Here is a 115,343-nt window from a genome sequence, read left to right as displayed (position 1 = left end):
TTATTGTTTTCCGACAAAAGACTCATTCCTCAAAAATGTGAAGGTGTTAAATACCAATTTTAGGTAGGAGATGAATATTGGTATGCGTGAGCCTACGTTTTTTTGATTAGGATATAAAGAAAAAGTGCCACCGGCACTCCAAACATATATATAATAAAAACGCACACCATTGGAGCCAATGGCATGCGCTACATAAATTGTTAGATATTCGCACACATCTGTTTTACAAACTATTCACAGGAAAACAGATTCATATGGATGAAATGACAGAATCAGAGTAAACGTAAAATAGGGTGAGTGCAAAATTATGGATGTTACTTTTACATTGTTCTTTGTGAGGTAGCCTTACACATCCATCAACTTAAGAAATTGGTAGTTCTCCAAAACGAAGAAAATAAGCTAAATTCTTATAAACAACTGTAAAATAATAAAATTTTCGTTTTGGGGACACTTCAAAATATTAGCTTGATGGACATGTGGTACTACCCCAAATAACAATAAAATCCTTCGGAAATTAATATAGTTTTTTTAAAATAGAGATGATATGATGGATAAAAATACCATTTTTTTGCTTCATGTATGATTTTACAGTAGGATACCTCTATATTAAAATGATATAAATAAAGGGATGTATTAGTAACAGGGGGAGAATAATGAAAAAGTTATTACAAGAAATTATAAATTGGATTAGTATGACCGATGAACAGATTGTTATTGGCATTTCAGGACACGGTGCTGCCGGAAAAACAACGTTCGCCAATAAGCTCATAAACCAATTAAATCAAAATAAAGTGAGTTATATTAATACAGATCCATACATTGTTAGTTCAAATGTACGAAAGTATACAAATATCCACTATACATATCAGAATGAAAATCATTATGATAAAATGACAGCTTGTCATCCATCAGCCCATCATTTGTCTGCGTTAGAAAGAGATATTCAAATGGTAAGAGCTGGTTTAGATTTTTATACAATAGATACACATTATATAAAAAGTGAGTTAATTTCTACGAAAAATAAGGTGACGATTGTAGAAGGAATGAGTGTCGCATTTATTAATCCAAATTTATTTGATTTGAAAATTTACTTCTATACAGATGGAGAAACAGAATTAATGAGAAGGTCTAGCCGTGATATTATTGAAAGAGGAGCCGATATTAATTACTTAAGGAAGTCTCATGAAGAACGTCGGATTCAGTATGAAGTGTTTATGCATCCATATAGTCAACGTTTTGACATTATTATCAAAAATTCCAATGAAACAATATGTTTAGAAAAAAATACATTTGAGTTTTATAAAGTTTAAATGCAAATACTTTATTTACTAAAATAGCAAGTTAGTGAATAAATTGTTCATATTTTTTCGGAAGGAGGTTAAGCAATGAGAGCACCGTATCAAGTATTGATATTTCCTTATATAAAAACTGACGATTCCATTCAATATGCCATTTTTAATCGAAGTGATTATGGTTATTGGCAAGGAATAGCTGGTGGTGGAGAAGATGGTGAGACTCCTATTGAATCAGCAAAACGAGAAGCGTTTGAAGAGGCTGGTATTACAAGAGAAAGTCCATATATAAAACTAGATTCTGTGTCTTCACTACCAGTAGAGGATGTAGTTGGTGAATTTCTTTGGGGCGAAGATGTTTATGTAATAAAAGAATTTTCTTTTGGAGTTAAAGTTCCTACAAAAAATATTAAATTATCTAAAGAACACTTCAATTATAAATGGCTGTGCTTTGAGGAAGCCGTAACGCTTTTAAAATGGGATAGTAACAAGACGGCTTTGTGGGAATTAAACAAAAGGCTGTTAAAATAATTAAAGTGTTAGTTAACAAAGCCGATCGTGGAGCGAGAATTAAACAACTTAAAAAAGCTTTGCTACATTACCTATGTAGCAAGGCTTTTTTCTTAGCGTACGAAATCGCGTTTTGTTGGCGGCACTCCGCTAAGAGCATGCAAGATTTTATACAATTTTTCTGCTAATCTAATAACAAACGAGAACCCTAAAATCGCGCTAGGATAGGAATGTATAAAAAAATGCATAGATCCATAGAACAAAAAAAGGAGATTTACTTGTGAGATTAGGGTTCCTCCTTATTCTTGCTACCAATAATGAGACGTTATGTTAACTAGGTTTGTATGCAGTATTCATTATGTTTAAATAATCGAATCATAGATAATAACCTATAATAATATTAAAGATTAAAAAAGTAGGTGAAAATCAAATGTTAAATGAAGGTGTAGGCGGATCATTAATCGCTTTTTCGGATTTATTTCTTGTTCACTGTCCTAGATGTAACAGCTGTTCTAGAATTTTTACTCTCAGCAATGCAAAAGGTCAGAATGAACCAAGGTATATAGGACACGAATCCAAGCGTTTAGTATGTAGTAAATGTGGGTTTATCAAAGATATACATCCAAAAAGAAGATGGGATAATCTGTGGGCATTTAGCCATGAACTATTTGATGAAAAACAAGGGATTGATTGGTACTTTGGTTTACCATTATATCTGCAAACACAGTGTTGTGGACATAATATATGGTTTTTTAATTTCGAGCATCTTTGCCATATAGAAGATTATATTAAAAAACATGTAAGACCTTCTGAATTATATTATTTGAGTATTGAAAGTAGGCTGCCAACATGGATGAAACTTTCAAAAAATAGAGAAGAAGTACTTAAAACGATAGAAAAATTAAAACAAAAAGTTTAACCTGCAATTTATTCTTGTTTTATTTTCTCTTCCTATATCGATAATTATGTAAATAAGCTGTCCATATGGGCAGCTTATTTTATCTTTTGTTTAGCACGGGGATTTTTTCATGAAGAAAAGACACCCATATAAGAGTGTCTTTTCCGATAGTTTTTTAGCAGAAGCAGCTAGCTCCAACTATGATTAATAAAATAAATAATACAACTAATAAAGCAAATCCTCCAGCGAAGCCGCCGCCGCCGCAACTACCACAACTACCACCAAAGCCCATAATAGTTCCTCCTTTAGATAAGAGGATAAAACAAGGGGTCACTCATGTATTTTAACGGGTTCACTTTACTTTATGTTTTTAAGCATGAATTGAGCAGGTCCTTTTGAAAATAAAGAAAAGACACCTTATAAGGTGTCTTCCTTCGACTTGAAACATTTTAAGTTTAATAATATACGGTCTCGCCACAGACCTATTAGGCTGGAATTTTATAGTGTTTCTGAACAAAATTTTGTGCTGATTTTGAATCCTTAAGTTGATGGGGATCCTTTTACGTTTTATCATTTTTAAAAAAATCCTTCATTATCTTAGCGTCTTTAATATTCACCGTCACACCTTCAACTTTATCTTTCTTCTCATCTTTAGCAATCGTAATTTGTTCCTTATTATCAACCCACACAAGAAACTCTTCTTTTGAGTCATCTTTATATGTAACGGTTATAGTAGAATGCGCAGATGCCCTCTTTTTTTGATCTAGTGTGATTGTTTTTGGTGTTCCGTTTTGGACTGCTGAAGCGATTGATTGTATCATTTCCTCGTTATCTGTTTGAGATTTGGAACTAGTATTACTTGTTGTTCTAAGCATCTCAATGTTGGTAATGTCTGCAGAGTTTAATTGAATGGCATTTTTCGTATTTTCTTGCTTAGTTTTTGGAGTATTATTTGTAGTAGAAGTGCTTGTACAACCTATTAAAGTGAAAGATAGAACACTTAGAGCACATATGTAAGTGATTTTTTTCATTTTATCTCCTCCTCTAATTTAATTATAACAATATTCTGTTAATTTAGGTAGTTATTGTAAGGAAAAGGTAGAATAATATTTCATCCTTACAAAATTGTCACATTCATGTAAGGTAATTCAATAGATTAGATACTTTTTCCATGTCATAATAAGGACATAAGAAAGCACATTAAAAACTACAACTTATTAGGAGAGTGTCAGTCATGATTGTAACAACAACGTCTGGAATCCAAGGTAAAGAAATTATTGAGTATATTGATATTGTAAATGGTGAAGCTATTATGGGTGCAAATATTGTTCGTGATTTATTTGCTTCAGTTCGTGATGTTGTCGGTGGCCGCGCTGGTTCTTATGAAAGCAAGCTAAAAGAAGCTCGTGATATCGCGATGGATGAAATGAAAGAACTTGCAAAACAAAAAGGTGCGAACGCTATCGTTGGTATTGACGTAGATTATGAAGTTGTTCGTGATGGAATGTTAATGGTTGCTGTAAGTGGTACAGCTGTACGTATATAATTAAATAAAAAACAGGCTCACCCCTTGAAGCGTATGCTTTGAGGGGATTTTTTTGTTTCATGATTAAAGTTAAAATGAAGAAGAGTGAACGGATTTTTATAAGTGGAAAAAATAAGATGAGGGCGAATGTACTAACTCGCTAAAATGATTAGTTGAAAAGTTATATTGTACATATGTTTAAAATGGGCAAAACGTTATTGTAAAAAATGCTAGGATTGCTCCTAGCATTTCGTGAGGGGGTATTGCACGGGAATTTAGATAATAAGCAGATGTACCCGCTTATTTCAAATGTAGTATATATTGTTTTCAAGGAGAAAAGTAAGAAATACAACAATCTTTATATATGTTTAACGAGAGTGTTAACTTTATGATAAATAATAAAATTGTTATTTGAGGTAAGGGGAGGGAAATCAATACAAAAGGTGTATAGGATATGAAAGGGAAGGGAAGGGAAGGGAAGGTGATAGTGTTGATGCAAAAATAAAGGACAGTACATATTGTATATGGCTACTATGTACTGTCCCCACTTATTTCTTTTGGATTATGAAAACTCATTACCTGTCTTGCTATAAATTTCATAGGCGAAATAACCAAATAAATAGCCTATTCCAGATCCTAAACTAATGGAAAGTAGTGAGGAATCCGGAAAAAACATACCGAAAATCAAACCAATCATACAGCCAACAAGCATTCCCATAGGTATGAAACTATCTAATAACAGTTGAGCTTTTTGAGATTTTTTCTTACCTAATTTTCCGTTCTTATATTTATGTTCCAATCTTTTAATTACAAATACTACAATTCCACCAACTATTACAACAGGCGCGATTGCCGAAATGAACCACATGTTAGAAGCTCCTTTCGTTTTTAATTAAATTATACCATATATTAACATTTTAAATTTAAGCGGAGACAAGATCTTCTGCATTTCTTTTCCTTTTATTCATGACTAAAGTTAATAGGAATAAAAGGAAGCTTAAAAGTGCCATTATAATAAAAACTTGCGTATAACCATCAAAATAGTCACGAGCGATTCCTGCTAAGACTGGAATAAATCCACCCATAATGTATCCTCCGGACTGCATCATAGCAGTCCATGCACTCGCATCTTCTGAAGTTTTTGTTTCATATAGCGGTAGCATGAGAGCGAGTGGGAATACGCCGCCGAGCCCGATACCTAGTAAAATAGAAGGGATCAATGGTGTAGTTAGTGGGTAAATCATAAGCGATAAACCTACGAGTAGGAAGCATATACTCCCTAATAACCAAAGTGCTCGGTTTTTATAAATATCCGCTAATGTTGGAATTAAAAAGCTGCATATCATTTGAACAACTGTAAAAACAGTTATGAGAGTACCAGCTTGTTCGCTACTGACACCCATACTTTGATTTGCTGGCGCAAGCCAAGTAGTAATAGAATAAAAGATTCCTGATTGTAGTCCGAAAAAGATTGTAAACAACCATGCTTTTTTATTTCTTAAAGGTAAACTATTATTCTTTTTATCTTGTGTGCTCGTATTCTTTTTTCGTTTCATAACCGGATACCAAAATATAATAGCGATAATAGTAAGTACACCCCAAAAAGCGAGTGCCATATTCCAATCGTCTTTTAATACATGTTGTAAAGGAATCGTTAATCCTGCACTTAAAGAAGCGCCAGTTCCCATGCCTACTGAATATATTCCAATCATTAAGCCGATTTTCGTAGGGAATTTTTCTTTAATAAAACCTGATAGTAACGGACCTGCAAGTGCAATTCCAATGCCGATAAATAAAGAGCTCGCGAATAATGTGGAAATGGAAGAGGTAAAAGCCCTCATACATGTAGCAAAGCCAATTAAAATAAGACAAGCCATAATTGCTTTTTCTGCCCCATATTTTTTAATTACCTTCCCAGTCAGTAAGGCGAATGTCCCCATACAAAAAACAGGAATAGCTGTTAAAAAACTAACGGAAAAATTGCTTATATTTAAGTCTTGTCGGATGGTTTCTAATAAAGGTGAAATAGATGTAATTCCGATACGTAAATTAATGGAAACAAAAAATAGTGCTAGTATATACAAATAAGTTCGTCCTTGATGTTTCAATTTGATTTTCTCCTCTCATAAACATCAGATGTTATTGAGTACATCATCTGATGTTTAAGTGTAATATATAAGGAGCTTATTTCAGCTCCAAATTTTGAACGGCGTATGTTCGTGCCTCTTCGGCATTTTGTTTTAAAATGGCTTGGAATAATTTTCCATGAATTTCAGAGTTATCTTCATAGTTCACTGTATTTAATATTAATTGGCTTAAAATGTGGCGAAGGGCAGGTACGAAAGATTGATACAAATCAAGTAGAACTTCGTTTTTGCTCGCCTTTGCAACTGCTAGATGAAACTGAATGTCTGCATCTATGTATGCTACATAATTTCCTTCTTGAAGGGCATTTTTTCGTTTATTCAAATGTCCTTTTAAGTATAAAAGATCCTCTTCACTTCGGCGCTGTGCCGCTAACATAGCTACTTCTTTATCTAACATATTTCTTGCTTCATACACATGATTAATATTAGCTGCTTGCAATCGTTTTTCAAATGAATCTTGTGTTGTATTTAGTGAGACAATACGAGTACCTTGTCCTTGTCGAACTTCTAAGATGCCGGCATGTACTAATATCTTTATGCTTTCTCGCAGCGTCGAACGCCCTACACCTAACTCTTCCATTAATTGCGGCTCTGTAGGGAGGCGATCACCAACTTCATACTCGCCAGAAAAGATTTTTTCTTGTAAACGTTCCAACACCTCATCGACTAATTTCCGCCGAGAAACTTTTGAAAAAGATTTCTTTTCGTTTATATTCATCTGCTCATCTCCTGTTATATACGCTTTTATGATAACCAATTTAAGTTCTGTTGACAATGTTATTTTTTAGGTAGTTGAAATGGGATACTAAAATAGGGTTTATAAGACATAAAAAAATTTATTTTGAAAAAATCAATCAAAATAGATCCTTCAATTGTATTTAATAACTCGTCAAAAACACTTTCCCTTTCGTTTTCTCAGCAGACTGCACGACATCAACCGCCGTTTTCACATCCGCTAAGTCATACGTAGAATGTACTTTCATAAAACGTAATTGCTTATTTTCCACTAAGCGAATTAAGTGACGAAACGTTTCTTGCCATTTATATGGTGACACTTCTGTATTCCAATGTCGTAAATGAAATATGTTCGCGTGCACTTTTGCTTTCGTGACAATCTCTGACCAGTTTACTTGTATACCTGATAGAAGGCCGATAGTTAAAAAGCGCCCATTTGGACGTAAGGAGAAAGCTAATTCATTTCCATCCGGTCCCCCGATAGAATCAATCGCTGCATCTGCACCAAGCCCGTTTGTTAACTCCATAACTGTTTCATAAAGCGGGGCAGTGGAAGTATCTATTACATATTCAGCACCGAGGCGCAGTAATTCTTCTGTATGCTTATTATTTCTCGTAACTGCAATTAATCGGAAGTTTAAAATTTGTGATAACTGTGCAAAAAGATGACCAATAGCGGATCCACAAGCATTTACTAATAAAACGTCATTCTGTTTTAAGTTTAGCGTTTCTGTGCATGTGACCCACGCCGTAAGGGGATTAATATACATTTGTGCCGCTGTAAAATCATCAATGGAATCAGGAATAGGGACTACAAAGTCAGCTGATGTTGTAACGAACTCTTGCCAAGTACCTTCTCCGCGTAAAGGCAATACGCGTTTACCGATAAGGTCTCTAGTAACGCCCGTACCTACATCTTCTACAATACCAACACCTTCATAACCAGGTATGTTAGGTAACGGAATTCTATGAGCGTACGCTCCGGTTATGGGAATTAAGTCAGATGGATTAATCGGTCTAACTAACATACGAACTAAAACTTCATTATCTTTTAATGGTTCTATATTTTTATATTCAACTTGTAATACATCTTTTGGGTTACCAAACTTGTGAAATTGAATGTGTTTTCCGTGCAAGATAAATGTTCCCCCTTAGTTTGATTGGGTTTATTATAGCATTTTTGGTTTGAGGGGTTATTTCATTAGTACTAAATAAAAGGGAACAGAAAGTCGTCGTTTATACTTTGAGGAGATTTTGATTGTGCAAACTTTTAAAATATACATTAATTATGTAGCATTGTATGGATTGCTGAATAATAATCTTACATAAACATCAATGCATTTCGATATACAATATTTCGTATTTGTATTTGGTAATGAGGATGAAGAGGAATCAGTGACTTATCCCGCTATTTGTGGGAGTGGGGCTGTATGTAAAAGCCTTCACTTTATCAAAATGTAAGTTGCATCTTGTATAATGTAATGGTGGAGGTCAGATATGAAAAAAATAAGTTTAAATATAGATTTGGATACAAATGTATTGGAAGTGGTATTTATTCCAAGAAGGTTTATTATTTTATGGATTACACTCGTATATATAGCTTCAATGCTTTTAGAATTTCGTAATAATATTTTCTCTATGGATAGTTTTTTCTTTACAATAGTCATTGTTATTCATACTATTTTTCATTGGTATGCGAGTTCATTAAAGAATAGGCAATTGTTGTACTTCTTTTTTGTACAACTTTTCATTGTGTTTTTGGCTGCATTTATTGCAACAAATGCTTCGATAGCGATTTTTGTTGGATTAACTCCTATTTTAATCGCCCAAAGTTTATATGTTTATAACAATATATTTAAAGTAATGGCAGTTTTTACTCTTATGTATGCAATATTTTGTGCTGCAATTAGTATCAATTATGGTGTGAATAAATTAGCTATTCTTATCTCTATGTTTCTTTTAGTATTAGCAATTATTATTCCTTTTTCTTACATTAATAAGCAGCAATTTGATGCACGTAATCGTATACAGAGCTATATTCAAGAGTTAGAGTCTGCATATATGAGAGTGGAAGAATTGACATTAGCTAATGAAAGGCAGCGTATGGCAAGAGATTTACATGATACGTTAGCGCAAGGTTTAGCAAGCTTAATTATGCAATTGGAAGCAATAGATGCCCATATGCAAAAGGGGAATACAGGACGCTCTCAAGAGATTATGAAACAAACTATGATAAGAGCGAGACAAACTTTACATGATGCAAGGTTGGTTATTGATGATTTGCGTCATACTACTAATTCATTTAATGGAGCAGTAAAAGAAGAGGTTCAACGTTTTTCTGAAGCTACGTCTATACATGTGAGATTTACTATCCAAAGTCCACCGTATATTTCAAGCGTAGTAAAAGAGCACTGCTTATATGTAATTAGTGAATGTTTAACGAATATCGCAAAACATTCACAGGCAACAGATGTTCATTTAAAAGTTGAATATATCGATAACATTGAAAAACTTACTATAGAAGTTGAAGATAATGGAATTGGGTTTGACACTGGATATATCGGTAAGAATCCTGGACATTATGGTTTAATTGGCTTAAATGAGCGTGTTCGATTGATTAAGGGAGAAATAAATATATTGAGTGAAAAGATGAAAGGTACGAAAGTGTATATTCAAGTACCTATAAATAAAGAAGGAGATAGCCATGAAGCATAACGTATTAATTGTAGATGATCATTTCGTTGTAAGAGAAGGTCTGAAATTAATAATAGAAACGAGTGATTCATTTCAAATTATAGGTGAGGCCGCAAATGGAGAAGAAGCCCTTTCTTTCATAGAGAAAAAGGAACCCGATGTCATTTTAATGGATTTAAATATGCCTAAAATGAGTGGTTTAGAAACAATTGAGGCTTTGAATAAAAAACAAAACCATACGCCGATTATTATATTAACTACTTATAACGAAGATGAATTAATGTTAAAGGGAATTGAGTTAGGGGCAAAAGGATATTTGCTAAAAGATACGGATCGTGAGAATTTGTTTCGAACATTGGAAGCGGCTATTCGAGGTGAGATTTTACTACAACCAAATATTATGGAAAAGATAGTGAAGTATAAAAGGAAAGAAGTACATGCTGATAAGGTTGCAGAAAATAACTTAACGGTTAAAGAATTGTTTGTGCTGAAAGCTATTGCGCGCGGATATAAGAATAAAGAAATTGCATTTGATATGGGAATAGCTGAGCGAACGGTAAAAGCATATTTAACAAATATATACAATAAATTAGGTGTTAATTCACGGTCAGAAGCAGTAGCTGTATCTATTGAAAGGAAGCTAATTCATTTTTAAAACATTATATATGCCCAATCGTACATTATAGGTTTGCCCTTTTGTACGATTTTTTTATTTCTTTCTCATGCTATGCTTCAGAAAGTATGAAAGATTTAAGAACAATCTAATTGCATTACAATTATAGACGTTTCTAATGTAGGAAAGGAAGAAGAATAATTAAATGGAAACTTTGCTTTTAATTCCTGTATTAATTTTCTTTATTTGGCTGCAAAGCAAACAAAGAAAAATAAACTGGATAGATATTATAACTTTTCTCATGATGATAGGGATTATTACTTATACGGCGCCGCAACCAATGACTAGGGATTTACAAGCAGAGTTACTGGCAGTTACGCTTATTTCTTTCGCTATTGGTGTTTGGCAAGGTGGGGGAATTACAGTCTGTTATGAGGATGAAATTTTATATATTACAAATGGAAAACAGTATTCCATTTCATGGATTCTCTTAATAATTGGCAACATAATTATTATTAATATATTTGAAGGTAGATTTACATTTAATGGACCGTGGTTTCTTTTGTGTAGTGTTGTCATTACATCTGGGGTGAAAACCAGTATTCTATGTGTTCTGTACAAATTAACAGTGCGAAATTGAATGGAAAACCAAAGCTGTTTTCTTTTATCCCAACATAAAACGTATTGCTGTAAGTTCATTAAAAGACCGTAGTTGATAAAAATGAGATGGAAGTATTGGAAGTATTGGAAGTATTGGAAGAATGGGGGAGTTAACGTAGATGTTTCTACCTATTACTACATTTGATAGGTTTAGTTGGCTGGGGAATGTTGCTTTCTCTTCAGAAAAGACTAGCAGGAATCGAGCGCTTTCGAGGGCAGAAGAAAGCAATGTTAATTTGTGTGAAAATAAATGTAGAGATTCAGTTAATAATATTCATCAAAAAATAAATGTGGATGCTTTGGACTATAGTAATAATCGTATATTGGGCCGTGCAGAACCCCATTCAACAATTGTCATAACAAGTAGTGATATGTATGTTGGAAGCGGACGAGTTAATAAGTATGGAGAATTTAAAATATATACAAATGATTATCTGGAAGAGTATTTGGTACTAGAGATTCAGTTGATAATGGGCGGTTTCTATCAAGGAAGTATAATGGTAAAGTTAAAAAGTTAAGGTATGATGATTTTCTTTTTATTTACTAAATAAAAAGGAAGCAACCGTAGTCGCTTCCTACATCTATTAAGCCGAAGCTTTCTTCATTCTCTCAAGTAAACTAGATAAAATATGTGTACGATAAGATTCTAGTTTTTTACCTTCGTAAGTACGAATCCCTAATTTTTTAAGTTCTTTTACATACCAACCTTTGCTTCCAAAATACATGTGATCGCTCCCCTTCAACTTTGTTTTTAGTAGTTCTGATTGTACTTGGAGGTACAGGTAATATAATGAAGGAAATGAATTTCGCGCGAAAATGGTTAACTTTGTTGCAAAAGACATATATACTAAGGGTAGTATATAACGAGGTGGGCAAGACGTGATTATAGAGAAGCACGAAATTCAAATTGACCAAATTACGAGCGGTAAAGTGAATATCTTTACTTTCTATAGAAATAGAAAGCAAGTTGATGATCATTTTTTACGATTGCAAGAACCATCGCTTACAGCAAACTACTTCTTCCATTTTCATTTTGATGCAGAGAGCTTGCATCTTCTGCAGGAAGAATTTCCAGGCGTATATCCGTACGACCGTAGTGACACGATTCATGACTGGACGGAAAAGATGAAAGCGGAATTGCAACATCAGATCCAAACAGGTAAATGGAATAAACGCGTACGTATCGGTAATCGCATTCTAGATGTGGCGTTTACGTGGTGTGACGAAGATATAGTAGAGTGAAAAAGAAGCGGATGACGCTTCTTTTTTTTAGCGCTGGAATAAAACGAGCTTACCTGCAGAAGATGTGCAGCGATGTGTTTTTTCATACAAACCTTTTTCTTGTAAAATAGATTCACCTTTTGCTTTCGCTTCTTTTTCAGTTGCCGCCTCGAATGATTCATCTAATGCTTTAGAACCATCTTTTTCAAAGACTGTTAGAACGTATACTCCCATGAAAATTCCCTCCAATAATAAAAATCAGAATCTTATAACTATTTTGGCATAAATCACTAGAATATGCAAAGAAATATATGACATTGCGTGTTACAATAAGGTGAAACTTTAATAAGCAGGGGAGTTTTTTCATCCCCTGCTTATTATTAGTTGAACTAATCGGGGAGCCTTTTTATCTCCGACGATTATTAGTTTTCAGCAATTTTAATGTTGATAAGATGAAACTTTTGAACTATAGAAAGGATCGTTATTTGTGAAACAAGTGAAGTTTATACATGCGGCCGATTTGCATTTGGATAGTCCGTTTAAAGGGATGGAAATGAATGTACCACAGTCTGTTTGGGAGAGAATGAAGCAGAGTACGTTTGAATCGTTCGAGCGTATTGTTGATAAAGCGATTCAAGAGCGCGTTGATTTCGTATTGCTAGCCGGGGATTTGTATGATGCGGAGACGAGAAGTTTGAGGGCGCAAGTGTTTGTGCGCGAGCAAATGAAGAGACTTTCGCAGTACGATATCCCTGTTTTTATTATTCACGGTAACCACGATCATTTAGGGGGAAGCTGGGCAGCAATTGAGTTTCCGGAAAATGTTCACGTGTTTACTGAGCCTTATGTAGAAGAGAAGTCATTTTATAAAAATGGTGAGCTATTAGCTTCTATTTACGGGTTTAGTTATTTGCAGCAAGCGGTAACGGATAATATGACAGCGCAGTATACGAAAATGAGTGATGCGCCTTTTCATATTGGAATGCTTCACGGAAGTGTGGAAGGAGATGCAGAGCATAATCGCTATGCACCGTTTCAAATTCGTGAGCTGAAAGAAAAGCAGTTTGATTATTGGGCTCTTGGCCATATACATAAACGTGAAATTTTATCAGAAGAGCCGTATATGATTTATCCAGGGAATATACAAGGACGTCATCGTAAGGAGACCGGCGAGAAAGGTGCATATCTTATTGAACTCACGAAACAAGGATCGCAATGTTCGTTTTTCCATACGGCGGATGTTGTGTGGGATGAGATAGAAGTGAATATTGATGGACAGGAAACTGTTGATGAACTTATGACGGTGATATCAACCATGATGAATGAATGCCGAAGAGAAGAAGAAGGGACGCTTTTAACTGTCGTATTTACAGGACAGGGGCTACTTTCTCCTTATTTGCGTGAAGACAAGCGCGTGGAAGAGATTTTTCATATTTTAGCAGCTGGCGAAGAGCGAAAAGACTTTGTATATGCGATGAAGTGGAAAAATGAGACGGTTTCTTTTGCGGAAATTGAACGTTTGAAAGAAGAAAATCATTTCGTCGGTAGTGTGCTGAAAGAGTTAGAAGCTTTCACAAATATGGACGGAGTGTTGCGCACGATTTGGACATCTCCTGTAGCGCGTAATAGCATTGAATCTTTTACGGAAGAAGAGAAGAAAGAGATTCAAAAGGAAGCGAAAAATATTATTTTAGAGCAATTATTCCAGCAAGAGAGGGATAAAAAATGAGAATTGAAAAACTCCATATTTATGGCTATGGAAAACTAGAAAATGTGGAAATGGATCTGTCAATGCTGACGGTACTGTACGGTGAAAATGAAGCGGGGAAATCGACAATTCGTTCGTTTATGAAAAGTATTTTATTCGGTTTTCCAACGAGAGGACAGCGCCGCTATGAGCCGAAAGAAGGCGGGAAGTATGGCGGAGCAGTTACTGTTCAAACAGAAAAGTACGGCCGTTTGAAAATTGAACGATTGCCAAAGACGGCAGTTGGTGAGGTGACCGTTTATTTTGAAGATGGGAAAACTGGCGGCGAAGATATTTTAAACGATATATTAAGCGGTGTGAATGAAAGCTTATTTGATTCTGTTTTTTCATTTGATATGCATGGTTTGCAAAATATTCATCAGCTCGGCGAAGCGGATATCGGTAATTATTTATTTTCGGCCAGCGCAGTCGGAAGTGATGCGTTATTGCAGTTAGATAAAAAATTAGAAAAAGAAATGAATCAGCGTTTTAAGCCGAGTGGTCGTAATCCTGAAATTAACGTGTCACTGCAAGAGATGAAGAAAATTGAGGAAAAGATGAAAGAGTGGCAAGGGAAAATTGGCACGTATGAAAAACAGGTCGAGCAGTTAAAAGAAAGTGAAGAGAAACTTGCTTCTGTTCGTGCGGAAAAAGAGTCAGCCGAAAGACGAAAGCAAGACTATGAAATATTAGCGGCGCTTGAGCCTCTCGTTATTGAAAAGAGTGCGCACGAGAAAGTGTTAGAAAACGAGAACGGGCAGTTTCCTGTAAACGGAATGGCGCGCTATGAGGCGGTAAAGGCAAAGATAGAACCGCTCCAAGTACAAGTAGATTCACTTCAAAAAAAGATAGAAACAGTGCAATCAGAAATTGATTCCACAGAAATAGATGAAGCATTTTTACAAAAAGAAAGTTACGTAGAAGAACTTCGTATGCAGCATATGTCTTATGAAAATGCACGCCAAGAAATGCGTGATATGACGGGAAGTATTGCGAATATAAAAGAAGAAATCGCAGAACTACAGCAACAAATTGGCGCTACTTTTGAACAAGAGACTGTTCTTTCATTTGATATAAGTTTAGCGACGAAAGAATTAATTACGCAAACTGTGCAAAAAGCGAGAGAGTTAGAAACGCAAAAAGCACAGCTTGATGATCGTTTTAAAACGGCTCAAGAGCAATTAGAAGAGCAAGAAGAAAATATAAGACAAATCAGCCAGCAAATGTTGGCGGATGAAGAACGAAATACGTTAGTTGAGAAAGAAAAATCATTTCAAGATGCGGCATTTTTAGGAATGGGCGCAGAGAGAATGAAGCGTAAGTATGAGGAAAAAGCAGGGGCGGCTATGCAAAAGAAAAAACAGTGGCAAAGAATTTGTCTTCTGTTACTTCTTATTAACACGCTTGTTTTATTCACGAGTCTATTTATAGATAACCGCGTGCTGTTATTTATTAGTGTGATTGTTTTTGTAGGGATTGTTTTAGCACTCGTTTTATATAAAGATCCGTCAAGTGGATTACAAGAAGAGCTTCTTACTCTTCAGCAAAGTGCTAGCGGGCGTCAAAGTGAAGAGGCGATGTCGGTTCGTTATCAGTTAGAAAAGGATGAAGAGATTCGGAAATTATTTGAGCGGGAGTCTTATAAATTACAACAAATGGAACGTGCTTATGATAAAGTCGTTTCATCTTATGAAGAATGGGAGAGAGAAACTTTCCAAATAGGAGAACAAGTAGATGCGTATAAAACGCGCTATATGTTCCCTGAATTTTTTACGTATGCGCACATGTTGCCAGCGTTTGAGCGTATTGAAAAAATGCAGCAATTATATCGTGAGCTAGAGAAACAAGGCGCTCGGAAATCTTCATTATATGAAATGATTTCGCACTTTGAGCATAAACTAGAAACTGTTATCGGTAGTAAAGAGTATAGTAATTTGCATGAGGCGCAAAGTCGTATGCAAAATGAAAAAGAGAAGCGCCAAACTTGTAAGCAGCTGAAAGAGAAGCTGGCGGAATGGCAAGAAGAATATGAGTTCATGCAAGAGCAATTAAAACAACTACTAGTAGAGCGAGATGGGTTATGGCATATCGCAGAATCTACAGATGAAGAGATGTTTTTAGAAGCAGGAAAATTGGCAGAGAAACGTGAAGACGCGGATAAGCAAATGGGGCGTTTATTACCTCAAATTGATTTGTTAGAACAGCGCTTAACGAGTTTGTCATTAGCTGAGCATTATGAGGCTGACGGTTATGATGAAAAATTAAAGCAAGAAATTACAGCCGCGCAAAACTGTCTGGCGCAAGAGAAAGAACTGACAGAGCGTATTGCGAAGCATCGAATAGAAATTGCGAATTTAGAAGAAGGCAGTACGTATGGTGATTTACTACATGAGTGGGAAATGAAAAAATCACAAGTGCGTGAACAAGTGAAGAAGTGGGCTGCGTATGCGGCCGCAAAGACGGTGTTAACGAAAACGAAGCAATATTATCATGAAGTGCATTTACCGCGCATTTTACAAAAATCTGAAGAGTATTTCGTGTATTTAACAGGCGGAAGATATAGTAAAATATTCTCACCGTCAGAAGCGGAACCTTTCATTGTCGAACGTAACGATGGTATGCGTTTTTACAGTCATGAACTAAGCCAAGCGACAGCGGAGCAGTTATATTTATCGTTACGATTTGCACTAGCGAAAACGTTTGAGCATGATTATCCATTTATTATTGATGATAGCTTCGTACATTTTGACGCGGTAAGGACGAATCGAACGATTGAACTTATAAAAGAAATTGCGAAAGATAGACAAGTTATCTTCTTTACATGCCATGCGCATTTACTAACGTATTTTACAGAAAAACAGATTATAAAATTAGTGCGTAAGCGTTAAAGAAAATGAGTTGTAGTATGCTATACTAAAAGTAACTGATTTGGTGGAGGAATTCGAATGAAAAAGAAAATTGTAGAATATGAAGTTGGTGAACAAGTCGATGTTTTCTTGTTAATTAAAACAGCGACAAAAGGTCTCGCAAGCAATGGTAAGCCGTTTTTAACAGTAATCTTACAAGATCCAAGTGGAGATATTGAAGCGAAGCTATGGGATGTATCACCAGAAGTTGAGAAACAATATGTAGCGGAAACAATCGTTAAAGTAGCTGGAGATATTTTAAACTACAAAGGACGTATTCAATTACGTGTGAAACAAATCCGTGTTGCGAATGAAAATGAAGTAACAGATATCTCGGATTTCGTAGAAAAAGCTCCAATAAAAAAAGAAGATATGGTTGAGAAAATTACGCAATACATATTTGAAATGAGAAACCCGAACATACAGCGTCTAACAAGACATTTATTAAATAAGCACCAAAACGAATTTTTAGAATATCCAGCAGCGACAAAGAACCATCACGAGTTCGTATCTGGACTAGCTTACCATGTTGTATCAATGTTAGATTTAGCGAAAGCTATATCAGCTCTATACCCATCGTTAGATAAAGACTTACTATATGCGGGCGTTATTTTACACGACCTTGGTAAAGTATTCGAACTATCTGGCCCGATCTCTACGACGTATACGTTAGAAGGAAATTTACTTGGCCACATCTCTATCATGGTGAACGAAATTGGTAAAGCAGCAGACGAACTACAAATCGATGCAGAAGAAGTATTAATCCTTCAGCACATCGTCCTTTCCCATCATGGAAAAGCAGAATGGGGTAGCCCAAAACCACCATTAGTAAAAGAAGCAGAAATTCTGCACTACATCGATAACTTAGATGCAAAAATGAACATGATGGACCGCGCATTAGGACGCACAAAACCAGGCGAATACACAGAACGTGTCTTTGCGCTTGATAATCGTTCGTTCTATAAGCCAACTTTCCATAATTAAGATTGTGAATAGAATGGCCTCATTAAGTGTGGCATGACAATAAAATTGTTTAAAAAGATGGTGTGAAATTAAGTTTTCACACCATCTTTTATTGCCCTGATAAGGGAAGACACTGCAAATAGCTTTAAAAACCATTATTTATTCCTTGATGAGGAAAGAAATAATGAGAGAAAAAGATGTAAATCATACGGTGAATTTATATTGCATTAGCTCGTGTAAAGCTAATGGATGAGGGTCTGTTGTCAATAAAAAAACGGATCTTAAACAAAACCATTCTTTTGCATACCATGTGATGCAAGGGAGGTAAGAGAACGTGTTCGTTGATTGGAAATCTTTTGTAGAGTATTCTAAATATAGAGTTGTAGTAGGGATATTCTTTTAAGGAGAGTGATTACTTTATGCTAGGAAAATGGATGGATAAAGTAAGAGAACCTAGATGTATACACAATTATAAATTTATTAAAACTCAGGATAGTGAAAATTTTAAAACAGGGCAGATTGGGACAGCTAATATTTATAAGTGCGAAAAATGTGGTAAAGAAAAGGTTGAGTATAAATATAACAGTGATATAAATAGTGATTTTTGGAATATATAAAATAAATCATTTAATGAAACAGAGAATTACTAATATTAATTACTCACTAAAATTACAATTTATTGTAAGGATATTTAACTATTAAAGAATTTTAATAGCCTATGATTAGTTCATTGATTGTAGGCTATTTATTTTGGCGACTGAAAAGGTTTTATTACCAGTAGATATGAAAATAATTACGCCACAAAACATATAGCATTTTAAACTAATACTGAGATATTAAAAATTATCTCGAATTCAAGATAATTTACTTGCTTTTTAATCACTTGAGTTGTAAAGTGATAGTAACGAAAGGAATTATTACTTTCGAACGAATCGTTTTACACAGTGAATTATTTTTTTAACTATCACTTGACTAGTAAAATGAATGATTACTTTTATAAATAAATGCTTCGTTGACCAGCGAGCAAAAATAAAACAGTTAAATATAAATTAACACTATTGGAGGAATATAAAATGAACCAATTAAAAGGAATTCACCACGTTACAGCAATTACGAGTAGTGCAGAAAAGAACTATGAGTTTTTCACTCATGTTTTAGGAATGCGTTTAGTTAAAAAAACAGTAAACCAAGATGATATTCAAACGTACCATTTATTCTTTACAGATGATAAAGGTAGTGCAGGAACAGATATGACATTCTTTGACTTCCCGGGCGTTCCTAAAGGTGTACACGGTACAAATGAAATTTCAAAAACATCATTCCGAGTGCCAACTGATGCAGCGTTAGCATATTGGGTGAAACGTTTTGACCGTCTTGAAGTAGAACATACAGGAATTAAAGAGCAATTTGGTAAGAAAACTCTTTCGTTTGTTGACTTTGATGATCAACACTATCAATTAATCTCAGATGAATTAGATAACGGGATAGAATCAGGTACACCGTGGCAAAACGGTCCAGTTCCATTAGAATATGCAATTACTGGCTTAGGACCTGTATTTATTCGTATCGCGAACTTTAGTTATTTCAAAGAGGTGCTAGAAAAAGTTCTATTATTTAAAGAGATTGATCAAGAAGGAGAGTTCTATTTATTTGAAGTAAACGAAGGCGGAAACGGTGCTTCTGTTATTGTAGAACATAATACGGTTCTTCCTGAAGCACAACAAGGTTTTGGTACAGTGCATCATGCAGCATTCCGCGTAGAGGATCGCGCTGTATTAGAAGAGTGGATTGAGCGACTAAGTCGAGTTGGACTCCCTTCATCTGGTTATGTAAATCGCCACTTCTTCGAGTCATTATACGCAAGAGTTGCGCCGCAAATTTTATTCGAGTTTGCGACAGATGGCCCTGGTTTTATGGGAGATGAGCCATATGAAACACTTGGAGAAAAATTATCTTTACCTCCGTTTTTAGAGCCAAAGCGTGAAGAAATTGAGAAGTTAGTTCGTCCGATTGATACAGTGAGAAGTACGAAGGAATTTATTAAAGAGTAAAAATAGAAATAATAAGTAGAAGAGCAAGTAGTTTTAGCTGATAGCTGGAATTGCTTGCTTTTTTTATTTTCACTTTATAAGTATTTTGATAAAATGTATGTAAAACTGACGGAGGAATAGAATGACGAAAATTAGTGGGTATACTTGTAGATGCTGCGATACATATCATGAAGAAATTCCAACGAGCTATGGATCATCAGCTCCTGTGTATTATTATGATGCTGAACCTGAAGAGCGAGAAGATAGATTTGAAATGAACGATGATTTATGTGTGATGGATGGAGAACACTTCTTCATTCGAGGGAGTATTGAAATTCCTATCATTGGTACAGATGAACATTTCATATGGGGTGTATGGGTTTCGTTAAGCGAAGCGAATTTTGATAAGGTGAATGAATTCTGGGATAAGCAACAATTATTAGAGCCGATGTTTGGTTGGCTTTCGACGGATTTACCATATGAGTTGGAAACAGTAAGCTTGAAAACGATGGTTCATCCGAGAGCGGATGGTATTCGTCCTTATATTGAACTGGAACCGACAGACCATCCTCTAGCAGTGGAGTTTAGAGAAGGAATAACGATGGAACGGGTACAAGAAATAGCGGAACAACTGTGTGTAAATAACGATGATGATGAAAAAGAGTGCTGATGTCTGTTCAGTGCTCTTTTTTCATCATATGAAAATTAAGAGTGGAAACAAAGTGTACTATTTCATAAACCTGTCTTGGTTTTAAGGTATCCATAATGTGCTCTAAATTAACTTTGATGTAATAAGATTGTTTTTATGGTTCTAATTCGACAGTATTCAGGAAATACATTTTTGATATACACCCTATTGTTTAACTTGAGCCGAGATATAATAAGAATCATGAACATTGTACTTAAAGTAACCTTAGTTCGGGTATTCGCTGAGCCAAGGTTATTTTTATCCCGCTTTAATGGGCAGTAAGACCCCCACCTCAAAATTCAGGGAAAGCAAAGAAGTTAGGTGGGGGATCAACTGCCCATAAAAGCCCGATTGGTTCAACTAATAATCAGTGGGGGGATGAAGAACCCCCCACTGATTAAAGTTTCACTTTATTTAGAATTTCTTGCAACCATTTTAAAGTATATACAGTCTAATAGTTATATAAAACATAAATGGTAGATTTCTAAGGGGGAATTTAAAATGGAGCTGCTCATAAAGCGGGCTCAAAAAGGTGATGAGGAAGCCTTTATTGAGGCAATTGATATATTAATGCCACAAATGTATAAGGTGGCAAAAGCACGCTTGAAAAATGAAGAAGATATAGGAGATGCAATGCAGGAAACAATTTTGTCTGCTTTTACAAATTTAAAAAGGGTAAAAGAACCAGAGTATTTTAAAACATGGATTACGAAAATATTAATGAATAAATGTAATGATATAGTACGAAAAAATAAAGTTTTATATGTGGATGATTATGGAAAAGTACAGGGAGATCAAATCGTAAAAGACAATATTGAACAAAAGCTTGAATTTGACAATCTGCTTAGTTATTTAAGTGTGGAGTATCGTTTAGTAATCGTACTCTATTATGTAAATAAATTTAAAACAAAAGAAATTGCAGAGATTTTAAATGAAAAAGAAGGAACAATCAAATCAAGACTACATAGAGCAAGGCAACAGTTAAAAGAATATTATTTAAAAGAAGACTGGGAGAATGTAAACAATGGGGGGAATTTAAAATGAATGATCAATTCGAGCATAAATTAGAAAAAGCATTAAATGATGATGTAACAATTCCTACTAGTGTTTTGAAGAAAAAAGAACTTGCTTTTGAAGAAATTAGAAAAAGTAAGAAACAAAAACAAACATCCTCCCATAAAAAAATAGTTGCAGCAATGATAGCAGGGTTAACGATTGTTGGAGCAAGTGTCGGAGTTGGCGTGTATGGTGATTCAGCATTAGCTGTGGTAAAGGAATTCTTTTTTGCGAAAGATCAGGGAGTTCAAAAAGCGGCAGATAATGGGTATATACAAAAAGTAGATGAGAATAATGTGATGAAAGATAATGGGGTTACAATCCAAATTAAAAATGTACTGTATGATAAATCTAAAATAGCAGTTTCCTTACAATTGAAATTTGAAGATAAAAGTTTGATAAGTAAATTGACAGATTTAAGAATGAAGTACGATTTAACAGATGATAAAGGACGATATATAGAGAAGGCGGAATACACAGAAGGGTTAACAAATGAAAATAGTAAGATGTTGGGAGGTAGCGAATGGAGTATTCAGGCAGGTGAAGAAGAGGGAGAAATAACTTATAATTTAATATTCCATCCTATGAATTCAATTGATAACATTGATAGTCTAAACTTTAATATTAGTTCTATATCTTTGTTTGCGCCATTAGAAAATAAAGATGTTTCTTACAGGACAGTAGCAGAATCTCAATCAAATACTGTAAAAGAAAATATAGAAGTTTGGCATCAGAATGGTATGCAGCTCAATAAGGAAATTCAAGGGAAGTGGCAAGGGGAAATAAAATTAGACTCGAAGTTTAAAGGAAATCAAGAGATTCATTTTGTTCCTAAACAACAACCTGAGTCTGTAAAAATAGTGTCTGCAGAAGTACTACCAACAGGGACAAGTATTACATTTGAACGTGATACTTTTGGAGATGAGGAAGAATTAAAACGTCAGATAAAAACAATTGATAGTGTTATTCTTATGGATGAAAAAGGGAAAACATATAAGTCAACATTGAAGGGATACTCAAATGCTCAAGATAATGGGAAAGTAATTAAGGTGAAAACGTTTGATGTTACTACTTTTGATAATGTGAATCATTTTAAAGTATTATTAAAAGATGGTGATGGAAAAGATGTTGTAATCGATTTAGCTCGTGAAGAGAAAAAATAAAGTATATGATAAAAAACGCAAACTTCTAATCAAAAGAAGCTTGCGTTTTTTATTAACTAAAAGAAGTAAGGGACACTAAGTATAGTGATAACAAGCCTTCTTTCGGATATCCAATTGTCCGACCAAGTCAAAGGAAGCTAGCACCAAATAGCGCTGAGCAAACAATTTTTGATGGTTCATCTCACACTGATTATTAGCTCACACTAATCGGACTGCCCGTTAACGCAGATAAAATAATTGACTTACTTTTTATGTGTAACTATAATAGTTACAAAGTAACCATTAGTAGTGGCATTGAGTAATATTTTTTTAATATAATTGTAACCGATGTAGTTACAATTAAAAAGGGAACATAAAACAACCAAAAAATGTAAAAACTTTAAATAGTAGCATGAGAAAGGAGACGGGGATTTTGAAACGGTTTAAGTTTTATATGATTAGCGGTATTGTTCTTGTTTTATTAATAGTATGTAACTTCGTTGATAAGCCGATTGCGAAGGTTGAAGAAGTGAAGGATACTGTTATGATGAAGATAAATACGAAAGAGAGTATGGCGCAGATTGATGGACAGACGATCTATTTTAAGCAAATTGGTGAGGGGAAACCGCCTTTACTTATGCTTCACGGGTTCGGTGGTTCTTCAGATGGGTTTAATGATATTTATCCGGAACTTGTAAAGGATCATACGATTATTGCGGTTGATATTTTAGGGTTTGGGCGTTCTTCTAAGCCGATTGATTTTCAGTATTCGTTTCCCACACAAGTGAATTTATATTATAAGTTAATGAAGAAACTCGGATACGATCAATTCGCAGTACTTGGTCATTCGATGGGCGGGGAAATGTCTCTGAATTTAGCGTATTTATATCCGGATGCAGTAACGCATCTCGTTTTAGCGGATTCTACAGGGATAGAGTCTTTCCAGCAAAAAGAAAGTTATGAAGTGCCGCCACTATCGACAGACTTACAAACTGTAACAGAGATTACGGATTATAATAAAAATGAAGTGAAAAATAGTCGCGATGATAAAAAGCATTATGACCAGCTGAAGAAAATGAGAGAGCGCCGCATTGCGATGGAAGCCGATAAAATCAAGGTACCGACTTTAATTATATGGGGACGACATGATAAGAGCGTTTCTTGGAAAAATGGTGAACTGTATCACGAGCTATTTGCAAATAGTACGTTCCATATCATTGAAAAAGGATACCACGCACCGTTTCGCCAGGAACCAATCGAGTTTATGGAATATGTACAAGCGTTCTTCGCGAAGAATCCACAATGAAATTTTAAGCATAAATCCACTTCTTTCCTCATAAAGTGAAACTAATAAGGCTTGTCTAAGGAAAGGGATGAACGAAAGTGGAAACTTTACCATGGTGGATTTATCTTGTAATCATTGGGATCGTATTGAGTGGCTACATGGTTTTATATACTTCGAAAAAAGAGCAAGAGATGGATAATGATTTTATCGAAAAAGAAGGCGAAGTATATATGAAGCGCTTAGAAGAAGAACGAGAGAAACGTAATCAGGATAGTGATAAAGATTCGGTATTGCTTTAATAGAAATTTTGACAGGCTACCAACTAGTAGAACTTTACATCTAGGTGGTAGCCTTTTTTCTTTTTTGGAGCAGTATATGTTCATCAAGCTAAGCTTATATAAGCTTAATTTTACATGTATATGATATTCATCATGAACCTTTATTTGATGGTATTTATATATATGTTCACTCATAAGAATGGAAATAGCGCAGTATCTACAGGGGGGATTAACAATGCATAGGGATGAAACATCATTACATCCTGATACAGGTGTTACATCTGTAATGTTTGTTGAGCGTTCATTAAATGAAATTCGTTTTTGGTCTAGAATCATGAAGGAGCATTCTTTTTTTCTTCGCTTGGGGTTTAGATGCGAGGATACTCAACTAATCGAAGAGGCTAATCAATTTTATCGATTGTTTGAACATATCGAACAAATAGCGCATTCCTATACAAATGAAACAGATCCTGAGCAAATAAAAAGATTTAATTCAGAAGTACAACAAGCCGCAACTAATATTTGGGGATTTAAAAGAAAAATTTTAGGATTAATTCTCACATGTAAATTGCCAGGACAAAATAACTTTCCACTGTTAGTTGACCATACAAGTAGGGAAGCTGACTATTTTAGAAAACGTTTAATACAATTAAATGAAGGGAAATTAGATGCCCTTCCTGATGCTATTATTAAAGAAAATGTTTTCTTTTTAAGGATTATGGCAGACCATGCTAAATTTATTGGTCATCTTCTTGATCCATCGGAAAGAAAGCTTGTAGATACAGCACGGAATTTTAGTAATGATTTTGATGAATTGATGTATCAAGCAATTGACTTAGAATCTATGAAGCCACAATCCCAAACAGTCCCTCTTTTAGATCAATTTTTAGATCAAAATCGTGTGTCCGTTACATCTCTTCGGGATTTTAAGAAAACAGCACGTGATTTAATTGAGCAATGTAAAATAAAGAGTATCATTCATCCGTTATTAGCAGACCATGTTTTCCGTGAAGCTGATAGATTTCTTGAAATCATTGATATGTTTGATGTTCATCTTACAAATATTCAATCACAACCTAGATATTAGAAGATAAGGAAAGATAATATTTTACTTTCAGCTGAGAAGTTAACAATTTATTGTTAGCTTCTTTTCTTTTTGATGAAAATGTTTAAAAATGAAACTTTACGTTATTCTTTCTGGAGAATGATAAGAAGGGATGGCGTATTTTTTTATGCTTAATCTAGTCATCCGTTCATTGTATTATTGTTCGGGAAATTATTATAGAAGAAAAGCATATGAAATCGACATGATACATAGCGTCATTTTTAGATGTAACGCACAAGTTGCACAGGTTACGCAACGATAACTAGCTTTACTCTTCATCATTTATTTGACCATACTAGACGTAGAGAGGTGATAAACACAGTATGATTTTTAGCGAACGTTTAAAAGAAGAGCGAGAGAAACGAAATTGGTCGCAAAATGATTTGGCTGAAAAAATTCATGTAAGTAGGCAGTCTGTTTCGAAATGGGAGACGGGAAAGAACTATCCGAGCATTGAAATTATTATTCATTTAAGCGATCTGTTCGGTATTACAATTGATGAACTGCTAAGGAGTGATGAAGAGTTGACGCAGAAAGTAATTGAGGATAGTAAGCAATTAGCATATCCAAAATGGAAGGTGTTCTTTGATGGTCTATTCATGCTGGGGGTATTTTTGTTTATTACAAAAATCGTTGTATGGGCGTTAAATAAGTTTGCAGGAGCAAGCATTACAATTGTAGCAGATGCACCGTATGTAATGAATTTTTTACCGCTCATATTAATGGTTATAGGTGGTACGGTTTCTGATAAATTGAAGAAAATATATAGATAAGAGAAAGATTTGTAAGAAATCCCCTACACTAGCTGTTCTTTTCACCCAAATTGTGTACTATAAAGGATAGATAGGAAGGGGACGTTTAGAATGGAATTTCATGAGCAAAAGATTTTGCCGGCAGTGAGGCAAATTAAAGATTTGGAGAAGCTATTACATAGTTCGTATGAGTATATTGTTATTTTAGATATTCATGTCGGTCAATTGAAGAGTGTTGTGTCGCTCGCGAAGCAGCATAATAAAAAAGTATTTTTACATGTGGATTTGATCCATGGATTACAAAGTGATGGGCATGCGACGGAGTTTTTATGCCAAGAATATAAACCGTACGGGTTATTATCGACAAAGGCGAGCGTAATTATGAAGGCGAAGCAAAAAGGTGTCGTCTCCATTCAACGCATCTTTTTAATTGATTCTAGCGCGATGGAAAAGAGCTGTAATTTGCTAGAAAAGACGAAGCCGGATTATATAGAGGTGCTTCCTGGTGCGTTAACGGGTGTCATTGCTGAGGTGAAAGAGCGTACAGGTGTACCAATTTTAGCGGGTGGTTTTATTCGAACTGTCGAGGATGTTGAAAGGGCGTTAAATGCTGGTGCGACAGCAATTACGACATCGAAAAAAGAACTATGGAAACATTACCAAAAAAAGTAACGAAAATGTGAAAAAATTCTGTTGACACCGCTTTCATTAAGGGTTAACATTATAGACAAGTTAATAAACGTGACGGAGAAAAGAAGAGATCCACATTTTATTGTTTCTATATATATTATATAGAAGCATGTAAGCTGTGGATCTTTTTCTTTTGAAAAAACGAATGGCCATTCATTTTACCTCTATCACTTTTCGAAAGCATTTAAATTGATTGTGGAGGGATTTTATGTCAGCATTTTTAGGGGAATTAATAGGGACTGCATTGTTAATCTTACTTGGTGGCGGCGTTTGCGCTGGTGTAAGTTTAAAGAAATCGTTTGCGAAAGATTCTGGTTGGATTGTAATTACAATGGGTTGGGGTCTAGCGGTTGCTATGGCAGCGTATGCAGTTGGATCAATTAGTGGAGCACATTTGAATCCAGCTTTAACAATAGGACTTGCTTTTAAGGGAGCGTTCCCATGGAGTGATGTACCTATGTATATCGCAGCACAAATGATTGGGGCAATTATCGGGGCAGTTATCGTATATTTACACTACTTACCACATTGGAAAGAAACAGAAGATCCAGGAACAAAGTTAGGTGTATTTGCAACAGGTCCAGCAATTCCGAACACATTTGCAAACCTTTTAAGTGAAATGATTGGAACATTCGTTTTAGTATTTGGTATATTAGCAATTGGAGCAAATAAATTTGCAGATGGTTTAAATCCATTTATCGTAGGTTTCTTAATTGTAAGTATTGGTTTATCATTAGGTGGAACAACAGGATACGCAATCAACCCGGCTCGTGATTTAGGTCCGCGTATTGCACACTTCTTCCTTCCGATTGCAGGAAAAGGCGGTTCAAATTGGAAGTATGCATGGATTCCAGTAGTTGGTCCAATTTTAGGTGGATCACTTGCAGGATTATTCCATCAAGTTGTATTTGAAGGAAAACAAAATTCAGCACTTATTTATGTAATTATTGCAACTGTGATTGTACTAGCAATCTCTTATATGACAAGTAAAAAAAGTGGAACTACTACAAAAAGTAGAAAAGTAGCATAGGGGGAAACTGATATGAAAAAATATATTCTTTCATTAGACCAAGGAACAACAAGCTCACGCGCAATTCTTTTCAATAAAGAAGGAAAAATCGTTCATTCAGCTCAAAAAGAGTTTACACAACATTTTCCAAAGCCAGGCTGGGTTGAGCATAATGCACAAGAAATTTGGGGATCTATTTTAGCAGTTATCGCAACTTGCTTAAGTGAAGCGGATGTAAAACCAGAACAAATCGCTGGTATCGGTATTACGAACCAACGTGAAACAGCGGTTGTATGGGATAAAACGACTGGAAAACCAATTTATAACGCAATCGTATGGCAATCTCGTCAAACAGTTGAAATTTGTGATGAGTTAAAAGAAAAAGGTTATAGCGAGATGGTTCGCGAAAAAACAGGTCTTTTAATTGATGCATACTTCTCTGGTACGAAAGTAAAATGGATTTTAGATAACGTTGAAGGTGCAAGAGAGAAAGCGGAAAATGGCGAGTTATTATTCGGAACAATTGATACATGGCTTGTATGGAAATTGTCTGGCGGTAAAGCGCACATAACAGATTACTCAAATGCATCACGTACATTAATGTTTAACATTCACGACTTACAGTGGGATGATGAGCTTCTAGACATGTTAACAGTACCAAAGAGCATGCTTCCAGAAGTACGTCAATCATCTGAAATATATGGAGAAACAATTGATTATCACTTCTTCGGTCAAAATATACCGATCGCAGGTGTAGCTGGTGACCAGCAAGCAGCATTATTTGGACAAGCTTGTTTCGGTGAAGGTATGGCGAAGAACACTTACGGAACTGGTTGTTTCATGTTAATGAACACAGGCGAAAAAGCAGTAGCTTCTGAGCATGGCCTATTAACAACAATTGCATGGGGTTTAGATGGTAAAGTGAATTACGCATTAGAAGGAAGTATTTTCGTAGCAGGTTCTGCAATTCAGTGGTTACGTGACGGACTGCGTATGTTTAAAGATGCGAGCGAGAGCGAAGTGTACGCTAGCCGTGTTGAATCAACTGAAGGTGTATACATAGTACCGGCATTCGTAGGACTAGGTACACCGTATTGGGATAGTGAAGTACGCGGCGCTATGTTTGGTGTAACACGCGGTACGACGAAAGAGCATTTCATTCGTGCAACGCTAGAATCTTTAGCATACCAAACGAAAGATGTACTATGCGCAATGGAAGCAGATTCAGGTATTGAACTAAATACATTACGCGTTGATGGCGGGGCAGTTAAGAATAACTTCTTAATGAAGTTCCAAAGTGATATTTTAGACGTTCCTGTAGAGCGTCCAGTGATCAATGAAACGACAGCTTTAGGTGCAGCATACTTAGCTGGTCTTGCGGTTGGATACTGGAAAAACCAAGATGAAATTAAAGCACAGTGGCATATGGACAAACGCTTTGAACCAACGATGGAAGCGGAAACAAGCGAAGAGCTATATGCTGGATGGAAAAAAGCAATTGAAGCAACTAAAGCTTTCAAATAATCATAAACAGTGTTATAATGATGACAAGTTAATAATTCGGTAGGAGATTTGGAGAGACCACAACACGCTATAGAGGCGAAATCTATAGCGGAGCTTGTGGTCTCTTTTTTCGTTATCAAAGGGAGGAATTACCATGAAATTTTCAAGTAAACAACGTAAAGACGTATTAAATGGAGTAAATAAACAAGAGTTAGATGTGATCGTAATTGGTGGAGGTATTACTGGTTCTGGTATTGCATTAGATGGGGCAACACGCGGTTTATCAACGATTGTGTTTGAAATGCAGGACTTTGCAGCAGGTACATCAAGTCGTTCAACGAAACTTGTACACGGCGGTTTACGTTATTTAAAACAACTTGAAGTGAAAATGGTAGCAGAGGTGGGGAAAGAGCGTGCGATCGTATATGAGAACGGTCCCCATGTAACAACACCAGAGTGGATGTTACTTCCGTTCCATACAGGCGGCACGTTCGGATCATTCAGTACATCAATTGGTCTTCGTGTATACGACTTCTTAGCAGGTGTAAAACGAAGCGAGCGCAGAAAGATGTTTAACCGTGAAGAAACGCTAAATAAAGAACCTCTTGTAAAACAAGAAGGATTAAAAGGCGGCGGTTACTACGTAGAATATCGTACAGACGATGCGCGTCTTACAATTGAAGTAATGAAAGAAGCGATTGAGCATGGTGCGAAAGCTGTTAACTACGCAAAAGTAGACAGTTTCTTATATAAAGATGGAAAAGTATGCGGTGTACGTGTAATCGATTTACTAGACGGAGAAGTATATGAAGTTTACGGTAAGAAAATTGTAAACGCAGCTGGTCCTTGGGTAGATACACTTCGTGAAAAAGATAACTCGAAAAAAGGTAAAGTACTTCAGTTATCAAAAGGTGTTCACTTAGTAATTGATCAAAAACGTTTCCCATTAGGGCAAGCAATTTACTTTGATACACCAGATAAACGTATGGTGTTCGCGATTCCTCGCGAAGGAAAAACGTACGTAGGTACAACAGATACGTTCTATGATAAAGACGCAGCTGTACCGCACATGACAACAGAAGATCGCACATATATCATTAATGCGATTAACTACATGTTCCCAAGCGTGAAAATTACAGAAAAAGATGTGGAATCAAGCTGGGCTGGTGTACGTCCGCTAATTTATGAAGAAGGTAAGAATGCATCTGAAATTTCTCGTAAAGATGAAATTTGGACTTCTGAATCTGGTTTAATTACAATCGCGGGCGGTAAATTAACAGGATACCGCAAAATGGCTGAAATGGTAGTAGACTACGTAACGAATCTATTACAAAAAGAAGGCCATAGCGCATATAAGAAGAGCGATACGAAACATATGCCAATCTCTGGTGGTCATGTAAGTGGTTCACATGGATTCCCGGCATTTGTTGCAAAAAAAGCAGGCGAAGGTACGAAATATGGTTTAACGACAGCACAAGCGGAAAAATTCGCGAAATTCTACGGCTCTAACGTTGACGTACTGTTTGACTTAGCGAAAAAACATAAAGACGAAGCGAAAGAATACAACATGCCGCTAGACGTTCTAATCCCACTTGTATACGCAATGGATTACGAAATGACAGCGAAACCAGTTGACTTCTTCGTACGCCGCAGAGGCGCTGTATTCTTCAACATCCACTGGGTATACGAGTGGAAAGAAGCAGTAATCAACTACATGGCTGCGAAACTAGGCTGGAGCAAAGAAGAGCAAATGAAATACACAGCTGAATTAGAAAAAGCATTAACAGACGCTGTAATTCCTGTAGATCAACAAGAGCAGGCGGCTGCGTTAGCGTAAAATAGAGAACCACCTGAAGGGGAGCCTTTAGGTGGTTTTTTTTATGGGGTATTATTTCAATTGTGTTGCATAACGACATATGTTGTTATACGATGTATATAAGGAGGTGGTATTGTTGGACAAAGAAATCTTGAAGGGAAGTATAGATATTTTATTACTTTCTATCATTGCAAAACGTGATACATATGGATATGAAATAGCCCAAAGTTTAAAGGATGCAAGTGAAGATTTGTATAGTATGGGGCAGGGAACTTTGTATCCAGCTTTAAAGCGATTAGAAAAAAAGGAATTTCTTGAATCTTATTGGAATCAATCTGAGAATGGGATGAAAAGGAAATTTTATACTATTACAAGTAAAGGGAAAAAAGAATTGCAGAAGAAAGTGAACTCTTGGGAGCGTGTAACATCATTAATTCAAACTTGTCAGAAAGGAGTTATTTATGAGTGAATTTGATGAGTATATTAAGTCCATTTTAGCTTATTCAGAACTTAGTAATATTGAACAGGATGAGCTATTTCTAGAAATATATGATCACTTGAACAGCTTGAAAGAAGAATATATGGAACAAGGTATGAATGAAAAAGAAGCGGTGTATAAAGCGATTCAAACTTTTGGCGAATCAAAAGTTATTGGTTTAGGGATTAATCAATCGGTATACGAAGTTCCTAGACCATTAAAGATATTATCAAAAATTTTATGTATTCCTTATATAATGATTTGTTTTATTGTCTTTTTGGGAACATTTATTTCAAATTCAACATTTGACTCTATTCGTAGTTTGACAGGTGGAACTGTCTATCATCCTCTTGAATTTTGGCAGCAATTTTTACATATATCTGATTTAGAAACGTTATTACAACTTTTTGGAATAACACTTTGGCAAGTTAAAGATTTTATTGCGCATCCAGGTCCTTGGGGGAACTCAACGTATTGGTTAACTGTTTTGCAACATATAATATTGGTAGTTCCATTTGGATTTTTCGTTCCAGTGTTGATCAATAAAGTGACGAACTATAAGAAAGCTTGTAAGTGGTATGCTATGACCTTTCTTGTTTGGGAGTTATTACATTTACTAACTTTATCTGATGTTTTTGATGTGTGGCGGATTGCTATAAATATGCTCGGTGCATCGATAGGATATCTTTTATTTATAAGCCTGATACAAATGGATAATAAATTTAGGGTTATGCGCAAGAAGATATTTGAAAATTAACTTGCTATCATATAGTTAAAATTATATAAATTAGTTCGGTGGTAATAGAGTATCACTGAAAACATAGGTATTATGTAGTGAGCCGATTTTTTATACTCGTAATAGGTGTTTATTTATTCATACTGTTATGAAACTGTTGCGTAATCTGTCTTTATTGGCGCCATAAATGATGATAGCGTCGAAATGAAATACACAGCTGAATTAGAAAAAGCGTTAAGCGATGCTGTAATTCCTGTGGATCAACAAGAGCAGGCGGCTGCGTTAGCTTAAAAATAAACCGCGTGAGGGAGAGTCCTCATGCGGTTTTTTGTTTTATTATATTTGTACAGAGTGTACTGAAATTAACTGAGTGTAGATTTTTGTTGCTTAACAGGATATGGATACGAAAGGTATAATAAGTATTATCATATCGTTTGAATAACTTAACAATTGTAGTAGTGTATTAGAGTTGAAATGAATCAATTTATTGATTTGCTTCTACAGCTAGGATTTATTGAGAAGGATTAATTTAAAGCGGTGAATGGAATGAATACTAATGTTCAAAAAGAGTTAAATCAATTAGTAGATAAAATGACTTCCTCTCTTTCTGATGTTAATAAAATTATTTTATTTGGGTCTCATGCTTACGGTATGCCTAATGAGGATAGTGATTTTGATTTGTGTGTAGTGGTTGATGGTATTGGTAAGAGGAAAAGAGAAGCCTTAAAGAAATTGAATTTAAGTATATTCGATGTAATGAAAACACCAGTCGATTTACTTGTTTACGGTTCTGAAGAATTTAATGAGCGTTCTGGTAATCCTGTAACAATGGAATACAAGATTGCTGAAGAAGGTAAGGTATTGTATGAAAAATTTCAGTGAGGCAAATTTATGGTTTGAAATTGCAGATTCGGATCTTAGAGCTTCTAATCATTTATTGTCTTTAATACCTATTATTTTTGCAATTATCTGTTATCATTGTCAACAGTGTGCTGAGAAATATCTAAAGGGGTATTTAACGTTTAAAGGAACTCATCCGTCTAAAACGCATAATTCATTGCTGTTAGCAAAGGAATGTGCTGAATTTAATATGGAGTTCAATGATTTAATAGATGATTGTGCAGAGTTAAATAGTTATGCGATTGAAGTCAGATATCCTTATTTTGAAGAACTTAATAAAACAGACGTATCGCAAGCTATAAAAAGTGCGGGGAATATTAAAAGTTTTGTTTTAGAAAAAATTAAATAGTAGAGGATGAACAAAACGGTATGGACATTTCCAACCGTTTTTTTATGAATTTATAAAACTTTTCCATACAGTGCGTCGTCTAATAAATGGGAAGGAGGAAATGATGTGGATGAATTAACGGTAGAAGCGTTTGAAATAGAAGATAAGGAACTCTTTATCGATGAAATAATGAACAAGTATGGGCAAGAAGTCTTACAGCTTGTGTATTCATATGTGAATAATAAAGAAGTCGCTGAGGATTTAACGCAAGATATATTTGTGAAATGTTATAAATCTCTTCATACATACAAAGGGAAATCGAATGTGAAAACGTGGTTGTGGAGAATTGCGATTAATCAATGTAAGGACTACATAAAAAGTTGGTATAACAAAAAGGTGATCGTGACAGAGGATGAAGCTGCTTATATTGGGGTTCAAAATGATAGTGTCGAACAAACTGTTATTCAAAATGCGAAGGATCGTGAACTGGCTTCTGCAGTAATGAATTTACCGATAAAATATCGAGAAGTCATTTATCTATTTTATTATGAAGAACTATCAATTAAAGAGATTGCTATTGTAATAGACGTGAAAGAAAACACGATAAAAACGAGACTGAAAAAAGCGAAGGAGCTTTTGAAGAAAGGATTGGAGGGATAATCAAATGGAAGATCGATTAAAAGGCCTGCGAAAATCAATGGAGAATACAACGTTTAAACATTTGAGTTTTTCTGATCAACATCGAAAGCAGGTGYGCGAAAAAATCAATGCTTCAAACGAAAAGGAAGAGGACATCTCTTTAGCGATTTTACAACTCCTCAGTCATGAAAAAACAGGATACGAATTGTCACAGTTACTACGAGGGAGAGGGATTCGAAAATTCGAAGGAAATGAAGGGTTTTTATATACCGTATTACATCGTCTAGAACAGAATCGTTTTATCCAATCGAGTTGGGATCATGCAGGAGCGAAATATTATCAATTAAATGATAAAGGAAGAAAGATGCTGCGAAAGGCAGAAAAAGATTCTACGAAGGCACGGTTTATATTAAAAGGATTAGTACAGGAGTGAGATAAAATTGAACAAAAAAGGGGAGCGTTTTTTAAGCGAAGTTACCAATCACATTAAATCAAAAGAAGCAAAGAGCTTTGTAGCAACTGAACTAGATTTTCACTTGAAACAGGCGAAGAACACGTGGATAGAGAAAGGGTTAAGTGAGGAAGTTGCTGAAAATAAGGCTGTTGAACAAATGGGAAGTCCGATCAAGCTTGGCAGGGAACTTAACAAACTTCATAAGCCAAAGGTGGATTGGTTCTTAATTATTTTATTAGTGGCTGCTATGGGGCTAGGGTTTTTACCAATAATCGCTCTTGGGCATACGAATGATTTATTAATGAACAAAGTAATTTCTGTTATTCTCGGCATTGCAACAGCTATTGGAATGATGTTGCTTGATTACCGGAAGTTAGAAAGAATCGGGTGGCTGTTTTATACAATTGGAATACTTATCTTGTTAGCTATAAAATGTTTTCCGACTATTTCTGTGAATGGAGAAGCATTAATAAAGATTGGTCCTCTCACAATTGACTGTTTAATGACGATACCATTCTTCTTTCTAGCTTGGGCTTCTTTTTTCAATAATAGTAGGTTAAAGTTTATGCACCTTCTCATGTTGTACGTATTTTCTTTATATCTATTTTCAACTACATCAATTCTGGTGCCAATTTTTATTTATATTACGATGGTATTCGTTATGCTTTGGTGGAGTAAGCTAGGAAAGAAAACGGCATGGCTCATTACAATTTTACCAATTTTACCCTTTGTTATTAAGGATCTATTTTCCTGGTCTGCCGTAAAAGAATACCGGATAGCTAGAATTTTAGGTTTTTTAAACCCAGAGCATGATCTATGGTATTTACGTTTAAAAGAGGCAATGTCGTCGGCAGGTTGGTTTGGTACATATGGAAATATAAAGTCTATCCCTGCTGCGCATACTGATTTTGTATTCGCGAGTTTGACTTACTATTATGGATATGTGCTTGCGCTGATTCTTGTCTTGATTCTTTCTCTTTTTGCAGTGAGAATAATGACCATATCGTATAGAATAAATGATGGTTATGGTAAATTGCTACTCGTTGGTGGTGTAACTCTTTTTGTAGTCCATTTCATTTGTAACGTTGGCATGATCCTCGGGATATTACCACGTGTTTCTATATCATTACCTTTTATTAGTTATGGATTAGTACCAACTCTGTTTCATGCATTTATAATGGGGATTGTGCTGAGTGTATATCGACGTAAAGATATGTCGTTTAGAATGAAAAAAACACCTTGATAAAAATCAAGGTGTTTTCGTTATACATTTAAAACTCTCCGAAGCAGCCCCTGTTACAAAAGGACTAACCTCACCAACGCTATAAAGCTGCAATTCATGCATCGCGCGTGTACAAGCAGTGTAGAACAATCTACGTAGGCTCTCATCGCTGTACACATCTTTAGAAGCATCGTAAATAATAACAGCATCAAATTCGATACCCTTCGCTAAATAAGCAGGGATAACGACGATGCCTTGTTCGTACTCGGCTGAGTTACTTTTCACAAGTTTAATATTCTCGATATGACTGAGTGCCTCGTATGCAGCGGCACTTTCAGCTGCGGATTTACATATAATTGCGATCGTATTGTGCTGTTGTTTTTGTAGTTCAGCGACTTTAGAAGTGATACGATTATGCAGTTCGCTGTAATCAGAAACTTTAGTCACTGTAGGTTTCTCGCCGTCACGTTCAAAGGCGTTAATATTCTTTCCTTCCGGTACGAGATAGCGTGTGAATTCAATAATCGGTTTTGTTGATCGATAGCTACGAGTTAAGTTGATGCCGTTTGTTTCATCTGGTCCGTATAAGCTAGTAAGTGTATTGAAATTAACTGTTTCACTCGCATGAGCAAATATCGCTTGGTTAAAGTCTCCGAGTACTGTCATTTTTGCGGCAGGGAAGAGACGTTTTAAAAACTCGAACTGAAACGGAGAATAATCTTGTGCTTCATCTACGAGTACGTGTTTAATTGATCTGTTCGTTTGGAAGCCTTCAATTAATTCTTTTAAAAGTAAAAATGGAGTCGCATCCTCGTAATGTAGCTTTCCTTCATCAAGCATGTTCAAAGTTAGTGAACAAATGTCATCCCATTCTTTAGGCTTTTCGCCAGTAACCCATGATTCATCTGTGAAGAGTTGTTTATATATGCCTGTAAAATTGATAAAACGCAATGTTTGAACGCCTTTACGTAACGGTTTTAATTTTTTACGGACAATCATACGACCGAGTACTTTCGTTTCTTTTTCATAATCATTAAAGGAGTTGTCATCAAACTCGCCTTTTTTCTGTAAGTATTTATAAGCTTTTTGATACTCATCTTTACTAAGTAGTTCAATTTCTTCTTCTACCCAAGGCTTTTTCAGTTCTGTTTTTTCAATTGTGTCTATTTGTTTGTTTAGCCAATCCGTTAACTTCTCGATTCTATTATGGAAGCGGAGGGAGGAATCAGTATTATAAAATTGCTCTGTAATTTCTTTAGCAGAGGCAATCAGTTTTCCTCTAAATTTCATTCCTCTAAATAGCATGCCTGAAGATTCAAGAGATTGTCTGTACGCTCTAATCATCTCGAAAAATTGAGTAGATGCTTTAAAGCGAATGCTCGCATTTCTAGTTTTATAATTTGCGCTATTCGTTTCAGTTAGCATATATTCTAATTGCTCGTAAGGATCCTCAACATCAAATGACTTACTTAGTCTATGGTTTAAATATTCTTGGAATGTAACTTGCTGCATATTTTCTTCGCCGAGTTCTGGCAGTACGTTAGATACGTAGCTGTTGAACATGGAGTTAGGGGAGAAGAGAATGATTTGATCTGCTTTTAGCCATTCGCGATATTTATATAGTAAGTAGGCGATTCGCTGCAGGGCAGCTGATGTTTTACCGCTACCAGCAGCTCCTTGAACGATAAGTAGTCGCCCTTCATCGTGACGGATAATTTCATTTTGCTCACGCTGGATAGTAGCAACGATACTTTGCATATGTTTGTTTGTTCCTTTTCCGAGCGCTTGTTGCAGAATTTCATCTCCAATTGTGAGGCTCGTATCGAACATGGAATCAATCTCGCCATTCTGAATAATATATTGTAATTTTTTCTCCACATTGCCGCGGATTACGCCTCCTGGTGTACTGTACTCAGCCGGTCCTGGTGGATAATCGTAGTAGACACTTGAAATAGGTGCGCGCCAATCGTATATAAGAAAGTTTTCTCCGCTTGCATCGGTAAGTGTAGCAACGCCGATATAAATTTGTTCTGCACCAATTTCTCCTTCTTCTTTGAAATCAATTCGTCCGAAGTAAGGTGCTTTATGCATACGGCGTAGTGCGGCAAGTCGATTAAAGGTGTGCTTATGGGTGATTTGTGTTACGGCTAGTGACTGAGCTTGTTGTCTTAAGTTGATAACTGTTTCAAGATAATCGTCAAAAGTATCAGTGTTAACTTTAACATCATCCCAGAAGTGTTTACGAATGTTGATTACTTCTGCCCGGCGTCTGCCAGTGTCGCTTTCCAGTTTATCAATTTGCTCCTTAATCGTTTCTATTACGGTATCCAATCGTTTTTGCTCTTGATCAAGTTTTTTGTTCATACGTAAGCACTCCTTTAAAAGTGAAAAATAGAGGTTGACTGAAGATGTGTTTTGTTGTACAATTAAGATACGGATAAATTTATTTTTTTATTTTTAGTGAATGCGTTTCTGTACTAATTTACCATAGTTTTTTAATTTAATCAATGATAATAAGATAAACCTTGGTTTCGTGTTGCACGAAACCAAGGTTTTTTTTTGTTGAATGGAGTAAGGTGAGGGAGTATATCGATTTATCGGCAAAAAAACTACTACAAAATAAAAAAGCTTGGGGGCTACCCAAGCTTTTTTCACTTCATTATTTCTTTTCGTCTTTTTTATCGTCAGCTTTTGGTTCTTCGAAAAGATCTTTCAAATCTTTATCGTCAACTTTTACGTCAGCTTTTTTGATTTCTTTCATCATAAGATCGTTCATAAATTGAGCATCTTGTGTTTTTTCTTGAACTACTTCTTTTTTGATATCAGCTTTTGCTTTATCGAAAGTTGCGTCAGCATGAGTCTCAGTTACTTTAATGATATGGTAACCATGCTGTGTTTTTACTGGTTCACTTACTTCATCTTTTTTCAGCTTACGAGCAGCTTCATCGAATTCTTTTACCATTTTATCTGGTCCGAAGAATCCTAAGTCGCCACCTTTTTCTTTTGAACCTGGATCTTCAGAGTACTTTTTCGCTAACTCTTCGAAAGATTTACCTTGTGCAAGTTCTTCTTTCACTTTTTTAGCAGTCTCTTCATCTTTTACAAGAATATGGCTTGCTTTAATTTCTTGCTTATAGTCCTCAAATTTTGCTTTTAAGTCTTTATCAGTAATTGCTTTTTCAATCGCTTGTTCTTGAGCTAATGAAGCGCGAACGCCATTTTTAACTGTTTCTTCTTTAAGGCCTTGTTGTTTCATTAGTGTATCGAATTGGTCACCGACTTGCTTTTTCATTTCATCGAACTTTTTGTCTACTTCTTTTTCATCGACTTTGTAGTTTTTAATAAGTACTTTTTCCATAACCATGTTATTTAGTACTTGTTTACCAGCTTGTGTCTTCATTTGATTGTAGAACTCTTCTTTAGTGATGTCACCAGCTTTAGATGTAACGATTTTGTCTGATGATGATGTTCCACATGCTGATAATGCGATTACACTTGTTGCGGCTAAGGCAAGCATAGCTTTCTTCATTCGATAAACACTCCTACTATTATGTATTTTTAATTTATCCTACACCAATGAATTTTGCTTCATAAGAGCCCGATTAAGTCTCACTGATACTTTTGCTTTCTATATTGGTAAAGCGCGCTTAACAGGGCTTACCGAGGCTGAGGATAAAGTCAAGATGCGTGTCATTTATTTCATAGTATAAGCAATATGTACAAAATTTAATATATCATATTTCGACTCGATTTCATATTGATAAAGAAAATTTAACCAGTATGTGTCAGATTTTGAAGGTGTTCCGTATTGGGCATATGTCGCATATACAGAAAAGAGGAGGGGATGGGGATGAATTCTCAACTTATTTTATTACTTGTACTGTTTATTTTATTAGTTATAGTAGGTATAATTTGCTTATAGAGGAAAAAAATGAGGAAGGGGCTTCCTTCCTCACTTTCCATGAAATATAATTTCTACATAACTAGAAATTAATAGAATGGTAATACATACATTAATAACTCGAAAGACACCGGGCTGGCGGCTCGCAGATATTTGTTTTCGCTCACACAGTGTATGTGTCATGAAATTCGTGTAAAATATAACAAGAAGTGCGAATGCAACAAAAACAACGGTTATAAGAGTCATGAGGCGAGACCTCCTTTTGGCTAAAATACATATACTTTATATATTGTATCATACGATATTTTGTTCGTGTTACAAAATTCAGAAATAGAAGACTTTGTGTTAGGAAGCGAGGGAGAAAATGGACGTTGTAAGAAGACTAGAACAAGCTGAATACTACGTAGACCTACTATTTAAAATGATTGATGAAGAAAAGTGTCCATTTTATTCTTTAATCATAAAGAAAAAAGCTCGTAAAAAAGACATTGAACGTATACTAAAACTTTGTGAAAAGCTGAACGAACAATATGTAGTGGAGAAAGCAGAAGGCCTTCTATTGTTTGATGCGCTATTAGATCAATTTGAAAAAGCGCTTCCACATCAGCTCGAAGTACACGAAACTGCGGAAGCGCTAGCAAAACAGGGCTTATTTGTGCCACTTATGAATGAATTCTTACGCATGATTGCGAAAGGATAAATAGATTATTTCTTAACTAATTTTTGATCGGTCTCCGTAAAGTTCTCCTCAATATTCTCTAATGATTTCTCAAAAATATCGATGAAGTCCTGTCCGTAAATATTGCGAAGGATCGCAATAAGTTCGATATTTTCTGGGAACTTACCGTAAAAATTACGAAGTTCAAGTGCCCCATTAAAAACAGAATTATTTTCAGGGTCATACTCCTCCATTAAGCGAAGTAGTAATTCTTCCCCTTTGTCTGTAATTTCAATGTACGTATTTCGTTTATCATCTTCTTTTTTAGAGAATACAAGATAGCCGCGTTCTTCTAGCTTTTTAGAGAAGTTAAACGCCGTTGATACGTGCATAACTCCAAACTTAGCAATCTCAGAAATAGAAGCCCCTTTTAAATGATAAGCGATTGATAAAATATGATGCTCGTTAATGTTTAAATCGTAAGGTTTAATCCATTGTTGCCAATCTTTCTCTACGCATTTCCATAACGCTTTCGATAATTGAGCAATACGTTGGCTGAAAATCATCGCTTCTTTTACCGAGTAATTTTTTTCTCCACTTTTCATTTACTCACCCACTTTAACATTCTTTTTTCATTATTATCTATTATGCCAGTAAAATAAAAATTAATAAAGTCTTTTTGTGAGAATTGTGAAAATTTTTCGGAAAAATAACATTCTATACAAATCATGCATAACTATGGAAGCGTTTTATGAGTCGAGAATACATGTGTTGTCTTTACATGTTAAGGGATAACATATATTGTAAATGCATAAAAACACGGCATATCTATGTGATATGCCGTGTCAAGGTCAATTCGTATGAAAAATATTTGTTATATGCAAAAAACTAAGCAGGAATATGTTTACGCTTTTTCTGGAACGGCTTCTTGTAGTTTTTCAATTGACTTTTGAATGTCTAAAATTTCTTTTTCAATATGTCGTTTGTTTTGAGAAATATCTTGTTTCCAGTTAGAAAGCGTGTCATGCATATCGTCTTTTAGTTCTTGGAATACTTCTTTACCTTCTGAAGCAGTTTCAACGATTTGACGCTTTAATAACTTCGTATCAGCTGTAATATCAGCTAATGTTTTTTTAATATCAGTTCCTTTTTCTTTCAGCTTACCGCGCATAGCTTTACCAGAAGAAGGAGTTGAGAAAAGAACGGCTAGTCCAGCAACTGCTCCGCCGCAAAGTACACCTGTAATAAAGGATTTAGCTTTTGACATAAAAGGAAACCTCCTTATTTTTCGTTCGTATTCATGATGTATAAAAGTGTGCATATCTTTAAGACAAGGGGAAGAAAAGTGAGCTTTTCTCTCTTGTACATGCTATGCACAAAAAATCATACCCCCGGCATTCTTTGTGAAGAAAGAAGCCATACAATAAATGCCAGAGGAATCGGCTTATTATGTATTACTTCTTATTATAGTGGCACTATTTCACACTATTTGCAATTGTACTTGCGATGTTTTGTAAATTTTCCATTGTATATTCATTTTGGTGTGATTTCCAAACAGCACCGAAACCATCGTTTTCACCGTAGCGTGGAATTAAATGAAGGTGGAAGTGGAATACAGTTTGTCCAGCTTTCTCGCCGTTATTGTTAAGTAGGTTGAAACCAACTGGATTAAATTCTGCTTTCATTGCATTTGCGACTTTTGGAACGACAGCAAAAATATGTGATGCGATTTCTGGCGTTAACGCAAAAATGTCTTGTTTGTGAACTTTCGGAATAACAAGAGTATGTCCTTTTGTTACTTGACTAATATCTAAAAATGCAAGTACATGTTCATCTTCGTATACTTTTGAGCAAGGGATTTGCCCGTCAATGATTTTACAAAAAATACAATTGTCCGCTGTATGATTCATCGATCTCATCCTTTCAAATGGTCTTAGCCGTATTTTACCATAATTACATAGGAGAACAAACACGAAAAACAGGAAGCTGACTCAGCTTCCTGTTTTCTGAAGAGGGATTGAAAAAGCATTTTTTATAATTTACGGTTCGCAGACACCTCATTTATTTAAGAAATACATGGTAAATCGGCTGAAATATCTACCGTAGACACCCCATTTTCAAGTGAAATGAATTGCAATCTTGTATTAAATGAAATTGTTAGTGTTTAAAACAGTATATGCTCTTTCACAGACACCTCATTTATTTAAGAAATGCACGGTAAATCGGCTAAAGTTTCTGCCGTAGACACCCCATTTTCAAGTGAAATGAATTGTAATCTTTTTTTAAAATGAAATTGTTTATTTTTTAAAACAGTATATGCTCTTTCGGAGACACCCCGTTTCGAAAATGAAACAAATTATCTGGTTATGTGTAAATTTCATTGTCCAACTTGGACACCCCATTTCATGATGACTTCACTATGTTGTTGTACTCATCAATTGGTGGTTTCTTTTTCAATGTGTTCCTTCTTCACTAATTATGATGTCCGCTTTCATAAAAATATATGCCAAGAAATTTAAATTTTTTTTAAGACATCGATACTATGTAGTACAGCGCCATTTTTGGTAAGATGAATGTAGAATGAATACTAATGAAGAAAGTGGTGTCGTATGAGCGAGTTATTGCGTGTAGAAAATGTTACAGGAGGATATACGAAACGACCTGTACTGCAAAATGTTTCGTTCTCTGTTAATAAAGGCGAACTTGTCGGCTTGATCGGTTTAAATGGAGCCGGGAAAAGTACGACAATTAAACATATCATCGGTTTAATGGAGCCGAAAAAAGGAACTGTCACAATTAACGGGAAAACAATTCGTGATGATATGACAGCGTACCGTTCTAGTTTCTCCTTCATTCCAGAAACGCCAGTATTATATGATGAGTTAACGTTAGAAGAGCATTTGAAATTAACAGCGATGGCGTACGGTGTAGATGAAAAACAATATGAAGAACGCGTAGGGCAACTATTACAAGAGTTTCGCATGAAAAATCGCTTAAAATGGTTTCCGTCTCATTTCTCAAAAGGGATGAAACAAAAAGTGATGATTATGAGTGCCTTTTTAGTTGAACCATCACTTTACATTGTGGACGAACCTTTCGTTGGGCTTGATCCGTTAGCGATTCAATCACTTCTTCAAATGATGGATCAAATGAAAAAGAGTGGTGCGGGCATCTTAATGAGTACACATATTTTAGCGACAGCAGAGCGCTATTGTGATTCATTCATTATTTTGCATCAAGGTGAAGTGAGAGCGATGGGAACATTATCAGAACTTCAATCCGGGTTTAATATGCCTGGTGCAACGCTTGATGATATTTATATTGCGTTAACGAAGGAAGAAGATTATGAATAGCACAGCGTTATGGAAAGAACGATTTCGGCACTTTCTAAAAGAAGTTCGTACATATAGTAAATACGTATTTAATGATCATTTGAAATTTATTTTCGTATTTATCATCGGTGCAGGAGCGTATTATTACCAGCAATGGTTACAAACGTTAACACCTTCGTTTCCGACAGCGATTGTTATGGCAGTCTTACTTGGTCTTGTATTAACAGCTGGGTCAGTCCAAACGTTATTAAAAGAAGCAGACCTCGTGTATTTGCTGCCAGTTGAAGAAAAGTTAAAGCCTTACTTTACGAAGGCATTTCTTTTTACGTTTATGATTCAGTTATACATAATCGCAATGGTAGCAGCTGCGCTTGCCCCGTTATACTTCCAGCAAATGAAACAAACAGGTGCCAATTACATATGGATTGTAATTGCGTTTGTCATTGTAAAAGCGTGGAATTTATTCGTAGCGTGGGAAAAATCATTTTTAACAGATCAAAATGTACAAAGAGCGGATTGGTTTATTCGTTTTATTTTAAACGGCATATTTGTGTACGTCCTTGTAGAACGTACTTCAGTCATTTTTACCGGTGTGATTGTCTTTTTAATGGCGCTATACCTTGCTGTTATGCATCAAAAGGTGAAGGGAAAGCCGCTAAACTGGGAGTATTTAATTTCTGAAGAGGGTAAAAAAATGATGCTGCTGTACCGCATTGCGAATATGTTCGTTGATGTACCAGCGTTAAAAGAGAGAGTATCACGTAGGAAATGGCTTGATTTCATTCTTTCGATGATCGGTGAGAAACGTACATATTTATACTTATATACGAGAACATTTTTAAGATCGGGTAACTATTTCGGATTATATATGCGTTTACTCGTTCTTGGGGGAATTATTCTTTACTTTATCCCATTTTTATATGGACGTTTTATCGTAAGCCTTGTTTTCTTATATTTAATCGGCTACCAGCTCTTAACCCTTTGGAAACATCACCGTATGAAAGTTTGGCTTGATTTATATCCGGTAGGGGGAGACGAGAAGAAGAGAGATTTCCTTACTTTATTAAATGCGATTCTTATCATTGGTAGCGTTGTATTTACAATTATATTTGCACTTGCGACGAAAGATTTCATAATGACCGGCATTTTATTTGTCGTAAGTATAATATTTAGTATCGGTTTCGTTTACCAGTACGGGGCGAAACGAATTGAGCGTTTAAACTGAAAGGAATGAACCTATGATTACATATGAAGAGAAGGTTAGAAAAGAATTGGAGCAGTGGAAAGCTACATTCATGAAAGATTCTTCTATGATGACACGGTTCTCTAAAAAAGTGCAGGTGAAAGTGCAACAACTAGTGCCCGCGAAAGTGCAAAAGGTACTAACAGAAACGATTCGGATGATGGTGCAAACAATTAGCGCTGGATCAAACTTCATAAAACCGAAGCTAAAAGAAACGAACTGGTCACTGCAAAGAAGAGATGATGAAGTACGTAAAAAAATGGATGAGTACAAAAAAGTTGCAGCGGCAGAAGGGGCAGGAACAGGAGCAGGTGGTATTCTCCTTGGCCTTGCCGATTTCCCGTTATTACTTACTATTAAAATAAAATTTTTATTTGATGCAGCAACATTGTACGGATTTGATACGAGTAAAAAAGAAGAGCGCCTTTTTATTCTTCACGTTTTCCAGCTTGCTTTTTCAAGTGACGATTACCGAAAAGAAGTATGGAAAGCGATTGAAACTTGGGATACAGAAGAAGAAAATCATATGGACTGGGAAAAGTTCCAAACAGAATACCGAGACTATATCGATTTAGCAAAAATGCTTCAACTCGTTCCAATCATCGGTGCCCCGGTCGGAGCGTACGCAAATTATCAATTGTTGCAAAGGCTTGGGGAAGTAACGATGAATTGTTATCGTATGCGATTGCTTAATAGAAATTGATTTGTTTTACAAAAAGCATCCTAAATGTGTAATTTAGGATGTTTTTTTTATTTATATTTATTATTTCCTAACGGTTTAAGGAATTGGTATTTTTTTCTTTTTTAAAAATTTCTGGCGTACGGAAAGTATGCAAGTATTCATAACTTATGCAGAAACGGATATTTTCCCGTGGGGAATTTATCCGTTTTTTTTTGCTTTATAGCATGAGAAAATAATGATTTTCCCATATGGTAACAAAATGGAACAAAAATTGCATGGATAAGTTGCAAAGATGAAGGGGGTTGAAAAGTGAAAAATGACATTCAGTTGAAGCGTTCGTTGACTTTTTTTCAACTTGTATTGCTAGGTTTGGCCTATATGGCACCATTAACGGTATTTACTACGTTTGGCGTAGTGGAATCTTTATCAAAAGGAGTGATACCAACAGCCTATATACTTGCGCTATGTGCGATGTTATTTACAGCATATAGTTATGGACAAATGACAAAAGCGTACCCAATTTCGGGATCAGCTTATACGTATACACAAAAGTCATTAAGTCCAGGATTAGGTTTCATGGTTGGTTGGGTAATTCTAATGGATTATTTGTTTATCCCTATGATTAACTTCCTCATTATTTCACTCTATTTATCGGAATATCTCCCTTCTGTTCCTTCTAGTATATGGATTATTACGATGATTATAATTGTGACAGTAATTAATGTTGTAGGGACAAAAGTAACGATTACAATGAATATGATTTTTTTAGGGTTCCAATATATCGTATTGATAGTTTTTTGTGCTCTATGTATTCATTCACTTCTTAATGGAACAGGAGAGGGAACATTATTTTCATTAAAACCGTTTATGAATCCAGATTCTTCAATAATTGCAGCATTTTCAGGGGCATCTGTACTTTGTTTATCATTTTTAGGGTTTGATGCTTTAACAACTTTTGCAGAGGAAACAATTCAACCAAAAAGGACTATTCCAAAAGCGATTTTCTTTGTCATTTGCTTTTCTGGAATGTGCTATATTATCGTCTCATATCTAGCACATTTAATACATCCAGACTATTTGGCATATAAAAGTTTAGATACGGCAGCCGCTGAAATCGCTAGAATGATAGGCGGGAATTTATTTAATGCTTTGTTTCTTGCAGGAATGGTTGTAACTTCATTCACATCCGCCTTAGCTTCTCATGCTAGTGTTTCGCGTATTTTATATGCAATGGGGAGGGACTCTGTACTACCAAAATCATTTTTTGCCTATATACATCCGCGTTTTCAAACACCTATCAAAAATATTATTTTAGTGAGTATTTTTGCTTTGGTGTCACTATTTACTGATCTTGTTACAATTACATCTTTTATTAACTTCGGTGCATTGATTGCTTTTACATTTGTGAATATTTCCGTCATTGCACATTATTTTATTAAGGGGGGACAAAGGTCATTAAAATCTACGATTCTCTATTTGTTAATACCGCTAATTGGTGCATGTATAACAATTAAATTGTGGAGTGATTTAGACAAGATGTCTCTCATACTGGGAGGAATATGGACCATTATGGGTATTGTGTATCTTCTATATATAACAAAATTCTTCCGTGTTCAACCACCACAGATGAATTTTGATGAATTGCCAAAAGAAGATGGACAAGAAGTATCTATTTAGAGGGGGAGAATTATGAGAAAAAAAGCGGATATGATTTTAAGTAGTCATGCTGTATTTACAGGTATAGGAGAAAAACCTATCTCGGCATCAATTATTGTTAAGGATGATAAGATTATTGCTCTTGTTCCGAAAGAAGATATTCATGGTTATGTAGATGCTGACACAATTGTACATGATTTTGGAAATCAGCTTATTATGCCTGGATTTCATGATTTCCATATTCATTTAATGTTAGGAAGTTTAGTAAGTGAGGGAGTACAGTTAATTCATGCGCGTTCAGCTAGAGAAGTTGGAAAGTTTGTAAAGGAATTTGCTGAACGAAATAAAGAGATAAACTGTGTAATTGGAAGCAGTTGGGAACAGAATTTGTGGGGAATTCATGAAGAGCCACATCGGATGATATTGGATGAGTATGTTGCAGATCGACCAGTGTTTTTATACCATGCTGAATTTCATAGTGTTTGGTTAAATAGTAAAGCACTTGAAATGGCAGGGATTAATAAAGAAACTAAGAGTCCACCATATGGAGAAATTGTTAGGGATCAAAATGGTGAGCCAACAGGAGTCTTAAAGGAAAATGCAGTGGGATTAGTAACTAGCGTATTGCAGTTTAACTCTAAACGAAATAGGATATTGCTTCAAAATTTTTTAATAGAAGCTGCGAAATATGGAGTAACCTCTGTGCATGATTTATTGAGGATACCAGAAATGGGCGTGGAAGAAGCGGAGTTATATGATGAATTTGAAAAGATAGGAAAGTTAACAACAAGAATTCATTTTGTTGCGCCGCTAAATGGAGATTTAAACTTAGCAAAATCCTTAAAGGAAAAATACAAATCTAGTATGGTTCAATTTTGCGGGTTTAAACAATTTATTGATGGAGTAACAACTAGTTATACGGCATATTTACTTGAATCATATAATGAAGAAACGACAAGAGGTCATACTACATATCCACCAGAAATCATAAAAAAATGGACAGTAGAGGCTGATAAGGAGGGCTTTCGCGTAAGATTTCATGCAATAGGAGATGGAGCTGTACGTTTAGCATTAGATGCTTTTGAAGAGGCTGAAATACAGAATGGAAAAAGAGATGCAAGGCACGCAATTGAGCATGTCGAAATGATTCATTCCAATGATATTGAGAGGTTTCAAAAATTAGGGGTGTTGGCGTCTATTCAGCCTGAACATATTAATCTTACAAGTCGAGAAGTATATAGAAGGTTAATTGGATCAGAAAGAATGCAATACAATTACTTGATGAAAACATTAATGGATGCAGGAACAAAGCTTGTATTTGGCAGTGATTATCCTGTTGTTACAATAAACCCGTTACCAGAAATTTACCGAGCTGTAACAAGGCTAGATGATGAAGGTGTGGAATGGAATTCGCAAGAGAAAATATCATTAGCGGAAGCGTTACGAGCATACACGTATACTCCTGCGTATGCCTCATTTCGCGAAAATGAACTAGGCATAATAGAAGAAGGGAAGCTAGCTGACATAGTTGTGCTAGATCGGAATTTGTTTACTGTACCGGTGGAAGAAATTAAAGATTCTAAGGTTATTTTTACAGTGGTAAATGGCAATATAGTTTTTCGGAATGAAAAAGAAAGCATTAAGAATTAATGGGGGGAAGAAGAGAATGAATGAAGTGACAATTGGGCTAGTTCAATTAGCGTGTAATGAAAATATCAAGGGGAATATAGAAAGAACAATAGCAAAGGTAAGAGAATCAGCAAAAAAGGGAGCCAAGATTATTTGTTTACAGGAGTTATATCATGCTGAATACTTCGCTCAAAGCGTTTCAGTTCGTAATTATGAACTGGCAATTTCTTTTGAACATGAAGCATTACAAGCGATGCAAAGGTTAGCGGAAGAACTTCATGTTGTTTTAATTGTTCCTTTTTATGAATGGGTAGCACAAGGGATTTATTTTAACAGTGCAGCAGTGTTTGATGCTGACGGTAAATATTTAGGAACAACACGTAAAAATCATATTCCAGATGGACCGAGTTACCATGAAAAATATTATTTCACACCAGGAAATACAGGGTATCCAGTATATAGTACAAAGTATGGGAAAATAGGAATCGGGATCTGCTGGGATGAATGGTTCCCTGAAGTAGCACGAATTTTGACACTAAAAGGAGCAGAAATATTATTTTATCCTTCCGCAATTGGCTCTGAACCAGATTATCCAGAATTATCAACAAAACCAATTTGGACAAAAGCTATTTCAGCTCATAGTATTCATAACGGTGTATTTGTTGCAGCTGTAAATCGAGTCGGGAAAGAAAAGGGCATGTGTTTCTATGGAGGAAGTTTTATCAGTAATCCAATGGGAGAAATTGTTTGTTCTTTGGGAGAGGAGGAAGGAATACTCATCCAAAAAATTGATACAAAGGAAATTAATGAAGCACGTAATCTACTGCAATTTTTAAGAGATCGTCGTACGGACACATATTCCCTAATTTTAGAAAAAGAAGTTCTAAGCATATAAAAAAGACTCTCAAATTTGAGAGTCTTTTTTTGTTTGGAATAAAGTTTATATTTTGGTAGCTGCTGGCGTGTCGATGGTAAGTTCCATTATTACATTTGTTTTAGGGTTTGCGATTGTATCGTATTTTAGTAAGAGAAAGTGATTGAGATGGATCTCAATCACTTTTTTGTTATTTCTATTCATATTTTTAAAATTATTACCAATAATATACAGATAAAGGATATTTGGTTATAAAGTTACTTGAGCTTACTTTACTGTATTTAGGGGTGCAAATATGAAAGTATCAATATTTATTACTTGTGTTGCAGATGTTTTTTATCCAGAAGTAGGGAAAGATGTTGTGGAAATTCTTGAAGATTTAGGGTGTGAAGTTGATTTTCCAAAAACTCAAACTTGCTGCGGACAACCTGCTTATAATAGCGGGTATGTGAAAGAAACAAAAACAGCTGCAAAACATATGATTGAAGCCTTTTCTAGTTCAGAATATGTTGTGGCACCATCGGGGTCTTGCGCTATGATGGTTCACGAGTTTTCTAGCTTGTTTTCTGAAAGTGAAGCGGAGTGGAAGAAAAAAGCAACTGAACTTGGGAATAAAACGTATGAATTCACACAATTTCTAGTTGAAGTATTAGGGAAAGAAGATTTAGGTGCAGAGCTTCATAAAAAAGCAACGGTTCATACATCTTGTCATATGAGCCGATTAATGGGGATTAAGGAACCACCGCAAAAACTATTAAAGTGTGTAAAGGGACTGGAAGTTGTTTCATTGCCGCATAATTATGATTGTTGCGGATTTGGAGGGACATTCTCGGTGAAAATGCCAGAAATCTCTGAGCAAATGGTTGAGGAAAAAGTAAAGCATATTATGGAAACCGGTGCGGAATTGTTAATTGGGATGGATTGTAGCTGCTTAATGAATATAAAAGGACGTTTAACACGTAATGGTTATCCAATTGATGTAAAACATATTGCTCAAGTATTAAATGAAGATCGAAAATAAGAGGGGGATATAGAGATGGGAATGAGAATAGGGAACGATCCCTTTCATAAGCGTACTGAAACAGGCATTGGGGATCAATTTATGCGACAGGCTGTCAGGAAAGCGCAAGATGGTCTTAGAGTTAAGAAATTAAAAGCTACTGAGAGTCTTGGGAATTGGGAGGAATGGCGAGCTTTAGGAGAAGAAATTCGAAAGCATACATTAGAAAACCTTGATTATTATTTACATCAGCTAAGTGAAAATATTGAAAAAAACGGCGGTTTCGTTTATTTCGCAAAGACTGCAGAAGACGCAAGGGAATATGTAAAAGAGATTGTAAAAAAGAAAAATGCGAAAAAAATTGTGAAATCAAAATCGATGGTAACAGAAGAGATTAGTTTAAATGAAGCGATTGAAGAAGCTGGAGCAGAAGTGTTAGAAACAGATCTTGCTGAATTTATTCTACAAGTGAACGACCACGATCCTCCCTCGCATATTGTTGTTCCATGCCTTCACAAAGATAAAGAACACATTTGTGAAATATTTAAAACAAAGTTAAATTACACTGGAACATCTGATCCTACGGAAATGGCGAGGTTTGTAAGAGATTATTTACGTGATGATTTTTTTGCAGCGGATATAGGAGTGACTGGATGTAACTTTGCTGTTGCAGAGTCTGGATCAATTTCTATCGTAGCAAACGAAGGAAATGCAAGACTTACTACGACACTTCCGAAAACGTTGATTACAGTTATGGGGATGGAGCGTATTGTTCCGACATGGGAAGAGCTTGATGTTTTAGTAACACTTCTATGCCGAAGTTCTGTAGGACAAAAGTTAACAAGTTATATTACAGGGTTAACTGAGCCTGGCGGGGAAGATGGACCTGAGGAATTTCATTTAGTCATTGTTGATAATGGTCGTTCCGATATTGTAGGAACGGAATTCCAAAGTGTCCTCCAGTGCATTCGTTGCGCGGCATGTATTAATGTGTGTCCTGTATACAGGCATATTGGTGGACATGCATATGGCTCTATTTATCCAGGACCAATTGGAGCTGTGTTGACACCGCTTTTAGGGGGATATGATGAATATAAGGATTTACCTTACGCATCTAGCCTTTGTGGTGCTTGTACAGAAGCGTGTCCAGTGAAAATCCCGTTACATGACTTATTAATTAAACATCGCAGCCGCATTGTAGAAGAAAAACGATCACCTGTAGCTTGGAACGTGGCTATGAAAGGTTTTGAAAAAGCGGTGAAAAGTCCTAGACTATTTTCTTTTGCAGCGAAGAGCGCTCCGTATGCATTAAAACCTCTTGCAAAAGGGGATAAGATTGAGCGTGGAATTGGGCCGTTAAAAGCTTGGACGGATGCGAGAGATTTTCCAGTTCCGAAAAAACAACCGTTTCGAGAGTGGTTTGAAAAACACGAAAAGGAGAACAATGATGGCCATCCAAAATCGTGAGGAATTTTTACTCCAGTTATCAGAAAAGCTTGGTAGGAAACGTCCAGAAGCAGTGGAAAAACCGAACTGGTCTTTTTCCCCGCAGTGGACTGTTTTTGACGGACTGGCGCAAGACGAACTTGTACTAAAGTTAATAGAGCACTGCGAAGTCATTCATACAGAAGTAAAGCGAACAACAAAGGAAAATCTTGTTGAAACATTGGGGTCTTTTATAAAAGAATGGAATGTCAAATCTGTTATATGTTCGAATGATGAGCGCTTTAATGAGTATGGTCTTACGCCATGTTTCAGCAATAAAGGTACAACACATTTTCGTACATGGGGATTAGAACATAAAGAAGAGGACATAAAATTTGCGAAAGCTGCTGACCTTGGCATTACGTTCAGTGATATGACTTTGGCAGAATCAGGAACCGTTGTACTATTTAATGACGGGTTAAAAGGAAGACATGTGAGTCTTCTTCCGGAGTCATATATTGCAATCGTTCCTAAAAGTACGATTGTACCAAGGTTAACCCAAGCTACAAAACTGATCCATAATCAAAATAAAGCGGGAGAAAACTTGCCGGCTTGTGTGAACTTCGTTTCGGGTCCGTCAAATAGCGCGGATATTGAAATGAACCTTGTCGTAGGTGTACATGGGCCAATTAGAACAGCGTATATTATTGTGGATGATCAATAATGATTTACGTGTGCGGCAGAGCGTGAAATATAGCTGAAACATTATAAGAGTACTGAAAATAGAAAGTGCTGGCTGTTAAATATAACCGGGGCTTTCTATTTTGTGTGCCCTTACTGGTGAAGAAACCTTAAGAAGGAAAATTTTAATCTCTGTTTCAGTTTTCTACGCTACTATAACTAACTGAATTGTGTCTTTTCTTAGAAGCTAAACACACTATAACTAGCTCCAATTATAATGAATACGATAAAGAGCAGAATGAGTAATAAAAGCCCACTACTACCGCTCTTACCATCTTTGCCATCTTCACCGCCGCCGCTACCACCTTTACCGCCAGATCCCATATGAAAACCCTCCTTATCGTTATACATTGTTTTTACTTTATATTTTTCTAGGTTCATCAAGAAGTTCCTTTTAAAACTCTAATTAACTTGCAAATCATTCATTTTCATTTTACAATTTACTTACCGACCGGTAAGTAAAAATAAGTGAGGTACAGTATGACAAAGAATTTACAAACATCGCAGCACATTGTAGAGGCATCATTTAAACTAATGGCAGAGCATGGCATTGAGAAGATGAGTCTTTCAATGATTGCGAAAGAAGTAGGTATATCAAAGCCAGCTATTTATTATCATTTTCCGTCTAAAGAAGCGCTAGTTGATTTTTTATTTGAAGAGATTTTTTCTGGATATTATTTCGTGGGTTACTTCGATAAAGAACAATATACGAAAGAAAACTTTGCAGAAAAGTTAATCGCAGATGGTTTACATATGTTGTCTGAGTATAGAGGCCAAGAAGGCATATTACGCGTTATAAATGAATTCATCGTAACTGCGACGCGAAATGAAAAGTATCAGAAACGCTTATTTGAAATACAAGAAGAGTTTTTAAATGGATTCCACGATTTATTAAAGAAAGGTGTGGAACTTGGTGTTGTGTCACAACATGCAACTGAAGAAAACGCGCATACGTTAGCGCTCGTTATTGATAATATGAGTAATTACATATTAATAGGATTCCAGTTAAAGTATAAAGAAATTTGGATTCAAAATGTGAAAAACGTAATGAAGGAGAGGGAATAAAAATGAAAATGCAGAAAAACTGGTGGCTCGGTTTTCTGGGGTTAATTGGAATTTATAAAATCCCAGGTATGATTGAAGCTTTTCAAGCGGATAAAGGTTGGTTCGCGTTAATTAGTTTAGTTTGGCTGCTTTGGTTCGGGTATTTTATTCCTGAGAAAAAAGAGGATAAATAATAAATTTTCAATTTTATGTAAAGTTATGTAAAATATAGATTGAGACAATTCATATATTAGATTAATAGATTTGGAGTGGTTACATGGATCCATTGAAAAATGAAATTCATCCTGACATGATCAAGGTGTGGAAAGTTCGTGCTGTAATTGAAGAAGGGATCGGTATTCTCGTCATTTTAGTTTACCTGTTCCTTATGATAAAGTTTGATTGGTGGGCGTGGATTTTGTATGTGCTGATCGGGTTAACAGTTGCACTAGCACCATTTGAGTACTTCCTATTCCCGAAACTGCGTCAGCGTTATTATAGCTACCAACTAAATGAAGAAGAACTTGAAATTCAGCACGGTCTTTTCGTTGTAAAGCGCGTATTAGTACCGATGATTCGTGTACAGCACGTTACAATTGAACAAGGACCAATTATGAGAAAATATGGATTAGCAGAATTACATATTTCAACAGCGGCAACTTCTCACAGCATTCCAGGCTTAACGATGTATGAAGCGGAAATGTTAAAAACGAGAATTGCAGAATTAGCGAAAGTGAGTGATGAGGATGTATAAGAGGCAGCATCCCATTACGATGTTATTAGAATTAAAAATAACAGACTTTATACCATTACTTATTTTCATGTTTAGTTTAAATGGAAAGTTTCCATTTTGGTATTTAATTCCCGCTGGATTCGGTTTACTCACCGTCTTTTCAGCTTTTGAAAAATGGTATTACACAACATACTGGGTTGAAAATAACGTATTACATGTTAAACAAGGGCTCTTTGTGAAGAAGGAGAGCTACTTAAATAAAGAACGTGTCCAAACGATTAATACAAGTTCAAACGTGTTATATCAAATGCTCGGTTTAAAGAAAATTCAAATCGAAACAGCTGGCGGAGGCGATGATGCCGAAGTAAGCCTAGCTGGTATTACAGAAGATGAGGCGAAGGAGCTTATTTCCTTACTAAATGAGCCAACTCCAGAAGTAAAAGCAGAAGAAACATCAGAAGAAGTAGTAGAAAAAGAAGTTATGACAGAGGAAAAGCAAGCGACAGAGTACAAATTAACTTTGAAAGAAATTTTATTAGCATCTGTTACATCTGGTCAGTTTGGACTATTATTCTCATTAATCTTTTTCGTGTATCACCAAGTAGATGAGTACATTCCGAAATGGATAAAAAATAGCGTAGAGTCGTATGTAATGGATCATGATATATACGGCTGGATTTACATGGTAGCTATTTTACTCGTCCTTTCGTGGATTATATCTACAATTGGTTACGCGTTAAAACATGGTAATTTCACAGTAAATCGAAAAAACGATGAAGTGCGTATTTCTCAAGGATTACTTGAAAGGAAAGAACTTGTACTAAAGTTACACCGCATTCAAGGGATTACGATAAAAGAAGGTATTTTCCGTCAGATGTTCGGTTATTGTGCTGTGCAAGTCGAAGTTATTCAAAGTAAGGGATTGGGAGAAGAGAAAGACAAAGTTACGCTGCATCCGATTATTCGAAAAGATCGTGTGCAAGAGTTACTCGCTCATTTACAATTGCCATATGAACTGAATACAAATATTACTGCATTACCGAAAGCAGCCTTGCGCCGTTATTTAATTGATAGTTTCATTTTCTTCGCAATGCTAGCAATCCCGCTTACTGGGATAAGCATATACTTTGAAAAGTATTTCATCATGTGGGCGTTGTTACCGCTAGCTATCCTCATCTTTACACTTGGATACGCAACATTTAAAACAAATGGTTACGGTGTAAACGGAGAACAAATTACGATTATACATCGTAGTATTGGGAAACATACAGGACTTGTAAGAAGAAGACACGTCCAATCAATTGAAAAAACACAATCATATTTCCAGCGCCGAGCGGATTTATGTACGTATACGTTTTCTAGTGCATCATCGAATTATAAACTAGAGCATACGAGAGTAGAAGATGCGGAGAGAATGCAGGATTGGTATAAGAAGAGAATATGTGAGGATTAAATGAAATGGCTTGCCTAGTATGAAAGGCAGGCTTTTTTGTTATGGAGAAATGAGTAGTTTGATTCATATATGGGTGCAAATACAGCTCACATTTCTCAATACGTATCAGAAAAAAAGGTAGTATACTTCTATTTCAGGAAAATCTGTGGAATTTTTGATATAAATGGTATACTAATATAGAAAAAGTATTAGGAGGCTATATATGATAAGTCAGTTAAAAAGAGAAGCACTTGATGCATTAAAAGGAAAATGGGGATTAGCGGTAGGGGCAACCTTATTAGTCGGAATCCTTATTGGAGCTGTTGAACTTCTAATTACAGGTGTTTTCTCGATGTTTTGGGGTTGGGAAGAAGCAAGTGATTCGCTTACAGTAAGTATTATTGCAATGCTTGTTATCGGTCCGTTAACAATAGGCGCCTACTATCTTGTTTTAAATGTAATCCGTGAGACTAGTGCTCGCATTGGTGATTTATTTAGATGGTTTAGCGATGGAAGTAAGATTATGAAGTCGTTTTTAACATATTTACTAATGTATGTATACTTGATGCTATGGACATTACTTCTTATTATTCCAGGTATTATTAAATCATTTTCTTATTCTATGACGTATTTTATTTTGAATGATCGTCCAGAATACACAGCGAATCAAGCGATTACCGAAAGTCGCCATATGATGAACGGGCATAAAATGGATTACTTTTTACTATGCTTAAGCTTCCTTGGCTGGTTCCTTTTAAGTATTCTTACCTTAGGAATCGGTTTCTTATGGTCTGCACCTTATTTCTACGCGACATCGGCAGCATTTTATGAAGAGATTTCAAAAGAATATTATAAAAAAGAAGGTACTACCTTCTAATAAACCACCTAAACCACTTATCCCCTAAAGAATATAGGGAACAGACGGTTTAGGTGTTTTGATATGTGTTCTGTTTTCGGGGTTCACTTCAGGATATGGTATAGGTTTTTATATAGAAATTTGTCCCTCTACGTTTTATCATAGAGGGTTATTTTTTTATGTAAAAATGATAGGAAATAGTGAATAATATATATATAGAAGGAAAAAAGTGAGGTGAATGAGATTGAGCAAATTTTTAATTTCGTATTCATTTTCTATATTAAGTTTCTTTATTTCAGCAACGGCACTTGATTTATATGATAGGATGGGAAAAAATGATGAGATGACTTCGCCGAACATAATTGGAAAGATAATTCAATCTACTGCGCAAATGGGAGTCCTTACATTGTATTTCGGAGTACCTATCATTTTAGGTGGGTGTCTTCTTGGTGAGCTATTGTTTAGAGGCATCATTTTACGATTTAAATTGAGTTATATTATATCTTTACTATTATATTTGATTTTAGCTTTTAGTATTGTTTTCGTAACGGTAGGAATTCCAACTACATATGAAGATTCTAATATTTTTTTCATGGGAATAACTATGATTTGCGCTGTTACATTCTTTGTGAACCGGAATATATGGGAGAAAAAATAAGTTAATAATGGAGTGACAAAATGAAATACACTTGTCCATGTTGCGGATATAAAACATTAGAAGAAGAACCACCAGGTACATATGAAATTTGTAACATATGTTATTGGGAAGATGATCCTGTTCAGTTTAACGATCATGACTTTGAAGGCGGAGCAAATGAGCCCTCGTTAAGACAAGCGCAGAGAAATTTTATTGTATTTGGTGCTTGCGAGGAATGCTTTGTTGAATCAGTTAGAAAACCGACTAACGAAGATATAAAGGATGCTAGCTGGAGAGAAATTTGTTAAGTGGTTTATAGGTAGAAAATGAAATGGTAGATACGGGAAATGTAGAGATAACGAAGATAGATAAAGATAATAAGGCATCATTAGCAGGTGTAGTCTTCGAAATTCAAGACGAAACTGGAAAAGTAGTAACAAAAGTAACAACAGATAAGGAAGGAAAAGCAAAAGTTTCAGATCTATCTGTAGGTAACTACACACTTGTAGAAGTAGGAGCACCAAAAGGATATGAAAAATTAACTAATCCAATTCCATTTGAAATTACAAAAGGAATGATAAATTCAGTTCAATTAGAAGTATTAAACGAATTGAGACATTTAGCACCACCAGGTCCAGAAAAACCAGATCCAGAGAAACCTGAAAAAGAATTACCGAAGACAGGGCAGAAAATGCCTGTGGAACCATATATGGGAGCACTTCTTGTAATGATGAGTTTTGGATTACTCGTATTAGGTAGAAAACAGCAAAGATAATAAAAGTGAAAAGGTATCCTCAAAGTATTTGAGGATACCTTTTTTATATTATTTGGCATAAAAAAAGAATCTAGCAAAAGAATTAGCTGCAAATAAAAAACACAAGGGAAGATAAATGTTTTCCCGCTTCACGAATGTGCTTATATCAAAAAAAGAAAATCGTACATTATCAAGACATAAATCAATCGGTTCCCTGTACATGAAACCAAATACTATACTTTAAAATACTTCTCTTATGGAGATTGTTTGCTGATAGTGGTGGAAACTTTCTTCTATTGATGAGAATAAAGTTTCTTTCGAAATGATGAATTTTAGTTTTTGACGATTTTGTAACATAAATGAAATTGTCCCATTGTCATTAAAGCCTGTGTGGAAAGTTCCTTGTTTATTTAATAGTATCTCTTCAATTATATTTGTTTTAATTGAAAAATTATTCTTTATTTGTAATAGTTCATGTACATCCCCAGTATGGATTTTCACATCTATTTCAGTTTCTAAGTTTAATTGTTTTTTCTCAATTTTTTTGAACCAAGGCAAAAACAATAGGTCCAGAATAGCAGGTAATTGTTTTTTATAAGCATGCCGACTATGGAACTGTCCACCAATTTTTATGAAATATATACAGTCGTCTGTAACAAAAACTTTATAGTAAATGTCCCCCTTAAGCATTCTAGGTCTTAAAAGATAAAGGCTTTTCATCATAATTTCCCCCACAAATCCAACTCCTTACTTTAAATTCTTTATTTAGTTCTGCTTGCTGTACAATAAATTGGCACTTGGGATCATTATCTACAAATTCTTTAATCATCGCTTCTTCTGCACCCCTTAATTTCTTACCATCTTTAACATGCAATTTATGAAACATAATTAAACCTTCCTAATCTAACTATGTACATTTCAAGTATATAACAAAAAAAACTGTAATCATCAAAAAAAATACTTTCATATACTGTAGCTGAGTAATAAAAACAGATTTAGAGACAAGCGATATATTCTAACCATTAATCCCTATAGTTGTGGAAAACGGCTGAAAGACAGGTTTATTTCCTACTTTGAAAAATGGCAAAAAACAATCAATCAATCAAACTGGATGAGATAAGCGTCTTTGTTTTTGCCATGCGATCACTTAGACCCCATTTACTTAACGGTTTTCACCGTACACGACCTCTGTCTAAGACTTGTCCACTACACAAAGCCACTCATGTACGACAAGTTGATCGTGCTTCCTAGCACCTTAATGCTAATGGCTACCACCCGAACCTTTAAAGGTATACTATTGATGAAAAAGGTATCCTCAAAGTATTTGAGGGTACCTTTTTAGCATAAAAAAAGCATCTAGCAAAAGTACTAGATGCAAATAAAAACACAAGGGAAGACAAAATTCTTCCCGTTTCCCGTAAGTAATTATATCAAAAAAATTATAAAAAACTAGCTTTATTTTTTATATAATTGATGTGTAAAGCTATGAAAGTAAAAGATTACACTATTTTTATAGTGTTTTATTAAAAAAGGAGTTGTATAAATGATTAATTTTAAACCAGAAAATTTAAACCAACTATTAAAAGTGATGTTAATTAGTGCGAATAAGTCTTATGACGCGATTAAAGATTATGAATTTACTGGAGAAGCAGTAGCATTCCGTGTAGACTTCGAATATATTGACGTTTCTCTAATGATTATAGATATGTTAGGAAGATCAGCTTCTAAATTTAATATTTTGCCATATGCTCGTCCTAATACGAATGAAATAGATTACATTCAGTTTCAAGTGTATTCGATTAATGAAGGGAATTTTAAAGAAATGCTCGACACGATGTAAGAAACTATAATTTTACAAAACTGTATATAACAACTAATATATAATTAATAAATTCATATAATTGGAGTGATGAGATGCAGCCGTTAGAAAAGGAGATTCATTCTAATATGCTAAAAGTGTGGAGAATTCATGCTTTAATTGGGGCGGCAGTTATACTAGCAGTCGTAATTGCGTATTTCTTTTTTATGATTAACTTTAACTGGTGGGGCTGGTTGTTTGGATTGTTAGTGACAGGAGCAGTTATATACATACCACTTGACTATTTTGTATTTCCAAATTTACGTCAACGTTATTATAGTTACAGATTAAATGAAGAAGAGATTGAGATTCAAAAGGGAATGTTCGTTGTGAAGCGCGTACTTATTCCGATGATTCGCGTGCAGCACGTAACGATTGAGCAAGGGCCAATTATGAGAAAGTATAATTTAGCAGAATTACATATTTCAACAGCGGCAACTTCTCATAGTATTCCAGGCTTAACGAAGGAAGAAGCAAAGCAGTTGAAAAGACAAATTGGAGAGCTTGCGAAGGTGAGTGATGAGGATGTATAAGAGGCAACATCCGATCACGATATTATTAGGTATTAGAATTGCGACTTTGTTGCCTTTTATTTTTCTTGTTTTATTTCGTTCAGGTGGTGAAGTAGAACCTTGGTATTTCTTACATCTTGTTCTTTTGGCTATATTATTTATTATGGCGATATTTTCAGCTATAAAATGGTATTTCAAAGTGTACTGGATTGAGAGTAATATTTTACATATAAAACACGGTGTTTTTGTGAAGAAGGAAAGTTATTTAAATAAAGACCGTGTGCAAAATATTAGTACATCTTCTAATGTCATTTATCAAATGCTTGGACTTACGAAATTAAATATAGAAGTAGCGGGCGGCGGTAGTGAGCCAGAAGTGATGTTAGCGGGTATTAGAGAAGATAAAGCGAAAGAACTGATTGCTTTATTACATAAAGAGAGAAGCGTTTTGAGTGAAGAGGCGCCCGCAGAAGAAGAAAGTAAGACGGTTTATCGGTTAACAGCGAAAGAAATTTTATTCGCATCTATTACATCTGGCAGATTTGGATTAGTGTTTTCTATGTTAGTAATCCTTTACACAGAGTTTAATCAATTTCTTCCAAAATGGCTCATAAATAAAGTGGAAGCTTATGTGGTGGATAACGGTGTATATGAATTAATCGTTATGGCCGCGATTTTAATGGCGGTTTCGTGGGTCGTTTCGACAGCTGGTTATGCGCTAAAATATGTGAACTTTAAAATAGAGCGAAACGGAAATGAAATTCGTATTGTGCAAGGGTTATTTGATAAGAAAGAGTTTGTCTTAAAGCTCCACCGCATTCAAGCGATTACTGTAAAAGAAGGAATTCTCCGCCAGCCTTTCGGTTATTGCTCTGTCGAAGTGGAAGTCATTCAAAGTATAGAAGCGGCAGGGAATGAAGTGATGTTACATCCTTTTATGAAGAAAAAAGATGTACAGCAGCTACTTGCCTATTTACAGTTGCCATATGAAATAGAAGAGGAAATCGTTCATTTACCGAAGGCTGCATTACGCCGTTACGTCATAATGGGCTGGATTACAAGTGCTGTGCTCGCTGTGCCAATCGCTGGTGCGAGTATATATTTTAAACAACATACTGCGTTGTTCGTTCTTATACCGCTATTTATTGTATTTACAATACTTGCATACGCTAGATATAAAAGTGGTGGATATATGATACGAGACAATCAGTTAGTAATGGTGCACCGAGGTCTCGCGAAATATACAGGGATCATGCGAAGAAGGCATATTCAAGTGGTCGGATACAATCAATCTTATTTTCAAAAGAAAGACGAGTTATGTACAGCTGCTGTAGCGGTGGCGGGACATGGTTATGAAGTGAAGCATATGCGAAAAGAAGACGCGCTTCGCATATATAATTGGTACAAAGAAAAAGGAAACACCGTGTAATGGTGTTTCCTTTATTTGTGTCGTCATTTGTCGATAAGTCGATATATTCGAAAAATCGCTGATATATTTTGAGTTGCGCCGATATATTCGAAAAATCGCCGATATAATTTCATATACCGCAGACTCCGAACTCCGAAAATTAAACTAACACATCAAAAGTAGTCACGAACGACGGGCGAGAGAAAATGCTTTTTTGCTGTTCTGCATGTGGATGTCCTTGTCCTTGTCCTTGTCCCTCTGCTTGTGCAGGACGTTTTTTATGAGCGTTTTCGAATGAACGTGATTCTGTCCAGTCTTTAAAGTTTTGCTCAGTTTCCCACATCGTTAAGATGACATATGTATCATTACTTAATGGACGAAGAACGCGGATTGCTTGGAAACCAGGTTCGTTTTCGATTAGACCAGCACGGTTTTTAAAACGGTTTTCAAATACAGGGCGACCTTCGTCTGTTACAGAAATGTTGTTACAAACGATGTAGCCAGGTTGTCCTTTAAATTCTCCAGCAGCGTCTAATACGTCATACTGAAGTGTGGATTCCACAGATTCTTCAGTATTTTCTTTATAAAACATATCTTTTTCGTTATTTTTTGCAGTGAAATGTGCTTGTTCTAGAGGTGTTTCGTATGAAATAATAGCCTTCATTTTAATGCCCCCTTTATGGTTTGTCTCTATTATATCAATTCTCTTAAAAAACTTCGAAGATTATATACATAAAGATACTTCTTTTTCAAATAATAAATGTACCATCATTTGGAAAGAAGGCCGATGTATGAAGAAAGCAAAGTGGACTTTATTAGGCGGGATATCAACGTTCGTAGTAGCGATTGTACTCTATAAACTTATTGTGTTAACTGGTGGCTATATGATGGATGAAAAGCAGCTTGTTTTCCACTCTTCATCACGTATCGTTGACCAGAAAGGAAAAGAAATTACGAAGTTATATGTAGAAAATAGAGAGCTCGTGCCGATTGAAGAAATTCCAAAGTACGTGCAGCAAGCATTTATTGCTGTGGAAGATTCTCGTTTTTATGAGCATCAAGGAATTGATTACCCTTCTATATTTCGGGCGCTTTATAAAGACGCGTTAGCTGGAGAGAAGGTAGAAGGCGGTAGTACGATTACGCAGCAACTAGCTAAAAATGTCTTTTTAACTCGCGAAAAAACATTTACGCGTAAATTGAAAGAGGTCGCAATTTCTCTTCAATTAGAGCAAAAATATACGAAGCAGCAAATTCTTGAAATGTATATGAACCATATTTATTTCGGTCATGGGGCATATGGTATTCAAGCGGCAGCAAAGTTGTATTTTAATAAAAATGTAGAAGATTTAACAGTGGAAGAGGGAGCTATGCTTGCAGGGCTTCCGAAAGCACCAAATGGCTATTCACCGTACTTATCCCTAGAAAAGAGTAAAGGGCGCCGTGATCTTGTTTTGTCACTTATGCATAAACAAGGCTATTTAACAGCGGAAGATAGTGTTCGTTACCAAGGGAAAACAATCGCTCTTTATAAAAATTCAGATGAACGTGAACTCGCATATATGCCTTATATCGATATGGTTATAGATGAAGCGGCGCGTTTATATGGTTTATCGCATCAAGAAGTACTGCGCGGAGGATATACGTTTGTCGTACCGATGGATGAAAAAGTTCAAAAGGTAGCATATAACCAGTTTCAAGATGCGAGAAATTTCCCTGGTAAAGAAAACGGGGCGCAAGGTGCATTTTTATTAATGGATAATCAGACTGGCGGAATTAAAGCCGCGATTGGCGGAAGAGAGTATGTTCCGAGAGGGCTTAATCGCGTTTTTGCAAAGCGGCAGCCTGGTTCTGTTTTAAAGCCGCTTATCGTATATGGACCTGCACTTGAGACGAAGAAATATAATCCATATTCTTTATTAACGAATGAAAAAAGTTCGTTTGAAGGTTATGAACCTCGAAATTATAATCATGAGTATACGAAAGAGATGACGATGTACGATGCGGTATTAGAATCAGCAAATGTGCCAGCTGTATCTTTATTAAATGAATTAGGGGTAGATGAGGGAAAGCAATATTTAGAGAAAGGGAATGTTCATATTGCGGACTCAGGTTTAAGCACAGCACTTGGCGGGCTGAAAAATGGTGTTTCTCCATTTGATCTTGTCAAAATGTACCGATCTTTTTTAGCAAACGGGAATATTATCGAACCGCACGTTATCGATAAAGTGTTAAATAGACACGGGGCGGTCATTGGAGAATCATCAAAAGCTGAAACGAAAGTCTTTTCGAAGCAAACGGCATGGTATATGACAAAGATGCTTGAAGGAGTTGTGAAAGAAGGTACGGCAAAAGCTGGCGTATATAATGGAGCTTTAGCTGGAAAAACAGGCACAACTTCACTGCCGAATGATGACAATGGTGCGCGTGATATGTGGTTCGTTGGATATACACCGAATTTAGTAGGTGCAGTTTGGATTGGCTATGACCGCACCGATAAAGAGCATCAATTACAAGATGGAAATGCATCTGCAACGATGTTATTTAAAAAGATTTTAACGAAAGCAAATATACAAGATAAAGCGAGTTTTCATAGGCCAAAAGGTGTTGAAACAATTGGACTGCCAATTCGTTTAGATAAGATTCAAAACGTGGAAGCAAAACTAGCATTTAGTCCTTTCGGTTTATTTACAATGAAACTAAGCTGGACGCCGCTTCCTGATGAGAGAATTATGTACCGGATTTATAAAGTTGAAAAAGGAATTCATACTCACGTTGGAACGGCAAAAGGAACAGGGAAATATGAGGAAAAGTTTATTAATATATTCTCAAAACCAAGTTTTTACGTTGTGCCATATAACACACAAACGAACCGTGAAGGAGAAAAGTCAAAAGTAGCTAAACCGTAGTTTTTCTCTGTGCTATAATAAGAATGTTGTGAAAATAGTAAACGTTTTTACGAACGTTTGTGTCAATTTAATGAACAACGTACATAATGTTATGCATTTTGTTTTTACAAGCTGTATAGTAAAAAAAGATAAATATCGGAATAGAGCATATTTAAAGAAAAAGCATTGGTAAGGAAGGGAGCTAGGGTCTTGGTAAGAACTATAAATGAGACATTTTTAAAAGCATGTAGGGGGGAACGTACAGAGTATGTACCAGCATGGTATATGCGTCAAGCAGGTCGTTCACAGCCGGAATATAGAAAGATAAAAGAGAACTATTCTTTATTTGAAATTACACATAATCCAGAGTTGTGCGCTTACGTTACAAAGTTGCCAGTTGATCAATATAACGTAGACGCAGCAATTCTTTATAAAGATATTATGTCACCACTACCTGCAATTGGTGTTGATGTGGAAATTAAATCTGGCATTGGTCCAGTTATCGATAATCCAATCCGTTCTTTACAAGACGTAGAAAAATTAGGGGAAATCAATCCAGAAGATGACGTACCTTACATACTAGATACAATTCGTTTATTAACGACAGAAATGTTAGATGTACCGTTAATCGGTTTTTCAGGAGCTCCATTTACGTTAGCGAGCTATATGATTGAAGGCGGTCCTTCTCGTAATTATCATAATACGAAAGCGTTTATGTATGCAGAGCCGAAAGCTTGGTTCGCTTTAATGGATAAGCTTGCAGATATGGTTATTACATATTTAAAAGCGCAAATTAATGCAGGAGCAAAAGCGGTTCAAATTTTCGATTCTTGGGTTGGAGCAGTAAATGTAGCGGATTACCGCATATTTATTAAACCAGCGATGGAGCGTATTTTTGCAGAAGTTCGCCCGATGGGTGTTCCAATGATTATGCACGGCGTAGGTGCTGCACATTTAGTGAATGAATGGCACGACTTACCGCTTGATGTAGTAGGTTTAGATTGGCGCTTACCGATCGAAGAAGCACGCGCACGTGGTGTTCACAAGGCGGTACAAGGAAATATGGATCCTTCATTCTTATTAGCACCTTGGCCTGTTATTGAAGAACATGTAAAAGGTATTTTAGATCAAGGGATGAAGCAGCCAGGTTATATCTTTAACTTAGGTCACGGCGTATTCCCAGAAGTAAATCCAGATACATTAAAACGCTTAACTACATTTATTCATGAGTACTCTAAAGAACAGTTAGCGAAGTAAAGGAGATTGTCTGTATGAAAAAGAAAATTGGTTTGCTTGTAATGGCATACGGAACGCCATATAAAGAAGAAGATATTGAACGTTACTATACACATATTCGCAGAGGAAGAAAGCCAAGTCCTGAAATGCTAGAAGATTTAACAGAGCGTTACCGTGCAATTGGTGGTATTTCTCCTTTAGCTACTATTACATTAGAGCAAGCTAAAAAGTTAGAAACGCGTTTAAATGAAGTTCAAGATGAAGTAGAGTACCACATGTATCTTGGTTTAAAACATATTGAACCGTTCATTGAAGATGCAGTACAAGCTATGCATAAAGATGGAATAGAAGATGCAATTGCACTCGTTCTTGCCCCTCACTATTCTACTTTTAGCGTGAAGTCGTATGTAGGACGAGCGCAAGAAGAAGCAGGAAAACTTGGGAACTTAACAATTCACGGCATCGATAGCTGGTACAAAGAACCGAAATTTATTCAGTATTGGGTCGATGCAGTGAAAGGTATATATAACGGTATGTCAGAAGCAGAACGTGAAAAAGCAGTGTTAATCGTATCTGCACATAGCTTACCAGAAAAAATTATCGCACTTGGCGATCCATATCCAGATCAATTAAACGAAACAGCTGACTATATTGCACGTGGTGCTGAAGTAGCAAATTATGCAGTTGGCTGGCAAAGTGCCGGAAATACACCAGATCCTTGGATTGGTCCAGATGTACAAGATTTAACGAGAGAATTAAATGAAAAGCACGGCTACAATTCATTCGTATATGCACCAGTTGGATTTGTTGCGGAACATTTAGAAGTTTTATATGACAATGATTTTGAGTGTAAAGTGGTAACGGATGAAATTGGCGCGAAATATTATCGTCCAGAAATGCCAAACGCATCGGACGCATTTATCGACTGTTTAGCAGATGTTGTATTAAAGAAAAAAGAATCTGTAATGTAAGTAGAAAGGGGGAGCTTACTTGAGGAAAAAAGTTGTGATCATCGGCGGTGGCATCACAGGATTGACAACAATGTATAACTTACAAAAAGAAATTCGTGAAAAAAACTTGCCGATAGATGCATTGCTTATAGAAGCGTCTGGTAAACTTGGCGGGAAAATTCAAACCGTTCAAAAAGATGGATTTACAATTGAACGTGGCCCTGATTCTTTCTTAGCAAGAAAAGAGAGCGCAGCTAAGTTAGTGAAAGAATTAGGACTTGATGCTGAACTTGTAAATAATAAGGCCGGTCAATCGTTCGTTCTCGTAAACAATCGGTTACATAAAATGCCGAGCGGTTCAATGATGGGAATTCCAACGCAAATTACGCCGTTTCTATTTTCCGGATTGTTCTCCCCAATTGGTAAACTAAGAGCTGGTTTTGACTTATTAATGCCTAGATCAAAACCAGTTTCTGATCAATCACTCGGGCAGTTTTTCAGGCATCGCCTTGGAAATGAAGTCGTTGAAAATTTAATTGAGCCATTATTATCTGGTATTTATGCAGGGGATATTGATGAAATGAGTTTAATGTCAACATTCCCTCAAATTTATCAAATTGAACAGGAGCACCGTAGTATTTCACTTGGTATGCGTACGCTCGCTCCAAAGCAAGAGAAGGCTGAATTGAAAAAAGGAATCTTTAAAACTTTGAAAACCGGTTTAGAATCTATAGTAGAATCTCTTGAAGCGAAGATTCCTAATGATATGGTAATGAAGGGAACTCGTATCGAAAAGGTTGCAAAACTTGGTGATAGTTATACGATTATGCTTAGTAACGGAAAAGAAATGGAAGCAAACGCGATTGTAGTTGCGACGCCGCATAAAGTATTGCCATCTATGTTTGCGCAGTATAAGCAGTTTCGTTTCTTCCGTAACATTCCGTCTACATCAGTTGCAAACGTGGCACTTGCTTTCCCAAAGTCTGCAATTCAGCGTGATATTGAAGGTACCGGATTTGTCGTATCAAGAAATAGTGATTACACGATTACAGCGTGTACGTGGACACATAAAAAATGGCCACATACAACGCCAGAAGGAAAAACGCTTCTTCGCTGTTACGTCGGACGCCCAGGTGATGAAGCGATTGTTGAACAAACTGACGAAGAAATTGTGCAGCTCGTACTCGAAGACTTACAAAAGACAATGGATATTACAGAGGATCCAGAGTTTACAATTGTAAGCCGCTGGAAAGAAGCGATGCCTCAATATACAGTAGGCCATAAAGAGCGAATGAAAAAGCTCACAACATTTATGGAGGAAGAATTGCCAGGTGTGTATTTGGCAGGTAGTTCTTATGCTGGTTCTGGTCTTCCGGCTTGTATTGAGCAAGGTGAGTTAGCGGCGAAACGTGTGTTATTTCATTTAGAGAAATTAATGGAGACTAAATTAGTCGCACATTAAAATATTTCAAACAAAACGCCTTCAATTATATTGAAGGCGTTTTGTTTATTGGATAAAATACCTTTAGTCAATAAAGCTATATAAGTTATTTTGTATTATAGTTTGAAAACTTGTAAATTAAATAAATTTTGTGTAAAACTTGTCGAAATATAGTTCTATATAACGAATCATTTGATATGATAGAAATGTTGAGAAAATATGAAATAGGGAGAGGGAAATGGCTGTGAAGAAATTATTAAGTGTCTTTTTATCATTGATGTTATTGCTTTCATTTACTGGAACTTTAGCGCAGGCGGAAGAAACTACTTCTATGTCAGTAGAAAAAGCAATTCAAGTATTTAAGCAGCAAGGGAAAACGAAGGGGATAGTGGAAGGATATATCGTTGGGTATACGCAAAGTCCTTCTAAATACACGAAAGATCCGGCTAAGTTTGACGACACAAACGTGGCAATTGCCGATTCGCCAAACGAAACGAATCCAGACAAAATCATGCCTGTTCAATTGCCAAAAGGCGATGTGAGATCGGCAGTAAATGTGAAAGACCATCCTGAAAATATCGGGAAGAAAGTTAGGTTGACAGGGACGCTTGAGTTATATTTCGGTAGCCCAGGTTTAAAATCAGTAACAGCTCATAAGTTTCAAGGAGAAGAACAAAACCGCGTTAGCGATGTAGTGGCATCACCAAATGGTGGGGAAGTTGCAAAAGGAACAGCAGTAACATTAACAACGAATACAGAAGGAGCAACAATCTACTATACGTTAGATGGCTCTAATCCTACAAATAAAAGTGTTCGTTATAACGGACGAATTATAGTGAATGAAAATAGTGTAGTGAAAGCAATCGCTGAAAAAGAAGGGCTTACTTCTTCAGCAGTTTCGACATTTTCATTTATAATCGTAACAAATGAACCAGTTCGTATTCATAATATTCAAGGGAAATCACATATTTCTCCTTACAATGGGAAGAAAGTAAACAATGTGGAAGGCGTTGTCACAGCGCTTGATAAAAATGGTTTTTATATAGAAGATAATCAGCCGGATAATGATCCAGCTACTTCTGAAGGTATTTACGTATACAAAAAAGATACGAATGTAGCAATAGGAGATCTTGTCCAAGTTGATGGAGAAGTAGAAGAATATGTTGGGCCTGGATATGCAGAGCGATTTGAAACAGACTTAACGACGACGGAAATTAAGGCGAGTCGCGTTGCAGTAATCGCAAAAGATCAACCTTTACCAGCGCCGATTGTATTAGGAGAAAACGGTGTAAAAATCCCTGATCAAATTATCGATAATGATGCATTCGGTCTATTTGATCCAAATGAAGATGCAATCGACTTTTATGAAAGTGTAGAAGGCATGCGCGTTACGATGCCAACGCCAAAAATTATCGCTCCGCAGAAAAACGGTAATTTATATGTAACAGTAAAAAATGGCGGAGATAAAGTAGTAACGAAGTATGGTACACCTTTATTAGATAAAGAGCAATTAAATCCAGAGCGCCTTTCTGTAAAAGTACCTCGTGATTATGTCGCGAAAGTAGGCGATACGTTCACTGGAGATATAACAGGCGTAGTAGGATATGACTACGGTTCGTTCCGCATTTCGCCAGTAACGGAATTACCATCTGTAGTGGACGGCGGATTTAAGCAAGTAGGGGCAAATATTCAGCCGCGTCTTGATAAGTTAACAGTTGCTACATATAACATTGAAAACTTCTCAGCGAACAAAAAAGAAACCACAGATGAAAAAGTAAAAGCGTTAGCTTATTCTATTAAATATAATTTAAAAATGCCTGATATTATCGGTGTACAAGAGATGCAAGATAATAATGGAGCAATCAATGACGGTACGACTGATGCATCTTTAAGCGCAAAGCGTATCATTGATGCTGTATTAGAAATTCGTGGACCGAAGTATGAGTATGTAGAAATTGCGCCAAACAACAATCAAGACGGCGGGGCACCTGGAGCGAATATTCGCGTCGGTTTCTTCTATAACCCATCTCGTGTGAAATTAGCGACAGTACCGAAGTTACTAGATAAAAATGTAGTTCGTATTGGAGACGAAAATCCTTTATTTGAAAGTACACGTAAACCGTTAGCGGCAGAATTTACGTTCCAAGGACAAAATGTTGTTGTCATTTCAAATCACTTAAACTCAAAACTAGGAGATGCAACGCCATTTGGAAAAGTGCAGCCGCTCGTATTAAAGAGTGAAGAAAAACGAGTTCAATTAGCACAAGAAGTGAATCATTTCGTACAAGGTATTCAAGAAAAGAATACAAATGCACCAGTTGTTGTATTAGGTGATATGAATGACTTTGAATTCTCTAAACCTTTAGAAGCACTAGAGGGAACGATATTAAAAGATATGTTAAACACAGTGCCGAAAGAGAACCGCTACACGTACATTCATGAAGGTAACGCACAAGTGCTAGATCATATTTTAGTAACAAATAACATCGCACCGCACACAATTGTAGACCCTGTACACTTAAACTCAAACATTATGAAAGAACATGGACGTGTAAGTGACCACGATCCAGTACTTGCTCAAATTGATTTGAAGAAGGCTTCTTAAATAGTCGAGAAAGAACGCTTAGAAATATACTAAGCGTTCTTTTTCTGTAAAAATCATGTTAAAATTAATTTAAAATTCAGTTTTTTATAATGAGGAGGTTAAAGATGCAAGCATGGTTAAATGGAAAGTTAATGAATCAGCTTGCAATTTTTTTTAGTACGATCGTCATGCTCCAATTTGTAGCTGATGTAACAGGGCTTACACAGAATCTAGATAGTATGTATTACTTAATAAATACCGCAACTTCCTATATAACGTTTAGTTTGGCGATTATTTTTACTTTAATCGGTGCAAGAAGAGAATTAAGTAAATATGCAATTATTGCATTATGTTTAGTGGTAGCTATTAAAGCAATTTATTTTGCGGCTGTTGTTATTTTGTGGGGATTGGCTGGTACGCCGTAAATGAATAAAAAAACCTAATTTCCAAGATAACGTGAGGAAATTAGGTTTTTACAATGGCTGAAAAGCTTTTCTACATCGATCTCGTTTTTGAAGTCTTCTCATATATCTTTTTTTGTCCCGTTGTAATCCTTTTATGTACATAAATAAGCTGACAAGGAAGAAAAATGTACATTGTAAAATGTATGGTGACATCCCGTGTAATGGTTGTTTTGGATCATATAAGTGAATAGGTGCTCCGCCTATTGTAGGGAATATTGTATTTAGCAGGACGAAGGGAATGGAAGTAACTGCCAATGGGAATAGAAGTGCCATGTAATCCTTTTGTGACCATGTGGACGCTGCTAAACCTAAGAGGGCCATTAAACCAGCGAATAAAAAATTAATCCCAATATATAGATAAATATAAGTGATGGGAGAAGAGAAATATAACTCTGCGAACATTCCGTTGCCATTTATCATGCTAGTACCGACGGTCGGCTCTCCATTTGGAATTGTTAATTTGCAAAGTAATAAAGAAAGAATGAACGGTAAAGTATAAAGAAATCCACCGCAGAAAAATGTAACGATATACTTTGTAAAGGAATACGAGAATAGGGAAATTTCCTTACTTATAAAAGTTTTGAAACCATCGGATTTATCGGAATTATAACTCGTACTAAATGGTAAACTTGCAATAACAGGCATTAATAATAAATAAATATCCATTTCATTATTACGAAACCCGATCCATTTAAATGCAGTTGCTATAGCCCCATTCGTTGCGTCTCCTAAATAACGAATTACATAATAATAATGATAAATAGAAATAAGAGCTAATCCACTAAACATAATAATTAAAGAAACACGATTACAAAAAGCTTGCCTTATATTTAAACGAAGCGCACGCATCATGACTGAAAAAGCCTCCACTATTTTTATAAATCTGTCTACTTTCTATATTACTATTAAATGTAAGGATTTTCTTGTTTTTTTATTTGTTTATTAGAAAAAGAGGAATTTTGTTGTTGTTAGGTAAGGTTTAACTGTAGAAGAAAATTGTCAGAGTGAAAGGAAAAGGAAGGACATATTGAATTCTAGTTTAGACAAAATTAAGCTTTCTAAACTGAAATAAGAAAAAGGTCTTCATAAAAATTATATCTGAAGAACATCTTTTCCTTTCTCCTTTTTTTCTGATACACTATGACAGTATTATATAGATTGACTGGAATTTTTTTATACTGGGAATAATAAAAAAGAGAACTTGTATAGAATGTAAGCGTGTGGTAATATCAAAGATGTACTGATTGACTATATTATCCAATTGGTCATTTTTGGAGGTGAAGATGTGGCGATAGATCGAAAACGTTCTATTATTGAAGCTGCAACAAAGTCTTTTTCAGCGTTCGGTTATAAAGCAACAACGATGGATCAAGTTGCGAAGTTAGCGAATGTAGGAAAAGGAACGATTTATACTTTTTTCAAAAATAAAGAAGAACTATTTGGTGAAATTATTTCTAATTTAATTACAGAGATGAAGCAAGTTGCAGAAAATGCAATTCGTTCAGATATTTCATTTTTTGAAAATGTACATAGAGCATTATATAGCATATTAGAATTCAGAAAAGAACATCAGCTCATGATTAAGTTAATTCAAGAAGAGCGTGATATGGGAACGAAAGAAGTACAAGAAGTGATGCAACAAGTAGATGTGGAAATCGTTTCTGTCATTCAATCGTATTTAAAGATTGCGATTGAAAAAGGTGAAATTAGCAAATGTGATCCAGAAATTACAGCATTTATTATGCTTCGCTTATACGTATCGCTTATTTTTGATTGGGAAAAAAATCATGAACCGTTAGAAAAAGAAAAAATATCGGAATTATTCGAACTTTATTTACTAAAAGGATTGTCAAATTAAGATAATCCTTTTAATATTATAAAAAAATGACCAATTGAACAAATTGGTCAATCGTATAAGGAGGATGGTTAAATATAATCATGTAGATGAAAATGTGCATAGTATAAATTCGGGGATAAGGCATATGTATGAACAGATATAGCCTTTTTATTTGGGTAAAAATGACTAAAAATACATTTTGGTCATTTTTGAAAAGGGGGATAAATTATGAAATGGCATAAGTTGCTTAGTAAAGAATTTGCAGAGATTATAAAAAGTAAAAAAATATTAATCCCAATCATTGCGGTTTTATTTGTACCGATTTTATATGCAGGTATGTTTTTATGGGCCTTTTGGGATCCGTATAAACAGTTAGATGATTTGCCAGTAGCGGTAGTCAATTTAGATAAAGGTGCAGTATTTGATGGGAAACCAATTGAGGTCGGAAAAGGGCTCGTTGATAACTTAAAAGATAATAAAAGTTTTAAATGGGAATTTGTAAGTGAAAAAGAAGCGAAAGAGGGAATGGAAGGCAGAAAGTATTACATGTTAGTACGTATCCCAGATGACTTCTCAAGTAACGCTACAACGTTATTAAAAGACGATCCGAAACCATTAAACTTAGAATACATTCCAAATGAAAGTTTAAACTTCTTATCTTCACAAATTGGCGGAACAGCAATTGAAAAAATTAAAGGTGAAGTATCAAGCACGTTAACGAAAACATATGCAGAGAAAATGTTTGATTCCATTAAAGACGTCTCAAAAGGATTAGCAGATGGAGCAGAAGGGGCAAATAAACTACACGACGGATCAAGTGAGTTACATGATGGTTCAAGTAAAGTGACGGATGGCCTTCATACACTTCAAGGGAAGTCTGGAGAGATGAAAGATGGAGTTCAGAAATTAGCAGATGGATCTAATAAATTACAAGATGGATCCGGAAAAGTGACAGCAGGTTTAAATACATTAAATAGCAAAACGGGTATAGGAAAATTACAAGATGGATCCGGAAAAGTAACAGACGGTTTAAATACGCTAAATGGCAAAACAGGTGAAATGCAGACAGGTATAGGAAAATTAGTAGACGGATCAGGAAAAGTAACGAACGGTTTAAATACGTTAAATAGCAAAACGGGTGAATTGCGTGATGGATCTGAGAAAGTGACTGGTGGCTTGAACAAACTAGTAAGTAAATCTGGTGAATTACAAACAGGAACAACTGACCTATCAAATGGTATGGGAAAACTTGCTGAAAGGCAAAGTCAATTAGAGGAAGGTTCTCAAGAAATTCAAAAGGGATTGCAAGAGTTAAATAGTAACGTACAAAAGTCTGCCGCAGGCTTAGAGGAAATGCAGTCGAAAGTTCCTTCTATATTAAATACAGTAAATGAGAAAATAGATGGAGCTGGGGCGAATGTAAATCAGTTAAATGAACTTACACAATCAACAGCAGGAGATGTCAAAAATGCAGCGCAAGAGGTAGCGAATTTACAAAAGCAAATTGAAAGTTTACCAAAAGAATATCAAGAGCAGTTACAACCATTCATAACAAGTGCTGTAAAAAGTACAGCGACAGTTCAGCAAAAAGCTGCCGGAGTAGCAGGTGGAACAAATAAATTAAATGAAGAAGTAAAACAATTAAAAGGTGAAATCAATCAAACAACAAATGGATTGCAAAACAAATTACCAAATCCAGAAGGGGTGAAAACTCTAGCAGGTGATATTGAGAAACTAACGAACGCACAAAATGAATTTGTTAGTAAGTTTCATGGGTTTGGTGAGGGATTAGATAAAGTAAAAATAGGTGCTGATAAATTAAAAGATGGATCGGTTCAATTAATTGATGGAGTAACGCAATTACAAAGCGGATCCGGAAAAGTGACAGCTGGATTAGGTCAATTATCTGCAGGAGCAAATCAATTAGCAGATGGCTCAAACCAAGTAACAGGCGGTTTAGGTACGTTATCTGTAGGAGCAAACCAAATGGCAGGTGGAATAAATCAATTAGCGGACGGTTCAAGTCAAGTAACAGGTGGTTTAGGCACATTATCAGTAGGAGTAACTAAATTAGCAGATGGCTCAAGTCAAGTAACAACTGGCTTAGGTACTCTAAATGGTGGGCTAAATAAAATGTCAACTGGCTCAACCCAGCTAATCGACGGAGTAAATAAACTAGCAGATGGATCAGGAAAAGTAACAGATGGCCTCGTAAAAGTAAATGATGGTTCAGGTGAACTTGCTGAGAAACTTGGCGAAGGGGCAGAGAAAACTGGTGAAGTGAAAGGAACGGATAAAACGTATGATATGTTTGCAAGCCCTGTAAAAGTGAAGACGGAGAAAATGGCGGAAGTTCCAAACTACGGAACAGGATTCACACCGTACTTCTTATCGCTCGGTTTATTCGTTGGGGCATTACTATTATCTATCGTATACCCATTACGCGATACAGTCGGTGTTCCGAAATCAGGATTCAGCTGGTTTATTAGTAAGTTTGGTGTTTTACTATCAGTCGGTATTATTCAAGCAATAGTAGCAGATGTCATATTACTATTCTGGTTAGGTGTAGAAGTACAAAGTATTCCATACTTTATACTCTTTAGTATTGTTACGAGCTTAGCGTTTATTTCATTAATTCAATGTTTAGTAACAGCATTCGGTGATGCAGGGCGTTTCATCGCAATCATCACATTAATTATTCAGCTTACAACAAGTGCTGGAACATTCCCGCTAGAGTTGATTCCGAAGTATTTGCAACCATTTAATGCTTGGTTACCGATGACATATTCTGTATCAGGATTGAAAGCAGTCGTATCAAGCGGAGACTTTAACTTCATGTGGCAAAATATTGGGATACTCATGATCTTTATCGTTGTATTATCACTTGGAACAATTGCATCCTTAACTTGGATGCACAAACGACAATTTAGAAATATTGCTGAAAATCAATCGATTGAAGCGTAAATAAGAAATATAAAAAAGGCACCGAAATGGTGCCTTTTTTATTGGTCTTGTTTTATTGGATGAGAAATTTTATTTGCTTTTCTATTTTTACGGAACAAGTATATACCAATACTTATAAGGATAATAGTAGCTACAATCCAAACAAATGGACCATATCTTTCAGCAAAAGTATATAGTTTCATGTTACTGGCAATGTCCTCTTTTGTTTTTCCTATTAGAATTTCTGAGCCACTATACCCTTCAAGTGTATCTCCTTTTTTTATACCAAAAATAAGAGTGTCTGATTTGTTTTCTATTCCTGTGTATCGGTATCCTTTACCTTTAATTGTTAATTGAGTATCATCTTTTTTTAGTGTGTAGTCTTCGGCGGAAATATCTTTTCCTGACAGTGTAATTGGTTCCATTGAGAAGCGGATTTCTTTTAATGCAGGAAGAGCCTCATTGTTTAGTAAGAGCTGCTTTGCAATATGCTGCTCGGTATCAATGTTTTTCCAATTTGCCTTTCGTCGTTTATATGTATTAATTTCAAGAAGTGCAAATTCTTTATTTTGAAGTTTTTCCTCTGTAATAGGTTGCGCAGTAGTTAATGTTCCTTTTAATAAAATCACACCGTCTTTTGCAGATTGAAATGAAGAGACTTCCTTCGTTTCTTTTAATGTATTGATAGCACCTCTATAATCTTCTTTTCCTAAAAGAACAGCTCCCGTATGTACGGTTAAAATAAGATATAGGATGCTTAATACTATAATAGCTTTTTTCACTATGTACCCTCCAAAGTATGTATAAATGGATTATAACATAATTTACCATATAGAATTATTAATTTGAATAATAAGTTACAAATATAAGGGTGATAAATAAATTAAAAAAGTGTGGATGAGAGGAGTAAAAGTGAAAAGGAATTACAACAATTTACAGAGAAAACTAGAATAGAGGAGTTGATACGATGAAAGGAAACCTTACTTACTATTTTATCTTATATCCGCTAATCTTCTTTCTTGTTTTCACCCTTTCACCTATTTTGTTTCATAAAGAAGAATATACAAGTATGAAAGATACATTTGGAATACTTACATTCTACTACGTGTTAATGATTGGGTATTACTTTATGGATGTTGTAAGTAAAAGAATGAAGAAAAATAGTAAGGACAAACAATAAAGTTTTATTACATAAAAACTGATGGAGGACAACAAAATGACCGAAAGCGAAATGAAATTTAGGGATACGACCATTCGTAACTTTTTTGATAAAGAGAATCGTTTAAAATCGATTCCAGGTCAAAAGAAGAAAAAGTTAGTGTTATTAGAACATTTGATTAGCAAATTAAACGCTGAAAATCAGTATACGGAAAAAGAAATTAATACATTCATAAAACAATATCATGATGATTTTTTTACGATTAGACGAGAGTTTATTGTGCACGGTTTTATGGATCGAGAGGATAATATGTACCATATAAACGGGAGAGAAGTATGGAGGAAATGGGAAGAGTTATAAATGTAATGAGGAAGGGGAATTTTCTTGCAAGCTAGTAGTCTTATGCATGAAGAGATTTCTGGAAAACCATCGATTTTTGGGATATTCACTTCGCCAACACTACAATTCAAAAGGATGAAGAATCAAAGAAATATATTCTTTCCACTAGCCTTTTTAATTGTGCTTATTATAATTTCAAGTGCCTTAATGTCTTGGAATTCTTTAAATAATCCTGCACTCAGTATGTTTCATGATAAAACGGGATTTACTGTTCCGAAATACATAACTTTCTTTACTACATTTGGATTTTCAGCAGTCAGTGGAATCGTAGCTATACTTTTTGCACCTATATTCTATAAGAACATTATGATTTTCTTTGGAGTTGATATTAACTATAAAGAAACATTCCCGATAATCATTTATGCTTCGTTTGTATTAAGATTAGGGATGATTTTAAACGGATTAATTGCATTTTCTCTAAGTGGGTATGAGATATCTTATACAGGTTTAGGTGCAATAGCGACAGATAATATGATCTTGCATACAATTGCTCAAAGAATAGATATATTTAATATTTGGTATTACGTTTTATTAGGAATAGGTTTAAAAACGATAACGAATTTAAATAAAGACAAACTTATCCCTCTTATTATTGTACTTTTCGTTTTCACTAGTTTATTAGCGAGCATGGCTGGGTTTATGCAGGAAATATCTAAAGCGTAAGGATAGGTGGGAAGTATAATTATAAGCTTGTATGAAAAAGGTGGTTTGGATATGGACAAACCACCTTTTATCCCGCTATTTGCCGGGCAGTAAAACTCCCACCTCAAAATGCGGCTGGAGCAAAGAAGCTAGGTGGGAGATCAACAGCCCGTAAATGCCCGATTAGTAGCCCGCGCTAGTCTTGCATTTTTCTTTGTAGTAAGTCTATGAACTCTTCAATATTTGAACTTGTAATGTATCCCACCGTTATATATTCATCTTCATAATAAAATATTATTTTTTTGTCAAAAATTCTTCTCTTCGTTTCTATAGATACAATTTTTTCATACTCAAATTCGGCAATTAATGTATTTTTATATTGGCTAAAAAAGAGAAGTCTTCTATTAGTAGCAAGTAGCATGCCCGGATACGGAACTTTATGCGTAATAATATAGCCAGTAAGTGAACAATTTAAAGTAGATATAATAACTTCGTCTTTATGTAATAGTTGTTTTGCAGCTGTTAAAATTGGATTCATTTTATGCATTCCTTTTATATAGATGTAAGGATATTGTATCAAAGGTGAAAAGATTCTCAATATGTAATGTTGCATATTGAGCGTTTTAGAGATTCTTAGTTTGATAGTTCCAATATTATTTTTAAAAGAAAAAGGTACGAGGTGATTCGGTGATACGATTAGCAAAAGAGCTTGATGCGGAATCAATTATGGATATTAGAAAAGAAATTATCTTATCAGAAACTACTACAAAGTTTTTTATATCATCTCCAAATAAATTACCAAATGATATTGATTCAGAAAGAGAAAAGATACAGACAAGTAGTGAAAAAGGCAACCTTTATATAGTTTACGAGGTAGATAGTAAGGTGGTTGGCTTTCTGGTTTTCAAACGATATGAACTAGAACGGTTACGACATGCAGGCACAATGGGAATGGGGATTAGGGAGGCGTATTGTAATCAAGGCATTGGTACGAAACTAATTGAATTTCTTATTAGTTGGGCTAAAGGGCAGAAAGGTTTAGAGAAAATTTGCTTAGGCGTAGTTTCTATTAATGATAGAGCAATTAAAGTGTATAAACGAACTGGCTTTGTAGAAGAAGGAAGGCAAAGAAAGCAAATTAAATATGAAGATGGATCATATGGAGACGACGTATTGATGGGTTTTTATATTGGCTAGAAAAGAGAAATCTTCTTTTAGTAGCAAGTAACATGCCTGGATACGGGACTTTATTCGTAATAATATAGTCAGTAAGTGGCCATCTTAAAGTAGATACAATAACTTCGCCTTTATGTAATAGTTGTTTTGCAGCTGTTAAAATAGGATTCATTGTATACATTCCTTTTGAAAAGACTCCTAATATTGCATATTGGGAGTCTTTTTTTAGTAGAAGTGTTTACACTTAGCAAATCTTAAGTTCCAATCGTTCTTTCTGACGAAGATGATGTACAAAATGCATAGAAATGAGCTGGAACCATTCTGCCGCATTTAAGTAACCAAGTCCAGGGTGCTCTACTTTACAATCATTAGGAATAGAAGTTAGCGTTGGCTCAGCGTTTTTCACGATTGTAATTAATTCCAGAAAACGCTCTTGTATTTCTTCTTTGTTAGTTGGATTTTCAGGTGTGTATCCAGGGTGCTCAGGTACCTTTATTTGTATGTCAGGGAAACCTCCCAGTATATATACTTTTTCACCCATATCCGTTTTGCTGTTAGCTACAAATGGTGTTTCAGTTTTACATTTCTCGATTGCATCTAATTGCATATACGTAGCCGAAAGTAAATGATTATACATTTGACCGAGAGACCATTCTTCAGCAGAAGGTTTTGTCCTAAATTGTTCAAGAGAGTACTTTTCTAATTCCTCTAAGTAATACGTTGCTAAACTTTCAAATTTCTCTAAAGTGGTAGTACTGTTCATATCGTTAGCTCCTTTTTATGAAAATGTATTTGTTGATACTTACTATAAAGGAGGGCTACTGACAACATTATGTCAGTAGTGAAATGCAACAATTAAAGTTGTAACATTTTTTTTGCTTCATCACGGATTTTCTCAGAAAGAATTTTTGGCTCTAGTACTTGCACTTGGCTTCCCCAGCTTAATACCCATTGAAATACTTCGTCTATGCTTCTTGATTTCAAAAAGACGTGAAAATCATTATCTTTATGCTCGTATGAATCTATAAAATAGTATCGTGATTCAATAATTTTATGTGCAATGTGGGCTGGGAATAATAAATGGATCGTAACAGTACGATTGTTTTCAGGTTGATAGTCTTGTAAAGAAAAGTTCTTCGGTTTTGTAAAAAATTCTTGTTCTTGCTGTAATGTATCCATACGGTCTAAGCGAAAATTACGTATTTGTTTTCGCAGTAAACAATGAGCAACGATGTACCAAATTCCAGAAATGTTGACTAAACCGTAAGGATGAACGGTACGTTTTGTTTTTGTAGTTTCTCTCGGTTTACGATACGAAAAAGAGATAGATTGCTCTCTTTGAATAGCTTCTTGTAACAAGAAAAGTTGGCTCTCTAGTTTTTCTTGCTCGGCTTGCTGGTTTGAAAATATAGGAGAAAGGAAACGGAAAGTTCCTCGCAATTCCTCAATTTTTTTTTGTTGATCAGTAGGGAGGACTATCTCAAGTTTCTCTTTTGCTGATTGCGCATGTACAGAAAAAGAAGAGGTGAAAGCTTTCTCAATATAATCACCGCCCAATAAAAGAGTAACGGCCTCTTCTGGCGTAAGCTGAATGGGTGGTAAGAAATAACCATCCATTAATGAATAGCCGTGACCAGGCATTGAAAAAATGGGAACACCGGATTCGCTGAGTGCGTCCATATCTCGATAAATAGTGCGTATACTTGTCTCGAATTTTTCAGCTAAGCTTTGTGCTGTGACAGTTTGTTTTCTTTGTAATTCAATTAATATAGCTAATAAACGATCCGTCCGATTCATGAAATATCATCCTTTATTTTATAAATATTCTTATTGTGAAATTCTAAAAGTAGTGTGTAATTCCCTGCCATTAACAGACTTTTCCCTATGTATAATATTAATATAGTAAAATCATAAGAACCTATATTGCAGTTTCCAATAATATACTATATAATCAGGATAAGAAAACGTTTTCATGCAAAGGGGGAAATTTCGTGTCGACTATCGAGGACGTGGCGAAATTAGCGGGGTTATCAAGGACAACGGTTTCTAGGGTGATCAATAATCATCCATATGTTTCAGATGAGAAGAAGAAAAGGGTTCAATTAGCAATGAAGCATTTAGGCTTCGTTCCTAATTCTGCGGCGAGAAGGCTTCGTAAACAAAAAACAGAAACAATTGCGGTGCTTGTTCCAAGGATTACAAATCCTTTTTTTAGTAGATTTATTGAAGCAATCGAGATTGCTGCTTCTGAACATAAATATAAACTGATTATTTGTCAAACAAGATATTTACCGGAAAAAGAGATGGAGTATTTACAATTATTATCTACGAAACAAGTAGATGGGATTATTCTATGTTCACTAGAAAATCCATGGGAGAATGTGGAGCCATACTTGCAACACGGTCCAATCGTGTTATGTAATGAATATATTGAGGAAGCAAATGTTCCAACAGTGAAGTTCGATCATGCACAGGGTGCATACATAGCTGCCAATCATGTATTAGAACAAGGATATCGTAATCTGATATTTTGCCGTGGTAACGAAACGAAAGTAGTGAGCCAACAGCGAAAAATGGGCTTTTTACGCGCTATTACTGAAAAGAGTAGAGAAGTGGAAGCGATCGATTTTCTTGAAAACGCTTTCTCTTGGGATGATGGAAAACGAATATTCAATGAAGTATTAAAGGACAAAAAAAATCCTACCGCGATTTTGGCAGGAGGCGACGAGGTTGCAGCTGGAATTATCTCAGAGGCGAAACACCATGGTTGGAGTATTCCAGAAGATCTCGCTGTGATCGGTTTTGATAATCAAATTTTAGCGCAGATTACAGAGCCAGGTATTACGACAATTGAACAACCAATCGACGAGATGGCCCGAAAAGTTGTCGACTTAATGATGGATAAAATCCATACGAAAAATTATCGACAAAAAGAATTATATGAGTTTGAACTGGAGCTCTTGGTGAAAGGTTCAACGATGAAGGATAAGATGTTATTAGCCTAGTAGACTATGTCTGCTAGGTTTTTTTATGTTTACAAACTACTATTCTTCGTGAACGCAATCGTCACATTTGTTATGGTATGCTTCGTGCTGCTCATCAATTTCCTTCCCGCAATGAGCACAAGTTTTCGTCGGTAAATTTCGGAAAAACTCCATTGGTTGATCGATCATGTCAATCCCTCCATTTCCATTTCTTACTATCATTGTATTAGTACAAAAAACAAAAGTCAACAACTGTTTTATAACAAAAGTGAAAATTAATGAAAAAGTTTAGGAAATGGATTATAGTTAACAATGTAGGATGTAAGTAAAAAACTTTCTCAAGTACGGAGAAAAACGGCATTCCTACGCGGTTTTAGAAAGGATGGATACATATGAAGATGACTGTTGTCGGCTTTTGGGGCGGCTTTCCAGAAGCGGGAGAAGCAACGTCGGGGTATTTGTTTGAACACGATGGTTTTCGTTTACTTGTAGACTGTGGCAGTGGTGTACTAGCACAGCTTCAAAAATATATAACACCATCTCATATAGATGCAGTTGTACTGTCGCACTATCATCACGATCATGTTGCAGACATTGGGGTATTGCAATATGCGAGATTAATTACGAGTGCGACAAAGGGACAACTACGGGAGTTACCAATATACGGTCATTCGTTTGATGATAATGGATTTAATTCTTTAACGCATGCACCGCATACGAAAGGAATCGCATACAATCCAGAAGAAACACTTCAAATTGGACCGTTCTCCATTTCATTCTTAAAAACTGTTCATCCTGTTACATGCTTTGCGATGCGTATTACAGCTGGCGATGATGTTGTTGTATACAGTGCAGATTCAAGCTATATTCCTGAATTTATTCCGTTCACAAAAGATGCTGATCTTTTCATTTGTGAATGTAATATGTATGCACATCAAGAGGCTGCAAAAGCAGGGCATATGAATAGTACAGAAGTAGCAAGTATTGCGAAAGATGCAAATGTAAAAGAACTTTTATTAACGCACTTACCGCATACAGGCAACCCATCTGATTTAGTAACAGAAGCAAAACAAATTTTCAGTGGCCATATTACGCTAGCGCATAGTGGCTACATTTGGAACTCATGAGGTGATACGATGTTATTTATTGATAATAAAGGGATTACAGATCCTAGAATAAACTTAGCAATTGAAGAATATTGTGTGAAGAATTTAGATATTAACGAAACATATTTACTGTTCTACATTAACAAACCTTCGATTATCATTGGTAAAAACCAAAACACAGTAGAAGAAATTAATGCAGATTACGTAAAAGAACAAGGTATTCATGTTGTTCGTCGTCTATCAGGCGGAGGCGCAGTATATCATGATTTAGGAAACTTAAACTTCAGCTTTATTACGAAAGATGATGGAGATAGTTTCAGCAACTTCAAAAAGTTCACAGAGCCTGTAACGAAAGCGCTTGGTAAATTAGGCGTAAATGCAGAACTAAGTGGTCGTAACGATATTTTAGCTGAAGGTAGAAAAATTTCAGGTAACGCGCAGTTCTCAACGAAAGGTCGTATGTTTAGTCATGGCACGTTACTATTTGACTCTGAAATCGATCACGTTGTATCAGCACTAAAAGTGAAAATGGATAAAATTCAATCAAAAGGAATTAAATCAATCCGTAGCCGCGTTGCGAATATTACAGAGTTCTTAAACGAAAAAATGACGACAGAAGAGTTTAGACAACTTCTTCTAGAAACAATTTTCGAAGGAGAAACAGAAATTCCAACGTACGAATTAACAGAAAATGATTGGAAAGAAATCCATAAACTTTCTGAAGAGCGCTACCAAAATTGGGATTGGAACTACGGAAAATCTCCGAAGTTCAACTTACAACATTCACACCGCTTCCCAGTTGGACAAGTTGACGTTCGTCTTGAAGTGAAAAAAGGAACAGTAACAGAATGTAAAATTTACGGTGACTTCTTCGGATCACTAGATGTTCATGACATTGAAGAGCGTCTAACAGGCGTACAATTTGATAAAGATGCATTCACTGTAGCTTTAGAAGGCGTAGATATCGCACGCTACTTCGGTAATATTACAACAGAAGATTTCTTGCATTTATTCTTCTAAAAATGAGGGAGGCTGTCATAAAAGACAGCCTCTTTCTTTTTATATAGATTGTCACTTTTTGTCGGTAACTCGATATATTTCAAGAATCGCTGATATATTTCGAGTTATGGTCGATATATTCGAAAAATCGCCGATATAATTTCACTTACCGTGAAACGTATATTTACAGGTCATCAGCTCCTTATAAAGGAATATATATACTAAAAGGAGGATGATCGAAATGAAAAGGATAATACACTTTATATTATTGATCAGCTTCGTTATAGGGATGACAGCTTGTAACGATGAAACTTCCTCTAGTCGTACACTTTTATTTATTGGAAAGCCAGCGAAGGATAATGTCATATATTATACGCATACAAATAACAAACAAAAAATAAATGATATACAAACTATGTTTCAAAATAAGAAATGGAAAAGAAATGAAACGTTTAGTACCGTTGGTAAAACGTCAGATTTCGTCTTGTCGATAGATGAGGACAATAAAGGATTGCCGACATTATATGTTACAGTGTACATTCATGAAAATGGAGCGGACGCTCTCAATTTGTATGGAGAGTATACGGCTTTAAATAAAGAGGAAGTTGAAAAACTTAGGGGAAAGATGAGTGCATATTATCCTAAAATGATTTTAGCTATAGTTTAACTATATGTTTGTACCTGTTTTTTTTACATATAATTCTCGTATCTTACTAAAGTATTCTGGAAAAAAGTGGTTTATGTATATTCGATTAATAGAATATCACTTGCTACTTTAATTTTCTTTTAATATAATTAATTTAGAATTTTTAAATATTCTAAATTTTATAAAGGTGGGATTTGTGTGAATCTCGTTCAATCTTTGGCTGAAACGGCAAAAAATAAGGGGGATAAACCGGCATACATATTTATGGATCAGTCGGTCTCGTATGACCAATTAAACAAAGTGGTCACTAGGTTTTCTAGCAATTTAGCAAAAATGGGCATTGGAAAAGGGGACAATGTCGCATTAGCTGTAGGCAATTCACCACATTTTTTAGTCGGTTTATACGGAACGATGAAAGCTGGAGCAACTGTCATTCCGATTAATCCAATTTATACAGCAGACGAAGTACATTACATATTACAAAATGGAGATGTAAAAACAATCATCGTACTCGACGTCCTTCTACCTGTTATACAATCTCTTACAACAAGACTTCCTTCACTTGAAAATATCATCATATGCGAAACCTCATCAGATTTTAACCATACAGAAACTGAAAAAATGAAAACGTTTACTAGTTTTATAGGAACTGGAGATGTAACTTACGAAGGTCCTGAACTAGATGAAGAAGATGTAGCTGTTATTTTATACACTTCAGGTACAACTGGAAAGCCAAAAGGCGCTATGTTAACACATAAAAATTTATATAGTAACGCTAGCGATGTTGCGTCGTATTTACAATATACTGCGGACGATCGCGTCGTTGCAGCACTGCCGATGTTCCATGTGTTCTGTTTAACTGTTGCGGTAAATGCGCCGATTGTGAACGGGGCAACAATTTTAATGTTACCGAAGTTTAGTCCGAAAGAAGTATTCCGTATTTGTCGTACGTATGAACCAACGATTTTTGCGGGTGTACCGACAATGTACAATTACTTATATTTATTTGAAGAAGCGAGCGCAGAAGATGTGAAGACACTTCGCCTTTGTATTTCAGGGGGTGCATCGATGCCTGTTGCGCTTCTGCAAAACTTTGAAAAACGTTTTGATGTTATCGTTTCAGAAGGATACGGTTTATCAGAAGCATCACCAGTTACTTGTTTTAACCCGTTAGACCGTCCTCGTAAACCAGGATCTATTGGCACGAATATTTGGCACGTAGAAAATAAAATTGTGAACGAACTTGGGGAAGAAGTACCTGTAGGCGCAGTTGGGGAATTAATTGTTCGCGGACCTAACGTTATGAAGGGTTACTATAATGCGCCAGAAGATACTGCGGCGACAATTAAAGATGGCTGGCTATATACAGGAGACTTAGCGAAAATGGATGAAGAAGGTTACTTCTATATCGTCGATCGCAAAAAAGATATTGTTTTAGTTGGTGGTTATAACGTATATCCTCGTGAAGTGGAGGAAGTATTATACACTCACGATTCGGTAGCTGAAGTTGTCGTAATCGGTGTTCCTGATGAAAACTTAGGAGAAGCAGTGCGAGCTTACGTCGTTCTGAAACAAACGAGCGTAACAGAAGAAGAGCTTATGCATTACTGCACGTTACATTTAGCGAAATATAAAGTGCCAATGAGCATTGAGTTTTTAACAGAATTGCCGAAGAATACAACTGGTAAGTTGTTACGAAGAGCTCTGAGAGAGAAGGCATTGCAAGTGTAAAAATAAAGATATCCATCTCTATGACTACATGTTTAGAGATGGATATCTTTTTGTCCAAAAAGCTGGATTAGTTTGGATGGACAAAATTCCTACTGATTAAAGTCTCACTTTATTTTTTAGAATTGGTTAAGCTATAAGCCCATATATTTAAAACGTAATATTGCTAATAAGGAGGAGATATACGTGGAGCAGAAGGAATTACGCTTACGGAAAGTACAGTATCTTATTTGTGACATTATGGATGAAATGAATATGGAGAATGAAAAGAAGAACTTAGAAACATTGCAAAAGGTAATTGATCACCTTTCAGGGGCGATTGGGGATTTAGTGGATCCATCGGGTACGTATTCATTAGACTATTTAGAGAGAAAAGTGCATACGGCTCATTATTTATTGTTTAAAAATGATCGGAAAGCATATTTGTGTAATAAATAGGTAGTATTCGTTTAATTTTTTATTTGACATTGATAATCATTATCAATATGATAGTTATGTTGGGTATATTTATATAAAGGGAGATGTCATGTTGATAATGATTAAGAAAAAATATATTAATGCATTCGTTATAGCAGCAACTTTAGCAGTTCCACTAAGTGGTTTCAATGCGCCAATTGCAAAAGCAGATGTGATTGAGATGAAGGCAGCTAGTAAACTTGCAGATGGCACATATGACGTTATTTTAAAAACGTATAAAGATCAAACGAATGAAACATCTGTTGCTTCTACATATTTAAAAAATGCAAAAGTAACAATTCAAGGTGACAAAAAAATCGTTACGTTAACAATTCAAGATAGTAGCTATTTCCAGTATCTTAAAGTAGAAGATACTAATAAATTAGGGACATTCCATGATGTGAAAGTGATCTCTGAAGATAAAACAAATAATGGTACGAAAGTTGTTCAATTTGAAATCGATGAGTTCTCGAAAAAATATAATATGCAAATGCATATATTAATTCCAGCAATTAAATATGATCATAAATATCAAGTGCAGTTTGAAATCGATGCGAGTGCAATTGAAAAAAAATCTAAGTTCTCAGATGTACCGACTTGGGCACAAGAGTCAGTTCAATATTTAGTAGACAAAGAGGCAGTACACGGTAAGCCAGATGGTACATTTGCACCAGCTGAAAATATCGATCGTGGTTCAGCAGCAAAAATATTAGCTACTGTTTTAGGGTTAGAAATTAATAAAGATGCGAAGCCATCATTCCGCGATGCTCAAAATCATTGGGCTACACCTTACATCGCAGCAGTTGAAAAAGCTGGCATTGTAAAAGGTGATGAGAAGGGTAACTTTAATCCGAGTGGGCTAATTAACCGTGCATCAATGGCTTCTATGCTTGTGAATGCATATAAATTAGAAAGAAATGAAAATATTAAACCACCAAAAGAATTTGCTGATTTAAAAGATCATTGGGGTACGAAGTATGCGAACATTTTAATCCAAGAAAATATTTCAGTTGGAACAGATAATGGATGGGCTCCAGATAAATCGGTAAGCCGCGCAGAAGCAGCTCAATTTATTGCGAAGACAGATAAGTTAAAGAAATAAATCGAAACTAAAATCAGTGGGATTCCATTCCCGCTGATTTTTAGCTTGTATGAAGTTTCTTATATAATAATTCTGAATTCCAAGTTGACACATGTGAATTACGGAATTAAAATGGAAAGAAATCAAACAGAATACAATAGAAGCTCATCAGAGAAACTGAAGGCGCACAACGTTCACTTTTGTGAATAGATTGTGTGCCTTTTTCTATTGTACAAACTAAGGGGGCTTTATATATGAAACAGTGGAGTAAGACAGCATTAATGAAAAGTACAGGTGTTTTATTATCAGCATTTGTCCTTTTGTCAGGGTGTGGTTCGGCAACATCCACTAACAATTCTGAAGGAAGTGCAGATAAGAAGACAGTCGAACTTTTAAATGTTTCATATGATCCAACGCGTGAGTTATATCAAGATTTCAATAAAGACTTTGCGAAGTATTGGAAAGAGAAGCATGGTCAAACAGTAAATGTAAAGCAATCACACGGGGGATCTGGAAGTCAGGCACGCTCCGTTATTGACGGCTTAGAAGCAGACGTTGTAACACTAGCGCTCGCTTATGATATTGACGCGATTAGTAAGAAGAAACAACTAGCAGAAGATTGGCAGAAGCGACTTGCGGATAATTCTACTCCGTATACATCAACGATTGTATTTCTTGTTAGAAAAGGAAACCCGAAAGGAATTAAAGATTGGGATGATTTAACGAAAAAAGGTGTGTCTGTCATTACACCAAACCCGAAAACATCTGGGGGAGCACGGTGGAACTATTTAGGTGCGTGGGGATATGCACTGAAGAAATATAACAATAGTGAAGATAAAGCGAAAGAGTTTGTCGGTCAAATTTATAAAAACGTGGAAGTACTAGATTCAGGAGCACGCGGGGCAACGACGACTTTCGTTGAAAAAGGAATTGGTGATGTGTTAATCGCTTGGGAAAATGAAGCGTTATTATCACAAAAAGAACTTGGAAAAGATAAATTCGAAATTGTAACACCTTCGATTAGTATACTTGCCGAGCCGCCAGTAGCAGTTGTAGACAAAGTCGTTGATAAAAAAGGAACGAAAAAAGTAGCAGAAGGATATCTTGAATATTTGTATTCAGAAAAGGGGCAAGAAATTGCGGCGAAAAACTTTTATCGCCCTCGTAATGAAAAAGTAGCAGAGAAGTATGCATCACAATTTCCGAAAGTTCAATTATTTACAGTCGATGAACTATTTGGAGGCTGGAAAAAAGCACAAGAAAAGCATTTTAATGATGGCGGCGTATTCGATCAAATGTATAAAAAATAAGGGGGGATGAGGTGACGTTATATGAGGAAGAAGCGTGTCTTACCAGGGTTTGGATTATCTCTTGGATTTACAATGCTGTATATGAGCTTATTCGTACTTATACCACTTTCTATCGTATTTATTCAAACTTCGCAGCTAGGTTGGAAGAAGTTTGCTGGGGTTATAACGAGTGAGCGCGTGTTGCATTCGTATCAAGTAAGTTTCACAACTTCACTTGCAGCGGCAATCGTAAATGCCATTTTCGGTTTATTAATTGCTTGGGTACTCGTCCGCTACACATTTCCAGGGAAGCGGTTATTAGACGGACTAATCGATTTACCATTCGCTCTTCCGACTGCAGTAGCTGGTATTACACTTACGACGCTTTATGCGGAAAATGGCTTTATCGGAAAAATATTTAATGTGTTTCATATAAAAGTAGCTTTTACCCAGCTCGGCATTATTGTGGCGCTTACGTTTATTGGTTTGCCCTTTGTCGTTCGGATGGTGCAACCAGTGCTGCAAAGTATTGATAAAGAAGTAGAAGAAGCAGCTTCTAGCTTAGGGGCGTCACGCTTCCAAATATTTGTAAAAATCATTTTGCCAGAAATATTCCCGGCCTTGCTTGCTGGTTTTTCACTCGCCTTTGCGCGGGCGTTAGGGGAATATGGATCTGTCGTGTTCATTGCAGGTAATATGCCGATGAAAACAGAAATTGCACCGCTTATGATTATGACGAAACTCGAACAATATGATTATGCAGGCGCAACAGCTGTAGCGGCTGTGATGCTTATTATTTCTCTCCTTTTCCTACTATTTATTAATATGATTCAAACTTGGAGCAGAAGGCATGAACTGAAAAGTGAATAGGAGGGGAGAAAATGGAACCAACATTATTAGAAAAGAAAATAGTAAAAAGCGTATCAGTTAAAAAAGAATCTAAATTTGTACCAATTTTATTCATTACGATAACAATTTTATTTTTATCTCTCTTTCTATTACTGCCGCTCGTGACAATTTTTATGAAAGCGTTCGAACGAGGAATTGATGTATATATTGCCGCTGTAACAGATCAAGAAGCATTTTTGGCAATCAGGTTAACACTTCTCGTTGCATTAATTGTTGTGCCGCTGAATACGATATTCGGAATAGCAGCAGCTTGGCTTATTACGAAGTTTCAGTTTAAAGGAAAGCAAGTATTATTATCTCTTATTGAACTGCCGTTTGCTGTATCACCAGTCATTGCAGGATTAGTATTCGTTTTACTTTTCACACCTCGTGCGAATCTTGGCGGATGGTTAATGGAACACGGGATAAAGCTCATCTTCTCTGTCCCTGGCATTATCATTGCGACGATATTTGTTACGTTTCCGTTCGTTGCGCGTGAATTAATCCCAGTTATGCAGGCGCAAGGGAAGAGTGAAGAAGAAGCAGCTCTATCACTTGGCGCAAGTGGATGGAAAATGTTTTGGCGCGTCACATTGCCAAATATAAAATGGGGTCTATTATACGGCATGATTTTATGTAACGCCCGGGCCATTGGTGAATTCGGAGCAGTCTCCGTTGTGTCTGGTCACGTGCGCGGCATGACAAATACGATGCCGCTTCATATTGAAATTTTGTACAATGAATATCAATTTTCAGCAGCGTTCGCTGTGGCGACTTTAATGTCACTCATCGCAGTTTTTACGCTCGTTATAAAAAACTGGATTGAATGGAGAATGGAAAAACGACAATAAGGAGTGAGTGCGGTGAGTATTCAAATTCAAAATGTATCAAAACAATATGGTACATTTCAAGCGCTGACAGACATTCATTTGGATATTCCAAAAGGTGAACTGGTCGCTTTATTAGGCCCATCAGGTTCTGGGAAGACGACGTTATTACGAATTATTGCAGGCCTAGAAGAAGCGGATGGAGGTTCGATTTCTTTTGATGGGGAAGATTTAACTGATATTCACGTGAAAAACCGGCAAGTCGGTTTCGTCTTCCAGCACTATGCACTTTTTAAACATATGAATGTATTTGAAAATGTAGCTTTCGGTTTAAAAGTAAGAAAGAAAAACTTACGACCTTCAGCTGAAGTAATAAAAGAAAAAGTAACAGAACTATTGAAACTAGTAAAAATGGATGGTTTCGCAAAACGTTATCCAGCGCAATTATCTGGCGGACAACGCCAACGTATCGCACTAGCCCGGGCGCTTGCAGTCGAACCGAAAATTTTATTGCTAGATGAACCGTTTGGTGCACTTGATGCAAAAGTACGAAAAGAATTGCGAAGATGGCTCCGGAAACTACATGACGAATTTCAAATTACGAGCGTATTCGTAACGCATGACCAAGAAGAAGCGTTAGACGTTGCGGACCGCATCGTTGTAATGAATGAAGGACGCATTGAACAAATGGGAACGCCGGAAGAAGTATATGAAAAACCAGCAAGTCCGTTCGTATATGACTTTTTAGGAAACGTGAATTTATTTCACGGCCGCGTTCATAAAGGTAAGCTAAATGTAGGATCAGTGGAACTAGAAGCACCAGAGCATAAGCACGTTTCAAACGTAGACGGAGTGGGATACGTAAGGCCACATCATCTATCAATCTCTCGTACGAAACAAAGTGTAGATGCAATTCCAGCGAAAGTATCATACTCTCACGCAGTTGGCCCTGTCGTATATGTAGAATTGAAGCGCGACGGAACAGATGAGTATTTAGAAGCAGAAATTAGTAAAGAACAGTTTAGAAAGCTCAACATTCAAACCGGTGAGTTTGTATATGTACATCCGAGAGAAGTGAAGGTGTTTATTCCGGAGGATTTTGTTATTTAGGAGAGTAGTATTATAAATAAATTTAAAATGAATTAATAATAAAAAACGATAATAGTAGCAACCTACCGATAATAGGAGGTCGTCCAAAAATGTCTTTTGGATGACCTCTTTTTTGTTTTACTGTGCTATCTTATTGTTATGTGAAATATAGTTGAGGAGTAGTTTATGAACTTAAAATATAAAATGGTTTTTATGTTAGAGAAGATATAGACGGGGAAACTGTATTAGTATCTCAAAAAAACTTAGGTGAATGTATCGAATATATTAATAGATTTAATATTTCTGGAGTGCAAATATCTGATATGTACTATGAGCTAGAAGATATTAACTTTTTGAATGAGTGTGAAAATATTACACATTTAATGTTAGATAACATGTTTTTAAAAGATGTATCTAGTATATATGATTTGAATAAACTTCAAGGTATATCAGTAATGGATTCTAATTTTAAATTAGAGTTAAATAAATTAACAAATTTAGAGAGCTTGACGATGTACTGTGATAAAAAGGTGACAGGCTTAGAGGAACTAACGAATTTAAAATCACTTTCTTTATGGAAATACATTCCTAAAAATCGAGATTTGAATGAATTGAAACATTTACGAAATTTAGAAGATATAAGGATTACACAATCTAGAATAGACTCAATTAATGGTATTGAAAATTTTAAGAAATTGCAGTCGTTACAATTAAATTATTTACGCACATTAAAAACGATAGAGCATTTAAAGTATGGGAGTAGAATATTACTTAATTTAGAAATGGAAGCATGCAAAAATATTGAAGACTTTTCTGTTATTCAATGCTTAGAGTCTTTAGAGGTTTTGCACCTTTTCAATTGTGGGGATATGCCGACAATAAGTTGTATACAAACATTAGATCATTTAAAACGTTTTTCTTTTTGGGGAAGTGATGTTGTAGATGGTGATGTTAGTTTCTGTGAGGGGATAGAATTTGTTAGTTTTACAGACAAGAAGCATTACTCTCATAAAAATAAGGATTTTAATGATATATAAGAGGGCATTATAATGAGATTTCCAAAAGATGAAGATGGGCAAGTACTGAATAAATAAAAAGAGTGTTTAATTACTTTCAAGGAGAAAATATGAATATATATATTGAAATGCACAAGCCTGCAACTGAAAAAAATGAATATTTTCTTGTGCTAGATGAAAATGATAAAATTTTAAATTTATTATCATCGGTTAATAGATATATAGTTGATGTTGATACAAGCATGGAACAATTTATGGAAACAATGATGTCGAAATTTCATTTATATCTTTTAGTGAATTGTGAAGGGGTTCAAGAAGAATTAACAAAGGTGCAAAAGTACATTTGGGAAAAAGAATTAAAAGAGTGCAACTGGAAAAAATCCACTGTAAAGAGCACAATTTTAATCAATCAGTATGATCCTACAACTGATATTTTTGATGTGATTTCTCCTGTATGTATGAATGGGAGCCTCATGTTCCTTTTCTCTGAAAAGGAAGTAAACGAAAATGAGTTAGAAAGTATTATCAAACATATAAAATTTGAGCGGAGAAGAGTATATATTAATAAAGAAACAATTGAACTGGCGGGGGAAATGGGTTATATAGTAGGGCATTTTGAAGATGAGTATTATATAGTATCTTTACGTTCGGAAAAGCAAGTATTTGTTTGTTATGGGGAAGAACGTATTATGGAATAAATAGCAGTAGGAGTATAAAATTAGAACTATGTATAAGTGCATCACAGTATTATTTAGATAATTAATGTGTTTATTTTGTATGAAATAGATTTGAATGTATTAAAAGTGTTGTAGTAGTAACTACTACGCTTTTTTTTATCGTTTTAAATATCTTTCTAAAAACTTAAAAGAAATAGAGCCTCGTCTTATTATTAATAAAAATAAATGAAAGTGAAAGGGAAACAGGTAACGGTTACGTATGTGAAGAAGAGAAGATATATATCGAATGGGTGGTGAAATAATGCATGATTTGTTAAAAGATGAAATTTATCGAGGAGATATTGAAAACGCGATAGCACATGCAAATAAAATAAGTATTGAGGAATTAGAAGACTTATTAATGGAATGGTCTTTTAATGAACCAAATATTATTGTATACACTTTCTTGACTAGTTATTTAGAGAGTCGAAGTGATACTAAATTACATTCACTAGCATCAGATATTTTATGTCACCCACTATGTCATTTGGAGGGTGCATATTTAGCTGCTTTTTATCATGCAAAGAAGTGTATAGAATTGGAACCTAATAATATGCAATATAGAGAGTTTCTATTGTTTTTTGCTGGTATTCCAGAGAATGTTTTTGAAGAAAAATCAGCTATGAATTGGGCAAAAGAAATATTAAAAGATGACCCAAATAATGAAGTAGCTAAAAATTATATAAAAGAGAATTTATGAAAATGGATGTTCAGTTGAATATTTAAATTCATAATAGAAACGTTCTAAAAAGAAGAGCTGATGTAGGCACTTCTTTTTTTATGGATTATGATCTAATACACTAACGTTTTAAACGCGACATTACAAAATGGAAGAAGTAAATCTTGCACACATGATAGTTTTAGAAACCGTACAAGTGTTAAAGTTGTAGAGAGTGGAAAAGAAACAAAGTCTGTAACAGCAACATTCAGTGATGGAAATCAGCTTGTATCGATTGTAAAAGTATAAATATAAAGAAGGTTTTCAGGAGTGATAGGAATTAGATTATTATTGATTCATTGGAGGTTTGTTAGTTGTGGGAAAACTAGTATTTAATAAGCGGATGGATTTTTCATATATAGAAGGAGAAATTCTCTGCATTACAACGGGAAACAAACAAGATATTATAATTTTAGTATTGGATAAAAAGGTTACAGACATTTATTATTATAAAATTATACACTCGTTGAAATCTGGCGTTTTGAAACAATATACTATAGAAAATAATCAATATTTTAACTTCATTCAACCTTTAGGAGAAAATTGGATTTTGGTTAAAAGTTTCGTTGAGAAAAAGGAAGATACAACGGCTACAATTTTTGATAAAAAAGGAAACATCGTTGCTTCATATTACTTAGGAAATGGAATAAAGTATTTTCAAGTTGATGAAGAAGAACATTTATTGGTTGGGTATAGTGAAGAAGGTATATTTACTTCTGTAGAGGAATTGTTTATTTCAGATGAAGAGTTTGATTCGATAGATTGGGAAAATATATATGATATTAATAAATTTGAAAAGAGCGGATTAGCTATTTTTTCTAAGAATGGCGATTTAATTACTAATGAATTTAATAATTCAATAAAGAGATCTGTCTGTGATTGTACAGCAATACATATACAGAAGACAGGTGATATTTTAATGTCTTACTATAACGAGCAAGGAACGTATTCATTCACACAGATTAATAAAGAACGATGCGAACAAGTTATTCTGTATGAAACAACATTGAATCATACATCACTATATTTAAAAGTGCAAAATAATATTATCTTTGGTGTAGATAACAATCAAATACATGCATATTCACTTGTAAATAAAAAATTAGCAACTCTGTTAACAGTAGATAGCGATGGAAATCCTATTCAATTTGAGTATATTTTTTCAAGGGATCAAACAATATATGCTGCTAAAGGGAAACGAATATTTTGTTGGGTGCAATATGGGATTTTAGAAGAGGGAGAATAAATAGAGAAGTGATTGAGAGAGAGAAAAGCTGATGTAGATTTTTCTCTCTTTTGTACACATTAATTTTTGTTGGCTATAAAAACATAAGGATAAACGCTATACTATCATTATAATTCTAAAGCAAAAAAAGGTCAGACACCTTCATTACCAATAAGAGATTAGATGAACTTATAAATATAAATTTTCCACAATTATACTTTAGATTAGTTATTTATTAGCCAAGCTGTTATACGTATTATAGGGAGGTATAAATAATGGAATGTTTTCATATAGGCGAGCAGGATGATAATTTCATCAAGATTGTTATAACTGACTTCTCAGGTGAAGGAGATAGTTATTTTGGTGGAGCTTATTTCAAAGGAGAATGCGAACTAGGTTGTTCTGGTTTCAAAGTGAAAACGACATCATTTTATTTTGACAATAATGATATATATCACTTTTACAAAGACCTCCAAAAAATATATACCTTGGGATCTGGGACAGTACATTTTAAATCAGAATCAAATGAGTTATCTTTAACTTGTCACTTGGATATTGATACATCTTTCAAAATTTCAGTTAGTTTTAAAGAGCTTGAAGGAGATAGCACGCTAAGTATATATGAATTCCATGAATATATACTTAGTATTAAAAGTCAGCTTTCTTCATTTTTAAATACTTTTAAATTCAATGGAAATGAGTCTTGAAGGTTTTTCTGCCGCACCAATCTGGGAGTGGGATTAGGAGAATGAAAGTGTAGTATTTAAAATAATAATTGAGAGCGAGCGTCAAACTTATTAAAAGTATAGAAGTTTGACGCTTATTTTTATGTTTAGAATCAATGAGAGGATTTTCATCTATATGAAAGATATTGTATGTAAAGAGTTAATAAGTTTTAAGGATATTGTTGAAGCTTATCAGTTAAAAAAAGTGAGTTTGGATTATAAACAAAATGTGATTTTACTAGTACAAGATAATACTGATCAACCTTGTATTATTTATTTGGATAAAAATAATGTGAATATAAGTAAATTCAATTTAAACGTAGATATCGATGTTGAATCTGTGCGATGTATGCAACGAATCGGAGAGAAATGGTTACTTATATTTAATTATGAAGATGATAATGCGGTTATTTATAATTCGGACGGAAGTGAACATTGTAAGTTTTATGCCGGCGAAGGGATTCAAGATTGTCAGGTTGATGTGAATGAAGATATATGGGTTAGTTATTGTGATGAAGGGGTTTTCGGAGAGTGCCCAATTGGAGTAAATGGTATAGTTGCTTTTGATTCTAAAGGTCAATTGATTTTTGATAGTTATGATCAATATGTAGAAAAATATAATATACCTTATATAGATGATTGTTATGCAATGAACGTTATAGATGGAGACGTTTGGCTCTATTATTATTCAGAATTTCCTTTAGTTCAAATGAAAGATAAAAAAATTCATATGTCATGGAATTAAATAAATTTAATTAGGGAAATATGGTCGGAAAGTTTTGCGGTCGCTCAAGATAAAGTAGTATTCATTACTCAAGATAAAAAGTTGGTTGTTTATGATTTAAATAATAATCATGTGTATGATATGAATCTTCGTAATGAACTAGGAGAACCGATTCAATTTGTTACTTATTATAGCCGCGGATCTGTTATGTATTTTCAGACGGATGATACGCTGTATTATGTTGAGTTACTTAATACATGAGGGGATAAATGTGAGCGAACGTTTAAAGAGAATTGCAATGTTAAGAGAAAGGATTGTCTTTATACGCAGGGTTTTATCTTTGGTATTCTACAGGTAAACATAATTATAAACAGCAAAATAGGCCAGGCTATAACAAGGAATATGTGAATAAAGCTGCTAGAAAAGCAGGGTAAAATTAAGTCTCAAAGCATTTGTGGGCGTTAGATTAATAGAAAATGCTTATGTTTTGGATAGGCAGTATACAAAGGACATAAACAAACATATAAAAACTAGCGTTAAAATAATAAAAAATCCAGAAAGTGATCTTGGTGAATTTGATGATGAATTTTAATAGTGTAGATAATTTATTTTCGATACTTTTAAAGTATCCAGTACGTATAATTTTAATATGTATTGGAATCGGCTGGATTTTTAAATGTATCAAACAAGGTTTCTTATTTTCAGCCGCACTTATGTTAACGATACTTACACTACTTTTTATTGTTACATTTACAGACATATTAGCGTCTGTTTTAAATGGTATTCCCCTTGCTATACAATATAGTGGTGTAGTATTTTTGGTAATACTATCATGTATTATATTTGACTATGAATCTTCTCGTCAGTGAACTACTCACAACTTATCGTTCTTGCAGACTGTTTTCTATGTATGTGTGTTGGGATAGCCAGTGGGATTTAAAAAAAGAAAAGTAGCTCTTATAATTAAGTGAAAATATAGCGAAATCAGCGGTCAAAGGAGCGCTATTCACTGGTAGTAAAGCTGTTGGAGGGATAGGACTGATTCCGGACGTGGCGGTTTTTGTAGATGGATATTATAAGGTGTATAAAAAAGGATATACGGATTATAGACCGAAAAAAACTAATTCTAAGAAAAGGTGGTTTTAATATATCAGTTACAAAAAAATGTCCGATTTAATGCCAGAGGATCACAAATAGCAGGTTACTATAAAGAAAACCTGTAAAAATAACTTTGTGCTGTAGCAGATAAAGCAGCTTATTACGGTCCGTTTGGAATGCTTAATATTTACGTTATTGGTACATAACAAGATATAATAGAAGAAATCAATAAGGAGGCTAGCAGTGAAAAATTTTCGTTATCTCAATATATTCACTATTTTAATTGTATACACACTACTCATGTTTTACATCGGCTGGAACGGATGGATTTGGCTCAGTACGGTGTTCGGCTGGGAATCTTGGGGATATTATGCTTTCATAGTCGGATTTATTTCATATGCGTACATTCTCGTACAAGTGTTTAAATTCCTTCCTTTCCTGCGAACGGTCGGTTCAATTTGGTTTGCGGTTATACAATACGCGCTTATGTTATTGCCGTTAGCCGATATTACAGTTTTCCTTCTACAGTTTTCAATGGAGAAAGAGACGGCAATTGTTTGGACAGGATTGGCCGTGTTACTTGCGTTCATCTTTATTTTTGCGTATGGAGTATTCAACGCATATAGTCCAGTAGTAAGAAAGTACGAAGCGCACATACCGAAAAAAGTAGAAGGGCGTAAAAGTTTACGCATTGCGATGGCCTCTGATATGCATTTCGGTAAACTGTCTGGAGTTGCTCATTTAAAGAGACTCGTTCGTCATGTAAATGAAATGAAACCCGATATTATTTTACTGCCGGGTGATATTATCGATGATCATCCAGGTGTGTTCATTCAAAAAAATATGGGACCAATCATGAAACAGATGAAAGCTCCATTAGGCGTATATGGTGTGTTAGGAAATCATGAATATTATGGCCGAGCTGTTCCTGAGTTTTTACAAGAGATGGATAAGATTGATATTCGTATTCTTTTAGATGAAGTCATTACAATTGAAGATGATTTTTATCTCGTTGGAAGAAGGGATAAAACAGAGCGTGATCGTCAAAGCTTTGAAAATCTAATGAGTACGGTAGATAAATCGCTTCCTGTTATCGCAATGGATCACCAACCATTTGAATTGAAACAAGCAGCGGATGCTGGCGTTGATTTACTACTATCCGGTCACACGCACCGCGGACAAATGGCACCGAATCATATTGTAACGAGAAGAATGTACGAACTGGACTGGGGATACGCACAAAAAGGTGCATTCCACGCGATTGTTTCTTCTGGGTTTGGATTCTGGGGACCACCATTAAGACTTGGAAGTAGGTCGGAAATTGTACAGGTGGAGGTTACTTTTGCATAGGGTTATATATAAAAGGGACTATACATGATTAATATGTATAGCCCATTTTAGTTTTTATTTCGCAATCGCGCCCTTTACTTGAATATAATCTCAATTAGTTGTTGTGGATGTGCATTAATTAGTCCATGGACAATAATAATTGCCCATACCTTGCGATAACGTGCCCACAAACATCCTAGGAATAGACCTACGATACCATGGTTTGCAATGACCGTAGCTGTATCAACATCCCAATGACCAGAGCCGTGTAATGCGATATGCCAGCTCGCCCATAACAATGAAGTAAGAAGAATAGCCGGCCAAATACCTAGTAATAATTCCAAACGTGTTTGCAACCAAACCCTATAAAAAAGCTCTTCAAGTACACTATTTATAAGAAACCCTACGAGTAAAATTAAGATTAAAACCGTGGGTTCCATTCTCGCTGAAACAAATGGTGTAGAGAATGCAGAAAAGAAGTTGAAGTAACCCCAGATTATAATGACAATAAGTGGTGTAAAACGATACCATCTATTATTCTCTATTGATTTTACAGATCTTGGTCGCTCTTTTTTAGGGTTACTTTTATAAAACAAAAGAAGCATTAATGGGGTGAATAATAATAAAATAATTTTAAATATCATAAACCACAATTGTAATGCCATCTCTTCAAAGTTCGTGGTGAGAAGACTAATCGTGAAGAGGGATCCACTCAAGAATAAGACAATAGCTTGAATCATGATGCGCCTTGGTTCAGACTGTTGAAGGGGATTATAGTTTTTATGATGAAATGGTAAGAAACGGACAAGGAGTATACCGACAATAACAGGGATCCACTTGTTCCAAAAAGGCATCGTGCCCTTATGATCTCCACTATAACGAATGTTTGTTTCTCCAGTCCATATAAGCCAAAGAGATGAAAGAAAAATAATAAGCATAATTATCCCACCAATTAACTTCCCCGCTTTTGGAAAATAACTACTCATAGTTATCCGACCTTTCATACTATAATTATAAATTAGTTTCCAAGTGGCTTCGTTCGCTGCATTGTACCTATCATTATTTAGGTAATATTTTTTGATGAAATTCAATAATATACTTATGTTATCAAATTTCTAACAGTATGCGACGTAATTCCTAAAAACTATAGAGTTGCGTTTAACTTTATCTAGAGCTTCATGTATCAGTATTACCCTGCAAATTAACCCGATTGTTGAACAGTCAGGTATGGCCCCTTATTTTTCATAAACCTCTGCATAAACAAATTGTAACTGTGCATGTAGTTTTTTACTTTCCGCATCTAATTTCTTAAATTTATGTGATCAAGATACTATAAATGCAACTTTATCGTCCTCAGTAATCTTATATTTTACCAGTTTTTGGTTTGCTGAAACAACGATTGAGATATTAAATAGCTGAACTAGGAGAACTAACAGACGCGATTTTAATTCGTTAAATAAAAGAGAGTTTGTGAAATACTAGTTGTGTAGGTAGTGTTAAATATTGTAAAATAAAATGGTACCAATAAAACTGAATGGGTACCAAGGGTTTAGGGGGCGGATTATGAAACAAAGAATATTAACAGAAACAATTTATCAAATTCAAACGAAGGGATTTACATTTACAATTAGTGACTTAGCAAAACAATTAGCTGTGAGTAAGAGGACAATCTATGAGCACTACTCTTCAAAAGATGAGATAGTAGATGAAGTTATTCTCAATGTTATAGAAAGTATTCAAGAAAAGGAAAAAAATATCGCTGAAGATGATACGTTACAAACAGTTGAAAAAATAAGAAGCATTTTAATTTGCACTCCACAACAATTTAAATTCATGGATGCACGTTTATTAGTAGAACTAAAAAAGAACCATTATAATCAATGGTTGAAATTAGATCAATTTTTACGTGAAGGTTGGTCTACTGTAATACGGTTAATAGAGGAGGGAATGAGGGAAGGGAGTATTAGACAAATTCAAGTTCCGTTTTTTATTGAAGTATATTTAGGAGCACTGAATCGCATATATGATCCTATGTTTATTGAAAAGAGTGAATATACATTAGGAAGTATGCTTGAATCAATTATGGACATGTTGTTGTATGGAATTTCCAATTCGAAATAGAAGGTGGGAGAATAATGCAATGGATTTATTTATGCTTCGCAATTTTATTTGAAGTAGCTGGTACAACTGCGATGAAACTATCTGATGGATTAACGAAACTTGTCCCAAGTATTCTTATTTTTGTATTTTATGTAGTAAGTTTTTCATTTCTGTCATTTACATTAAAGGGGATGGAGATGTCCGTTGCATATGCAGTTTGGTCAGGTATGGGAATTGTAACGATTACAATAATTGGTTTTGTTTATTTTGGAGAAAGTATCAATGTAATTAAGATACTAGCGATTCTTTTTATTTTAATTGGAGTTGTAATCTTAAATTTTAATAGTGCAGCACATGAAGAGAAGAAAAAAGAAGTGGTGGAGGAGCATGTACATTGAACCGTTTAAAATATTTTTTCCTTATTACTGATATTGGGTTCGTTATGTATTGGTTCATAACAATTTTTCATATGATTCCACAAGAATATTTGTTTAAAGATTATCAAAATCCTATTTTAGTGGCATGGAATTGGTCTTTTCTACCTTTAGATTTATTAATCTCGTTGACGGGATTCTTAAGTTTGTATTTGCACTTTAAACAAAATACTATTTGGAGCCATTTTGCGTTCGTATCATTAATTTTAACTTTTTGTTCAGGATTACAAGCTCTAGCATTTTGGACAATCCGTTTAGATTTCGATATTTCTTGGTGGATTCCTAATTTATATTTATTAGTTTATCCATGTTTTTATTTAAAAATTATTTGGAGAGAGTGTGGCTGGCATGAGATAAGAGAGAAGAAAATTCAATAGGTATAATCGGAGTGGAGGAAGAAAAGGAACTCGCCACATCGCCATCAAGTTAAGAAGTACATTGTTTCGCGAAATAAAAAAACGAACTGAATTCCCATGGACAACTATGAAGAGATAAAATTTTCTTTTTGGGATACTTTAATATCTTAGCTTGATAGAAATGAAAGTCCCCACATTTTTCAATAAAAAAAGGCTCCATATAAGGAGCGCTCAATAAAAGTATAACAAATGAATTAAAACAAATAACAGACATTTATAATATACATAAAAACAAACGTAAAATCAATATATTTTTAATTATAGATATATAAGGGCGGAATGTCCGTATTTACTCTCTTTGGAAAAAGAGATACTATAAGAAGACTCTGCTTGAAAAGGGGGATTTTAAGTGATCATATCAGATGTCATATACGGTGAGTTTAAAGTAGATAAAGTGTTAGAAGAATTAATTTTAAGTAAACCTGTGCAAAGGCTGAAAGGGGTTCATCAAGCCGGAGCAAGTTACTTAATGAATGAGAAATGGAATGTAACACGTTTTGATCATTCAGTTGGTGCTATGTTGTTAATTAAAAAGCTTGGTGGTTCAGTAGAAGAACAGATTGCTGGTTTACTGCATGACGTATCGCATACTGCTTTTTCTCATGTGATTGATTATGTTTTTGATAACGAAAATGAAAGTTATCATGAAGAAATATTTAGTGCTGTCGTGAAAAACTCGGAAATCCCGGCGATTCTTTCAAAACATGGTTATAACTATGAAAATATTTTGTTAGATGATTCGAAGTGGACATTACTTGAAAGATCTGCGCCAGAATTATGTGCAGACCGAGTGGATTATACATTACGAGATATGTTTACATATGGATATATTTCTTTAGAAGAAGCTCAAGACTTTTTAAATGATTTAATCGCAGTTAATGGGAAAATGGTTCTTCAAAGTATCGAAATGGCAGAGTGGTTTACGAAGACGTATTACAAAGAAGTAATTGATTTCTTTATGAAACCAATGAATATTTATGGAAACGATATGTTAGCTAAAACGTTAAAATTAGCTCTTCATAAAAAGATAATCCATCCAGATGATTTTCTTCTTGAAGATCATGAGCTTATTACGAAATTACAGCTATGTAAAGATCAAGAAGTAGATGCTTTATTAAGAAAAGTTCATCCAAGTATAGAAGTAAAAGAAGATAGAGATGAGTATGATCTACATCAGAAAAATAAAGTGCGTCTTATTGATCCTCCATTACTTCGTGAAGGTGAAGTTGTTCGATCGTCTGTTATATCGGAAAAAATAAGACAGATGAGCGATATCGCTTATGAAAAGGCGATAAGAGGGATGTATGTGAAAGTGATTTCTAATTAGTTTATTTGTAATAGGAAAAGGTGTCATCAATTATGATGACACCTTTTCGCTTTAAAGGGTTGTTCGTATGGAAATGTGTTACATTTTTACGAGACTATAATATTTTACCAGAGAAATACCTTTTATAGTAAAAAATAATTTTTATAAAGTTTTCCATCAAAAATAATTTGTGAAAAAAGTACTAATTTTTAATGGGACAAAAATAATATATTTTTCAATAATCGCTTTAGAATCTTTCGTTCTTTATATATGGATTGTTATATTTTTTAAGGTAATTTAAAGATTTTTGTCGTTTTTTGTTGTAATTTTCATATTATGATAAAGAAAATGTTCGGAATCATCCATTATAACAGAAAAATTTTAAAAAAACAGAATTGAATCATATTGCTTATTTTAATATAATTTATTTGTTAATTAATAACATATTTAGGTCATAATTCTTTATTGCGGTGAGAATTCTTTTTAGCATAGGAGGATTTACAGAATGGTTAAAACGGCAAAACCTGAAATGATGAGTGAATTAAAAGAAACAGTTTACAAATTCTTTCCGAAAAATATTGTGAAAGAAGAGGGATTGTACGAGGAGTCCAAAGAGCATAAAAAGTTTGTATCCTTAAAAGAGAGTTTTATAAAAAACGAAAGCTCTCAAAAGGAAATTTTGTCTTTAATCGAGTCAACATTTTGTGATTATCACGTGTCAGACTATACAGATTTAAACCTATATAATTGTCTAGAATATAATGTGTTACTAAACGGAAAAGAACCGATGTTAAATGATGATATTGATTGGATAAGAAAATCAAGAGGCGAGCGCCTTGATTTAGGGGTTTTTGTTAGCTTACTTGATAAATATTATTATTACTACGTATTAAAAACAACATATGATGAAGAGTTAAGAGAGTGGGCTTTTGAAATCATTGATATAGAAATGGATACCATTTGTAAATTTGAAAAACTAATGAATACAAAAGGATTTGTAAGAGTAGAACGAGAGGTTGCTAGAACTACAATTCCTGATATAGAAACGGAATGTTTACGTATGGGGGAAGTTAACGTATTCCACGCTTTATTCACGGATTCTGTTAGTGAAATATAGGTTTTAAATTATTAAAAAGGTTGTGTAGAAAATAGCTGCTATTTTCTACGCAACCTTTTCATTTTCACTAATCAAACCAATTCCAAACCTCAATATCTCCAAGAGTCGCATAACGTACGTGAGGCGAGTTTTGTAATTTTAATAACTCTTTTGACGGGCCAGTAATGACAATGCCGTATACTTTTACGCCGTTATCTTTTACATATTTATAACGTTTATCTAAGTTTAGTTCTTTCTCAGGAAACGCAGCTATTTTGCTTACCGTTTTTTTATGTGTAGAAAGAATACGCATCATTTCGATTACTTTATCTTCTGGTGTTTTCTGCGTGTCTGTTTCACTATTAAGGAATCTTACGTGTTCTGGAAATCCTATAGCTTCCCCGCCATGTAGGATGTAATCTTCTACATTTGTTTTTTCTTGTCCCGTATCTAAAGCGTACCATACAGGAGTTGGAGGGAGTTCTTGTGCTTCGAATATGCTATATAAAAGCGGTTCTAATTCTTTTAAAGTGTAAGTTTTATCAAAAGAAATTGCTACTTCTGCAACGGTTCCATCATGTACTTTTGCAAGTGTATCCCATACTTTTTTTGAGGAATCCTTTAAATAATCACCCTGCTTTGTTTTGGGATGAACAAAGAAGAGTTTTGGTTGATAGAACGGATTCATCCAAGTTTGTTTCGTGACATCTACAGATGATAAGAAGCTTTTTGTTTCTACTGTACCGAGTGGCATTTCTTTTTTACCGACGGTTCTTACTAAATCGAAGCTGCTGTTCGTACGGAAAAAAGCTTCTACACTTGTTCCGCCCCCCATAACACGGCTATTTGGGATAGTTGCTTCAAGTGCAAGCGAAGGAACTTCTCTAATTTCTTCTAGCCTTTTATCATTATTAGCTTGAAAATAAAAGGCTGATAATACCCCGCCGATTATATATATAACGATGCAAATGGATAATATAAAACCAAACGTTTGTAACCGATGTTTCCACTTAATTCTCCAAAAAGGAACTTTAAGATCTTTTGGCGGTAATTTTTTCTTTACGGGTTCACTCTTCGCAAGCAATTCATCTAAATGAGCTTCACATTCTGCACAAGTTTCTATATGACTTTCTAACTGTTCTTGTTCGTCATGTGTGAGCGTTCCTTTTTCGTATTTCGTCCACAGTTTTTTAAACTCTGCACAACCCATCTGTATCACTCCTTTATGCTTTTCGTTTCTTTTCGTCCTCGGTGTAATTCAATTTTTACTTTTGCTAACGAGAGACCAGTCATTTCTGCTATTTCCTTATAAGAGAATCCGTAGTAATCTCGTAGTAGTAACACATTTCGTCTTTCGAGCGGAAGAGAGGATATACTTTGTAACCAACTCGTAATCTCATGTTTTACGAAATAAGAGTGCTCTGTACTTGGCACGTTTGGTAAATGGAATTCTTCAATTTGCGTTGTTTTATACTTCTTTTCTTTTCGGTGCCAATCGATAAAGGCGTTGTAGGCGATTGTAAATAACCACGGCCTAATTTCTTCTCCTTTATAATAGTCAATATGGACGAGCATCCGGTAAAATGTTTCTTGCATGAGATCTTCAGCACTATGAGAATCTCCGGTTAGGGAGAGAAGATAGCGAAATAAATCTTGCATATGCTCTGAGTAAATTTCTTCTAATGATTGTTTGCGTTTCACTACATTTCCCTCCCTTCATATATAAAAACGAAATACATATAAAAAAGTTACATTTTTTTATGGAATTATAGTAAAAAACGTCAAGAATTGGATAGGATTCTCTTTTATCATAATACATATAAGGCGGGTGAACAGAGATGGAAAGCTATGAAACACAAATTCAAAGGTCAATTGATTATATTGAGGAAGATGTAATGGAAAAACAAACGCTGCGTAATTTAGCACGTGTTGCAGGTTTTTCTGAGTCGCATTTTCATCGTGTATTCCAGGCGTTAGTAGGCGATACAGTAATGGAGTATGTTCGAAAGAGGAGGTTAGCCCGGGCAGCTTATCAACTTTCTCATACGGATGAAAAAGTTATTGATATCGCATTTGAGCATGGCTTTCAATCTCACGAAACGTTCACGAGAGCCTTTAAAAAATTATTTCAAATGACACCAAGTGAATATCGAAAACAAGAAATTGAAACACCAATGTATTATAGAGTGAATGTAAAACAAAGAAAATTAAATCCATATTTAGGGGGCATACAAATGGAATATCGTATTGTAAATAAACCAGAATTTTTAATGGCGGGTTATGAGCTGAAGACGACAAGTAAAGAAGGAAAAAACCATCAAGATATCCCAGTATTTTGGCAAGAATATTTACAAAAAGATCTTGGAACGACGATTCCGAATCGTAAAGATACGAGCCAATGGGTAGAGCTAGGATTATGTACTGATTTTAATTTAGAAACAGGGGACTTCACTTATATTATTGGAATGGAAGTTACAGACTTTGAAAATGTACCAAATGCAGTTGCAAAGCGTACATTCCCAGCGGCGACATATGCAGTATTTACAACGCCGAAAGTTCCTCATGAAGAAATGGTGTCGTCTATTCACCAAACGTGGAATGCAGTATTCTCAGAATGGTTCCCGCATTCAGGATATGAACATTGCGGAGTTACAGAGTTTGAACAATACGATGAGCGTTGCCATGCAGATAAGAGTGAGTTTGCTCAAGTTGAGCTTTGGATACCAGTGAAGAAGAAATAATAGGAGGAAAAGCGAGCCACTAAGTGGTTCGCTTTTTTATTTCGTAAAAACCTGATTGTTGAATCGTTGTTTGTAAGAAATATGAAACAGCTGCTCTTATAATATAGGTTGCTATATTTGACGATTTTTGTCGGTAAATCGATATATCTTGAAAATCGCTGATATAATTCGAGTTACGGTTGATATATTTAGAAAATCATCGATATAATTTCATTTACCGCAAAACTTCCCCAGAAAAGAAAAAATAAAAGATACTCAACAAAATTTCCTTCACGAAATAATGATCCAAAAAAGAAAAGGCGCCATATAGCGCCTTTTCTACGAACTAAACGGAAACACAAGTATAATCGTCGTTCCTTTTCCAAGTTCACTATCAATGAAAATCGTTCCGTTATGGGCATGAACGAGCTGTTTTGTAATGGCGAGACCAAGTCCAGTTCCGATGTTGCTTTCTTCTGTATTCGTTCCTCTGTAATATCGCTCGAATAGAAGTTCTTTCGTTTTATCATCCATGCCTTTTCCATTATCTGAAATAGATAGTGTAAATGAATTTGCATTTTGCGAAAGTTTTACGATTACGTTTGTCGTTTCATTATTATGTTTTACAGCGTTTGCGAGTAGGTTTTCGATAATACGTTGGAACCATTTTTCTTCAATAAAATATTGGATTTTGCTTGAACTTGGCACGAATTCAATGTTTTGATTTTGTAGTGTCGGGTTATTAATAAATTGTAATAGTACTTTTCGGACGAACTGATTAATTTCAACATTTACGTGTTGCGCAGGAAGAGTATCATTTTTTAATTGATATGTTAAGCTTAAGTCGTCAATTAATGTAGTCATATATTGAGATTTTTCTTTCATTACATGGCCAAATTGTTGAATGTCTTGATCCGTCCAATTATATTGCTTCGATTCTAGTAATAATGCATAGCCGTATATAGAGCTAAGCGGTGTTTTTAGATCATGCGTCAGGCCGGTAATCCACTCTTCACGTGTTTGTTGCAGTACTTTTCTCATTGCATCGTTCTTTTTCAAAGTAATAGAAAGGTGCTCTAGTGAGTTTGTAACATCTTTAAATATGCGGAACGACCATTTTTCTTTACCGGAGCGCCGAAACCGAACAGGTTTGCCTTTTTTACTAACAGGTTCTTCATATTTTCCTCCGGCTATGTTTTTAAGCCAGCGCATCGTGTGTAATAAAGGCTTTCCAAACTTATTTCCATACCAAATTGAAAGAATGACTAAATAAACAAACACAATAAGGAGGATTAAGCTGCATCCGATTAGAAGTTTCTTGGTAAATATATCATCTAATTCATCATCTGGATAATAATGAGTGTTTGGGGCGGATACAACGACGAGATGACCGCTATTTGAATCGTAAAAACTAGATATATTTTCTTTATAATTCCACGGTTCTTTTTCATTAAGAGCCGTTTTTATAGCCGAAAATGTTTTTTTCTTCCCAGTTGGATAGGAAAAAACTTCTTCGCCATTGTTATTAAATATTTGCAGTGTTGCTTTTTCTTTAGAAAGTAATTGTTTTTCTTGTTCAGTTAATGCAAATTCACTTAATGATAAAGAAGGGTGTCCTTGTTGTATCGTTTTTAGTAATGCATTACTTTTTAGTTTGGCACCGTAAATAACGATCACTGGTTTCTTTTCTAATTTAATTTCCCAATAGTTAAATTTATAAATATTGTTGTTACTATTCTGTAAATACGTAAGTAAGGATGTCTTTGTGTAAGAGGTCGGAACATCGTTAGGCGTATTAAAGTTGTAAAGGACCTTTCCATCTTCATCTACAATTTGAAGCCAATCACTCTTTTCTGTTATTAAATCTTTTACCTCAGATTTTAAAGTAATGTTATTGTCTTCAGAAGAAATATATTCGGAGATTGTAAAGGTATCATAATCAGAAATATTAGGTTCATATAAAGTACTATTAAGAAGAAAAATTAAATAAGAAAAAGAAGCAATTACTGCGATAAGTAACGTAACTAAGACAAAAACGTGTTGTAAAATAAACTGGATTATAAGTCGTTTATTAAAATTCATATCTTTAACCTACTTTGTAATGAACTTATAGCCAAGTCCACGAACTGTTTTTATGTATTCTGGTTTACTTGGATCTTGTTCAATTTTTTCACGTAGTTTTCGAATGTGAACCATAACAGTATTATCATCTCCATTATAGGCAGGTGCTCCCCAAACTTTTTCATATAATTCTTCCTTCGAAAATACGTAGTTCGGATTCTCACAAAAGAATAGTAGTAGTTGAAAGAGTTGAGCGGAACATTCGACAACGTTTCCATCTACTGTTAGTTCCGCAGAATGTTGATCAATTTCAAATCTCCCAAAAGAAAAGGAGTATATTCTTTGCTCTTGTATGTTTTGTTTCATATGTCTTCGGAGTTGAGCTTTCATACGAGCGACTACTTCTAGTGGATTAAATGGTTTCGTAATGTAATCATCCGCACCGTATGAAAATCCGGAGATTTTATCTACATCAGATGTTTTTGCTGTTAGGAAGAAGATAGGGCAATCCGTTTTTTGGCGAATGATTGGACAAATGTCAAAACCGGATTGTCCAGGAAGCATGACATCTAAAATAATTAAATCGTAATTGTTTTGCTCGGTGAGAGATAAGGCTATTTCCGCAGATGTTGCAGTTGTAATATGAGAAAAACCTTCTTTTTCAAGAATGGTAGTTAGTAATTGTAAAATTGCTGTTTCATCATCAATGAGTAGAATATTTGCGTGATACATATGAATCCCTCCTAATTTCCTCGAATATCATATCATCTTTTTGTAACTTATGGAATTTTTAAGGAAATTTTAAGGTTTTCTTTCACAAAAAATTAAGATTCAAATGATATGATAAAAGTAACATGGGGAGGAGATGAATGTGAATCCGTTTCAAACGATGCGAGCTAGATATTTTTTAATTGTATTTGCACTATTAATTTTAATAGCACGAAGCAGTAATGAATTGCTAGAAAGTACATTTCATATACAAAATTCATCTTTTATAAATATGCTTATATTTTATATCCTTCCAATAATATGGATTTTTTACGGATATAGAAAGCATCGTGTTTCATTTTCATTATTTATTAATAGAAACGAAACATTTAACCTAGTGCAAGTTTTGTACATCGCGATTATGCTTTGTATGTTTAGTTACGGCTATCTTATTTTATATATGTACAGCTTTGCATGGATTACACCAGATTTTATTATGAATGCCTTGCATGAACCGATTATAGATAGTACCGGGGGATATGTATTTCAATTTATTAGGGTTGTATTTATCGCGCCTATTGTCGGAGAATTTGTTTTTCGAGGATTTTTACTACAGCGTTTTGCAGCGAAATGGGGTACTAGTATAGCAATGGTCGTTGTAGCACTTTTATTTGCATGCTTACATGTTGATTTCCTTGGTGCAGTTGTGTTTAGCATCGTACTATCAATTGTATATATTCGTACGAAAAGCTTACTCATGCCAATTGCTATCCATATGTTAAACAATGCGCTTGTGCTTAGTTCTTCTTTTTTAGTAAGTAGAGAAAAGATAATGAGTTTTGCCGATTTTTCGAACTATACGACATTCTTTCCAGGATTAATTATTTTTATGACAGGATTAAACTTAGTACTCATCTTTTTATTTGTTAACCGCAAATATTGGAGTAAAGAAGTGCCTGTTATATATACGGAGAGGGAGAAGAGCTTTTCAAGTATAATAGGAGATAAATAAGGTAGAGAAGACGTTTGAGAAAATATTGAAGGAAATGATAGATTATTGTACTTCTATTAGATATAAGTACTTTTCCATCAATAATGATACAGGAAATATTATTTTTCTTTTTATCGTGTTAGGGACATTAATAATAGTCAGCTTTATTATAGAAGAAATGATGAAGCGCATCTTCAGACAGTATGTAAAAAATGAAGTGAATTATGTTAGGGCTCATAAAATGTTTGAGAAAGTGATGGGGACTTTTATTTTATGAAAACTAAATCATCATTAATTCAAAATTTGAAAGGGATGTATAAAATTATATGAATGAAACAATATCGTCAAATAAGTTTTTTTATTTGATTGTACTGAGTTTAGTATTAATTACGACAGTAAATGTTGTTCTTCGCTGGGAGGAAGCTTACTTTTTTATGTATTTAGCGCTCCATTTATTAGGGATTTTATGCATAACGGGCGGAGTAGTTGCTGAGAAAAAACATGAAGAAAGTATTAATTATATGTGTGTGATGGGTCTTATTTTACTTCTAACTGTACAAGGTATTATGAAATATAGTTCATTTTCTTTGCAAGATTTTAGTTTGTTAATAGATGTACTTCCTTAAGGCGGATTTTAAGGGTTATGAATATATAGGATATGTAAAAGGAGCTTGTTTGAAAGTACATTTCTTATACTAGATTATGAGCCGAAGAAAATAGGTGAAACTCTTCTTGTAATAGAAGAGTTTTTTTATGTAAATTGAACGAGCTAGAACAATTATCACGATTAGCTTGTTCTAATTTTGAAAGTACGAACTTACAATAATAATAGACAGGCAGCATAGAGGAGGGAATAGCGTGAGGAAAGTTATTGGGTGGTCGCTTTTTTTGTACGTTGGGTTTGCGTTACTTATATATTGGTATTTATTTGGATGGAATCATGAACTCATTCCGGACATGTATAAAGGAACGAGTGCAGATCCAGAAACTTTTATGAATGCGAGGGAGCTTGCGCTAAGTCAAGATTATTCGCGTGTGAAAAATTTACTGTTCTTTTTAGCGACGCCTCTTGAATGGATTATTTTATTATTTGTACTCGTGCTCGGTATTTCAAAAAAGTTTGAGAAATGGTCGAAGGAAACGACCAAAATAAATGTCTTACAAGTTGCGATTTATTTCTTTTATTTATCACTACTAACAACAGTTCTTGCATTACCGATGCAATGGATCGGGCGTAAAGTGTCCGTTGATTACGGCATTTCCACGCAAAGTACACAAAGCTGGATAAAAGATCATGTTATCGATTTTTGGGTGAATTATGCGACTATGTTACTCATTGTTACAGTTCTTTTATGGCTTATCCGTAAATTCCCGAAGAGATGGTGGTTAGCAGGATGGGCGCTCTCTGTACCATTTACAATCTTTTTAACGTTCGTGCAACCTGTTATTATTGATCCACTTTACAATGATTTCTCGACGCTAAAAAATAAAGAATTAGAAACGAAAATTTTGACAATGGCAGATAAAGCTGATATTCCAGCTAAGCACGTATATGAAGTAAATATGTCGGAAAAAACGAATTCGTTAAATGCGTACGTAACGGGAATTGGCCTTAACTCTCGCATTGTAATGTGGGATACGACGCTTAAGCAATTAAAAGATAAAGAGATTTTATTTATAATGGCTCATGAAATGGGACATTACGTAATGAAACATATATATTGGGGCGTTGCGAGCTATGTGTTGCTATCGTTTATAGGTATGTATTTAATTAGTCGTATTATAAATATGTGTATTCGAAAATGGGGAGATACACTGCAAATTCCAAAATTAGCATGTTTCTCAATTTTACCTTTATTTTTCTTAATTTCCTCTTTATTATCTTTTGCAGCACAACCAGCAACAAACTACGTTTCTCGTATAGAGGAACGGGCGGCAGATCAATACGCTCTAGACATGACGAAAGATGGAAAATCAGGTGTGAAAACTTTTCAATATTTATCAAAAACAAGTTTAAGCCAAGTGAATCCGCCTGCGTTAGTGAAGTTTTTCTTATATACACATCCACCAATTTTCGAAAGAATTCATACGTTTGAACAATATGAAAGAGAGAAGAAGCAGTAGTGTACTGCTTCTTTTTATTGTGGATGATTCGAGTTTTGGAAAATTATAGTGTATAATACGTAGAATATTCAGTTAAACGTTTAGGAGGTTAATATTTTGTTTCATTCAAAATCAATGCCGGCTATAAAAATGATCCTTTCGATGTCTATTTTCGGATCGATTGGATTTTTTTCTGTCCAAACGGGTTTACCATCTTTTGAATTAGTATTTATTCGTTGTATTTGTGCGACTTTATTTTTAACGCTATGTTGGTTTGCAACAGGACAATATAAAAATGAGAAATGGAATAAAAAAGAAATTGTGCAAATATTAGCATGTGGCGTATTTCTCGTTTTTAACTGGGTGTTTTTATTTAAAGCGTTTGAACTCATGTCGATTACAATTGCGATTTCAGTGTATCATCTCGCGCCAATTATCGTATTAATGATCGGTAGTATCGTATTTAAAGAGAGACTTACAGTATTTGCTGTTATGTCCATTGTTATTTGCTTTATCGGCACAGTGTTAGTAGCTGGAGTGGACGGTAGTATGTCGCTTGAGAAATTAATGTCATCTGGAATGGTATGGGCACTTCTTGCGGCTTTATTTTATGCTTTTACCACGTTACTAGGAAAGGGGATTCAGCAT

121 protein-coding genes and 6 pseudogenes (1 of these 127 cut by a window edge) are annotated in these 115,343 nt (G+C 35.1%); 96 read left to right on the top strand and 31 right to left on the bottom strand.

What is annotated here, in order from left to right; all coding sequences use genetic code 11:
* Positions 1-653: 653 nt before the first annotated feature.
* The 3 genes from AC1DKZ_RS08270 to AC1DKZ_RS08260 all read left to right on the top strand — a co-directional run bounded on the left by AC1DKZ_RS08270 (position 654) and on the right by AC1DKZ_RS08260 (position 2,721).
* Complete coding sequence (locus AC1DKZ_RS08270; RefSeq protein WP_002134754.1) at positions 654-1,310, top strand: uridine kinase family protein; 657 nt, start codon at positions 654-656, stop codon at positions 1,308-1,310.
* Between the two features lie 75 nt (positions 1,311-1,385).
* A complete protein-coding gene (locus tag AC1DKZ_RS08265; protein WP_001202613.1) occupies positions 1,386-1,823 on the top strand; it encodes an NUDIX hydrolase in 438 nt (145 codons plus the stop codon).
* A 409-nt stretch (positions 1,824-2,232) separates the two neighbouring features.
* Positions 2,233-2,721, top strand: a complete 489-nt coding sequence (locus AC1DKZ_RS08260; RefSeq protein WP_476995951.1) for a hypothetical protein — start codon at positions 2,233-2,235, stop codon at positions 2,719-2,721.
* Between the two features lie 154 nt (positions 2,722-2,875).
* On the opposite strand, the gene AC1DKZ_RS08255 is transcribed toward AC1DKZ_RS08260, so the two are convergent.
* Together AC1DKZ_RS08255 and AC1DKZ_RS08250 are read right to left on the bottom strand one after the other, a co-directional pair.
* Positions 2,876-2,992: a YjcZ family sporulation protein gene (locus AC1DKZ_RS08255; protein WP_002069235.1), complete on the bottom strand. Its 117-nt coding sequence runs from the start codon at positions 2,990-2,992 to the stop codon at positions 2,876-2,878.
* Positions 2,993-3,260: 268 nt separating this feature from the next.
* On the bottom strand, positions 3,261-3,731 hold the full coding sequence (locus AC1DKZ_RS08250) for a hypothetical protein (protein ID WP_476995950.1): 471 nt from the start codon (positions 3,729-3,731) through the stop codon (positions 3,261-3,263).
* A 203-nt stretch (positions 3,732-3,934) separates the two neighbouring features.
* Here AC1DKZ_RS08250 and AC1DKZ_RS08245 point away from each other — a divergent pair, with 203 nt between their 5' ends.
* Positions 3,935-4,246, top strand: a complete 312-nt coding sequence (locus tag AC1DKZ_RS08245; RefSeq protein ID WP_000637510.1) for a YbjQ family protein — start codon at positions 3,935-3,937, stop codon at positions 4,244-4,246.
* A 541-nt stretch (positions 4,247-4,787) separates the two neighbouring features.
* Here AC1DKZ_RS08245 and AC1DKZ_RS08240 read toward each other — a convergent pair.
* From AC1DKZ_RS08240 to AC1DKZ_RS08225, 4 genes are all read right to left on the bottom strand, one after another.
* Positions 4,788-5,093, bottom strand: a complete 306-nt coding sequence (locus AC1DKZ_RS08240) for a hypothetical protein (RefSeq protein ID WP_002188590.1) — start codon at positions 5,091-5,093, stop codon at positions 4,788-4,790.
* Between the two features lie 55 nt (positions 5,094-5,148).
* Positions 5,149-6,333 carry an MFS transporter gene (locus AC1DKZ_RS08235; protein WP_476995949.1) on the bottom strand — a complete coding sequence of 395 codons (1,185 nt, stop codon included), beginning with the start codon at positions 6,331-6,333 and terminating at the stop codon, positions 5,149-5,151.
* A 76-nt stretch (positions 6,334-6,409) separates the two neighbouring features.
* Positions 6,410-7,090, bottom strand: a complete 681-nt coding sequence (locus tag AC1DKZ_RS08230) for a FadR/GntR family transcriptional regulator (RefSeq protein WP_476995948.1) — start codon at positions 7,088-7,090, stop codon at positions 6,410-6,412.
* 160 nt (positions 7,091-7,250) lie between these two features.
* A complete protein-coding gene (locus AC1DKZ_RS08225) occupies positions 7,251-8,243 on the bottom strand; it encodes a zinc-dependent alcohol dehydrogenase family protein (protein ID WP_476995947.1) in 993 nt (330 codons plus the stop codon).
* Between the two features lie 361 nt (positions 8,244-8,604).
* Between AC1DKZ_RS08225 and AC1DKZ_RS08220 the strand changes: the two genes are divergently transcribed.
* The 4 genes from AC1DKZ_RS08220 (at position 8,605) to AC1DKZ_RS08205 (ending at position 11,592) form a co-directional block, all read left to right on the top strand.
* Positions 8,605-9,822, top strand: coding sequence for a sensor histidine kinase (locus tag AC1DKZ_RS08220; RefSeq protein ID WP_002134768.1), 1,218 nt, complete (start codon positions 8,605-8,607; stop codon positions 9,820-9,822).
* Positions 9,812-10,456 (top strand): response regulator, encoded by a 645-nt coding sequence (locus tag AC1DKZ_RS08215; RefSeq protein ID WP_002134771.1) that lies wholly within the window; start codon positions 9,812-9,814, stop codon positions 10,454-10,456. Before AC1DKZ_RS08220 ends, AC1DKZ_RS08215 begins: the two co-directional genes overlap by 11 nt.
* Before the next feature lie 163 nt (positions 10,457-10,619).
* Positions 10,620-11,054: a hypothetical protein gene (locus tag AC1DKZ_RS08210; protein ID WP_002134772.1), complete on the top strand. Its 435-nt coding sequence runs from the start codon at positions 10,620-10,622 to the stop codon at positions 11,052-11,054.
* Between the two features lie 139 nt (positions 11,055-11,193).
* Positions 11,194-11,592 carry a hypothetical protein gene (locus tag AC1DKZ_RS08205; RefSeq protein WP_476995946.1) on the top strand — a complete coding sequence of 133 codons (399 nt, stop codon included), beginning with the start codon at positions 11,194-11,196 and terminating at the stop codon, positions 11,590-11,592.
* A gap of 66 nt (positions 11,593-11,658) precedes the next feature.
* Here AC1DKZ_RS08205 and AC1DKZ_RS08200 read toward each other — a convergent pair whose 3' ends face one another.
* Positions 11,659-11,799 (bottom strand): YflJ family protein, encoded by a 141-nt coding sequence (locus AC1DKZ_RS08200; protein WP_000273535.1) that lies wholly within the window; start codon positions 11,797-11,799, stop codon positions 11,659-11,661.
* A 154-nt stretch (positions 11,800-11,953) separates the two neighbouring features.
* Between AC1DKZ_RS08200 and AC1DKZ_RS08195 the strand changes: the two genes are divergently transcribed.
* Positions 11,954-12,316: a hypothetical protein gene (locus AC1DKZ_RS08195; RefSeq protein ID WP_002011092.1), complete on the top strand. Its 363-nt coding sequence runs from the start codon at positions 11,954-11,956 to the stop codon at positions 12,314-12,316.
* Positions 12,317-12,343: 27 nt separating this feature from the next.
* Here AC1DKZ_RS08195 and AC1DKZ_RS08190 read toward each other — a convergent pair whose 3' ends face one another.
* Complete coding sequence (locus AC1DKZ_RS08190; RefSeq protein WP_000539551.1) at positions 12,344-12,529, bottom strand: YhzD family protein; 186 nt, start codon at positions 12,527-12,529, stop codon at positions 12,344-12,346.
* 253 nt (positions 12,530-12,782) lie between these two features.
* Here AC1DKZ_RS08190 and AC1DKZ_RS08185 point away from each other — a divergent pair, with 253 nt between their 5' ends.
* The 6 genes and pseudogenes from AC1DKZ_RS08185 to AC1DKZ_RS08160 all read left to right on the top strand — a co-directional run bounded on the left by AC1DKZ_RS08185 (position 12,783) and on the right by AC1DKZ_RS08160 (position 20,611).
* Positions 12,783-14,024: a metallophosphoesterase family protein gene (locus tag AC1DKZ_RS08185; RefSeq protein ID WP_476995945.1), complete on the top strand. Its 1,242-nt coding sequence runs from the start codon at positions 12,783-12,785 to the stop codon at positions 14,022-14,024.
* Positions 14,021-16,946: pseudogene (locus AC1DKZ_RS08180) on the top strand (ATP-binding protein). The gene AC1DKZ_RS08185 and the pseudogene AC1DKZ_RS08180 overlap by 4 nt, the downstream one beginning before the upstream one ends.
* Positions 16,947-16,987: 41 nt before the next feature.
* Positions 16,988-17,932, top strand: a complete 945-nt coding sequence (gene yhaM, locus AC1DKZ_RS08175) for a 3'-5' exoribonuclease YhaM (protein WP_002011096.1) — start codon at positions 16,988-16,990, stop codon at positions 17,930-17,932.
* Between the two features lie 398 nt (positions 17,933-18,330).
* Positions 18,331-18,528: a hypothetical protein gene (locus AC1DKZ_RS08170; RefSeq protein WP_431181461.1), complete on the top strand. Its 198-nt coding sequence runs from the start codon at positions 18,331-18,333 to the stop codon at positions 18,526-18,528.
* A 456-nt stretch (positions 18,529-18,984) separates the two neighbouring features.
* Positions 18,985-19,962, top strand: a complete 978-nt coding sequence (locus AC1DKZ_RS08165; RefSeq protein ID WP_476995944.1) for a ring-cleaving dioxygenase — start codon at positions 18,985-18,987, stop codon at positions 19,960-19,962.
* A 121-nt stretch (positions 19,963-20,083) separates the two neighbouring features.
* Positions 20,084-20,611 (top strand): DUF2199 domain-containing protein, encoded by a 528-nt coding sequence (locus AC1DKZ_RS08160; RefSeq protein WP_427284701.1) that lies wholly within the window; start codon positions 20,084-20,086, stop codon positions 20,609-20,611.
* Positions 20,612-20,669: 58 nt separating this feature from the next.
* Here the strand turns inward: AC1DKZ_RS08160 and AC1DKZ_RS08155 are convergent.
* Positions 20,670-20,829, bottom strand: a pseudogene (locus tag AC1DKZ_RS08155) (IS4 family transposase); the annotation flags it as partial.
* 301 nt (positions 20,830-21,130) lie between these two features.
* On the opposite strand from AC1DKZ_RS08155, the gene AC1DKZ_RS08150 reads away from it, so the two are divergent.
* The 17 genes from AC1DKZ_RS08150 to AC1DKZ_RS08070 all read left to right on the top strand — a co-directional run bounded on the left by AC1DKZ_RS08150 (position 21,131) and on the right by AC1DKZ_RS08070 (position 36,043).
* Entirely contained in the window at positions 21,131-21,673 is a 543-nt protein-coding gene (locus tag AC1DKZ_RS08150) for an RNA polymerase sigma factor (RefSeq protein WP_427284700.1), read from the top strand.
* The gene (locus AC1DKZ_RS08145; RefSeq protein ID WP_476995943.1) at positions 21,670-22,848 is read left to right on the top strand and encodes a DUF4179 domain-containing protein; all 1,179 of its coding nucleotides are present in this window, start codon (positions 21,670-21,672) and stop codon (positions 22,846-22,848) included. The genes AC1DKZ_RS08150 and AC1DKZ_RS08145 overlap by 4 nt, the downstream gene beginning before the upstream one ends.
* Before the next feature lie 412 nt (positions 22,849-23,260).
* A complete protein-coding gene (locus AC1DKZ_RS08140) occupies positions 23,261-24,133 on the top strand; it encodes an alpha/beta fold hydrolase (protein ID WP_476995942.1) in 873 nt (290 codons plus the stop codon).
* A 77-nt stretch (positions 24,134-24,210) separates the two neighbouring features.
* Positions 24,211-24,411 carry a sporulation YhaL family protein gene (locus AC1DKZ_RS08135; protein ID WP_002087191.1) on the top strand — a complete coding sequence of 67 codons (201 nt, stop codon included), beginning with the start codon at positions 24,211-24,213 and terminating at the stop codon, positions 24,409-24,411.
* Between the two features lie 214 nt (positions 24,412-24,625).
* Positions 24,626-25,477, top strand: coding sequence for a DUF2935 domain-containing protein (locus AC1DKZ_RS08130; RefSeq protein ID WP_000554485.1), 852 nt, complete (start codon positions 24,626-24,628; stop codon positions 25,475-25,477).
* Positions 25,478-25,818: 341 nt separating this feature from the next.
* Positions 25,819-26,268 (top strand): helix-turn-helix domain-containing protein, encoded by a 450-nt coding sequence (locus tag AC1DKZ_RS08125; protein WP_476995941.1) that lies wholly within the window; start codon positions 25,819-25,821, stop codon positions 26,266-26,268.
* 90 nt (positions 26,269-26,358) lie between these two features.
* Positions 26,359-26,919, top strand: a complete 561-nt coding sequence (gene glpP, locus AC1DKZ_RS08120) for a glycerol uptake operon antiterminator GlpP (RefSeq protein ID WP_000394293.1) — start codon at positions 26,359-26,361, stop codon at positions 26,917-26,919.
* 226 nt (positions 26,920-27,145) lie between these two features.
* Complete coding sequence (gene glpF / locus AC1DKZ_RS08115; RefSeq protein ID WP_476995940.1) at positions 27,146-27,967, top strand: glycerol uptake facilitator protein GlpF; 822 nt, start codon at positions 27,146-27,148, stop codon at positions 27,965-27,967.
* A 12-nt stretch (positions 27,968-27,979) separates the two neighbouring features.
* On the top strand, positions 27,980-29,470 hold the full coding sequence (gene glpK / locus AC1DKZ_RS08110; protein WP_016094611.1) for a glycerol kinase GlpK: 1,491 nt from the start codon (positions 27,980-27,982) through the stop codon (positions 29,468-29,470).
* Positions 29,471-29,603: 133 nt separating this feature from the next.
* Positions 29,604-31,286, top strand: coding sequence for an aerobic glycerol-3-phosphate dehydrogenase (glpD, locus tag AC1DKZ_RS08105; protein WP_002134793.1), 1,683 nt, complete (start codon positions 29,604-29,606; stop codon positions 31,284-31,286).
* A gap of 115 nt (positions 31,287-31,401) precedes the next feature.
* Positions 31,402-31,734, top strand: a complete 333-nt coding sequence (locus tag AC1DKZ_RS08100) for a PadR family transcriptional regulator (protein WP_061674045.1) — start codon at positions 31,402-31,404, stop codon at positions 31,732-31,734.
* Positions 31,727-32,500, top strand: a complete 774-nt coding sequence (locus AC1DKZ_RS08095) for a VanZ family protein (RefSeq protein ID WP_476995939.1) — start codon at positions 31,727-31,729, stop codon at positions 32,498-32,500. Before AC1DKZ_RS08100 ends, AC1DKZ_RS08095 begins: the two co-directional genes overlap by 8 nt.
* Before the next feature lie 525 nt (positions 32,501-33,025).
* Positions 33,026-33,361, top strand: coding sequence for a nucleotidyltransferase domain-containing protein (locus AC1DKZ_RS08090; protein ID WP_002087180.1), 336 nt, complete (start codon positions 33,026-33,028; stop codon positions 33,359-33,361).
* The gene (locus tag AC1DKZ_RS08085) at positions 33,345-33,728 is read left to right on the top strand and encodes a HEPN domain-containing protein (protein WP_476995938.1); all 384 of its coding nucleotides are present in this window, start codon (positions 33,345-33,347) and stop codon (positions 33,726-33,728) included. The genes AC1DKZ_RS08090 and AC1DKZ_RS08085 overlap by 17 nt, the downstream gene beginning before the upstream one ends.
* 105 nt (positions 33,729-33,833) lie before the next feature.
* The gene (locus AC1DKZ_RS08080; RefSeq protein WP_476995937.1) at positions 33,834-34,367 is read left to right on the top strand and encodes a sigma-70 family RNA polymerase sigma factor; all 534 of its coding nucleotides are present in this window, start codon (positions 33,834-33,836) and stop codon (positions 34,365-34,367) included.
* Between the two features lie 4 nt (positions 34,368-34,371).
* Positions 34,372-34,779, top strand: a complete 408-nt coding sequence (locus tag AC1DKZ_RS08075) for a PadR family transcriptional regulator (protein WP_476995936.1) — start codon at positions 34,372-34,374, stop codon at positions 34,777-34,779.
* 7 nt (positions 34,780-34,786) lie between these two features.
* Positions 34,787-36,043 carry an FtsW/RodA/SpoVE family cell cycle protein gene (locus tag AC1DKZ_RS08070; RefSeq protein WP_476995935.1) on the top strand — a complete coding sequence of 419 codons (1,257 nt, stop codon included), beginning with the start codon at positions 34,787-34,789 and terminating at the stop codon, positions 36,041-36,043.
* 6 nt (positions 36,044-36,049) lie between these two features.
* Here the strand turns inward: AC1DKZ_RS08070 and helD are convergent, their stop codons facing one another.
* On the bottom strand, positions 36,050-38,386 hold the full coding sequence (gene helD, locus AC1DKZ_RS08065) for an RNA polymerase recycling motor HelD (RefSeq protein WP_476995934.1): 2,337 nt from the start codon (positions 38,384-38,386) through the stop codon (positions 36,050-36,052).
* A gap of 295 nt (positions 38,387-38,681) precedes the next feature.
* Positions 38,682-39,551: a peptidylprolyl isomerase PrsA gene (gene prsA / locus AC1DKZ_RS08060; protein ID WP_476995933.1), complete on the bottom strand. Its 870-nt coding sequence runs from the start codon at positions 39,549-39,551 to the stop codon at positions 38,682-38,684.
* Between the two features lie 279 nt (positions 39,552-39,830).
* Between prsA and AC1DKZ_RS08055 the strand changes: the two genes are divergently transcribed.
* Complete coding sequence (locus tag AC1DKZ_RS08055; protein ID WP_001988648.1) at positions 39,831-39,944, top strand: hypothetical protein; 114 nt, start codon at positions 39,831-39,833, stop codon at positions 39,942-39,944.
* A gap of 30 nt (positions 39,945-39,974) precedes the next feature.
* On the opposite strand, the gene AC1DKZ_RS08050 is transcribed toward AC1DKZ_RS08055, so the two are convergent.
* On the bottom strand, positions 39,975-40,169 hold the full coding sequence (locus tag AC1DKZ_RS08050) for a hypothetical protein (RefSeq protein ID WP_000172693.1): 195 nt from the start codon (positions 40,167-40,169) through the stop codon (positions 39,975-39,977).
* Between the two features lie 118 nt (positions 40,170-40,287).
* Between AC1DKZ_RS08050 and AC1DKZ_RS08045 the strand changes: the two genes are divergently transcribed.
* A complete protein-coding gene (locus AC1DKZ_RS08045; RefSeq protein WP_002030209.1) occupies positions 40,288-40,623 on the top strand; it encodes a YhaI family protein in 336 nt (111 codons plus the stop codon).
* 5 nt (positions 40,624-40,628) lie between these two features.
* Here AC1DKZ_RS08045 and AC1DKZ_RS08040 read toward each other — a convergent pair whose 3' ends face one another.
* The 3 genes from AC1DKZ_RS08040 to AC1DKZ_RS08030 form a co-directional block, all read right to left on the bottom strand.
* A complete protein-coding gene (locus AC1DKZ_RS08040; RefSeq protein ID WP_002011118.1) occupies positions 40,629-41,186 on the bottom strand; it encodes an HTH-type transcriptional regulator Hpr in 558 nt (185 codons plus the stop codon).
* A 299-nt stretch (positions 41,187-41,485) separates the two neighbouring features.
* The gene (locus AC1DKZ_RS08035; protein WP_002011120.1) at positions 41,486-41,848 is read right to left on the bottom strand and encodes a YtxH domain-containing protein; all 363 of its coding nucleotides are present in this window, start codon (positions 41,846-41,848) and stop codon (positions 41,486-41,488) included.
* A 208-nt stretch (positions 41,849-42,056) separates the two neighbouring features.
* Entirely contained in the window at positions 42,057-42,491 is a 435-nt protein-coding gene (locus AC1DKZ_RS08030) for an HIT family protein (RefSeq protein WP_476995932.1), read from the bottom strand.
* A gap of 699 nt (positions 42,492-43,190) precedes the next feature.
* Here AC1DKZ_RS08030 and ecsA point away from each other — a divergent pair.
* The 9 genes from ecsA to AC1DKZ_RS07985 all read left to right on the top strand — a co-directional run bounded on the left by ecsA (position 43,191) and on the right by AC1DKZ_RS07985 (position 53,146).
* Positions 43,191-43,934: an ABC transporter ATP-binding protein EcsA gene (gene ecsA, locus AC1DKZ_RS08025; protein WP_001292616.1), complete on the top strand. Its 744-nt coding sequence runs from the start codon at positions 43,191-43,193 to the stop codon at positions 43,932-43,934.
* Positions 43,927-45,138, top strand: coding sequence for an ABC transporter permease (locus AC1DKZ_RS08020; protein ID WP_476995931.1), 1,212 nt, complete (start codon positions 43,927-43,929; stop codon positions 45,136-45,138). Before ecsA ends, AC1DKZ_RS08020 begins: the two co-directional genes overlap by 8 nt.
* A 13-nt stretch (positions 45,139-45,151) precedes the next feature.
* Positions 45,152-45,859 carry an ecs operon protein EcsC gene (ecsC, locus tag AC1DKZ_RS08015; RefSeq protein WP_002125776.1) on the top strand — a complete coding sequence of 236 codons (708 nt, stop codon included), beginning with the start codon at positions 45,152-45,154 and terminating at the stop codon, positions 45,857-45,859.
* A 288-nt stretch (positions 45,860-46,147) separates the two neighbouring features.
* On the top strand, positions 46,148-47,515 hold the full coding sequence (locus AC1DKZ_RS08010) for an APC family permease (RefSeq protein ID WP_113936603.1): 1,368 nt from the start codon (positions 46,148-46,150) through the stop codon (positions 47,513-47,515).
* 12 nt (positions 47,516-47,527) lie between these two features.
* Positions 47,528-49,144, top strand: a complete 1,617-nt coding sequence (locus AC1DKZ_RS08005; RefSeq protein WP_113936602.1) for an amidohydrolase — start codon at positions 47,528-47,530, stop codon at positions 49,142-49,144.
* A gap of 16 nt (positions 49,145-49,160) precedes the next feature.
* Positions 49,161-50,018 (top strand): carbon-nitrogen hydrolase, encoded by an 858-nt coding sequence (locus AC1DKZ_RS08000; protein ID WP_113936601.1) that lies wholly within the window; start codon positions 49,161-49,163, stop codon positions 50,016-50,018.
* A 274-nt stretch (positions 50,019-50,292) separates the two neighbouring features.
* Positions 50,293-51,018, top strand: coding sequence for a (Fe-S)-binding protein (locus AC1DKZ_RS07995; RefSeq protein ID WP_431181475.1), 726 nt, complete (start codon positions 50,293-50,295; stop codon positions 51,016-51,018).
* A gap of 15 nt (positions 51,019-51,033) precedes the next feature.
* Complete coding sequence (locus AC1DKZ_RS07990) at positions 51,034-52,464, top strand: LutB/LldF family L-lactate oxidation iron-sulfur protein (RefSeq protein WP_404455762.1); 1,431 nt, start codon at positions 51,034-51,036, stop codon at positions 52,462-52,464.
* Positions 52,445-53,146 carry a LutC/YkgG family protein gene (locus AC1DKZ_RS07985; RefSeq protein ID WP_476995930.1) on the top strand — a complete coding sequence of 234 codons (702 nt, stop codon included), beginning with the start codon at positions 52,445-52,447 and terminating at the stop codon, positions 53,144-53,146. Before AC1DKZ_RS07990 ends, AC1DKZ_RS07985 begins: the two co-directional genes overlap by 20 nt.
* A 197-nt stretch (positions 53,147-53,343) precedes the next feature.
* Here the strand turns inward: AC1DKZ_RS07985 and AC1DKZ_RS07980 are convergent, their stop codons facing one another.
* Entirely contained in the window at positions 53,344-53,487 is a 144-nt protein-coding gene (locus tag AC1DKZ_RS07980) for a sporulation protein YjcZ (protein ID WP_100248471.1), read from the bottom strand.
* Positions 53,488-53,643: 156 nt separating this feature from the next.
* Between AC1DKZ_RS07980 and AC1DKZ_RS07975 the strand changes: the two genes are divergently transcribed.
* The 8 genes and pseudogenes from AC1DKZ_RS07975 to AC1DKZ_RS07940 all read left to right on the top strand — a co-directional run.
* Positions 53,644-54,228, top strand: a complete 585-nt coding sequence (locus tag AC1DKZ_RS07975; protein ID WP_476995929.1) for a TetR/AcrR family transcriptional regulator — start codon at positions 53,644-53,646, stop codon at positions 54,226-54,228.
* A 2-nt stretch (positions 54,229-54,230) separates the two neighbouring features.
* Positions 54,231-54,401: a hypothetical protein gene (locus tag AC1DKZ_RS07970; protein WP_002188645.1), complete on the top strand. Its 171-nt coding sequence runs from the start codon at positions 54,231-54,233 to the stop codon at positions 54,399-54,401.
* Positions 54,402-54,484: 83 nt separating this feature from the next.
* On the top strand, positions 54,485-54,961 hold the full coding sequence (locus AC1DKZ_RS07965; protein ID WP_476995928.1) for a PH domain-containing protein: 477 nt from the start codon (positions 54,485-54,487) through the stop codon (positions 54,959-54,961).
* Positions 54,954-56,393: a PH domain-containing protein gene (locus AC1DKZ_RS07960; protein ID WP_404491239.1), complete on the top strand. Its 1,440-nt coding sequence runs from the start codon at positions 54,954-54,956 to the stop codon at positions 56,391-56,393. The genes AC1DKZ_RS07965 and AC1DKZ_RS07960 overlap by 8 nt, the downstream gene beginning before the upstream one ends.
* Before the next feature lie 202 nt (positions 56,394-56,595).
* The gene (locus AC1DKZ_RS07955) at positions 56,596-57,249 is read left to right on the top strand and encodes a DUF975 family protein (RefSeq protein ID WP_404455773.1); all 654 of its coding nucleotides are present in this window, start codon (positions 56,596-56,598) and stop codon (positions 57,247-57,249) included.
* Positions 57,250-57,466: 217 nt separating this feature from the next.
* The gene (locus AC1DKZ_RS07950) at positions 57,467-57,886 is read left to right on the top strand and encodes a hypothetical protein (protein WP_476995927.1); all 420 of its coding nucleotides are present in this window, start codon (positions 57,467-57,469) and stop codon (positions 57,884-57,886) included.
* Between the two features lie 20 nt (positions 57,887-57,906).
* Positions 57,907-58,173, top strand: coding sequence for a CPCC family cysteine-rich protein (locus AC1DKZ_RS07945; RefSeq protein WP_476995926.1), 267 nt, complete (start codon positions 57,907-57,909; stop codon positions 58,171-58,173).
* An 11-nt stretch (positions 58,174-58,184) separates the two neighbouring features.
* Positions 58,185-58,640, top strand: a pseudogene (locus AC1DKZ_RS07940) (MSCRAMM family protein); the annotation flags it as partial.
* Positions 58,641-58,859: 219 nt separating this feature from the next.
* Here AC1DKZ_RS07940 and AC1DKZ_RS07935 read toward each other — a convergent pair.
* Complete coding sequence (locus tag AC1DKZ_RS07935) at positions 58,860-59,342, bottom strand: hypothetical protein (RefSeq protein WP_476995925.1); 483 nt, start codon at positions 59,340-59,342, stop codon at positions 58,860-58,862.
* On the bottom strand, positions 59,311-59,505 hold the full coding sequence (locus AC1DKZ_RS07930; protein WP_476995924.1) for a hypothetical protein: 195 nt from the start codon (positions 59,503-59,505) through the stop codon (positions 59,311-59,313). Before AC1DKZ_RS07930 ends, AC1DKZ_RS07935 begins: the two co-directional genes overlap by 32 nt.
* A 657-nt stretch (positions 59,506-60,162) precedes the next feature.
* Between AC1DKZ_RS07930 and AC1DKZ_RS07925 the strand changes: the two genes are divergently transcribed.
* The 3 genes from AC1DKZ_RS07925 (at position 60,163) to AC1DKZ_RS07915 (ending at position 62,418) form a co-directional block, all read left to right on the top strand.
* Positions 60,163-60,459 carry a protoporphyrinogen oxidase gene (locus AC1DKZ_RS07925; protein ID WP_476995923.1) on the top strand — a complete coding sequence of 99 codons (297 nt, stop codon included), beginning with the start codon at positions 60,163-60,165 and terminating at the stop codon, positions 60,457-60,459.
* Positions 60,460-60,533: 74 nt separating this feature from the next.
* Positions 60,534-61,010: a PH domain-containing protein gene (locus tag AC1DKZ_RS07920; protein ID WP_476995922.1), complete on the top strand. Its 477-nt coding sequence runs from the start codon at positions 60,534-60,536 to the stop codon at positions 61,008-61,010.
* On the top strand, positions 61,003-62,418 hold the full coding sequence (locus AC1DKZ_RS07915; RefSeq protein ID WP_476995921.1) for a PH domain-containing protein: 1,416 nt from the start codon (positions 61,003-61,005) through the stop codon (positions 62,416-62,418). The genes AC1DKZ_RS07920 and AC1DKZ_RS07915 overlap by 8 nt, the downstream gene beginning before the upstream one ends.
* A 139-nt stretch (positions 62,419-62,557) precedes the next feature.
* On the opposite strand, the gene hmoB is transcribed toward AC1DKZ_RS07915, so the two are convergent.
* Positions 62,558-63,061 carry a heme-degrading monooxygenase HmoB gene (gene hmoB / locus AC1DKZ_RS07910; protein ID WP_476995920.1) on the bottom strand — a complete coding sequence of 168 codons (504 nt, stop codon included), beginning with the start codon at positions 63,059-63,061 and terminating at the stop codon, positions 62,558-62,560.
* A gap of 127 nt (positions 63,062-63,188) precedes the next feature.
* Between hmoB and AC1DKZ_RS07905 the strand changes: the two genes are divergently transcribed.
* The 6 genes from AC1DKZ_RS07905 to AC1DKZ_RS07880 all read left to right on the top strand — a co-directional run bounded on the left by AC1DKZ_RS07905 (position 63,189) and on the right by AC1DKZ_RS07880 (position 71,921).
* Positions 63,189-65,306: a transglycosylase domain-containing protein gene (locus AC1DKZ_RS07905; RefSeq protein WP_476995919.1), complete on the top strand. Its 2,118-nt coding sequence runs from the start codon at positions 63,189-63,191 to the stop codon at positions 65,304-65,306.
* Positions 65,307-65,495: 189 nt separating this feature from the next.
* Positions 65,496-66,542, top strand: coding sequence for a uroporphyrinogen decarboxylase (gene hemE / locus AC1DKZ_RS07900; protein ID WP_431181486.1), 1,047 nt, complete (start codon positions 65,496-65,498; stop codon positions 66,540-66,542).
* 14 nt (positions 66,543-66,556) lie between these two features.
* Entirely contained in the window at positions 66,557-67,492 is a 936-nt protein-coding gene (gene hemH, locus AC1DKZ_RS07895) for a ferrochelatase (RefSeq protein ID WP_113936582.1), read from the top strand.
* A gap of 19 nt (positions 67,493-67,511) precedes the next feature.
* Positions 67,512-68,933: a protoporphyrinogen oxidase gene (hemY, locus tag AC1DKZ_RS07890; protein WP_476995918.1), complete on the top strand. Its 1,422-nt coding sequence runs from the start codon at positions 67,512-67,514 to the stop codon at positions 68,931-68,933.
* A gap of 217 nt (positions 68,934-69,150) precedes the next feature.
* A complete protein-coding gene (locus AC1DKZ_RS07885; RefSeq protein ID WP_476995917.1) occupies positions 69,151-71,517 on the top strand; it encodes a DUF6359 domain-containing protein in 2,367 nt (788 codons plus the stop codon).
* Positions 71,518-71,621: 104 nt separating this feature from the next.
* A complete protein-coding gene (locus AC1DKZ_RS07880) occupies positions 71,622-71,921 on the top strand; it encodes a hypothetical protein (protein WP_476995916.1) in 300 nt (99 codons plus the stop codon).
* A 48-nt stretch (positions 71,922-71,969) separates the two neighbouring features.
* Here the strand turns inward: AC1DKZ_RS07880 and AC1DKZ_RS07875 are convergent, their stop codons facing one another.
* Positions 71,970-72,812, bottom strand: a complete 843-nt coding sequence (locus AC1DKZ_RS07875) for a hypothetical protein (protein ID WP_404455802.1) — start codon at positions 72,810-72,812, stop codon at positions 71,970-71,972.
* 433 nt (positions 72,813-73,245) lie between these two features.
* Between AC1DKZ_RS07875 and AC1DKZ_RS07870 the strand changes: the two genes are divergently transcribed.
* Together AC1DKZ_RS07870 and AC1DKZ_RS07865 are read left to right on the top strand one after the other, a co-directional pair.
* Complete coding sequence (locus AC1DKZ_RS07870; RefSeq protein ID WP_061688996.1) at positions 73,246-73,818, top strand: TetR/AcrR family transcriptional regulator; 573 nt, start codon at positions 73,246-73,248, stop codon at positions 73,816-73,818.
* Positions 73,819-74,025: 207 nt separating this feature from the next.
* The gene (locus tag AC1DKZ_RS07865) at positions 74,026-76,761 is read left to right on the top strand and encodes a YhgE/Pip family protein (RefSeq protein ID WP_476995915.1); all 2,736 of its coding nucleotides are present in this window, start codon (positions 74,026-74,028) and stop codon (positions 76,759-76,761) included.
* A gap of 38 nt (positions 76,762-76,799) precedes the next feature.
* On the opposite strand, the gene AC1DKZ_RS07860 is transcribed toward AC1DKZ_RS07865, so the two are convergent.
* The gene (locus tag AC1DKZ_RS07860; protein WP_476995914.1) at positions 76,800-77,522 is read right to left on the bottom strand and encodes a hypothetical protein; all 723 of its coding nucleotides are present in this window, start codon (positions 77,520-77,522) and stop codon (positions 76,800-76,802) included.
* A 185-nt stretch (positions 77,523-77,707) separates the two neighbouring features.
* Between AC1DKZ_RS07860 and AC1DKZ_RS07855 the strand changes: the two genes are divergently transcribed.
* Genes AC1DKZ_RS07855 through yknW form a run of 3 tightly spaced genes read left to right on the top strand, consistent with a single transcriptional unit; the run spans position 77,708 to position 78,961 of the window.
* Positions 77,708-77,920: a hypothetical protein gene (locus AC1DKZ_RS07855; RefSeq protein ID WP_088038801.1), complete on the top strand. Its 213-nt coding sequence runs from the start codon at positions 77,708-77,710 to the stop codon at positions 77,918-77,920.
* Between the two features lie 36 nt (positions 77,921-77,956).
* The gene (locus tag AC1DKZ_RS07850; RefSeq protein ID WP_476995913.1) at positions 77,957-78,259 is read left to right on the top strand and encodes a DUF2087 domain-containing protein; all 303 of its coding nucleotides are present in this window, start codon (positions 77,957-77,959) and stop codon (positions 78,257-78,259) included.
* A gap of 24 nt (positions 78,260-78,283) precedes the next feature.
* Entirely contained in the window at positions 78,284-78,961 is a 678-nt protein-coding gene (gene yknW, locus AC1DKZ_RS07845; protein WP_002134857.1) for a YknW family membrane protein, read from the top strand.
* A gap of 175 nt (positions 78,962-79,136) precedes the next feature.
* Here yknW and AC1DKZ_RS07840 read toward each other — a convergent pair whose 3' ends face one another.
* Positions 79,137-79,478: a PH domain-containing protein gene (locus AC1DKZ_RS07840; protein ID WP_431181492.1), complete on the bottom strand. Its 342-nt coding sequence runs from the start codon at positions 79,476-79,478 to the stop codon at positions 79,137-79,139.
* Positions 79,479-79,627: 149 nt separating this feature from the next.
* Between AC1DKZ_RS07840 and AC1DKZ_RS07835 the strand changes: the two genes are divergently transcribed.
* Positions 79,628-80,137 (top strand): N-acetyltransferase family protein, encoded by a 510-nt coding sequence (locus tag AC1DKZ_RS07835; protein WP_476995912.1) that lies wholly within the window; start codon positions 79,628-79,630, stop codon positions 80,135-80,137.
* Here AC1DKZ_RS07835 and AC1DKZ_RS07830 read toward each other — a convergent pair.
* The 3 genes and pseudogenes from AC1DKZ_RS07830 to AC1DKZ_RS07820 form a co-directional block, all read right to left on the bottom strand.
* Positions 80,112-80,297 (bottom strand): annotated as a pseudogene (locus tag AC1DKZ_RS07830) (PlcR-regulated protein PRP2); the annotation flags it as partial. The gene AC1DKZ_RS07835 and the pseudogene AC1DKZ_RS07830 sit on opposite strands and share 26 nt — an antisense overlap.
* Positions 80,298-80,360: 63 nt before the next feature.
* Entirely contained in the window at positions 80,361-80,879 is a 519-nt protein-coding gene (locus AC1DKZ_RS07825; RefSeq protein ID WP_476995911.1) for a DinB family protein, read from the bottom strand.
* Between the two features lie 92 nt (positions 80,880-80,971).
* Positions 80,972-81,913 (bottom strand): helix-turn-helix transcriptional regulator, encoded by a 942-nt coding sequence (locus AC1DKZ_RS07820; protein WP_476995910.1) that lies wholly within the window; start codon positions 81,911-81,913, stop codon positions 80,972-80,974.
* Positions 81,914-82,107: 194 nt separating this feature from the next.
* Here AC1DKZ_RS07820 and AC1DKZ_RS07815 point away from each other — a divergent pair, with 194 nt between their 5' ends.
* Positions 82,108-83,121 carry a LacI family DNA-binding transcriptional regulator gene (locus tag AC1DKZ_RS07815; protein WP_476995909.1) on the top strand — a complete coding sequence of 338 codons (1,014 nt, stop codon included), beginning with the start codon at positions 82,108-82,110 and terminating at the stop codon, positions 83,119-83,121.
* A gap of 39 nt (positions 83,122-83,160) precedes the next feature.
* Here the strand turns inward: AC1DKZ_RS07815 and yhfH are convergent, their stop codons facing one another.
* Entirely contained in the window at positions 83,161-83,289 is a 129-nt protein-coding gene (gene yhfH / locus AC1DKZ_RS07810; protein ID WP_000567010.1) for a protein YhfH, read from the bottom strand.
* 203 nt (positions 83,290-83,492) lie between these two features.
* On the opposite strand from yhfH, the gene AC1DKZ_RS07805 reads away from it, so the two are divergent.
* From AC1DKZ_RS07805 to AC1DKZ_RS07720, 18 genes and pseudogenes are all read left to right on the top strand, one after another.
* Positions 83,493-84,227, top strand: a complete 735-nt coding sequence (locus tag AC1DKZ_RS07805; RefSeq protein WP_476995908.1) for an MBL fold metallo-hydrolase — start codon at positions 83,493-83,495, stop codon at positions 84,225-84,227.
* Between the two features lie 9 nt (positions 84,228-84,236).
* Positions 84,237-85,226, top strand: coding sequence for a lipoate--protein ligase (locus AC1DKZ_RS07800; protein ID WP_000897293.1), 990 nt, complete (start codon positions 84,237-84,239; stop codon positions 85,224-85,226).
* Between the two features lie 220 nt (positions 85,227-85,446).
* The gene (locus AC1DKZ_RS07795) at positions 85,447-85,872 is read left to right on the top strand and encodes a hypothetical protein (RefSeq protein ID WP_476995907.1); all 426 of its coding nucleotides are present in this window, start codon (positions 85,447-85,449) and stop codon (positions 85,870-85,872) included.
* Between the two features lie 177 nt (positions 85,873-86,049).
* Positions 86,050-87,582, top strand: coding sequence for a fatty acid--CoA ligase family protein (locus AC1DKZ_RS07790; RefSeq protein WP_476995906.1), 1,533 nt, complete (start codon positions 86,050-86,052; stop codon positions 87,580-87,582).
* Positions 87,583-87,765: 183 nt separating this feature from the next.
* Positions 87,766-88,017, top strand: coding sequence for a hypothetical protein (locus tag AC1DKZ_RS07785; RefSeq protein WP_002064161.1), 252 nt, complete (start codon positions 87,766-87,768; stop codon positions 88,015-88,017).
* A 97-nt stretch (positions 88,018-88,114) separates the two neighbouring features.
* Positions 88,115-89,137, top strand: coding sequence for an S-layer homology domain-containing protein (locus tag AC1DKZ_RS07780; RefSeq protein WP_476995905.1), 1,023 nt, complete (start codon positions 88,115-88,117; stop codon positions 89,135-89,137).
* A 233-nt stretch (positions 89,138-89,370) separates the two neighbouring features.
* Positions 89,371-90,426 carry a sulfate ABC transporter substrate-binding protein gene (locus AC1DKZ_RS07775; protein WP_002011197.1) on the top strand — a complete coding sequence of 352 codons (1,056 nt, stop codon included), beginning with the start codon at positions 89,371-89,373 and terminating at the stop codon, positions 90,424-90,426.
* Between the two features lie 21 nt (positions 90,427-90,447).
* Positions 90,448-91,275 (top strand): sulfate ABC transporter permease subunit CysT, encoded by an 828-nt coding sequence (gene cysT / locus AC1DKZ_RS07770; RefSeq protein ID WP_476995904.1) that lies wholly within the window; start codon positions 90,448-90,450, stop codon positions 91,273-91,275.
* An 11-nt stretch (positions 91,276-91,286) separates the two neighbouring features.
* Positions 91,287-92,144 carry a sulfate ABC transporter permease subunit CysW gene (gene cysW, locus AC1DKZ_RS07765; RefSeq protein WP_002087104.1) on the top strand — a complete coding sequence of 286 codons (858 nt, stop codon included), beginning with the start codon at positions 91,287-91,289 and terminating at the stop codon, positions 92,142-92,144.
* Positions 92,145-92,156: 12 nt separating this feature from the next.
* Positions 92,157-93,230: a sulfate/molybdate ABC transporter ATP-binding protein gene (locus AC1DKZ_RS07760; RefSeq protein ID WP_476995903.1), complete on the top strand. Its 1,074-nt coding sequence runs from the start codon at positions 92,157-92,159 to the stop codon at positions 93,228-93,230.
* A gap of 302 nt (positions 93,231-93,532) precedes the next feature.
* Positions 93,533-94,246: a leucine-rich repeat domain-containing protein gene (locus AC1DKZ_RS07755; protein ID WP_476995902.1), complete on the top strand. Its 714-nt coding sequence runs from the start codon at positions 93,533-93,535 to the stop codon at positions 94,244-94,246.
* A gap of 89 nt (positions 94,247-94,335) precedes the next feature.
* Positions 94,336-94,923, top strand: a complete 588-nt coding sequence (locus AC1DKZ_RS07750; RefSeq protein ID WP_476995901.1) for a hypothetical protein — start codon at positions 94,336-94,338, stop codon at positions 94,921-94,923.
* A gap of 280 nt (positions 94,924-95,203) precedes the next feature.
* The gene (locus tag AC1DKZ_RS07745; RefSeq protein WP_476995900.1) at positions 95,204-95,641 is read left to right on the top strand and encodes a hypothetical protein; all 438 of its coding nucleotides are present in this window, start codon (positions 95,204-95,206) and stop codon (positions 95,639-95,641) included.
* A gap of 105 nt (positions 95,642-95,746) precedes the next feature.
* Positions 95,747-95,890, top strand: a pseudogene (locus tag AC1DKZ_RS07740) (Wall associated protein); the annotation flags it as partial.
* A gap of 85 nt (positions 95,891-95,975) precedes the next feature.
* The gene (locus AC1DKZ_RS07735) at positions 95,976-96,905 is read left to right on the top strand and encodes a hypothetical protein (protein WP_476995899.1); all 930 of its coding nucleotides are present in this window, start codon (positions 95,976-95,978) and stop codon (positions 96,903-96,905) included.
* A gap of 254 nt (positions 96,906-97,159) precedes the next feature.
* A complete protein-coding gene (locus AC1DKZ_RS07730) occupies positions 97,160-97,591 on the top strand; it encodes a WapI family immunity protein (RefSeq protein WP_476995898.1) in 432 nt (143 codons plus the stop codon).
* A 154-nt stretch (positions 97,592-97,745) separates the two neighbouring features.
* Positions 97,746-98,594, top strand: a pseudogene (locus AC1DKZ_RS07725) (hypothetical protein).
* 1,080 nt (positions 98,595-99,674) lie between these two features.
* Entirely contained in the window at positions 99,675-100,781 is a 1,107-nt protein-coding gene (locus AC1DKZ_RS07720) for a metallophosphoesterase (RefSeq protein WP_476995897.1), read from the top strand.
* Between the two features lie 74 nt (positions 100,782-100,855).
* On the opposite strand, the gene AC1DKZ_RS07715 is transcribed toward AC1DKZ_RS07720, so the two are convergent.
* Entirely contained in the window at positions 100,856-101,746 is an 891-nt protein-coding gene (locus tag AC1DKZ_RS07715; RefSeq protein WP_476995896.1) for a lysostaphin resistance A-like protein, read from the bottom strand.
* Positions 101,747-102,323: 577 nt separating this feature from the next.
* Between AC1DKZ_RS07715 and AC1DKZ_RS07710 the strand changes: the two genes are divergently transcribed.
* From AC1DKZ_RS07710 to AC1DKZ_RS07690, 5 genes are all read left to right on the top strand, one after another.
* Positions 102,324-102,881, top strand: coding sequence for a TetR/AcrR family transcriptional regulator (locus AC1DKZ_RS07710; protein WP_002087086.1), 558 nt, complete (start codon positions 102,324-102,326; stop codon positions 102,879-102,881).
* A 14-nt stretch (positions 102,882-102,895) separates the two neighbouring features.
* Positions 102,896-103,258 carry a DMT family transporter gene (locus tag AC1DKZ_RS07705; RefSeq protein ID WP_016093107.1) on the top strand — a complete coding sequence of 121 codons (363 nt, stop codon included), beginning with the start codon at positions 102,896-102,898 and terminating at the stop codon, positions 103,256-103,258.
* Complete coding sequence (locus AC1DKZ_RS07700) at positions 103,255-103,671, top strand: YvaD family protein (protein WP_476995895.1); 417 nt, start codon at positions 103,255-103,257, stop codon at positions 103,669-103,671. The genes AC1DKZ_RS07705 and AC1DKZ_RS07700 overlap by 4 nt, the downstream gene beginning before the upstream one ends.
* A 388-nt stretch (positions 103,672-104,059) precedes the next feature.
* Positions 104,060-105,037, top strand: coding sequence for an HD domain-containing protein (locus AC1DKZ_RS07695; protein WP_476995894.1), 978 nt, complete (start codon positions 104,060-104,062; stop codon positions 105,035-105,037).
* Between the two features lie 484 nt (positions 105,038-105,521).
* Positions 105,522-106,133 carry a hypothetical protein gene (locus AC1DKZ_RS07690; RefSeq protein WP_219301585.1) on the top strand — a complete coding sequence of 204 codons (612 nt, stop codon included), beginning with the start codon at positions 105,522-105,524 and terminating at the stop codon, positions 106,131-106,133.
* Positions 106,134-106,200: 67 nt separating this feature from the next.
* On the opposite strand, the gene AC1DKZ_RS07685 is transcribed toward AC1DKZ_RS07690, so the two are convergent.
* Together AC1DKZ_RS07685 and AC1DKZ_RS07680 are read right to left on the bottom strand one after the other, a co-directional pair.
* Entirely contained in the window at positions 106,201-107,322 is a 1,122-nt protein-coding gene (locus tag AC1DKZ_RS07685; protein WP_431181504.1) for an anti-sigma factor, read from the bottom strand.
* A 5-nt stretch (positions 107,323-107,327) separates the two neighbouring features.
* Complete coding sequence (locus AC1DKZ_RS07680) at positions 107,328-107,813, bottom strand: RNA polymerase sigma factor (RefSeq protein ID WP_476995893.1); 486 nt, start codon at positions 107,811-107,813, stop codon at positions 107,328-107,330.
* A gap of 137 nt (positions 107,814-107,950) precedes the next feature.
* Here AC1DKZ_RS07680 and AC1DKZ_RS07675 point away from each other — a divergent pair, with 137 nt between their 5' ends.
* Complete coding sequence (locus tag AC1DKZ_RS07675; RefSeq protein WP_219301589.1) at positions 107,951-108,853, top strand: AraC family transcriptional regulator; 903 nt, start codon at positions 107,951-107,953, stop codon at positions 108,851-108,853.
* A 318-nt stretch (positions 108,854-109,171) separates the two neighbouring features.
* On the opposite strand, the gene AC1DKZ_RS07670 is transcribed toward AC1DKZ_RS07675, so the two are convergent.
* Positions 109,172-110,914 (bottom strand): ATP-binding response regulator, encoded by a 1,743-nt coding sequence (locus AC1DKZ_RS07670; protein ID WP_476995892.1) that lies wholly within the window; start codon positions 110,912-110,914, stop codon positions 109,172-109,174.
* Positions 110,915-110,923: 9 nt separating this feature from the next.
* On the bottom strand, positions 110,924-111,625 hold the full coding sequence (locus AC1DKZ_RS07665; RefSeq protein ID WP_002064182.1) for a response regulator transcription factor: 702 nt from the start codon (positions 111,623-111,625) through the stop codon (positions 110,924-110,926).
* 139 nt (positions 111,626-111,764) lie between these two features.
* Between AC1DKZ_RS07665 and AC1DKZ_RS07660 the strand changes: the two genes are divergently transcribed.
* The 5 genes from AC1DKZ_RS07660 to AC1DKZ_RS07640 all read left to right on the top strand — a co-directional run.
* Complete coding sequence (locus AC1DKZ_RS07660) at positions 111,765-112,613, top strand: lysostaphin resistance A-like protein (protein ID WP_476995891.1); 849 nt, start codon at positions 111,765-111,767, stop codon at positions 112,611-112,613.
* Between the two features lie 34 nt (positions 112,614-112,647).
* On the top strand, positions 112,648-112,869 hold the full coding sequence (locus tag AC1DKZ_RS07655; protein WP_082179713.1) for a malate synthase: 222 nt from the start codon (positions 112,648-112,650) through the stop codon (positions 112,867-112,869).
* Positions 112,870-112,918: 49 nt separating this feature from the next.
* The gene (locus tag AC1DKZ_RS07650; RefSeq protein WP_001006056.1) at positions 112,919-113,218 is read left to right on the top strand and encodes a hypothetical protein; all 300 of its coding nucleotides are present in this window, start codon (positions 112,919-112,921) and stop codon (positions 113,216-113,218) included.
* 232 nt (positions 113,219-113,450) lie between these two features.
* Entirely contained in the window at positions 113,451-114,716 is a 1,266-nt protein-coding gene (locus AC1DKZ_RS07645; protein WP_476995890.1) for a M48 family metallopeptidase, read from the top strand.
* A 96-nt stretch (positions 114,717-114,812) separates the two neighbouring features.
* Positions 114,813-115,343 carry the 5' portion of a DMT family transporter gene (locus AC1DKZ_RS07640; RefSeq protein ID WP_476995889.1) on the top strand. Its footprint extends 378 nt past the window's final position, so the window shows 531 of its 909 coding nt (coding positions 1-531); the start codon lies at positions 114,813-114,815; its stop codon lies beyond the right edge, outside the window.

Source organism: Bacillus sp. 05T21 (assembly GCF_056396785.1).
This window is presented reverse-complemented; position numbering and strand designations above follow the sequence as displayed.

Coding starts and splice junctions, on each gene's coding strand:
- yhaM (WP_002011096.1), top strand. CDS start 16,988: ATGAAAAAGAAAATTGTAGAATATGAAGTTGGTGAACAAGTCGATGTT.
- AC1DKZ_RS07820 (WP_476995910.1), bottom strand. CDS start 81,913: ATGAATCGGACGGATCGTTTATTAGCTATATTAATTGAATTACAAAGA.
- AC1DKZ_RS07665 (WP_002064182.1), bottom strand. CDS start 111,625: ATGTATCACGCAAATATTCTACTCATTGATGATGAAACAGCAATTTTA.
- AC1DKZ_RS07865 (WP_476995915.1), top strand. CDS start 74,026: ATGAAATGGCATAAGTTGCTTAGTAAAGAATTTGCAGAGATTATAAAA.
- AC1DKZ_RS07990 (WP_404455762.1), top strand. CDS start 51,034: ATGGGAATGAGAATAGGGAACGATCCCTTTCATAAGCGTACTGAAACA.
- AC1DKZ_RS08145 (WP_476995943.1), top strand. CDS start 21,670: ATGAATGATCAATTCGAGCATAAATTAGAAAAAGCATTAAATGATGAT.
- AC1DKZ_RS07730 (WP_476995898.1), top strand. CDS start 97,160: ATGGAATGTTTTCATATAGGCGAGCAGGATGATAATTTCATCAAGATT.
- glpP (WP_000394293.1), top strand. CDS start 26,359: ATGGAATTTCATGAGCAAAAGATTTTGCCGGCAGTGAGGCAAATTAAA.
- AC1DKZ_RS07800 (WP_000897293.1), top strand. CDS start 84,237: ATGTTATTTATTGATAATAAAGGGATTACAGATCCTAGAATAAACTTA.
- AC1DKZ_RS08205 (WP_476995946.1), top strand. CDS start 11,194: ATGTTTCTACCTATTACTACATTTGATAGGTTTAGTTGGCTGGGGAAT.
- AC1DKZ_RS07750 (WP_476995901.1), top strand. CDS start 94,336: ATGAATATATATATTGAAATGCACAAGCCTGCAACTGAAAAAAATGAA.
- AC1DKZ_RS08150 (WP_427284700.1), top strand. CDS start 21,131: ATGGAGCTGCTCATAAAGCGGGCTCAAAAAGGTGATGAGGAAGCCTTT.
- AC1DKZ_RS08245 (WP_000637510.1), top strand. CDS start 3,935: ATGATTGTAACAACAACGTCTGGAATCCAAGGTAAAGAAATTATTGAG.
- AC1DKZ_RS07755 (WP_476995902.1), top strand. CDS start 93,533: ATGTACTATGAGCTAGAAGATATTAACTTTTTGAATGAGTGTGAAAAT.
- AC1DKZ_RS08085 (WP_476995938.1), top strand. CDS start 33,345: ATGAAAAATTTCAGTGAGGCAAATTTATGGTTTGAAATTGCAGATTCG.
- AC1DKZ_RS07715 (WP_476995896.1), bottom strand. CDS start 101,746: ATGAGTAGTTATTTTCCAAAAGCGGGGAAGTTAATTGGTGGGATAATT.
- AC1DKZ_RS07905 (WP_476995919.1), top strand. CDS start 63,189: ATGAAGAAAGCAAAGTGGACTTTATTAGGCGGGATATCAACGTTCGTA.
- AC1DKZ_RS07965 (WP_476995928.1), top strand. CDS start 54,485: ATGGATCCATTGAAAAATGAAATTCATCCTGACATGATCAAGGTGTGG.
- cysT (WP_476995904.1), top strand. CDS start 90,448: ATGAGGAAGAAGCGTGTCTTACCAGGGTTTGGATTATCTCTTGGATTT.
- AC1DKZ_RS07960 (WP_404491239.1), top strand. CDS start 54,954: ATGTATAAGAGGCAGCATCCCATTACGATGTTATTAGAATTAAAAATA.
- AC1DKZ_RS07995 (WP_431181475.1), top strand. CDS start 50,293: ATGAAAGTATCAATATTTATTACTTGTGTTGCAGATGTTTTTTATCCA.
- AC1DKZ_RS07970 (WP_002188645.1), top strand. CDS start 54,231: ATGAAAATGCAGAAAAACTGGTGGCTCGGTTTTCTGGGGTTAATTGGA.
- AC1DKZ_RS07855 (WP_088038801.1), top strand. CDS start 77,708: ATGAAAGGAAACCTTACTTACTATTTTATCTTATATCCGCTAATCTTC.
- AC1DKZ_RS07850 (WP_476995913.1), top strand. CDS start 77,957: ATGACCGAAAGCGAAATGAAATTTAGGGATACGACCATTCGTAACTTT.
- AC1DKZ_RS07885 (WP_476995917.1), top strand. CDS start 69,151: ATGGCTGTGAAGAAATTATTAAGTGTCTTTTTATCATTGATGTTATTG.
- hmoB (WP_476995920.1), bottom strand. CDS start 63,061: ATGAAGGCTATTATTTCATACGAAACACCTCTAGAACAAGCACATTTC.
- glpD (WP_002134793.1), top strand. CDS start 29,604: ATGAAATTTTCAAGTAAACAACGTAAAGACGTATTAAATGGAGTAAAT.
- AC1DKZ_RS07685 (WP_431181504.1), bottom strand. CDS start 107,322: ATGGGTTGTGCAGAGTTTAAAAAACTGTGGACGAAATACGAAAAAGGA.
- yhfH (WP_000567010.1), bottom strand. CDS start 83,289: ATGATCGATCAACCAATGGAGTTTTTCCGAAATTTACCGACGAAAACT.
- AC1DKZ_RS07780 (WP_476995905.1), top strand. CDS start 88,115: ATGATTAAGAAAAAATATATTAATGCATTCGTTATAGCAGCAACTTTA.
- AC1DKZ_RS08240 (WP_002188590.1), bottom strand. CDS start 5,093: ATGTGGTTCATTTCGGCAATCGCGCCTGTTGTAATAGTTGGTGGAATT.
- AC1DKZ_RS07655 (WP_082179713.1), top strand. CDS start 112,648: ATGATAGATTATTGTACTTCTATTAGATATAAGTACTTTTCCATCAAT.
- AC1DKZ_RS07980 (WP_100248471.1), bottom strand. CDS start 53,487: ATGGGATCTGGCGGTAAAGGTGGTAGCGGCGGCGGTGAAGATGGCAAA.
- ecsC (WP_002125776.1), top strand. CDS start 45,152: ATGATTACATATGAAGAGAAGGTTAGAAAAGAATTGGAGCAGTGGAAA.
- AC1DKZ_RS08250 (WP_476995950.1), bottom strand. CDS start 3,731: ATGAAAAAAATCACTTACATATGTGCTCTAAGTGTTCTATCTTTCACT.
- AC1DKZ_RS07675 (WP_219301589.1), top strand. CDS start 107,951: ATGGAAAGCTATGAAACACAAATTCAAAGGTCAATTGATTATATTGAG.
- AC1DKZ_RS07935 (WP_476995925.1), bottom strand. CDS start 59,342: ATGATGAAAAGCCTTTATCTTTTAAGACCTAGAATGCTTAAGGGGGAC.
- AC1DKZ_RS08035 (WP_002011120.1), bottom strand. CDS start 41,848: ATGTCAAAAGCTAAATCCTTTATTACAGGTGTACTTTGCGGCGGAGCA.
- glpK (WP_016094611.1), top strand. CDS start 27,980: ATGAAAAAATATATTCTTTCATTAGACCAAGGAACAACAAGCTCACGC.
- AC1DKZ_RS07795 (WP_476995907.1), top strand. CDS start 85,447: ATGAAAAGGATAATACACTTTATATTATTGATCAGCTTCGTTATAGGG.
- AC1DKZ_RS08165 (WP_476995944.1), top strand. CDS start 18,985: ATGAACCAATTAAAAGGAATTCACCACGTTACAGCAATTACGAGTAGT.
- AC1DKZ_RS08210 (WP_002134772.1), top strand. CDS start 10,620: ATGGAAACTTTGCTTTTAATTCCTGTATTAATTTTCTTTATTTGGCTG.
- AC1DKZ_RS08005 (WP_113936602.1), top strand. CDS start 47,528: ATGAGAAAAAAAGCGGATATGATTTTAAGTAGTCATGCTGTATTTACA.
- AC1DKZ_RS07805 (WP_476995908.1), top strand. CDS start 83,493: ATGAAGATGACTGTTGTCGGCTTTTGGGGCGGCTTTCCAGAAGCGGGA.
- AC1DKZ_RS07710 (WP_002087086.1), top strand. CDS start 102,324: ATGAAACAAAGAATATTAACAGAAACAATTTATCAAATTCAAACGAAG.
- helD (WP_476995934.1), bottom strand. CDS start 38,386: ATGAACAAAAAACTTGATCAAGAGCAAAAACGATTGGATACCGTAATA.
- AC1DKZ_RS08095 (WP_476995939.1), top strand. CDS start 31,727: ATGAGTGAATTTGATGAGTATATTAAGTCCATTTTAGCTTATTCAGAA.
- glpF (WP_476995940.1), top strand. CDS start 27,146: ATGTCAGCATTTTTAGGGGAATTAATAGGGACTGCATTGTTAATCTTA.
- AC1DKZ_RS07920 (WP_476995922.1), top strand. CDS start 60,534: ATGCAGCCGTTAGAAAAGGAGATTCATTCTAATATGCTAAAAGTGTGG.
- AC1DKZ_RS07880 (WP_476995916.1), top strand. CDS start 71,622: ATGCAAGCATGGTTAAATGGAAAGTTAATGAATCAGCTTGCAATTTTT.
- AC1DKZ_RS07950 (WP_476995927.1), top strand. CDS start 57,467: ATGAGATTGAGCAAATTTTTAATTTCGTATTCATTTTCTATATTAAGT.
- AC1DKZ_RS07955 (WP_404455773.1), top strand. CDS start 56,596: ATGATAAGTCAGTTAAAAAGAGAAGCACTTGATGCATTAAAAGGAAAA.
- AC1DKZ_RS08220 (WP_002134768.1), top strand. CDS start 8,605: ATGAAAAAAATAAGTTTAAATATAGATTTGGATACAAATGTATTGGAA.
- AC1DKZ_RS08045 (WP_002030209.1), top strand. CDS start 40,288: ATGGACGTTGTAAGAAGACTAGAACAAGCTGAATACTACGTAGACCTA.
- AC1DKZ_RS07945 (WP_476995926.1), top strand. CDS start 57,907: ATGAAATACACTTGTCCATGTTGCGGATATAAAACATTAGAAGAAGAA.
- AC1DKZ_RS08265 (WP_001202613.1), top strand. CDS start 1,386: ATGAGAGCACCGTATCAAGTATTGATATTTCCTTATATAAAAACTGAC.
- AC1DKZ_RS07705 (WP_016093107.1), top strand. CDS start 102,896: ATGCAATGGATTTATTTATGCTTCGCAATTTTATTTGAAGTAGCTGGT.
- AC1DKZ_RS08000 (WP_113936601.1), top strand. CDS start 49,161: ATGAATGAAGTGACAATTGGGCTAGTTCAATTAGCGTGTAATGAAAAT.
- cysW (WP_002087104.1), top strand. CDS start 91,287: ATGGAACCAACATTATTAGAAAAGAAAATAGTAAAAAGCGTATCAGTT.
- AC1DKZ_RS08215 (WP_002134771.1), top strand. CDS start 9,812: ATGAAGCATAACGTATTAATTGTAGATGATCATTTCGTTGTAAGAGAA.
- AC1DKZ_RS08130 (WP_000554485.1), top strand. CDS start 24,626: ATGCATAGGGATGAAACATCATTACATCCTGATACAGGTGTTACATCT.
- AC1DKZ_RS08270 (WP_002134754.1), top strand. CDS start 654: ATGAAAAAGTTATTACAAGAAATTATAAATTGGATTAGTATGACCGAT.
- AC1DKZ_RS08020 (WP_476995931.1), top strand. CDS start 43,927: ATGAATAGCACAGCGTTATGGAAAGAACGATTTCGGCACTTTCTAAAA.
- AC1DKZ_RS08090 (WP_002087180.1), top strand. CDS start 33,026: ATGAATACTAATGTTCAAAAAGAGTTAAATCAATTAGTAGATAAAATG.
- AC1DKZ_RS08030 (WP_476995932.1), bottom strand. CDS start 42,491: ATGAATCATACAGCGGACAATTGTATTTTTTGTAAAATCATTGACGGG.
- AC1DKZ_RS08050 (WP_000172693.1), bottom strand. CDS start 40,169: ATGACTCTTATAACCGTTGTTTTTGTTGCATTCGCACTTCTTGTTATA.
- AC1DKZ_RS07825 (WP_476995911.1), bottom strand. CDS start 80,879: ATGAACAGTACTACCACTTTAGAGAAATTTGAAAGTTTAGCAACGTAT.
- AC1DKZ_RS08125 (WP_476995941.1), top strand. CDS start 25,819: ATGATTTTTAGCGAACGTTTAAAAGAAGAGCGAGAGAAACGAAATTGG.
- AC1DKZ_RS08230 (WP_476995948.1), bottom strand. CDS start 7,090: ATGAATATAAACGAAAAGAAATCTTTTTCAAAAGTTTCTCGGCGGAAA.
- AC1DKZ_RS08190 (WP_000539551.1), bottom strand. CDS start 12,529: ATGGGAGTATACGTTCTAACAGTCTTTGAAAAAGATGGTTCTAAAGCA.
- AC1DKZ_RS07915 (WP_476995921.1), top strand. CDS start 61,003: ATGTATAAGAGGCAACATCCGATCACGATATTATTAGGTATTAGAATT.
- AC1DKZ_RS07745 (WP_476995900.1), top strand. CDS start 95,204: ATGCATGATTTGTTAAAAGATGAAATTTATCGAGGAGATATTGAAAAC.
- AC1DKZ_RS07875 (WP_404455802.1), bottom strand. CDS start 72,812: ATGATGCGTGCGCTTCGTTTAAATATAAGGCAAGCTTTTTGTAATCGT.
- AC1DKZ_RS08200 (WP_000273535.1), bottom strand. CDS start 11,799: ATGTATTTTGGAAGCAAAGGTTGGTATGTAAAAGAACTTAAAAAATTA.
- hemH (WP_113936582.1), top strand. CDS start 66,557: ATGAAAAAGAAAATTGGTTTGCTTGTAATGGCATACGGAACGCCATAT.
- AC1DKZ_RS08255 (WP_002069235.1), bottom strand. CDS start 2,992: ATGGGCTTTGGTGGTAGTTGTGGTAGTTGCGGCGGCGGCGGCTTCGCT.
- AC1DKZ_RS07975 (WP_476995929.1), top strand. CDS start 53,644: ATGACAAAGAATTTACAAACATCGCAGCACATTGTAGAGGCATCATTT.
- prsA (WP_476995933.1), bottom strand. CDS start 39,551: ATGAAGAAAGCTATGCTTGCCTTAGCCGCAACAAGTGTAATCGCATTA.
- AC1DKZ_RS07930 (WP_476995924.1), bottom strand. CDS start 59,505: ATGTTTCATAAATTGCATGTTAAAGATGGTAAGAAATTAAGGGGTGCA.
- ecsA (WP_001292616.1), top strand. CDS start 43,191: ATGAGCGAGTTATTGCGTGTAGAAAATGTTACAGGAGGATATACGAAA.
- AC1DKZ_RS08040 (WP_002011118.1), bottom strand. CDS start 41,186: ATGAAAAGTGGAGAAAAAAATTACTCGGTAAAAGAAGCGATGATTTTC.
- AC1DKZ_RS07925 (WP_476995923.1), top strand. CDS start 60,163: ATGATTAATTTTAAACCAGAAAATTTAAACCAACTATTAAAAGTGATG.
- AC1DKZ_RS07840 (WP_431181492.1), bottom strand. CDS start 79,478: ATGAATCCAATTTTAACAGCTGCAAAACAACTATTACATAAAGACGAA.
- AC1DKZ_RS07690 (WP_219301585.1), top strand. CDS start 105,522: ATGGTTAAAACGGCAAAACCTGAAATGATGAGTGAATTAAAAGAAACA.
- AC1DKZ_RS07650 (WP_001006056.1), top strand. CDS start 112,919: ATGAATGAAACAATATCGTCAAATAAGTTTTTTTATTTGATTGTACTG.
- AC1DKZ_RS08170 (WP_431181461.1), top strand. CDS start 18,331: ATGCTAGGAAAATGGATGGATAAAGTAAGAGAACCTAGATGTATACAC.
- AC1DKZ_RS07775 (WP_002011197.1), top strand. CDS start 89,371: ATGAAACAGTGGAGTAAGACAGCATTAATGAAAAGTACAGGTGTTTTA.
- AC1DKZ_RS07985 (WP_476995930.1), top strand. CDS start 52,445: ATGGCCATCCAAAATCGTGAGGAATTTTTACTCCAGTTATCAGAAAAG.
- AC1DKZ_RS08260 (WP_476995951.1), top strand. CDS start 2,233: ATGTTAAATGAAGGTGTAGGCGGATCATTAATCGCTTTTTCGGATTTA.
- AC1DKZ_RS08160 (WP_427284701.1), top strand. CDS start 20,084: ATGACGAAAATTAGTGGGTATACTTGTAGATGCTGCGATACATATCAT.
- AC1DKZ_RS07670 (WP_476995892.1), bottom strand. CDS start 110,914: ATGAATTTTAATAAACGACTTATAATCCAGTTTATTTTACAACACGTT.